This window comes from Streptomyces sp. NPDC001927 (assembly GCF_053594455.1).
The window spans coordinates 112,368-223,936 of the sequence record NZ_JBSFEN010000007.1; the positions used below are offsets into that span (position 1 = coordinate 112,368).

Annotated in this window: 109 protein-coding genes and 7 tRNA genes (2 of these 116 cut by a window edge); 33 read left to right on the top strand and 83 right to left on the bottom strand. The window is 71.5% G+C overall.

All coding sequences use genetic code 11. The annotated features are described in order from the left end of the window. From nusB to ACWCO8_RS20355, 15 genes are all read right to left on the bottom strand, one after another. Window positions 1–146, bottom strand: partial view of a transcription antitermination factor NusB gene (gene nusB, locus ACWCO8_RS20285; protein ID WP_362004844.1) — the start only. 292 nt of this gene lie to the left of the window's left edge; 146 of the gene's 438 nt are visible here — the first part of the coding sequence; it begins with the start codon at window positions 144–146; its stop codon lies beyond the left edge, outside the window. A 2-nt stretch (window positions 147–148) separates the two neighbouring features. Further along, entirely contained in the window at window positions 149–715 is a 567-nt protein-coding gene (gene efp, locus ACWCO8_RS20290) for an elongation factor P (RefSeq protein WP_362004842.1), read from the bottom strand. Window positions 716–764: 49 nt separating this feature from the next. Further along, window positions 765–1,871: an aminopeptidase P family protein gene (locus ACWCO8_RS20295; protein WP_451033404.1), complete on the bottom strand. Its 1,107-nt coding sequence runs from the start codon at window positions 1,869–1,871 to the stop codon at window positions 765–767. A 76-nt stretch (window positions 1,872–1,947) separates the two neighbouring features. Next, window positions 1,948–2,874, bottom strand: a complete 927-nt coding sequence (locus ACWCO8_RS20300) for an AAA family ATPase (RefSeq protein ID WP_451033405.1) — start codon at window positions 2,872–2,874, stop codon at window positions 1,948–1,950. A gap of 120 nt (window positions 2,875–2,994) precedes the next feature. Continuing rightward, entirely contained in the window at window positions 2,995–3,432 is a 438-nt protein-coding gene (gene aroQ / locus ACWCO8_RS20305; protein ID WP_384518528.1) for a type II 3-dehydroquinate dehydratase, read from the bottom strand. Between the two features lie 5 nt (window positions 3,433–3,437). After that, on the bottom strand, window positions 3,438–4,532 hold the full coding sequence (gene aroB / locus ACWCO8_RS20310) for a 3-dehydroquinate synthase (protein ID WP_451033406.1): 1,095 nt from the start codon (window positions 4,530–4,532) through the stop codon (window positions 3,438–3,440). Beyond that, window positions 4,529–5,014: a shikimate kinase gene (locus ACWCO8_RS20315; RefSeq protein WP_451033629.1), complete on the bottom strand. Its 486-nt coding sequence runs from the start codon at window positions 5,012–5,014 to the stop codon at window positions 4,529–4,531. Before ACWCO8_RS20315 ends, aroB begins: the two co-directional genes overlap by 4 nt. A 29-nt stretch (window positions 5,015–5,043) precedes the next feature. Continuing rightward, window positions 5,044–6,228, bottom strand: a complete 1,185-nt coding sequence (gene aroC / locus ACWCO8_RS20320) for a chorismate synthase (protein WP_362004829.1) — start codon at window positions 6,226–6,228, stop codon at window positions 5,044–5,046. 154 nt (window positions 6,229–6,382) lie between these two features. Next, window positions 6,383–6,559 (bottom strand): hypothetical protein, encoded by a 177-nt coding sequence (locus ACWCO8_RS20325; RefSeq protein ID WP_451033407.1) that lies wholly within the window; start codon window positions 6,557–6,559, stop codon window positions 6,383–6,385. Next, window positions 6,556–7,383, bottom strand: a complete 828-nt coding sequence (locus tag ACWCO8_RS20330) for a shikimate dehydrogenase (RefSeq protein ID WP_451033408.1) — start codon at window positions 7,381–7,383, stop codon at window positions 6,556–6,558. Before ACWCO8_RS20330 ends, ACWCO8_RS20325 begins: the two co-directional genes overlap by 4 nt. Continuing rightward, window positions 7,383–9,197, bottom strand: a complete 1,815-nt coding sequence (mltG, locus tag ACWCO8_RS20335; protein WP_451033409.1) for an endolytic transglycosylase MltG — start codon at window positions 9,195–9,197, stop codon at window positions 7,383–7,385. The genes ACWCO8_RS20330 and mltG overlap by 1 nt, the downstream gene beginning before the upstream one ends. Window positions 9,198–9,298: 101 nt before the next feature. After that, window positions 9,299–9,763, bottom strand: coding sequence for a Holliday junction resolvase RuvX (gene ruvX / locus ACWCO8_RS20340; RefSeq protein ID WP_451033630.1), 465 nt, complete (start codon window positions 9,761–9,763; stop codon window positions 9,299–9,301). Between the two features lie 2 nt (window positions 9,764–9,765). After that, window positions 9,766–12,435, bottom strand: a complete 2,670-nt coding sequence (gene alaS, locus ACWCO8_RS20345; protein WP_451033410.1) for an alanine--tRNA ligase — start codon at window positions 12,433–12,435, stop codon at window positions 9,766–9,768. Next, window positions 12,435–12,785, bottom strand: coding sequence for a DUF6167 family protein (locus tag ACWCO8_RS20350; protein WP_362004817.1), 351 nt, complete (start codon window positions 12,783–12,785; stop codon window positions 12,435–12,437). The genes alaS and ACWCO8_RS20350 overlap by 1 nt, the downstream gene beginning before the upstream one ends. Window positions 12,786–12,792: 7 nt before the next feature. After that, window positions 12,793–13,227 carry a DUF948 domain-containing protein gene (locus ACWCO8_RS20355; RefSeq protein WP_362004814.1) on the bottom strand — a complete coding sequence of 145 codons (435 nt, stop codon included), beginning with the start codon at window positions 13,225–13,227 and terminating at the stop codon, window positions 12,793–12,795. 170 nt (window positions 13,228–13,397) lie between these two features. On the opposite strand from ACWCO8_RS20355, the gene ACWCO8_RS20360 reads away from it, so the two are divergent. Continuing rightward, window positions 13,398–15,536: an ATP-binding protein gene (locus tag ACWCO8_RS20360; RefSeq protein WP_451033411.1), complete on the top strand. Its 2,139-nt coding sequence runs from the start codon at window positions 13,398–13,400 to the stop codon at window positions 15,534–15,536. Between the two features lie 53 nt (window positions 15,537–15,589). Here the strand turns inward: ACWCO8_RS20360 and rpsD are convergent, their stop codons facing one another. The 6 genes from rpsD to ACWCO8_RS20390 form a co-directional block, all read right to left on the bottom strand. Further along, window positions 15,590–16,204, bottom strand: coding sequence for a 30S ribosomal protein S4 (gene rpsD, locus ACWCO8_RS20365; protein ID WP_362004808.1), 615 nt, complete (start codon window positions 16,202–16,204; stop codon window positions 15,590–15,592). Window positions 16,205–16,565: 361 nt separating this feature from the next. Next, complete coding sequence (locus ACWCO8_RS20370) at window positions 16,566–17,261, bottom strand: HNH endonuclease family protein (RefSeq protein ID WP_451033412.1); 696 nt, start codon at window positions 17,259–17,261, stop codon at window positions 16,566–16,568. A 36-nt stretch (window positions 17,262–17,297) separates the two neighbouring features. After that, a complete protein-coding gene (locus ACWCO8_RS20375; RefSeq protein WP_451033631.1) occupies window positions 17,298–18,650 on the bottom strand; it encodes a replication-associated recombination protein A in 1,353 nt (450 codons plus the stop codon). Between the two features lie 46 nt (window positions 18,651–18,696). Further along, on the bottom strand, window positions 18,697–19,308 hold the full coding sequence (locus ACWCO8_RS20380; RefSeq protein WP_362004803.1) for a vitamin K epoxide reductase family protein: 612 nt from the start codon (window positions 19,306–19,308) through the stop codon (window positions 18,697–18,699). A gap of 129 nt (window positions 19,309–19,437) precedes the next feature. Next, window positions 19,438–20,700: a histidine--tRNA ligase gene (gene hisS, locus ACWCO8_RS20385; protein WP_362004801.1), complete on the bottom strand. Its 1,263-nt coding sequence runs from the start codon at window positions 20,698–20,700 to the stop codon at window positions 19,438–19,440. A 10-nt stretch (window positions 20,701–20,710) separates the two neighbouring features. Continuing rightward, entirely contained in the window at window positions 20,711–21,418 is a 708-nt protein-coding gene (locus ACWCO8_RS20390; RefSeq protein WP_362004800.1) for an MBL fold metallo-hydrolase, read from the bottom strand. Window positions 21,419–21,570: 152 nt separating this feature from the next. Here ACWCO8_RS20390 and ACWCO8_RS20395 point away from each other — a divergent pair, with 152 nt between their 5' ends. Both ACWCO8_RS20395 and ACWCO8_RS20400 read left to right on the top strand, forming a co-directional pair. After that, window positions 21,571–22,368 carry a peptidylprolyl isomerase gene (locus tag ACWCO8_RS20395; RefSeq protein WP_362004798.1) on the top strand — a complete coding sequence of 266 codons (798 nt, stop codon included), beginning with the start codon at window positions 21,571–21,573 and terminating at the stop codon, window positions 22,366–22,368. A 188-nt stretch (window positions 22,369–22,556) separates the two neighbouring features. Next, a complete protein-coding gene (locus tag ACWCO8_RS20400) occupies window positions 22,557–23,789 on the top strand; it encodes a DUF349 domain-containing protein (protein WP_451033413.1) in 1,233 nt (410 codons plus the stop codon). 75 nt (window positions 23,790–23,864) lie between these two features. Here the strand turns inward: ACWCO8_RS20400 and ACWCO8_RS20405 are convergent, their stop codons facing one another. From ACWCO8_RS20405 to pgsA, 18 genes are all read right to left on the bottom strand, one after another. Then, on the bottom strand, window positions 23,865–25,013 hold the full coding sequence (locus tag ACWCO8_RS20405; RefSeq protein WP_451033414.1) for a caspase, EACC1-associated type: 1,149 nt from the start codon (window positions 25,011–25,013) through the stop codon (window positions 23,865–23,867). After that, the gene (locus ACWCO8_RS20410) at window positions 24,994–25,359 is read right to left on the bottom strand and encodes an effector-associated constant component EACC1 (RefSeq protein ID WP_362004790.1); all 366 of its coding nucleotides are present in this window, start codon (window positions 25,357–25,359) and stop codon (window positions 24,994–24,996) included. The genes ACWCO8_RS20405 and ACWCO8_RS20410 overlap by 20 nt, the downstream gene beginning before the upstream one ends. Before the next feature lie 31 nt (window positions 25,360–25,390). Beyond that, window positions 25,391–26,662 carry a serine/threonine-protein kinase gene (locus ACWCO8_RS20415; protein ID WP_451033415.1) on the bottom strand — a complete coding sequence of 424 codons (1,272 nt, stop codon included), beginning with the start codon at window positions 26,660–26,662 and terminating at the stop codon, window positions 25,391–25,393. A 160-nt stretch (window positions 26,663–26,822) separates the two neighbouring features. Further along, window positions 26,823–29,315, bottom strand: coding sequence for a RelA/SpoT family protein (locus ACWCO8_RS20420; protein ID WP_451033416.1), 2,493 nt, complete (start codon window positions 29,313–29,315; stop codon window positions 26,823–26,825). Window positions 29,316–29,520: 205 nt separating this feature from the next. Beyond that, entirely contained in the window at window positions 29,521–30,072 is a 552-nt protein-coding gene (locus ACWCO8_RS20425) for an adenine phosphoribosyltransferase (RefSeq protein WP_451033417.1), read from the bottom strand. Beyond that, the gene (gene secF / locus ACWCO8_RS20430) at window positions 30,069–31,169 is read right to left on the bottom strand and encodes a protein translocase subunit SecF (protein WP_451033418.1); all 1,101 of its coding nucleotides are present in this window, start codon (window positions 31,167–31,169) and stop codon (window positions 30,069–30,071) included. Before secF ends, ACWCO8_RS20425 begins: the two co-directional genes overlap by 4 nt. Before the next feature lies 1 nt (window position 31,170). Beyond that, the gene (secD, locus tag ACWCO8_RS20435) at window positions 31,171–32,940 is read right to left on the bottom strand and encodes a protein translocase subunit SecD (protein ID WP_451033419.1); all 1,770 of its coding nucleotides are present in this window, start codon (window positions 32,938–32,940) and stop codon (window positions 31,171–31,173) included. A gap of 144 nt (window positions 32,941–33,084) precedes the next feature. After that, window positions 33,085–33,549, bottom strand: a complete 465-nt coding sequence (yajC, locus tag ACWCO8_RS20440) for a preprotein translocase subunit YajC (protein WP_362004773.1) — start codon at window positions 33,547–33,549, stop codon at window positions 33,085–33,087. Window positions 33,550–33,725: 176 nt separating this feature from the next. Beyond that, entirely contained in the window at window positions 33,726–34,805 is a 1,080-nt protein-coding gene (ruvB, locus tag ACWCO8_RS20445; protein ID WP_451033420.1) for a Holliday junction branch migration DNA helicase RuvB, read from the bottom strand. A 170-nt stretch (window positions 34,806–34,975) separates the two neighbouring features. After that, the gene (gene ruvA / locus ACWCO8_RS20450; protein WP_451033421.1) at window positions 34,976–35,608 is read right to left on the bottom strand and encodes a Holliday junction branch migration protein RuvA; all 633 of its coding nucleotides are present in this window, start codon (window positions 35,606–35,608) and stop codon (window positions 34,976–34,978) included. Beyond that, the gene (ruvC, locus tag ACWCO8_RS20455; protein WP_451033422.1) at window positions 35,605–36,138 is read right to left on the bottom strand and encodes a crossover junction endodeoxyribonuclease RuvC; all 534 of its coding nucleotides are present in this window, start codon (window positions 36,136–36,138) and stop codon (window positions 35,605–35,607) included. Before ruvC ends, ruvA begins: the two co-directional genes overlap by 4 nt. Before the next feature lie 171 nt (window positions 36,139–36,309). Next, window positions 36,310–37,062 carry a YebC/PmpR family DNA-binding transcriptional regulator gene (locus ACWCO8_RS20460; protein ID WP_451033423.1) on the bottom strand — a complete coding sequence of 251 codons (753 nt, stop codon included), beginning with the start codon at window positions 37,060–37,062 and terminating at the stop codon, window positions 36,310–36,312. Window positions 37,063–37,124: 62 nt separating this feature from the next. After that, entirely contained in the window at window positions 37,125–37,715 is a 591-nt protein-coding gene (gene pdxT / locus ACWCO8_RS20465) for a pyridoxal 5'-phosphate synthase glutaminase subunit PdxT (RefSeq protein WP_362004760.1), read from the bottom strand. Between the two features lie 6 nt (window positions 37,716–37,721). Then, the gene (pdxS, locus tag ACWCO8_RS20470) at window positions 37,722–38,693 is read right to left on the bottom strand and encodes a pyridoxal 5'-phosphate synthase lyase subunit PdxS (protein WP_362004757.1); all 972 of its coding nucleotides are present in this window, start codon (window positions 38,691–38,693) and stop codon (window positions 37,722–37,724) included. A gap of 74 nt (window positions 38,694–38,767) precedes the next feature. Then, entirely contained in the window at window positions 38,768–39,310 is a 543-nt protein-coding gene (locus ACWCO8_RS20475; RefSeq protein WP_451033424.1) for a hypothetical protein, read from the bottom strand. Window positions 39,311–39,439: 129 nt separating this feature from the next. Then, window positions 39,440–40,603 carry a glycosyltransferase family 4 protein gene (locus tag ACWCO8_RS20480; RefSeq protein WP_362004753.1) on the bottom strand — a complete coding sequence of 388 codons (1,164 nt, stop codon included), beginning with the start codon at window positions 40,601–40,603 and terminating at the stop codon, window positions 39,440–39,442. Further along, on the bottom strand, window positions 40,600–41,568 hold the full coding sequence (locus ACWCO8_RS20485; protein WP_451033425.1) for a phosphatidylinositol mannoside acyltransferase: 969 nt from the start codon (window positions 41,566–41,568) through the stop codon (window positions 40,600–40,602). The genes ACWCO8_RS20480 and ACWCO8_RS20485 overlap by 4 nt, the downstream gene beginning before the upstream one ends. Next, window positions 41,565–42,245, bottom strand: coding sequence for a phosphatidylinositol phosphate synthase (pgsA, locus tag ACWCO8_RS20490; RefSeq protein ID WP_362004747.1), 681 nt, complete (start codon window positions 42,243–42,245; stop codon window positions 41,565–41,567). The genes ACWCO8_RS20485 and pgsA overlap by 4 nt, the downstream gene beginning before the upstream one ends. Before the next feature lie 252 nt (window positions 42,246–42,497). Here pgsA and ACWCO8_RS20495 point away from each other — a divergent pair, with 252 nt between their 5' ends. Both ACWCO8_RS20495 and ACWCO8_RS20500 read left to right on the top strand, forming a co-directional pair. Beyond that, on the top strand, window positions 42,498–44,705 hold the full coding sequence (locus ACWCO8_RS20495) for an elongation factor G-like protein EF-G2 (RefSeq protein ID WP_362004744.1): 2,208 nt from the start codon (window positions 42,498–42,500) through the stop codon (window positions 44,703–44,705). 251 nt (window positions 44,706–44,956) lie between these two features. After that, window positions 44,957–46,615 (top strand): hypothetical protein, encoded by a 1,659-nt coding sequence (locus tag ACWCO8_RS20500; RefSeq protein ID WP_451033426.1) that lies wholly within the window; start codon window positions 44,957–44,959, stop codon window positions 46,613–46,615. Window positions 46,616–46,625: 10 nt separating this feature from the next. Here the strand turns inward: ACWCO8_RS20500 and ACWCO8_RS20505 are convergent, their stop codons facing one another. Beyond that, complete coding sequence (locus ACWCO8_RS20505; protein WP_451033427.1) at window positions 46,626–47,198, bottom strand: HIT family protein; 573 nt, start codon at window positions 47,196–47,198, stop codon at window positions 46,626–46,628. 66 nt (window positions 47,199–47,264) lie between these two features. Between ACWCO8_RS20505 and ACWCO8_RS20510 the strand changes: the two genes are divergently transcribed. Then, a complete protein-coding gene (locus ACWCO8_RS20510; RefSeq protein ID WP_451033428.1) occupies window positions 47,265–47,942 on the top strand; it encodes a potassium channel family protein in 678 nt (225 codons plus the stop codon). 19 nt (window positions 47,943–47,961) lie between these two features. Here the strand turns inward: ACWCO8_RS20510 and thrS are convergent, their stop codons facing one another. The 3 genes from thrS to ACWCO8_RS20525 all read right to left on the bottom strand — a co-directional run bounded on the left by thrS (window position 47,962) and on the right by ACWCO8_RS20525 (window position 51,985). Beyond that, a complete protein-coding gene (gene thrS, locus ACWCO8_RS20515; protein WP_451033429.1) occupies window positions 47,962–49,938 on the bottom strand; it encodes a threonine--tRNA ligase in 1,977 nt (658 codons plus the stop codon). Window positions 49,939–50,141: 203 nt separating this feature from the next. After that, window positions 50,142–51,419 (bottom strand): hypothetical protein, encoded by a 1,278-nt coding sequence (locus tag ACWCO8_RS20520; RefSeq protein WP_451033430.1) that lies wholly within the window; start codon window positions 51,417–51,419, stop codon window positions 50,142–50,144. After that, the gene (locus ACWCO8_RS20525; RefSeq protein ID WP_362004729.1) at window positions 51,419–51,985 is read right to left on the bottom strand and encodes a DUF4365 domain-containing protein; all 567 of its coding nucleotides are present in this window, start codon (window positions 51,983–51,985) and stop codon (window positions 51,419–51,421) included. Before ACWCO8_RS20525 ends, ACWCO8_RS20520 begins: the two co-directional genes overlap by 1 nt. Before the next feature lie 120 nt (window positions 51,986–52,105). Here ACWCO8_RS20525 and ACWCO8_RS20530 point away from each other — a divergent pair, with 120 nt between their 5' ends. Next, window positions 52,106–52,834 carry an exonuclease domain-containing protein gene (locus tag ACWCO8_RS20530; protein ID WP_451033431.1) on the top strand — a complete coding sequence of 243 codons (729 nt, stop codon included), beginning with the start codon at window positions 52,106–52,108 and terminating at the stop codon, window positions 52,832–52,834. Window positions 52,835–52,905: 71 nt separating this feature from the next. Here the strand turns inward: ACWCO8_RS20530 and ACWCO8_RS20535 are convergent. Further along, a tRNA-Val gene (locus tag ACWCO8_RS20535) sits at window positions 52,906–52,977 on the bottom strand. Between the two features lie 73 nt (window positions 52,978–53,050). Further along, entirely contained in the window at window positions 53,051–53,512 is a 462-nt protein-coding gene (locus ACWCO8_RS20540) for an SRPBCC family protein (RefSeq protein ID WP_451033432.1), read from the bottom strand. An 84-nt stretch (window positions 53,513–53,596) separates the two neighbouring features. On the opposite strand from ACWCO8_RS20540, the gene ACWCO8_RS20545 reads away from it, so the two are divergent. After that, window positions 53,597–56,014, top strand: a complete 2,418-nt coding sequence (locus ACWCO8_RS20545; protein ID WP_451033433.1) for an SCO7613 C-terminal domain-containing membrane protein — start codon at window positions 53,597–53,599, stop codon at window positions 56,012–56,014. 62 nt (window positions 56,015–56,076) lie between these two features. On the opposite strand, the gene ACWCO8_RS20550 is transcribed toward ACWCO8_RS20545, so the two are convergent. Beyond that, a tRNA-Val gene (locus ACWCO8_RS20550) sits at window positions 56,077–56,151 on the bottom strand. Window positions 56,152–56,205: 54 nt separating this feature from the next. Next, on the bottom strand, window positions 56,206–56,628 hold the full coding sequence (locus tag ACWCO8_RS20555) for a TIGR02611 family protein (protein WP_362004718.1): 423 nt from the start codon (window positions 56,626–56,628) through the stop codon (window positions 56,206–56,208). 189 nt (window positions 56,629–56,817) lie between these two features. On the opposite strand from ACWCO8_RS20555, the gene ACWCO8_RS20560 reads away from it, so the two are divergent. Together ACWCO8_RS20560 and ACWCO8_RS20565 are read left to right on the top strand one after the other, a co-directional pair. Beyond that, complete coding sequence (locus ACWCO8_RS20560) at window positions 56,818–57,231, top strand: SsgA family sporulation/cell division regulator (protein WP_015032345.1); 414 nt, start codon at window positions 56,818–56,820, stop codon at window positions 57,229–57,231. 222 nt (window positions 57,232–57,453) lie between these two features. Further along, window positions 57,454–58,011, top strand: a complete 558-nt coding sequence (locus ACWCO8_RS20565) for a CGNR zinc finger domain-containing protein (protein WP_362004715.1) — start codon at window positions 57,454–57,456, stop codon at window positions 58,009–58,011. Between the two features lie 10 nt (window positions 58,012–58,021). On the opposite strand, the gene ACWCO8_RS20570 is transcribed toward ACWCO8_RS20565, so the two are convergent. Both ACWCO8_RS20570 and ACWCO8_RS20575 read right to left on the bottom strand, forming a co-directional pair. Further along, window positions 58,022–58,189, bottom strand: coding sequence for a hypothetical protein (locus tag ACWCO8_RS20570; RefSeq protein WP_451033644.1), 168 nt, complete (start codon window positions 58,187–58,189; stop codon window positions 58,022–58,024). Window positions 58,190–58,305: 116 nt separating this feature from the next. Beyond that, a complete protein-coding gene (locus ACWCO8_RS20575; protein ID WP_451033434.1) occupies window positions 58,306–58,731 on the bottom strand; it encodes a hypothetical protein in 426 nt (141 codons plus the stop codon). A 166-nt stretch (window positions 58,732–58,897) separates the two neighbouring features. Between ACWCO8_RS20575 and ACWCO8_RS20580 the strand changes: the two genes are divergently transcribed. Further along, the gene (locus ACWCO8_RS20580) at window positions 58,898–59,413 is read left to right on the top strand and encodes a DsbA family protein (RefSeq protein ID WP_451033435.1); all 516 of its coding nucleotides are present in this window, start codon (window positions 58,898–58,900) and stop codon (window positions 59,411–59,413) included. Between the two features lie 30 nt (window positions 59,414–59,443). Here the strand turns inward: ACWCO8_RS20580 and ACWCO8_RS20585 are convergent, their stop codons facing one another. From ACWCO8_RS20585 to ACWCO8_RS20595, 3 genes are read right to left on the bottom strand one after another with little or no spacing between them, the layout of a single operon-like run. Then, a complete protein-coding gene (locus ACWCO8_RS20585) occupies window positions 59,444–60,277 on the bottom strand; it encodes a GNAT family N-acetyltransferase (RefSeq protein ID WP_451033436.1) in 834 nt (277 codons plus the stop codon). Window positions 60,278–60,319: 42 nt separating this feature from the next. After that, entirely contained in the window at window positions 60,320–61,150 is an 831-nt protein-coding gene (locus ACWCO8_RS20590) for an aminotransferase class IV (protein ID WP_451033437.1), read from the bottom strand. Then, window positions 61,147–62,211, bottom strand: a complete 1,065-nt coding sequence (locus tag ACWCO8_RS20595) for a chorismate-binding protein (RefSeq protein ID WP_362004698.1) — start codon at window positions 62,209–62,211, stop codon at window positions 61,147–61,149. The genes ACWCO8_RS20590 and ACWCO8_RS20595 overlap by 4 nt, the downstream gene beginning before the upstream one ends. Before the next feature lie 280 nt (window positions 62,212–62,491). Here ACWCO8_RS20595 and ACWCO8_RS20600 point away from each other — a divergent pair. The 5 genes from ACWCO8_RS20600 (at window position 62,492) to ACWCO8_RS20620 (ending at window position 62,981) form a co-directional block, all read left to right on the top strand. After that, window positions 62,492–62,564, top strand: a tRNA-Gly gene (locus ACWCO8_RS20600). Between the two features lie 38 nt (window positions 62,565–62,602). After that, window positions 62,603–62,676, top strand: a tRNA-Cys gene (locus tag ACWCO8_RS20605). 1 nt (window position 62,677) lies between these two features. Further along, window positions 62,678–62,749, top strand: a tRNA-Val gene (locus ACWCO8_RS20610). A 39-nt stretch (window positions 62,750–62,788) separates the two neighbouring features. Further along, window positions 62,789–62,860: transfer RNA gene (locus ACWCO8_RS20615), tRNA-Val, on the top strand. A gap of 46 nt (window positions 62,861–62,906) precedes the next feature. After that, window positions 62,907–62,981: transfer RNA gene (locus ACWCO8_RS20620), tRNA-Val, on the top strand. Window positions 62,982–63,063: 82 nt separating this feature from the next. Here ACWCO8_RS20620 and ACWCO8_RS20625 read toward each other — a convergent pair. From ACWCO8_RS20625 to ACWCO8_RS20640, 4 genes are all read right to left on the bottom strand, one after another. Continuing rightward, complete coding sequence (locus tag ACWCO8_RS20625; RefSeq protein ID WP_451033438.1) at window positions 63,064–63,378, bottom strand: TFIIB-type zinc ribbon-containing protein; 315 nt, start codon at window positions 63,376–63,378, stop codon at window positions 63,064–63,066. Window positions 63,379–63,418: 40 nt separating this feature from the next. Then, window positions 63,419–64,432 carry a phosphotransferase family protein gene (locus ACWCO8_RS20630; protein ID WP_451033439.1) on the bottom strand — a complete coding sequence of 338 codons (1,014 nt, stop codon included), beginning with the start codon at window positions 64,430–64,432 and terminating at the stop codon, window positions 63,419–63,421. A gap of 165 nt (window positions 64,433–64,597) precedes the next feature. Beyond that, the gene (locus tag ACWCO8_RS20635) at window positions 64,598–64,765 is read right to left on the bottom strand and encodes a hypothetical protein (RefSeq protein WP_362004690.1); all 168 of its coding nucleotides are present in this window, start codon (window positions 64,763–64,765) and stop codon (window positions 64,598–64,600) included. Between the two features lie 188 nt (window positions 64,766–64,953). Continuing rightward, window positions 64,954–65,187 (bottom strand): hypothetical protein, encoded by a 234-nt coding sequence (locus tag ACWCO8_RS20640; protein ID WP_260230356.1) that lies wholly within the window; start codon window positions 65,185–65,187, stop codon window positions 64,954–64,956. A gap of 195 nt (window positions 65,188–65,382) precedes the next feature. Between ACWCO8_RS20640 and ACWCO8_RS20645 the strand changes: the two genes are divergently transcribed. Then, on the top strand, window positions 65,383–66,531 hold the full coding sequence (locus ACWCO8_RS20645; RefSeq protein WP_451033440.1) for a serine/threonine-protein kinase: 1,149 nt from the start codon (window positions 65,383–65,385) through the stop codon (window positions 66,529–66,531). A 65-nt stretch (window positions 66,532–66,596) separates the two neighbouring features. Here the strand turns inward: ACWCO8_RS20645 and ACWCO8_RS20650 are convergent, their stop codons facing one another. The 9 genes from ACWCO8_RS20650 to ACWCO8_RS20690 all read right to left on the bottom strand — a co-directional run bounded on the left by ACWCO8_RS20650 (window position 66,597) and on the right by ACWCO8_RS20690 (window position 78,527). After that, window positions 66,597–67,415 (bottom strand): TrmH family RNA methyltransferase, encoded by an 819-nt coding sequence (locus tag ACWCO8_RS20650; protein WP_362004684.1) that lies wholly within the window; start codon window positions 67,413–67,415, stop codon window positions 66,597–66,599. A 64-nt stretch (window positions 67,416–67,479) separates the two neighbouring features. Further along, entirely contained in the window at window positions 67,480–68,736 is a 1,257-nt protein-coding gene (cobA, locus tag ACWCO8_RS20655) for a uroporphyrinogen-III C-methyltransferase (RefSeq protein ID WP_451033441.1), read from the bottom strand. 351 nt (window positions 68,737–69,087) lie between these two features. Further along, entirely contained in the window at window positions 69,088–72,447 is a 3,360-nt protein-coding gene (gene cobT / locus ACWCO8_RS20660) for a nicotinate-nucleotide--dimethylbenzimidazole phosphoribosyltransferase (protein WP_451033442.1), read from the bottom strand. 305 nt (window positions 72,448–72,752) lie between these two features. After that, a complete protein-coding gene (gene cbiE / locus ACWCO8_RS20665) occupies window positions 72,753–73,955 on the bottom strand; it encodes a precorrin-6y C5,15-methyltransferase (decarboxylating) subunit CbiE (RefSeq protein ID WP_451033443.1) in 1,203 nt (400 codons plus the stop codon). 71 nt (window positions 73,956–74,026) lie between these two features. Then, a complete protein-coding gene (locus ACWCO8_RS20670) occupies window positions 74,027–74,662 on the bottom strand; it encodes a GNAT family N-acetyltransferase (RefSeq protein WP_362004673.1) in 636 nt (211 codons plus the stop codon). 180 nt (window positions 74,663–74,842) lie between these two features. Continuing rightward, window positions 74,843–75,700 (bottom strand): MetQ/NlpA family ABC transporter substrate-binding protein, encoded by an 858-nt coding sequence (locus ACWCO8_RS20675; protein WP_451033444.1) that lies wholly within the window; start codon window positions 75,698–75,700, stop codon window positions 74,843–74,845. 79 nt (window positions 75,701–75,779) lie between these two features. Continuing rightward, window positions 75,780–76,448 (bottom strand): methionine ABC transporter permease, encoded by a 669-nt coding sequence (locus ACWCO8_RS20680; RefSeq protein WP_362004667.1) that lies wholly within the window; start codon window positions 76,446–76,448, stop codon window positions 75,780–75,782. After that, window positions 76,445–77,539, bottom strand: coding sequence for a methionine ABC transporter ATP-binding protein (locus ACWCO8_RS20685; protein WP_362004664.1), 1,095 nt, complete (start codon window positions 77,537–77,539; stop codon window positions 76,445–76,447). Before ACWCO8_RS20685 ends, ACWCO8_RS20680 begins: the two co-directional genes overlap by 4 nt. 340 nt (window positions 77,540–77,879) lie before the next feature. Then, window positions 77,880–78,527 (bottom strand): HAD-IA family hydrolase, encoded by a 648-nt coding sequence (locus ACWCO8_RS20690; RefSeq protein ID WP_362004661.1) that lies wholly within the window; start codon window positions 78,525–78,527, stop codon window positions 77,880–77,882. A 71-nt stretch (window positions 78,528–78,598) separates the two neighbouring features. Here ACWCO8_RS20690 and ACWCO8_RS20695 point away from each other — a divergent pair, with 71 nt between their 5' ends. Both ACWCO8_RS20695 and ACWCO8_RS20700 read left to right on the top strand, forming a co-directional pair. Further along, window positions 78,599–78,961, top strand: coding sequence for a hypothetical protein (locus ACWCO8_RS20695; RefSeq protein WP_362004660.1), 363 nt, complete (start codon window positions 78,599–78,601; stop codon window positions 78,959–78,961). Continuing rightward, window positions 78,961–79,392 (top strand): hypothetical protein, encoded by a 432-nt coding sequence (locus ACWCO8_RS20700; protein ID WP_451033445.1) that lies wholly within the window; start codon window positions 78,961–78,963, stop codon window positions 79,390–79,392. The genes ACWCO8_RS20695 and ACWCO8_RS20700 overlap by 1 nt, the downstream gene beginning before the upstream one ends. A gap of 4 nt (window positions 79,393–79,396) precedes the next feature. Here ACWCO8_RS20700 and ACWCO8_RS20705 read toward each other — a convergent pair whose 3' ends face one another. The 3 genes from ACWCO8_RS20705 to ACWCO8_RS20715 form a co-directional block, all read right to left on the bottom strand. Next, entirely contained in the window at window positions 79,397–79,879 is a 483-nt protein-coding gene (locus ACWCO8_RS20705; RefSeq protein ID WP_362004654.1) for a GNAT family N-acetyltransferase, read from the bottom strand. 17 nt (window positions 79,880–79,896) lie between these two features. Next, on the bottom strand, window positions 79,897–80,439 hold the full coding sequence (locus ACWCO8_RS20710; RefSeq protein WP_451033446.1) for a sigma-70 family RNA polymerase sigma factor: 543 nt from the start codon (window positions 80,437–80,439) through the stop codon (window positions 79,897–79,899). Window positions 80,440–80,541: 102 nt separating this feature from the next. Further along, complete coding sequence (locus ACWCO8_RS20715) at window positions 80,542–81,744, bottom strand: glycerophosphodiester phosphodiesterase (protein WP_362004649.1); 1,203 nt, start codon at window positions 81,742–81,744, stop codon at window positions 80,542–80,544. 228 nt (window positions 81,745–81,972) lie between these two features. Here ACWCO8_RS20715 and ACWCO8_RS20720 point away from each other — a divergent pair, with 228 nt between their 5' ends. Then, complete coding sequence (locus ACWCO8_RS20720) at window positions 81,973–82,644, top strand: lysophospholipid acyltransferase family protein (protein WP_362004647.1); 672 nt, start codon at window positions 81,973–81,975, stop codon at window positions 82,642–82,644. Window positions 82,645–82,718: 74 nt separating this feature from the next. On the opposite strand, the gene ACWCO8_RS20725 is transcribed toward ACWCO8_RS20720, so the two are convergent. Both ACWCO8_RS20725 and ACWCO8_RS20730 read right to left on the bottom strand, forming a co-directional pair. Further along, complete coding sequence (locus tag ACWCO8_RS20725) at window positions 82,719–84,263, bottom strand: MFS transporter (RefSeq protein ID WP_451033447.1); 1,545 nt, start codon at window positions 84,261–84,263, stop codon at window positions 82,719–82,721. Further along, entirely contained in the window at window positions 84,260–84,811 is a 552-nt protein-coding gene (locus tag ACWCO8_RS20730; protein WP_451033448.1) for a TetR/AcrR family transcriptional regulator, read from the bottom strand. Before ACWCO8_RS20730 ends, ACWCO8_RS20725 begins: the two co-directional genes overlap by 4 nt. Before the next feature lie 85 nt (window positions 84,812–84,896). Here ACWCO8_RS20730 and ACWCO8_RS20735 point away from each other — a divergent pair, with 85 nt between their 5' ends. Continuing rightward, a complete protein-coding gene (locus ACWCO8_RS20735; protein WP_451033449.1) occupies window positions 84,897–85,406 on the top strand; it encodes an HAD domain-containing protein in 510 nt (169 codons plus the stop codon). A gap of 66 nt (window positions 85,407–85,472) precedes the next feature. Here the strand turns inward: ACWCO8_RS20735 and argH are convergent, their stop codons facing one another. Together argH and ACWCO8_RS20745 are read right to left on the bottom strand one after the other, a co-directional pair. After that, the gene (gene argH, locus ACWCO8_RS20740; RefSeq protein ID WP_451033450.1) at window positions 85,473–86,900 is read right to left on the bottom strand and encodes an argininosuccinate lyase; all 1,428 of its coding nucleotides are present in this window, start codon (window positions 86,898–86,900) and stop codon (window positions 85,473–85,475) included. 82 nt (window positions 86,901–86,982) lie between these two features. Continuing rightward, entirely contained in the window at window positions 86,983–88,176 is a 1,194-nt protein-coding gene (locus tag ACWCO8_RS20745) for an argininosuccinate synthase (RefSeq protein WP_451033451.1), read from the bottom strand. Between the two features lie 150 nt (window positions 88,177–88,326). On the opposite strand from ACWCO8_RS20745, the gene ACWCO8_RS20750 reads away from it, so the two are divergent. After that, a complete protein-coding gene (locus tag ACWCO8_RS20750) occupies window positions 88,327–89,736 on the top strand; it encodes an MFS transporter (RefSeq protein ID WP_451033452.1) in 1,410 nt (469 codons plus the stop codon). Window positions 89,737–89,764: 28 nt separating this feature from the next. On the opposite strand, the gene ACWCO8_RS20755 is transcribed toward ACWCO8_RS20750, so the two are convergent. Genes ACWCO8_RS20755 through argC form a run of 5 tightly spaced genes read right to left on the bottom strand, consistent with a single transcriptional unit; the run spans window position 89,765 to window position 94,634 of the window. Further along, window positions 89,765–90,301 carry an arginine repressor gene (locus ACWCO8_RS20755; RefSeq protein WP_362004631.1) on the bottom strand — a complete coding sequence of 179 codons (537 nt, stop codon included), beginning with the start codon at window positions 90,299–90,301 and terminating at the stop codon, window positions 89,765–89,767. A 7-nt stretch (window positions 90,302–90,308) separates the two neighbouring features. Then, window positions 90,309–91,541, bottom strand: coding sequence for an acetylornithine transaminase (locus tag ACWCO8_RS20760; protein WP_451033453.1), 1,233 nt, complete (start codon window positions 91,539–91,541; stop codon window positions 90,309–90,311). Next, the gene (gene argB / locus ACWCO8_RS20765) at window positions 91,538–92,446 is read right to left on the bottom strand and encodes an acetylglutamate kinase (RefSeq protein ID WP_362004625.1); all 909 of its coding nucleotides are present in this window, start codon (window positions 92,444–92,446) and stop codon (window positions 91,538–91,540) included. The genes ACWCO8_RS20760 and argB overlap by 4 nt, the downstream gene beginning before the upstream one ends. Beyond that, window positions 92,443–93,609, bottom strand: a complete 1,167-nt coding sequence (gene argJ, locus ACWCO8_RS20770; RefSeq protein WP_451033454.1) for a bifunctional glutamate N-acetyltransferase/amino-acid acetyltransferase ArgJ — start codon at window positions 93,607–93,609, stop codon at window positions 92,443–92,445. Before argJ ends, argB begins: the two co-directional genes overlap by 4 nt. Further along, window positions 93,606–94,634, bottom strand: coding sequence for an N-acetyl-gamma-glutamyl-phosphate reductase (argC, locus tag ACWCO8_RS20775; RefSeq protein ID WP_451033455.1), 1,029 nt, complete (start codon window positions 94,632–94,634; stop codon window positions 93,606–93,608). Before argC ends, argJ begins: the two co-directional genes overlap by 4 nt. Before the next feature lie 210 nt (window positions 94,635–94,844). Between argC and ACWCO8_RS20780 the strand changes: the two genes are divergently transcribed. From ACWCO8_RS20780 to ACWCO8_RS20805, 6 genes are all read left to right on the top strand, one after another. Further along, the gene (locus tag ACWCO8_RS20780; protein ID WP_451033456.1) at window positions 94,845–95,666 is read left to right on the top strand and encodes a hypothetical protein; all 822 of its coding nucleotides are present in this window, start codon (window positions 94,845–94,847) and stop codon (window positions 95,664–95,666) included. After that, on the top strand, window positions 95,666–97,954 hold the full coding sequence (locus ACWCO8_RS20785; protein WP_451033457.1) for a transposase: 2,289 nt from the start codon (window positions 95,666–95,668) through the stop codon (window positions 97,952–97,954). Before ACWCO8_RS20780 ends, ACWCO8_RS20785 begins: the two co-directional genes overlap by 1 nt. Further along, window positions 97,951–99,234 (top strand): TniB family NTP-binding protein, encoded by a 1,284-nt coding sequence (locus ACWCO8_RS20790; protein WP_451033458.1) that lies wholly within the window; start codon window positions 97,951–97,953, stop codon window positions 99,232–99,234. Before ACWCO8_RS20785 ends, ACWCO8_RS20790 begins: the two co-directional genes overlap by 4 nt. 14 nt (window positions 99,235–99,248) lie before the next feature. Beyond that, complete coding sequence (locus ACWCO8_RS20795; protein WP_451033459.1) at window positions 99,249–101,102, top strand: TniQ family protein; 1,854 nt, start codon at window positions 99,249–99,251, stop codon at window positions 101,100–101,102. Between the two features lie 153 nt (window positions 101,103–101,255). Further along, window positions 101,256–101,924 carry a helix-turn-helix transcriptional regulator gene (locus tag ACWCO8_RS20800; protein ID WP_451033460.1) on the top strand — a complete coding sequence of 223 codons (669 nt, stop codon included), beginning with the start codon at window positions 101,256–101,258 and terminating at the stop codon, window positions 101,922–101,924. Window positions 101,925–101,956: 32 nt separating this feature from the next. Beyond that, a complete protein-coding gene (locus ACWCO8_RS20805; protein ID WP_451033461.1) occupies window positions 101,957–102,469 on the top strand; it encodes a DUF3291 domain-containing protein in 513 nt (170 codons plus the stop codon). Here ACWCO8_RS20805 and ACWCO8_RS20810 read toward each other — a convergent pair. Then, window positions 102,447–102,863, bottom strand: a complete 417-nt coding sequence (locus ACWCO8_RS20810) for a VOC family protein (RefSeq protein ID WP_451033462.1) — start codon at window positions 102,861–102,863, stop codon at window positions 102,447–102,449. The genes ACWCO8_RS20805 and ACWCO8_RS20810 overlap by 23 nt on opposite strands. Window positions 102,864–102,902: 39 nt before the next feature. Continuing rightward, window positions 102,903–103,316 (bottom strand): helix-turn-helix transcriptional regulator, encoded by a 414-nt coding sequence (locus ACWCO8_RS20815; protein ID WP_362004610.1) that lies wholly within the window; start codon window positions 103,314–103,316, stop codon window positions 102,903–102,905. Window positions 103,317–103,490: 174 nt separating this feature from the next. Between ACWCO8_RS20815 and ACWCO8_RS20820 the strand changes: the two genes are divergently transcribed. The 3 genes from ACWCO8_RS20820 (at window position 103,491) to ACWCO8_RS20830 (ending at window position 106,504) form a co-directional block, all read left to right on the top strand. Further along, entirely contained in the window at window positions 103,491–104,261 is a 771-nt protein-coding gene (locus ACWCO8_RS20820; RefSeq protein ID WP_451033463.1) for a YqjF family protein, read from the top strand. A gap of 68 nt (window positions 104,262–104,329) precedes the next feature. Next, on the top strand, window positions 104,330–104,809 hold the full coding sequence (locus tag ACWCO8_RS20825) for a hypothetical protein (RefSeq protein ID WP_451033464.1): 480 nt from the start codon (window positions 104,330–104,332) through the stop codon (window positions 104,807–104,809). Window positions 104,810–104,902: 93 nt separating this feature from the next. Then, window positions 104,903–106,504, top strand: a complete 1,602-nt coding sequence (locus ACWCO8_RS20830) for an ABC-F family ATP-binding cassette domain-containing protein (protein ID WP_451033465.1) — start codon at window positions 104,903–104,905, stop codon at window positions 106,502–106,504. A 2-nt stretch (window positions 106,505–106,506) separates the two neighbouring features. Here the strand turns inward: ACWCO8_RS20830 and ACWCO8_RS20835 are convergent, their stop codons facing one another. The 3 genes from ACWCO8_RS20835 to ACWCO8_RS20845 all read right to left on the bottom strand — a co-directional run bounded on the left by ACWCO8_RS20835 (window position 106,507) and on the right by ACWCO8_RS20845 (window position 109,947). Then, entirely contained in the window at window positions 106,507–107,676 is a 1,170-nt protein-coding gene (locus tag ACWCO8_RS20835; RefSeq protein ID WP_451033466.1) for a methyltransferase, read from the bottom strand. A gap of 53 nt (window positions 107,677–107,729) precedes the next feature. After that, window positions 107,730–108,305, bottom strand: coding sequence for a histidine phosphatase family protein (locus tag ACWCO8_RS20840; protein ID WP_362004597.1), 576 nt, complete (start codon window positions 108,303–108,305; stop codon window positions 107,730–107,732). A gap of 205 nt (window positions 108,306–108,510) precedes the next feature. After that, window positions 108,511–109,947, bottom strand: coding sequence for an aminotransferase-like domain-containing protein (locus tag ACWCO8_RS20845; protein ID WP_451033467.1), 1,437 nt, complete (start codon window positions 109,945–109,947; stop codon window positions 108,511–108,513). Between ACWCO8_RS20845 and ACWCO8_RS20850 the strand changes: the two genes are divergently transcribed. Together ACWCO8_RS20850 and ACWCO8_RS20855 are read left to right on the top strand one after the other, a co-directional pair. Further along, window positions 109,946–110,881: a DMT family transporter gene (locus ACWCO8_RS20850; protein WP_451033468.1), complete on the top strand. Its 936-nt coding sequence runs from the start codon at window positions 109,946–109,948 to the stop codon at window positions 110,879–110,881. The genes ACWCO8_RS20845 and ACWCO8_RS20850 overlap by 2 nt on opposite strands. 99 nt (window positions 110,882–110,980) lie before the next feature. Next, complete coding sequence (locus tag ACWCO8_RS20855) at window positions 110,981–111,175, top strand: DUF1918 domain-containing protein (RefSeq protein ID WP_362004589.1); 195 nt, start codon at window positions 110,981–110,983, stop codon at window positions 111,173–111,175. Window positions 111,176–111,211: 36 nt separating this feature from the next. Here the strand turns inward: ACWCO8_RS20855 and ACWCO8_RS20860 are convergent, their stop codons facing one another. Continuing rightward, window positions 111,212–111,569 carry the 3' end of a glycoside hydrolase family 10 protein gene (locus ACWCO8_RS20860; protein WP_451033469.1) on the bottom strand. It continues 911 nt past the right edge of the window, so 358 of the gene's 1,269 nt are visible here — the last part of the coding sequence; its start codon lies beyond the right edge, outside the window — the gene reads right to left on this strand; it ends in the stop codon at window positions 111,212–111,214.

Here is a 111,569-nt window from a genome sequence, read left to right on the forward strand (position 1 = left end):
GTGAACTCGTTGACGGCCGGCTGGCGGTCGTCGGACCGGGCGTGCCGGACCCAGTCCGCGAGGACCTGCTGCACGGACGCGCCGCGCTGGTCGGCCTCGAAGAGGATCTGGAAGGCGCGCTTACGGGCGTTGCTGCGGGCAGCCACGGTTAGCTGTTCACCCGGCCGAGGTAGTCGCTCGTGCGGGTGTCGACCTTGATCTTCTCACCGGTGGTGATGAAGAGCGGGACCTGGATCTCGTGACCGGTCTCCAGCGTGGCGGGCTTGGTGCCGCCGGTGGAGCGGTCGCCCTGGACGCCCGGGTCCGTGTGCTGGATGGTCAGCTCGACGGCGGCCGGGAGCTCGACGTAGAGCACCGCGCCCTCGTGCTGCGCGACCGAGGCGGTGAAGCCCTCGATCAGGAAGTTGGCGGCGTCGCCGACGGACTTGCGGTCGACCATGAGCTGGTCGTACGTGTCCATGTCCATGAAGACGAAGTACTCGCCGTCCATGTACGAGAACTGCATGTCGCGGCGGTCGATGGTGGCCGTCTCGACCTTCACACCGGCGTTGAAGGTCTTGTCGACCACCTTGCCGGAGAGCACGTTCTTGAGCTTGGTGCGCACGAAGGCCGGGCCCTTGCCGGGCTTGACGTGCTGGAACTCGACGACGGACCAGAGCTGGCCCCCGTCGAGCTTGAGCACCATGCCGTTCTTGAGGTCGTTCGTGGAAGCCACGGTTGCGGAATCTCCTGGACTGACGTGGGACCAGGGAGGCGTACGCGCCCTACAGCGCGAGCAGCTCCTTGGTCGTAATGGTGAGTAGCTCGGGTCCGCCGTCCGCCTCCTGGCGCACGACGAGCGTGTCATCGATCCGGACCCCGCCCCGGCCCGGGAGGTGGACCCCCGGCTCGACGGTGACCGGCACACAAGCGTCCAGTTTACCCATGGCCGCGGGTGCGAGCTGCGGGTCCTCGTCGATTTCGAGGCCGACGCCGTGCCCGGTGACCGGCGGGACGGCTTCCGCATGGCCCGCGGCGTCGATGATCTGGCGGGCCGCGCGGTCCACGTCGCGGTACTCGGCGCCGGGGACGAGCGACTCCCGGCCGGCCCGCTGAGCGGCGAAGACGAGGTCGTACAGGTCGATCTGCCAGTCCGCGGGCGTGGTCCCGATGACGAACGTACGCCCGATCTCGCAACGGTAGCCGCGGTAGGTGGCGCCCAGGCAGACGGAGAGGAAATCTCCCTCCTCGACCCGCCGGTCCGAGGGCTTGTGGCCACCGCGCCCGGAGTTCGGTCCGGTGCCGACGGAGGTCGGGAAGGCAGCGCCGTCCGCGCCGTGGTCGACCAGGCGCCGCTCCAGCTCAAGGGCGAGGTGGCGCTCGGTCCGGCCCACCAGGATGGATTCGAGGAGCTCCCCGAGGGCCTGGTCGGCGATCTCGGCGGCGATCCGCAGACAGGCGATCTCGTCCTCGTCCTTGACGATCCTGAGCTGCTCGACGGCTCCGCCGAGATCGGCGAGCTGGAGCTGCGGCGCGACGGAGCCCATCGCACGGTGCCGGGCCACGGTCAGATGGTGCTCCTCGACGGCGAGGCCCTCCGCGCCCGCCTTGCGGGCGAAGTCGACGGCCGCGACCGCCGGGTCGCCGCCCGCCACGGGCAGCACGGCCTGGCGGAGCAGCTCGTCGAGGCGCCCGTCGGCCGGATCGCCGCCGGGCGCGGTGGGGCAGAGCAGGACGTCCTCGTCCGGTCCGAGCAGCAGGACGGCGCCGGTGGGCGAACCGCCCGCGAGATAGCGGACGTTGGCGGGGCGGGAGACCAGGGCCGCCTGGCTGCCGGCCGCCGCGCACCGGTCGCGCAGCCGCACTCGGCGGTCAGCAAACACCTCTGACATGTTCCGAGCCTACGAGGGGCCGGGCGTCCCGGCCCGCTCAGAGCGGCCGACCGGGGCCCCTCGTTCGTCCGGCAGGTCACCAGGCGGGCGGGCTCGCCAGGGAGCGGGCGAGGACCTCGTCGAGGACGCGGGCGGTGGTCTCGACGTCGTACGTCGAGTTGTCGATGATCGGCAGGCCGGAGCCGTACCAGCCGGCCATCCGGCCGTGTATGGAGGCGACCTCCTCGTCCGAGAGCCGCCGGTTCCCGCTGCGTTCGGCGTTGCGCTCCAGGACGATCTCCAGGCCGGGCAGCAGGACGACCGGGAGCAGCCCCGGGCCCACATGGCGCTTCCAGCCGCCGAGGCCGACGACCGGGCGGTCGGGGAAGACGGCGTCGTCGAGGATGCAGGAGATGCCGTTGGCCAGGAAGTTGCGGGCGGCGAAGCCGCAGGTGCGGCGGGCGAGACGATACTGCGCCTCGGAGTGCTCGTTCCAGCCCGACTGGGGGTCGGCGAAACCGGAGCAGACCCATTCGCGGACGTCGTCAAGGCTGATGTGCGCGGTCGGCACGCGGCGGCGGGCGGCCCAGTGGCGGGCGACGGTGGTCTTGCCCGCGCCGGCGGGGCCGATGAGCAGCACGGCCAGCGTCGCGGCGCCGGTGCCGGGCCCGGCCTGCGGCGGTGCGGGGACGGCGACGGGCGGCAGCGGCACGTGGCCGGTGACGTCGTGCGGCGGGGGCACGGGCGAGCCGGGGTGCCCGGGTATGCCCGGAGCGCCCCAGCCGGGCGCGGGCGGCGAGGAGTACGGGGCGGCCGCGCCGGGTGCCTGCGGCGGGGCGTGGTGCGGCTGCTGGGGATGCGGGGCCTGCGGGTGCGGGGCCTGGGGGTGCGGGGCGTGCGGATGCGGGGCCTGATGCCCGCCCTGTGCCGTGGGAGGCACGGGGGGTACGGGAGGTCGACCGGCGGCGGGCGTGCGGCCCGAGGGGTCGGGCGGCGGCAACGGAGCCCCCATCGCGTGCTGCATCCGGTGCCACTCCGTCTCGTACGGCCGATACTTCCGGGTACGTTACCGCCCCCGGCCCCCGCAGGGGGAACGGCCGGGGGCGGTCCAGGGTGCCCGTTCGGGCAGCGTGTCCGGATGTCGTCAGTCGGCGAGTTCCTCGGCCAGCGCCCGCAGGGCCAGCAGGTAGGAGCCGATGCCGAAGCCCGCGACGGTCCCGGTCGCCACGGCGGCGATGACCGAGGTGTGCCGGAACTCCTCGCGGGTGTACGGGTTCGAGATGTGCACCTCGATCAGCGGCGCGGTCCGCTGGGCGGCCGCGTCGCGCATCCCGTACGAGTAGTGGGTGAACGCTCCGGGGTTCATGACGACCGGCACCGACCCGTCGGCGGCCTCGTGCAGCCAGCGGATCATCTCGCCCTCGTCATTGGTCTCCCGGACCTCCACGTCGAAGCCGAGCTGCTCGCCGAGGGTCTGGCAGGACTCCACCAGACCCTTGTACGACGTCGCCCCGTAGATGTCGGGCTCGCGGGAGCCGAGACGGCCGAGGTTCGGGCCGTTCAGGACGAGGACGTGGCGCAGATCGCTCACGCGGACACCTCGCCGTAGGCGGCGACGAGGACGGCGGGGTCGGGGCCTTCGAGGACGGTCGGTTTGCCGAGGCCGTCCAGGACGATGAAGCGGAGCAGGTCGCCCCGGGACTTCTTGTCGACCTTCATGGTCTCGAGCAGCTTCGGCCACTGGTCGCCCCGGTAGGTGAGGGGCAGGCCGACCGACTCCAGGACCGTGCGGTGCCGGTCGGCGGTGGCGTCGTCGAGCCGTCCGGCCAGCCGGCCCAGTTCGGCGGCGAAGACCATGCCGACGGAGACGGCGGCGCCGTGGCGCCACTTGTACCGCTCGTTCTTCTCGATGGCGTGGGCCAGGGTGTGACCGTAGTTCAGGATCTCCCGGCGGCCGGACTCCTTCAGATCGCCGGAGACGACCTCGGCCTTGACCCGGATCGAGCGCACGAGCAGCTCGGCGGTGTGCGGACCGGCCGGCGTACGGGCGGCCTGCGGGTCCTCCTCGATGAGGTCGAGGATCACCGGGTCGACGATGAAGCCGGCCTTGATGATCTCCGCGAGCCCGCTCACGTAGTCGTGGACGGGCAGCGAGTCGAGGGCCGCGAGGTCGCAGAGCACCCCGGCGGGCGGGTGGAAGGCGCCGACAAGGTTCTTGCCCTCGGCGGTGTTGATCCCGGTCTTCCCGCCGACGGCCGCGTCGACCATCGCGAGGACGGTGGTCGGCACGGCGATCCAGCGCACACCGCGCAGCCAGGTCGCGGCCACGAACCCGGCCAGGTCGGTGGTGGCGCCGCCGCCGACACCCACGATGACGTCGGTGCGGGTGAAGCCGGTCTGACCCAGCGCCTTCCAGCAGTACGCGGCGACCTCGGCGGTCTTGGCCTCCTCGGCGTTCGGCACCTGGATGGCGACGGCCTCGAAGCCCTGCTCGGCGAGGTCCGCGCGCAGCGCCTCGCCGGTCTCGGCGAGCGCCTCGGGGTGGATCACGGCGACGCGCTTGGCCTTGGTGCCGATCAGCTTCGGCAGCTCACCCAGCAGCTGCCGGCCGACCAGCACCTCGTACGGATCCGTGCCCGCCGAACCGCCTACCTGGATTCGGGTCACTTCCTGGTCCGTCATACGTCCTTCTTCAACTCCAGAGCGTCGAGGACCGCGTCCGCGACCTCTTCGGGTGTGCGGCCCTCGGTGGCCACGACCACCCGGGCGACTTCGGTGTAGAGATGGCGGCGCGCCTCCATCATCTCGCGCCACTGGCGGCGCGGGTTGACGGCGAGCAGCGGCCGCGCGGTGTTGAGACCGACGCGTCGGACGGCCTCGTCGACGTCCATCGAGAGATAGGCGACGGGCAGGGCACTCAGCAGTTCGCGGGTGCCCGCGTCGAGGATCGCGCCGCCGCCGAGCGCGAGGACGCCCTCGTGCTCGGCGACCGCGGTCCGTACGGATTCCCGTTCGAGGGCGCGGAAGTGCTCCTCGCCGTCCTCGATGAAGATGTCCGCGATCTCGCGGCCCTCGGCGGCGACGATGTCGGCGTCGGTGTCCCGGTAGGGCGCGCCGAGCAGCTCGGCCAGGAGCGCGCCCACCGTGGACTTGCCGGAGCCCATCGGCCCGACGAGGACGACCAGGGGTCCGGTCACCGGATCTGGAGGTTGTCGAGGTACGACTGGACGTTGCGGCGGGTCTCCGGGACGCTGTCGCCGCCGAACTTCTCGACGACGGCGTCCGCGAGGACGAGCGCGACCATGGCCTCGGCGACGATCCCGGCGGCCGGGACGGCGCAGACGTCGGAGCGCTGGTGGTGGGCCTGGGCGGCCTCGCCCGTGGCGACGTCGACCGTGGCGAGCGCGCGCGGGACGGTCGCGATCGGCTTCATCGCGGCGCGGACGCGCAGCAGCTCACCGGTGGTCAGGCCGCCTTCCGTACCGCCGGAGCGGCCGGAGGTGCGCTTGATGCCGTCCTCGGTGCGGACGATCTCGTCGTGGGCCTGCGAGCCGGGTACGCGGGCCAGCTCGAAGCCGTCGCCGACCTCGACGCCCTTGATCGCCTGGATGCCCATGAGCGCGGCGGCGAGCCGTGCGTCGAGCCGCCGGTCCCAGTGCACGTGCGAGCCGAGCCCGACGGGAACGCCGTAGGCGAGGACCTCGACGACGCCGCCGAGGGTGTCGCCGTCCTTGTGGGCCTGGTCGATCTCGGCGACCATCGCCTTCGACGCGTCCGCGTCGAGGCAGCGGACCGGGTCGGCGTCGAGCTTCTCGACGTCGGCGGGGGTCGGGTACACGCCGTACGGAGCCTTGGCCGCGGCCAGCTCCACCACGTGCGAGACGATGTCGATGCCCGCGGCCTCCTTGATGAAGGAGCGGGCGACGGCGCCGAGGGCGACACGGGCCGCGGTCTCACGGGCGCTGGCGCGCTCCAGGATCGGCCGGGCCTCGTCGAAGCCGTACTTCTGCATGCCGGCGAGGTCCGCGTGGCCCGGACGCGGCCGGGTCAGCGGCGCGTTGCGGCCGGTCTCCTTGAGCTCGGCGGGGTCGACGGGGTCGGCCGCCATGACCTTCTCCCACTTCGGCCACTCCGTGTTGCCGACCATGACGGCGATCGGGGAGCCGAGCGAGAGACCGTGCCGGACTCCGCCGAGGAACGTGATCTCGTCCTGCTCGAACTTCATCCGCGCACCACGCCCATAGCCGAGGCGCCGCCGCGCAAGATGGTCCGCCACCAGCTCAGTGGTGACCGGGACGCCGGCGGGAAGACCCTCCAGCGTCGCGACCAGCGCGGGTCCGTGGGACTCCCCAGCGGTCAGCCAACGCAACCTGCTCAACGATGCTCCTCATGCTCGCGCCTGGAACTGCTGCGGCGCGACCGGGTGCGCGGCCCTGGCCCGCCGCTACCGATCCTCCCACGTCCGGGGGCCGAACCTGGCCGTCGGTCCAGCTGTCGGACGCGGACAATGTCAGATCGGACGCGCCGAGGGCTCAGTCGGCAGGCCGAGAGGTCCGAACGGCACGCCACAGTCGGCGCCCGCCCTCGACCGCGAGCATCGTCACCATGAGGGTGACGACGGTGTCCTCCGCCCACTCGGGCAACAGGTTCACGACCAGCTTGAACAGGGCACCCGCCCAGTCCGCGGCCAGTGTCTCCGTACCGCTCACGTCGCGGCCAGGGCCCTCTCGCCCGCCTCGCGCATCGCGGCCAGCGGGGCCTCGGCGACGCCCGTCATCCGTTCGACCTGGAGCACGGCCTGGTGGACGAGGAGGTCGAGGCCGCCGAGCACCGCGCCGCCCCGCTGCGACCAGGCGGCGGCGAGGGGGGTCGGCCACGGGTGGTAGAGCACGTCGAAGAGGGTGCCGGGTCCTTCCGGGACCTCCGCCGCGAGCGCGTCGGTGGTACCGGCCGGGGTGGTGGAGACGACGAGCGGGGCGGCGAACGCCCGGTGCGCGTCGGCCCAGTCGGCGGTACGGACGTCCACGCCGAGCCGCTCGCCCCAGCCCCGCATCTCCTCGGCCCGCGCCTCGCTCCGTACGTAGGCGGTGACCGGCCCCGCGCAGATCCGCGCGAGCGCGGCGAGCGCGGAGGAGGCGGTGGCACCGGCGCCGAGGACCGCGGCCGACTCGACCTTCTCCACGCCCCGCTCGCGCAGGGCCGCGATCAGGCCGGGGATGTCGGTGTTGTCGCCGAGGCGGCGGCCGTCCTCGGTGAGGACGACCGTGTTGACGGCCTCGACCGAGGCGGCCGTGTCACTGATCTCGTCGAGCAGCGGGATGATCGCCCGCTTCAGCGGCATGGTCAGCGACAGACCGGCCCAGGACGCGTCGAGCCCGGCGACGAACGCGGGCAGCCCGGCCTCGTCGACCTCGAACCGGTCGTACGACCAGCTGTCGAGGCCGAGCGCGGCGTAGGCCGCCCGGTGCAGGACGGGCGAGAGCGAGTGGGCGATGGGCGAGCCGAGCACGGCCGCGCGGCGAGGCGCCTGCATCAGTTTTTCCTCGACTTGTTGAACTCCTCCACCAGCTTCTGGTGGTCGGCGTTCGTCTTCGTGAACTGGGACGTCTTGCCGTCCAGCGAGATGAAGTAGTACCAGCCGTCCTTGGTCGGGTCGACGACGCCCTTGAGCGCCTCGGCGCCCGGGTTGCCGATCGGACCCGGCGGCAGGCCCTTGTAGTAGTAGGTGTTGTAGACGTTGTCGAACTTTCGCAGCTCTTCCAGCGTCAGGTCGATCTTGCTCTGGTTCTTGATGTAGTTGTACGTCGAGTCGAACTCGAGCTTGCCGAAGGTCTGCGGGTTGTTGGTCTTCATGCGGTTGTAGACGACCTCGGCCATCTTGCGGAAGTCGTCGTGCGACGTGCCCTCCGCCTGGACGAGGCTGGCGATCGTGATCAGCTCCCACGGGCTGCTGACGCCGAGCTCCTTCGCCTTGGCCTCCAGCTCGTACTTGGCGTACTCCTGGTTCGACCGCGCGACCATCTTCCGCAGGACGTCCTCGGGCTTGTTGCCCTTCACCATCGGGTACTTCGCCGGGTAGAGGAAGCCCTCCAGCGGGTCCTTCACGTTCTTGTGGTTCTTCGCCCAGTCGGGAAGGCCGAGGTCGTTGGCCTTCGCCTTCGCGATGCCCTGCGTCGTGCCCTTTTCGACGCCGAGCTTCTTGTCGATCTCCTCGTAGACCCAGACGTTCCGCTTGCCTTCGGGGATGACGAGCCCGGCCTGGCTCTGCGGGTTCAGCATCATCTCGACGGCGCTCTGCGCCGACATCTGCAGCCTCAGCGTGTAGGCGCCCGCCTGGATGGCATTGCCCTTGGGGTCCTTCTCCGCCGCCGAGACGAAGGCGTCGACGCTCTTGATGACGCCGGCCTTCTTCAGGATGTTGCCGATCTCGTAGCCGCCGGCGCCCTTCGGGATCTCGACCTGGACCTCGCCGGATCCTTCGCCCGCGTAGTCGGGTGCCGCGCCGAACTGGCCCTGCCAGAACTGGTAGCCGAAGTAGCCGATGCCGCCCACGCCGCCGACCAGGACGAGCGCGACGACCAGGCAGGCGACGCCGTTCTTGCCCTTCTTGCCCTTGTCCTTGCCGCCCCGGCGCTCGCGACCTCCGCCGCGCGACGAGCGCCGTCCGGCCGGCTCGTCGTCGTCATCGTCGTAGTCGTCATCGTCGTCGGAGCGGACACCGACGGCGCTGTCCTCGCCGGTGAAGAAGGGGTGCCGCTCCTCTTCCTCGGGCTCCGCGTCCCAGTCGGTCACCGGCTGCGGCGGCACCTGCCGCCGGCCCGGGGGCTGCGGCGGCGGGTACGCCTCGGGGGTGCCGTAGAGGTCAGGGTTCTGGCCGCCGTACGGATCCGCGGGGGTCGCGCCGTACGGCATGGCCGCCTGGCCGGTCTCCCAGCTCGGGTCGTACTGCTGTGCGGGGTATCCGGGCGTGTCGTAGCCCTGCCCCTGCTGCCCCTGGTAGCCGCCGTACGCCGACGGATCGACGTACTGCTGCGGGTGCTGGGCGTGCTGCTGGTGCTGCTGGTGCCCGTGCTGCTGCGGGTGCTGCTGGTACTGCTGCGGCTGCTGCTGGTACTGGGGGTCGTAGCCCTGCGCCTGGCCCTGGGCGTACTGGCCCTGACCGTACTGGTCCTGGACGTACTGACCCTGGCCGTACTGGTCCTGGCCGCCGTACTGCTCCTGGTGGCCGTACTGCTGGTCCTGGTGCGGGTACTGCTGCTGACCCTGACCTCCCCATCCCTGGTCCCCGTACAACGGGTCCGTGGGATGCCACGGTTCGGAGCCGGAGCCCCGGCCATACTCAGTCATCGATCCCCAACCAGCCGCGAGGCTTCCGGACGATCCGCCTCTACGTTGTGCGGCAGCTGTTCGAACACCGCCACATCGCGCGGAACGTTACCGTATCGCGATCAGATGACCACTTCGACGCCCTCGCCAGGAGGATTACCTGATACCCGTTCGGCCTCAAGAGCGTTCTGAAGGATGATCACAGCGGCGGCCTGGTCGATGACCGACCGCCCCTTCTTGGACTTCACGCCCGAGGCCCGCAGCCCCTGGGTGGCCGTCACCGTCGTCATCCGCTCGTCGACGAGGCGGACCGGCACCGGGGCGATGCCCTTGGCCAGCTCCCCGGCGAAGCGCCGGACCTTGGCCGCGGCCGGGCCCTCGCCCCCGGAGAGGGAGCGAGGGAGGCCGACCACGACCTCGATCGGTTCGTACTCCTCGACGATGGCGCGCAGCCGCCGGTGGGCGGCCGGGACGTCACGCCCCGGCACGGTCTCCACCGGGGTGGCGAGGACCCCGTCGGGGTCGCACGAGGCGACCCCGATCCGGGCGTCCCCGACGTCGACAGCGAGACGACGGCCGCGGCGCATCGTCACGCCGTCTCCACGACGAGGCGCTCGACGGCGTCGATGGCCGCGCCGACGGCCTCGGGGTTCTGGCCGCCGCCCTGGGCGACGTCCGGCTTGCCGCCACCGCCGCCACCGAGGGTCTTGGCGGCCGTGCGGACCAGCTCGCCGGCCTTGAGACCACGCTCACGAGCGGCCTCGTTGGTGGCGATGACCGTCAGCGGGCGGCCGTTGGCCGTGGTGAACAGGGCCACGACGGCCGGGCGGTCGGAGGAGATCCGGCCGCGGACGTCGAGGACCAGCTTGCGCAGGTCGTCGGCGGAGGTGCCGTCCTGGACCTGGCCGGTGACCAGGGCCACGCCACGGATGTCCTGGGCGCCCTCGACCAGACCGGCGGCGGCCTGGAGCACCTTCTCGGCGCGGAACTTCTCGATCTCCTTCTCGGCGTCCTTCAGCTTGCCGAGCATGGAGGAGATCTTCTCCGGCAGCTCCTCAGGGCGGCCCTTGACCAGCTCCTGGAGCTGGGCGACGACCGTGTGCTCCCGGGCGAGGAAGTTGTACGCGTCGACACCGACGAGGGCCTCGACACGGCGCACGCCACTGCCGATCGACGACTCGCCGAGCAGCTTCACCAGGCCCAGGGCGGCGGTGTTCTTGACGTGCGTACCGCCGCACAGCTCCTTGGAGAAGTCGCCGATGGTGACCACGCGGACCGTCTCGCCGTACTTCTCGCCGAACTCGGCGATGGCGCCCTGACGCTTGGCCTCGTCGATCGGCATGACCTCGGCGTGCACGTCGAGTTCGCGGGAGAGGACCTCGTTGATCTTCTGCTCGACGTCCATGAGGACCGTGCCCGGCACCGCGTTGGGCGAGCCGAAGTCGAAGCGGAAGCGGCCGGGCGAGTTCTCCGAACCAGCCTGGGCGGCCGTCGGGCCGAGGGCGTCGCGCAGCGCCTGGTGCGTCAGGTGCGTGGCGGAGTGGGCGCGGGCGATGGCCCGGCGGCGGCGCACGTCGATGGCGGCGTAGGCGGTGGAGCCGACCGTCACCTCGCCGACCTGGACCGAACCCTTGTGCACGGAGACACCGGGGACCGGCTGCTGGACGTCACGGATCTCGATGACGGCGCCGCTGTGCAGCTTGATCCGGCCGTGGTCGGCGAGCTGGCCGCCGCCCTCGGCGTAGAACGGGGTGCGGTCGAGGACGACCTCGACCTCGTCGCCCTCGGAGGCGGCCGGCGAGGAGACGCCGTTGACCAGCAGGCCGACGACCGTGGACTCGCCCTCGGTGTTGGTGTAGCCGGTGAACTGGGTGGCACCGTTGCCGTCGGCGATCTCGCGGTAGGCGGCGACGTCGGCGTGACCGGTCTTCTTGGCCTTGGCGTCGGCCTTGGCCTTGTCCCGCTGCTCCTGCATGAGGCGGCGGAAGCCGGCCTCGTCCACGGAGAGCCCCTGCTCGGCGGCGATCTCCAGGGTCAGGTCGATCGGGAAGCCCCAGGTGTCGTGGAGCAGGAACGCCTTGTCGCCGGGCAGCACGGTGGAACCGGCGGCCTTGGTCTCGGTGACGGCACCGTCCAGGACGTTGGAGCCGGCGTTCAGCGTCTTGAGGAAGCGGGCCTCCTCGGCGAGGGCGACGGTCTCGATCCGCTTGCGGTCGGTGACCAGCTCCGGGTACTGCTCGCCCATGGTGTCGATGACCACGTCGACGAGGTCCTGGACGACCACGCCCGTGGCGCCGAGCAGGCGCATGTTGCGGATGGCGCGGCGCATGATGCGGCGCAGCACATAGCCGCGGCCCTCGTTGCCCGGGGTGACACCGTCGCCGATGAGCATCACGGACGTCCGCATGTGGTCGGCGACCACACGCAGCGAGACGTCGCTGTCGTGGGCCTTGCCGTAGTCCACGCCGGTCAGCTCGGTGGCCTTGTCGATGACGACCTTGAGGGTGTCGGTCTCGTACATGTTCTGTACGCCCTGCAGGATCATCGCCAGGCGCTCGAGGCCGAGGCCGGTGTCGATGTTCTTCGACGGCAGCTCGCCGAGGATCGGGAAGTCTTCCTTGCCGGAGCCCTCACCGCGCTCGTACTGCATGAAGACCAGGTTCCAGATCTCCACGTACCGCTCGTCGTTGACGGCCGGGCCGCCCTCGACGCCGAACTCGGGACCACGGTCGTAGTTGATCTCCGAGCACGGGCCGCAGGGGCCGGGGACGCCCATCGACCAGTAGTTGTCCTTCTTGCCGAGGCGCTGGATGCGCTCGGCGGGGACGCCGACGACGTCGCGCCAGATCCGCTCGGCCTCGTCGTCCTCGAGGTAGACGGTGATCCAGAGCTTCTCCGGGTCGAGCCCGTAGCCGCCGTGCTCCACCGAGGAGGTCAGCAGCTCCCAGGCGAGCTTGATGGCGCCTTCCTTGAAGTAGTCGCCGAAGGAGAAGTTGCCGCACATCTGGAAGAACGTGCCGTGGCGGGTGGTCTTGCCGACCTCTTCGATGTCGGGCGTACGCACGCACTTCTGCACGCTGGAGGCGCGCGGGAACGGCGGCTTCACCTCGCCGAGGAAGTACGGCTTGAAGGGAACCATGCCGGCGGGGACCAGAAGCAGAGTCGGGTCGTCCGCGATGAGCGACGCCGAAGGCACGACGGTGTGCCCGCGCTCCTCGAAGAAGCTCAGCCAGCGGCGGCGGATTTCAGCCGACTCCATCAGTGGTCCTCATTCCGGTTGTACGAAATCGTGCGGTACGAATGCGTGGTGGTCTGTGGGGTGGGATCGAGCACGGCCCTGCGGCGCGGCCCGGGGAGCTCGCGCTCGGCGGGGCCGTCCACGGGGGCCTCCAGGCCGAGCGCCTCGCCGAGTTCGGCCTCGCGCTGGACCATGCCGGCCCTGACGTCGAGGGCGAAGTCCTTGAGCCGGTGGCCGGTCTCGATCGCCTTGTTCGCCGCCTGCGCGGCGAGGCTCTCCGGAGTCAGCTGCTTGAGTTTCCGGTTGACCTTGGTGGTGGCCCACACCCCGGCTGCTGCGCCGGCGGTGAACCAGAACGTACGGCGGAACATCGGCGGCTCAGCCCTTCTGCTTCCGGCGCCGCGCGGACGGCACGGTGCGACCGACGACGGTACGGCGCGCGGCCGCGGGCGCCGGCGACGCCTCGTCCCGGCCGCGGCCGAGGGCCTTGCGCACTCCGTAACCGAAGGCGGCGACCTTGACGAGCGGGCCGCCGAAGGTGGAGGCGACGGTGGAGGAGAGCGCGGAGGCGTTGGAGGTGACCTCCTGGACGTCCGAGGCGATGGCGTCGACCCGGTCGAGCTGGGTCTGTGCCGCGCGCACGGTCGCGGAGGCGTCGCTGAGCAACGGGACGGCCTGTTCGGTCACGTCCGCCACCAGCTTGGTGGTCGCCTTGAGCGTCTGCGCCAGCCTCACCAGAACCACGGCGAGGAAGGAGACGAGAATCGCCCAGAACACGGCCACCAGAATCCCGGCAACCTCTCCACCGGTCACTCCGCACCGCTCTCTTCTGTCGTTGGGCCCTTGCGAAAAGTCGTCCTCCGACCCTATCGCGCCCGGGGTCTTTCCCCGTACCGCATTTGCCCTCGCGACGCCGCTCGGGGCAGGGGATTCGCCCGTACCGATTGTACGGAGCGCGCGCGGGTGGGTACGCTCCGTGTCCCATGCGAAGGAGCAATCTCCCGGCTGAGCTGAACCGGTTCATCGGACGGGCCGGCGAACAGCGTGAACTCGCCCGGCTCCTGATCGAATCCCGCCTGATCACGGTGGTCGGGATGGGGGGCGTGGGCAAGACCCGGCTGGCCCTGCGCGCCGCGTCCGCGGCGGAGAAACGCTACGCCGACGGCGCGTGGCTGGCCGACCTCTCGGTGCTGCGCGACCCCGATCTCGTGGCGCTCGCGCTCGTGGAGTCGCTGGGTCTGACGGACCACACGCTGCGCACCCCGGACGAGACGCTGGTCGACCATCTCTCGGAGCGCAGTGTCCTGCTGGTCGTGGACGGCTTCGAGCACCTCGTGGACGAGTGCGCCCCGCTGCTGCGGCTGCTCCTCGAACGCTGCCCCGGCCTCACCGTGCTCGCGGTGGGCCGCCGCCCGCTGCGGGTGGACGGGGAGACCGTGTTCGCGCTGGCCCCGATGGACGAGGAGGACGCGGAGCGGCTGTTCCTCGCGCGGGCGGCGGCGACCGGCGACCTCGCGGGGCCCGCCTCCGACCCCGCCGCCGTACGCGAGCTGTGCCTGCGCCTCGACGGGATCCCGCTGGCCCTGGAGCTGGCGGCGGCCCGGATGCCGCTGCTGACCGTGGAGCAGGTGCTGCACCGGCTCGACGACCGGTTCCGGCTGCTCACGGACGGGGCGCGGGGCGCGCTGCCGCGGCACCAGACGCTGCGGACGGCGATCGGCTGGAGCCACGAGCTGTGCACGCCGGACGAGCGCCTGCTCTGGGCGCGGCTCTCGGTCTTCGCCGGTCCTTTCGACCTGGAGGCGGCGGAGTACGTCTGCGCCGGCCGGGAGCTGCCGACGGAGCGGGTCCTGGACGTGCTCGGCGGTCTGCTCGCGCAGTCGCTGGTGGTACGGGAGTTCACGCCCGCCGGTCCCCGGTACCGGATGGTGGACACGGTCTCGGCGTACGGGGCGGAGTGGCTGGCCGCGCTCGGGGACACCGAGCGGATGCGCCGCCGCCATCGCGACTGGTACATGGGGCTCGCCACCTGGTGCGAGCTGGAGTGGTTCAGCCCGCGCCAGGCCGAGGTCGCGGCCTGTCTGGACGCGGCGCTGCCCAATCTGCGGGCGGCGCTCGAACTCTGTCTGGAGGGGCCGGACGAGGCGCATCTGGCGCAGCAGCTCGCGGGGACGCTCTGGTTCGCGTGGGTGGGCTGCGGCCGGCTGTCCGAGGGGCGGCACTGGCTCGACCGGGCGCTCGGCGGCGATCCGGAGCACGACGAGCACACCTCGGCCCGGCTGAAGGCGTTGTGGGTGCTCGGCTATGTGGCGATCCTGCAGGGCGATGCCACGGCGGGGGTGGCGGCGCTGCACGCCTGTGGGGAGCGGGCCCGCGCGACCGGCAACGCGCTGGCGGAGGCGTACGCGACGCATCGGATGGGCTGTCTGGCGCTGCTCTCGGACGACATGCGGCGCGCGGAGGAGCTGATCGGCCGGGCCCTGGTGGCCTATCGCGAGCTGGGCGAGCTGAACAGCAACGTGCTGATGGCCCAGGTCGAGCTGGCGATGGCCCGGGTCTTCCTGGGCGATCTGGAGGGCGCGGTCGCGCTCTGCGTGGACGTGCGCGAGATCTGCGAGGAGCGCGGTGAGCGCTGGACCAAGGCGTACGCGCTCTATGTGCTGGCGTACGCGGCGTGGACCAGGGGCGAGCACGGCGAGGCGCGGGCGCTGCTGACCGAGTGCGTGACGATCAACCACACCTTCCACGACCTGGTGGGCCTGGTCCTGGCGATCGAGCTGCTCGCGCTGGTGACGGCGAGCGAGGGCGATCCCTCGGAGGCGGCCGTGCTGCAGGGTGCGGCGCTGCCGGTCTGGGACACGGTGGGTCTGCAGCTGTTCGGCTCGGGGACCTTCAACGGGCCGCGGGCGCTCTGCGCGCGGGAGGCGGGCGAGCTGCTCGGTGCGGAGCGTTACGGGGCGTCGGTGCGGGAGGGCCAGGGGCTCTCGCTGGACGCGGCGGTGGACCGGGCGCTCAGCGAGCGTCGAGATCCGGCCGTGCGGGTGCCGGGGGCCCGGGCACCGCGCCCGTTCCGTACGAAGGTCCCGGAGAACGCGGAAGCCCGCCGGCTCCCCCACCCGTGAGGGAGGGGAAGCGGCGGGCCGAACACCGCGGGGGTGGTACTACGACGCCTTGATCAGCGGGCGTAGTACTCGACGACCAGCTGCTCGTCGCAGATGACCGGGATTTCCTTGCGGTTCGGGTCGCGGTCGAGGCGGAAGGCCAGGGCCTTCAGGTTGACCTGCAGGTAGCGCGGGGTCTCACCGTCGGCGGCGAAGCCACCCTCGCGGGCGACCTGGAACAGGGCCTTGTCGCGGGAGCGCTCGCGGATCATCACGACGTCGTCGGGACGGACGCGGAAGGACGGCTTGTCGACCTTGCCACCGTTGACCTGGACGTGACCGTGCACGACCATCTGGCGGGCCTGGTAGATGGTGCGGGCGATGCCCGAACGCAGGACCAGGGCGTCGAGGCGACGCTCGAGCTCGACGACCAGCGCCTCGCCCGTCTTGCCTTCGGCCTTCTTGGCGCGGTCGTAGGCGCGCGCCATCTGGCGCTCGCTGATGTCGTACTGGGCGCGCAGACGCTGCTTCTCGAGCAGACGGACCTTGTAGTCCGAGTTCTGCTTGCGGCCACGGCCGTGCTCGCCCGGCGGGTAGGGGCGGGCCTCGAAGTACTTGACGGCCTTCGGGGTCAGCGCGATGCCGAGGGCACGCGACTTCTTGACCTTGGGACGGGACTGGTTCGGCATGAACCAACCTCTCTATCTGTACGAATACGGCTTCACCAGGGTTAAAGGAGGTCGCATCCGCAGCCGGGGAAACCCGTTCGGTCCGTGAAGGACCTGTAGGGCAGCCGCTCCCTGGTCTGGGCACGTACGTGCAGCACGCGAACGGCCCATCGCCTGGTCCCGGATACCGGGGAGGTGATGGGTTGCCCGCGACACCTTCGAAGGTGCGCGACACTCCTGGAGATCCCGCCCTGGGGCGGGGCTCCCGCTGCTTGTCCCGTTCTGGTGGCGCCGGCCGAAGCCGGACACAGGACGCAGCACTCCGCACGAGTGTACCGGGTCGGTCGGGGGCCCGTGCACACGCCCGGGGTCGCGAGCGTGCTCAGGGGCAGGTGGCGAGGAGTTCCTGGAGAGCGAGCTTCTCGGGCGGGGAGACGGTCAGGCCGTACTTGGCCTTGATGCCGGTCCAGCGCCGACCGTACTCGCACCAGTACGCCTTCCGCGGCGGCTTCCACTTGTCGGGGGTCTTGCTGCTCTTCTCGTAGTTGGCCTGCTTGTCGGTGGCGAGCAGCACGTCCAGGTCGTTGGCGTAGGCGAGGCGCCGCTCGGGGCTCCAGGCCCACGCGCCCGCGCGCCAGGCCGCGCCGAGCGCGACGACGTGGTCGGTCTGGATCTGCGACGCCTTGCGGTACGAGTAGGGCAACTTCTTGCCGGTGTACGGGTCGTGGAGCACACCCGAGAGGACGACGCACGGGTTGCGGTCGCCCTGGCGCAGCTCGCTGAGGTCGCGGCGCAGGACGTCGTCCCGCGTGTCACAGCCGTTGCGTCCGCCGAGGGCGTCGGTCTCGTCCGACCACGTGGTGCCGAACTCGGCCCTCTTGTACGTCTCCCAGTTCTTGCCCCAGGCGACGGTGAGCTTGGCGAGCCGGCTCCGCGCCTCGGCCGCGGTGGGCGGGAAGCCCGGGCTGACGAGCGGCACGGCGGAGGGGGAAGGGGCGGCCCGTTCCTCGGTGGCCGGTGCGCAGCCGGTGACCAGGAGGGCCAGGGCCGTGGCCGGCACCCATGCCGTACGGATCATGGACCGAGCGTAGGGGCGGCCCGACCGTGGCGCGCGTCAGCCGTCGCCGCGCAGCCGCTCCCGTACCTTCTCCACCACGTCGGCGTACCGCGCCTCCGCGCCGTAGCGGGTCGGTTCGTAGTAGCGCCTGCCGTGGACCTCGTCCGGGGCGTACTGCTGGGCCGCGATGCCGCCCGGGACGTCGTGCGGGTAGACGTACCCCTGGGCGTGGCCGAGCTTGGCGGCGCCCTTGTAGTGGCCGTCGCGCAGGTGCGCCGGGACCGGGCCCGCCAGACCGTTCCGTACGTCCGCCTGGGCGGCGAAGATCGCGGTGGTCGCGGCGTTCGACTTGGGGGCGAGGGCCAGGGCGATGGTGGCGTGGCTCAGGGTCAGCGCCGCCTCGGGGAAGCCGATCATGGCGACGGCCTGGGCGGCCGCGACGGCCGTCGGCAGCGCGGTCGGATCGGCCAGGCCGATGTCCTCGCTGGCGGAGATCATCAGCCGGCGGGCGATGAACCGGGGGTCCTCCCCCGCCTCGATCATCCGGGCCAGGTAGTGCAGCGCCGCGTCCACGTCCGAGCCGCGGATGGACTTGATGAGGGCGCTGGCCACGTCGTAGTGCTGGTCGCCGTCCCGGTCGTACTTCACGGCCGCGCGGTCGACGGTCTCCTCGACCGTGGCGAGGGTGATCTCCGGCTCGCCCTTGGCGATGGCCGCGCCCGCCGCGGCCTCCAGGGCGGTGAGCGCCCGCCGTGCGTCGCCGCCGGCGATCCGCAGCAGATGGGCCTCGGCGTCCTCGGGCAGCGTGACCGCGCCGCCGAGCCCCCGGTCCTCGGTGAGCGCCCGCTTGAGCAGATCGCGCAGGTCGTCGTCGGTGAGCGGTTCGAGCGTGAGCAGGAGGGAGCGGGAGAGCAGCGGCGAGATGATCGAGAAGTACGGGTTCTCGGTGGTCGCCGCGATCAGCGTCACCCAGCGGTTCTCCACGGCGGGGAGCAGCGAGTCCTGCTGGGCCTTGGAGAAGCGGTGGATCTCGTCGAGGAAGAGGACGGTCTCCTTGCCGAAGCCGCCGGCCGCGCGCCGGGCGCCCTCGATGACGGCCCGGACCTCCTTGACGCCCGCGGTGATCGCGGAGAGCTCCACGAAGCGCTTGTTGGTCGCCTTGGAGACGACGTACGCGAGGGTGGTCTTCCCGATGCCGGGCGGGCCCCAGAGGATCACGGACGAGGAGCCCGCCGGGCCTCCGCTGCCCTCGCCGACGAGCCGGCGCAGCGGCGAGCCCGGCTTGAGCAGGTGCTGCTGGCCGAGGACCTCGTCCAGGGTGCGCGGACGCATCCGGACGGCCAGGGGGCTGCTGGACGGGTCCTTCTCCTGGCGTTCTTCGGCGGCTGCGGTAAAGAGGTCGGGCTCCACAGTCATGAAGCCTAAGTCAGAGGACTGACAGCGCGGACCGCGCCCGTCAGCTGGTCCAGAAGTCCCACCAGCGCGTCAGGATCAGCATGCCGATAATCCCGATGTGCAGCACCGGCAGCACCCAGGTGAACTCGTCGAAGAAGGTCTTCAGGCCGCGCGGGGCGGGGATGACGCCCGTGCGGACGTTGTGTGAGGTCACGTACCAGAACATGATGATCGTGGCGACCCAGGCCAGGCAGCACCACAGGCAGAGCGCGTTGATCTCGTACAGCGACTGCTGCATGAGCCAGGTGCAGAAGCCGACACCGAACAGCGTGCCCGCGTTCAGGCCGAGCCAGTACCAGCGGCGGTAGCGGGCGCCCGCGAGGAGGGCCACACCGATCGCGATGATCATCGCGTAGGTCACGAGGCCGAGCATGGGGTTCGGGAAGCCGAAGACCGAGGCCTGCTCGCTCTTCATGATGTTGCCGCAGGAGACGACCGGGTTGAGGCTGCACCCGGGGGTGAAGTTCGGGTCCTCGAGGAGCTTGAACTTGTCGATCGTGATCACCCAGGCGGCGAGCAGCCCCGCGGCGCCGGTGATCACGAGCAGCCAGGCGAAGGCGCGGCTCGCGCCGATCGTGTCGCGCGTCGACTCGTCCACGCTTGCGTTCGTCATATGTCCGTTCCATCGCTCGCCGGCCTTCTGGGCACGGTCATTGTGCCGCACACGGACCGGTGTCCACCGTTCGGTGGACATAAGGACGGGCCCCGGCGCGCACAGCGCCGGGGCCCGTCCTTGTGCACATCAGGCCAGCTTGGCCTGGACCGTGGCGACCAGCTCGTCCAGGGCCACCGGCTCCTGCTCACCGGCCTCCATGTCCTTGAGCTGGACGACGCCCTCGGCGAGGTCGCGCTCGCCGGCGACGATCGCGAAGCGGGCGCCGGAACGGTTGGCGTCCTTCATCGAGCCCTTCAGGCCCTTGCCGCCGAAGGAGAAGTCCGCCGCGACACCGGCCTTGCGCAGCTCGGTGACCTTGCCGAAGAGGATCCGCCGGGCCTCCTCGCCGAGCGCGACCGCGAAGACGCTGGTGGTCGCCGGGATGTCCAGCTCGACGCCCTCCGCCTCCAGGGCGAGGACCGTACGGTCCACACCGAGCGCCCAGCCGACGGACGGCAGCGCCGGGCCGCCGATCATCTCGGAGAGGCCGTCGTAGCGGCCGCCGCCGCCCACCGCGGACTGCGAGCCGAGACCGTCGTGGACGAACTCGAAGGTCGTCCGCGTGTAGTAGTCGAGGCCGCGCACCAGCTTGGCGTCGTCCTCGAAGGCCACGCCCGCCGCGGTGATCAGCGCGCGCACCTCCTCGTGGTACGCCTTGCACGCGTCGCACAGGTAGTCCCGCAGCAGCGGCGCGTCGCCCAGCTGCTTCTGCACGGCCTCGCGCTTGTCGTCGAGGACGCGCAGCGGGTTGATCTCGGCGCGGCGGAGCGTCTCCTCGTCCAGGTCGAGCCCGCGCAGGAAGGTCTGCAGCGCCTCGCGGTAGACGGGACGGCACTCCTTGTCGCCCAGCGAGTTCAGCAGGATGCGGAAGTTGCGCAGGCCGAGCGAGCGGTACGCCTGGTCGGCCAGGATGATCAGCTCGGCGTCGAGCGCCGGGTCCTCGGCGCCGATCGCCTCGGCACCGACCTGCGAGAAGTGGCGGTAACGGCCCTTCTGCGGGCGCTCGTAGCGGTAGTACGAGCCGGAGTACCAGAGCTTGACGGGCAGGTTGCCCTGCTTGTGCAGGCTGGCCTCCAGAGCCGCGCGCAGCACGGAGGCGGTGCCCTCGGGACGCAGGGCGAGCTTGTCGCCGCCCTTGGTCTCGAAGGCGTACATCTCCTTGGTCACGATGTCGGTGGACTCGCCGACGCCGCGCGCGAAGAGGTTGACGTCCTCGAAGCCGGGGGTCTCGATATAGCCGTAGCCGGACGTCCGCAGCGGTCCGGAGATGGCGTCACGGACCGCCAGGTACTTCGCCGAGTACGGCGGAATCAGGTCGTACGTGCCCTTGGGGGCCTTGAAGGTGCTCACTGCGTTCTCGTCACATTCCTCGTCGGGGAGCCTTCGCGCTCCCGAGGCCGGCGGCCACGTCCCGCAGATACGGGTTCGTGGCGCGCTCCTGGCCGATGGTCGTCTGGGGACCGTGCCCCGACAGCACCACGGTCGAGTTGTCGAGCGGCAGGCACACGCGGGCCAGCGATTCGAGCATCTCGTCCATGTCACCGCCGGGCAGGTCGGTGCGTCCGATGGAGCCGGCGAAGAGCAGGTCGCCCGAGAAGAAGACGGAGGGGATCTCCGTGTTCTCGGGCATCCGGAAGGTCACCGACCCCTTGGTATGACCGGGCGCGTGGGCGACGGAGAACTCGAGACCGGCGAGCTCCAGCTTGGCGCCGTCGGTGAGCTCGTGCACGTCGTCGGGCTCGCCCACGGTCAGCTCGCCCATGAGGGGCATCCCGATGGAGCGGCCGAGGGCCTTCTCCGGGTCGCTCATCATGTACCGGTCGGCGGGGTGGATCCACGCGGGTACGTCATGGGCGCCGCAGACCGGGACGACGGAGGCGACGTGGTCGATGTGGCCATGGGTGAGGACCACGGCGACGGGCTTGAGCCGATGCTTCTTGAGCGTCTCCTCGACTCCCTGGGCGGCCTGGTGGCCCGGGTCGATGATCACGCACTCCTCGCCTGCGGCGGGGGCGACCAGATAGCAGTTGGTCCCCCAGGCCCCGGCGGGGAACCCGGCAATCAGCACGATCGTCCTTAATTGTCGTCCGGCACGAGGTGCGGCGGAGCGGAAGTGGCAGATCAGAGCCTACCGGCGCTGCGTATTCCACAGCCAACCCGTATACGGTACGGGCACACCCGGCCAGGACAGGAACAGACGAGCGACAAGGAGCAGACCCGGTGGTCAGCAGCGATCAGCGGCGGCGGCAGCTCGCCAGGGAGAAGTACGTACGCCAGCAGGAGCGGCGGCAGCAGGCGCGGCAGAAGGCCAGGCGCCGCAACACCGTGATCGCCGCCTCGCTCGCCGTGGTCCTGGCCGCGGGCGGCGCGGTGTACGCCTCCGTGGCGCTGACCGACGACGGCGCCAAGGGAGCCGGCGACTCGGCGGCGAGCGGTACGCCGTCGAACCCGACGCCCTCGGCGAGCGAGCCGAAGACGCCTGAGCCGGCGATGGCCATCGACAAGAAGGCCACGTACGCGATGTCCCTGGAGACGAACAGGGGCACTGTCGCGATCACCATGGACGCGGCGAAGACCCCGCACACGGTGAACTCCTTCAAGCACCTGGCGGACAAGAAGTACTTCGACGGCACCAAGTGCCACCGGCTGACCACCGAGGGCATCTTCGTGCTCCAGTGCGGTGACCCCAAGGGCGACGGCACGGGTGGCCCCGGCTACACGATCCCGGACGAGAACCTGGACGCGCTCGGCAAGGCCGGTGCGGACGGCACGGTGACGTTCCCGGCGGGCACGGTCGCGATGGCCAACACCGGTCAGCCGGGCAGCGGTGGAAGCCAGTTCTTCCTCGTCTACAAGGACACGAAGCTGCCGCCGACCTACACCCCCTTCGGGAAGATCGACGCGGCCGGGCTGAAGGCCGTGGAGGAGGTCGCGAAGGGCGGCGTCGAGGGCGGCGGCAAGGACGGCGCGCCGAAGACGGCCGTCACGATCGCGAAGGGCACGGTCACCAAGAAGTGACACACCGCGTGACCGTGGAATTTCGGTCGCGCGGAGAGCGGACAGCCGGGCGGCCGGTCGCCTAGATTGGCGTTGTGCAGCGCGGTCCTGTATCCGCGTTGTTGAGGGCGGGCGAGGCCCGCCGGGAAACTGTGGACGATGCCCAGGGGGCGAGAGCCCCCTCGTCGGCATCATGTGGAGGAGGCGCTGTGAGCAGCGACCCGTGGGGCCGCGTCGACGAGACGGGCACCGTGTACGTGCGTACTGCCGAGGGCGAGAAGGTCGTCGGATCGTGGCAGGCCGGCACTCCCGAGGAGGCACTGGCCTACTTCGAGCGCAAGTACGAGGGCTTGGTTGTCGAGATCGGCCTCCTCGAGAAGAGGGTGAAGACCACCGACCTCTCGGCGAAGGACGCCACTGTCGCGATCGACCACATCCGGCAGCAGGTGGACGAGCATCACGCCGTGGGTGACCTCGCCGCGCTGGCGACGCGTCTCGACAAGCTGGTCGAGACCGTCGAGTCGCGCCGCGAGGAGCGCAAGGTCCAGAAGGCCAAGCAGGCGGACGAGGCGCGCGGCGCCAAGGAAGCCCTGGTCAAGGAGGCGGAGGAGCTCGCGCAGAGCGAGCAGTGGCGGGCCGCCGGTGAGCGGCTGCGGGCTCTCGTGGACACCTGGAAGGGCCTGCCGCGGCTCGACCGGAAGTCCGACGACGAGCTGTGGCACCGCTTCTCGCACGCCCGCTCGGCGTTCTCCAAGCGCCGCAAGGCGCACTTCGCCTCGCTGGACGCGCAGCGCGAGGACGCCCGCAAGGCCAAGGAGAAGCTGGTCGCCGAGGCGGAGTCGCTGTCGAACTCCACGGACTGGGGCGGCACGGCCGCTCGGTACCGCGAGCTGATGACCGAGTGGAAGGCCGTGGGCCGCGCCCAGCGCGAGCACGAGGACGACCTGTGGAACCGCTTCCGCGGCGCCCAGGACGTGTTCTTCGCCGCGCGCGGTGAGGTCTTCGCCGAGCGCGACGCGGAGCAGACCGAGAACCTCAAGCTGAAGGAGGAGCTCGCGGTCGAGGCCGAGAAGCTGGTGCCCGTCGCGGATCTGAAGGCGGCCCGTGCGGCCTTCCGCTCCATCAACGAGCGCTGGGAGGCCATCGGCCACGTTCCGCGCGACGCCCGGCCGAAGGTCGAGGGCCGGATGCACGCGGTGGAGCGGGCGATCCAGGAGGCCGAGGAGTCGGAGTGGCGCCGGACGAACCCCGAGGCACGCGCGCGTGCGGCGGGTCTGACGGGCCAGCTGCAGGACGCGGTCGACAAGCTCCAGAAGCAGATCGACGCGGCCCGCGCGGCGGGCAACGACACCAAGGCCGACAAGCTGGCGCGTGAGCTGGAGGGCCGTCAGGCACTCCTCGACCAGGCCCTGAAGGGCCTGGAGGAGTTCGGCGGCCGGTAACACCGTCGTCCTTGACGGAAGAGGGCCCCCTCACGGTGATCACCGTGCACGGGGGCTCTCTGCGTTGCGCGGGTGTCAGGGCTGCCGAGGCGGCTGCGCCGCTCTCTCCACGCTGTCCAGGGCGTGCCGGAGCACCTCGCATGCCTGGCTGTGGTTCCCGGCGGTCTGCAGAAGTTCCGCGAGGCGGCGGCAGACCGTGACCGCTTCGGGCCCGAACCGCTTGTGGGTGTGGTGGAACGCGCTCTCCAGCACCTCGATCGCCTGCTGGTCCTGGCCCGTCTCGGTGAGCAACTCGGCGAGCTCCAGGTGCACACCGACGGAGTCGCCGTCCGCGTCCGGAACGCTGCTCTGGAGGATCATGCGCAGGACCGGCAGCGCGTCGCGGCCACGTCCGGCGGTCCGGAGGAGACGGGCCAGCTGCAGGCCCGACGAGATCATCGCGGCCTCGACCTCGGCGTCGATGACGGGTCCGGCAGACCCTCCCGGTGCCGCTTGGGCACGGTTGCGGACGAGCGGGAGACGGCCGATGTCATTCTCTTGGCTGCGCTGGGGCAGCGGCCGGTTCTTGGAGCGCAGCCGGGCATCCACTGCGCGGTAGAGCGTCTCCAGGTCGAGAGTCTCCGGCTCGTCGGGGAGGCCTCGGGTCAGCACGTGGAGCAGCTCGCCGGTGAATGCCGTGTGGCGTTCACCCTCGGGGGCGAGGGCCACGTGGTCGCGGGGCGAGGCAGTCAGTACGTAGGCGCCTTGGACACCGGCCTGGGCTGCGAGGGCGTGGGGCGAGCTGAGAGTTCGCGCGGCCCGGCCGCTGAAGCAGCAGTCCAGAATGACGATCTTACGGCGGGCCGGGGAGGCGAGAATCGCGGCGCGGAGGTGTCGGTATTCGACCGCCGTATAACCCAGTCCTTCCCGGGAGCCGGTGAGGCCGACGTACAGGTCCGCCGAGTCCGAGTCCCTCAGCCCGTGCCCGCAGTAGTACACGAGCAGGGTGTCCGAGGCCCGTTCTCCTGCGGCATACACCGGATCAAGCAGGGCGGCGGGTGTCTCGGGCTCGACCACCGTGAGAGTGTGCGCCCCTGGCAGACCCCACACCGTCGGATCCTGGAGGACGGCCGCGAGGTCCGAGACGTTCGTCTCGACCGCCGGCAGTTGCGGCAGGTGCAGGTAGCTGGAGGTGCCGATCAGTACGGCTGCCGAGGCGGAGGGATCAGGCAGTCCCCCCGTCATCGGGCCGCCCCTCCGGGCCGGGCTCAACCATCAGTTCGGCGATGGCACGAACGGTCCCCGCGTCCGCGCCGGTCACGGTGACCTCGGTGTCCCCCCGGCGCAGGGTCACGTCGGGCGTCCGGCGGCGGGAGGCGCGCCACTGGCCGATGGCGACGGCCAGCTGGGTGGCGGACAGCCCGCTCGCCACGGTCAGGGAGATGAGGTCGAGCAGGGTCCCCATGTGCTCGGGGCGGGGTGGGGCGGAGCCGGCCAGGACTCCGTGCGCGAAGGGTCCGACTTCGTCGTCGGCCTTGAGCCAGCGCAGGAGTGAGCGCAGCTCGTCCTCGATGTCTGCTGTGCCGGTCACACGCACTTGGATCGTCGTCGACACGTGTTCGTCATCCTCTTCCGTGCGGGGTGAGTGCCTGCTGTACACCGGTGGAGACGACACCGAACTTGGCCAGTGCCTCCGGCCCGGCTCCGAGTCGCGCCAGGCAAACGGCCTGCCAGTAGGCACAGGTGAGAGTCGAAGGGTGGTCCGGCCCGTAGGCCGAGCGCCAGACTTCGGCGACCCCGCTGAGCAGGTCCACTGCCTCCTCGAGCGAGCCGCGCAGCACCATGTTGACGGCCTCGCGCTGCTTCACCTCCGCGGCCTCCGGCGACATGGCGCGCAAGATGTGGGCACGGGTCAGACTGCTGAGGGTCACGTCCGCCCCATGCCCTGCCGCGGCCCCGTCGCCAGGCCGGACCTCGGGGGCACTCGACGGCGGTGCGGAGCTGGGGACGTCCGTCGGGACGACCACGGTTTCCGGGCGGGGGTGGGCGGGGCCTTGAGCGAACTGTCCCAGGGCACGGTCCCGAAGCGCCCCGGTGACAGCCCGGGCGACCAACTGGTCCCCGTGTGCCGGCCGGCCCAGGTCCCCCATCACCTCCGACGGGGCGGGCCGGTCGGCCGGCTCCTTGCTCAGCAATCGGTCGACGAGCCCGGCCAGATCGGCGGGAATCCCCATGTCGCCGGGGAGTGGATCCGGCTGCTCGTGCACGACCTGGTACATGCGCGCGAACGCGTCCCCTCGCCCGAAGGCCGGCCGACCGCTGAGCATCTCGTACAGACAGGTGCCCAGGGCGTACATGTCGGCTGCGGGACCCATGCGCTGCCCTGTGAGCACCTCGGGCGGCATGTAGCCGGGCGTACCGATGATGGCGCCCGTCGCGGTGAGCCCCTTGGTGTCCAGCAGATGGGCGATCCCGAAGTCCTGGAGAACCACCCGGCCCGTCCTGGTGAGGTGGACGTTTCCGGGCTTGACGTCCCGGTGCAGCACTCCGACTCCGTGTGCCGCGGCGAGCCCGGCGCACATTCCGGCGACCACTTCCCGGACCGTGTCCGATGGCAGCGGGCCGCACTCGGCCAGCAGGCGCCTCAGGTCCACGCCCTCGAGCAGCTCCATGACGAGGTAGGGCTGTTCGCGGTCCACGCCCACGTCGTACACGGCGACGATGTTGGGGTGTGCGATCCGGGCAAGCGCCTGGGCCTCACGCCGTAGGCGCGTCCGCATGTCGCCCGAAGGGAAGTCGGACCGGATCAGCTTGACGGCGACCCTGCGGTCGAGCGTGGTGTCGAGGGCTTCCCAGACCTCGCCCATTCCGCCGGCCCCGAGCTGTGACAGCATACGGAACCGCCCGCTGATCATGTTCGACCGCTCAGCCACTCCCGCCCCCGTAGTGCACACGTCTCAGCCCCAACTCGCCTGCGCCTCAAGCATATTGGGTTACCAAAGAGAAGGGGGCCCCGTAGCGAATGCACGGAACCCCTTCTCCAGGCGTGGACTGTTACGGCCGGCGGGCCGAGGTGACGCGGTAGACGTCGTAGACGCCCTCCACGCCGCGGACGGCCTTCAGGACGTGGCCGAGGTGCTTCGGGTCGCCCATTTCGAAGGTGAAGCGGGAGGTGGCCACCCGGTCGCGGGAGGTCTGGACGGCCGCCGACAGGATGTTGACGTGCTGGTCGGACAGGACCCGCGTGACGTCCGAGAGCAGTCGGGACCGGTCCAGGGCCTCGACCTGGATGGCGACCAGGAAGACCGAGGACTGGGTGGGCGCCCACTCGACCTCGAGGATCCGCTCCGGCTCGCGCGAGAGCGAGTCGACGTTGACGCAGTCGCTGCGGTGCACCGAGACGCCGCTGCCGCGGGTGACGAAGCCGATGATCGGGTCGCCGGGTACGGGCGTGCAGCAGCGGGCCAGCTTGACCCAGACGTCCTCGACGCCCTTGACGACGACACCGGGGTCGGCGCTGGAGCGGCGCTTGGAGCGGCCGCGCGTGGGCGGTGCGGTCTCGGCGATGTCCTCGGTGGCGGCCTCCTCGCCGCCGAGCGCCTGGACCAGCTTCTGGACGATGGACTGGGCGGTGACATGGCCCTCGCCGATCGCCGCGTACAGCGAGGAGATGTCGCTGTAGCGCATCTCGTGGGCGAGGGTGACGAGCGAGTCGCCGGTCAGGATTCGCTGGATCGGCAGGTTCTGCTTGCGCATGGCCCGCGCGATGGCGTCCTTGCCCTGCTCGATCGCCTCGTCGCGGCGCTCCTTGGAGAACCAGGCGCGGATCTTGTTGCGGGCGCGCGGTGACTTGACGAAGCCCAGCCAGTCGCGGGACGGCCCGGCGCCGGCGGCCTTGGAGGTGAAGACCTCGACCAGGTCGCCGTTGTCGAGGGTCGACTCCAGCGGGACGAGCCGGCCGTTGACCCGGGCCCCTATGGTGCGGTGGCCGACCTCGGTGTGGACGGCGTAGGAGAAGTCCACGGGGGTGGCCCCGGCGGGCAGCGCTATGACGTCGCCCTTGGGGGTGAAGACGAAGACCTCGTTGCGCGACAGGTCGAAGCGCAGGGACTCCAGGAACTCGCCCGGGTCCTCGGTCTCCTTCTGCCAGTCGAGCAGCTGGCGCAGCCACGCCATGTCGTTGAGGTGGTCGTCCTTGCCGGCGCTCTTCGGCACGTCGGTGCGCACCTTGGAGGCCCCGGCGGAGGGGTCCTGCTTGTACTTCCAGTGCGCGGCGATGCCGTACTCGGCGCGGCGGTGCATGTCGAACGTACGGATCTGCAGCTCGACGGGCTTGCCGTTGGGTCCGATGACCGTCGTGTGCAGCGACTGGTACATGTTGAACTTCGGCATCGCGATGTAGTCCTTGAACCGGCCGGGGACCGGGTTCCATCGCGCGTGGACGGTGCCGAGGGCCGCGTAGCAGTCGCGGACGGTGTCCACGAGGACGCGGATGCCGACCAGGTCGTAGATCTCCGCGAAGTCACGGCCGCGGACGATCATCTTCTGGTAGACGCTGTAGTAGTGCTTCGGGCGGCCGGTGACGGTCGCTTTGATGCGGGCGGCGCGCAGGTCGGTCTGGACCTCGTCGGTCACTATGGCGAGGTACTCGTCGCGCTTGGGGGCGCGCTCGGCGACGAGGCGGACGATCTCGTCGTACATCTTGGGGTAGAGGATCGCGAAGGCGAGGTCCTCCAGCTCCCACTTGATGGTGTTCATGCCCAGGCGGTGGGCCAGCGGCGCGTAGATCTCGAGGGTCTCGCGGGCCTTCTTCTCCTGCTTCTCCCGCTTGAGGTAGCGCATGGTGCGCATGTTGTGCAGGCGGTCGGCGAGCTTGATGACCAGGACGCGCGGGTCCTTGGCCATGGCGACGACCATCTTGCGGACGGTCTCGGCCTGCGCGGCCTCGCCGAACTTGACCTTGTCGAGCTTGGTGACGCCGTCGACGAGGAGGGCGACCTGGTCGCCGAAGTCGCGGCGGAGGGTGTCGAGGCCGTACTCGGTGTCCTCGACGGTGTCGTGCAGCAGACCGGCCATCAGCGTCGCCGGGTCCATGCCAAGCTCGGCGAGGATCGTGGTGACGGCGAGCGGGTGCGTGATGTACGGGTCGCCGCTCTTGCGCTTCTGGCCGCGGTGCCAGCGCTCGGCGACCTGGTAGGCGCGCTCGACCTGGCGGAGGGTCGCCGTCTCGATCTTCGGGTCGTTGGAGCGGACGATCCGGAGCAGCGGTTCGAGGACCGGGTTGTACGGGGAGGAGCGCTGCACGCCGAGCCGGGCGAGGCGGGCGCGCACGCGGTTCGAGGAGCCGCCGGAGCGGGTGGCGGGGGTGGGCGCGGGCTTCGGCGTGGGGGCGGCCGGTGCGGGGGCCGGTGCCGGGGCGGGGGCCACGGGCGTGGGCCTGCTCTCCGCGGGCTTGTCCTGGGGCGTCGCGGTTCCGCCTGACGCAACGGCCTTCTCGGCCTTCGGGTCGGGCTGCGCGGCGGAGAGTGGCTGGGCCTCGTCTGGCAAGAGCGCTCCTCGTGCGGTACCGGGTCCCCCGGTCAGGCCCGGAAAGGCCATGGTATCGACCCGGGGGCCGCCATGCTCACGCGTGCGAGTGGTGAGACGGGCGCCACGCGCTCGTGGGCCCCGTTCCGGGACATACCGGGAGAACGGCGAGGGCGCCCCGGGGATTCCCCGGGGCGCCCTCTCACCACTGGCGGGTGCCGTGGTGTCAGACCGTGATCAGCGCCTCCAGCGGAGCGCCGCGCAGCGCGGGCTCCAGGCGGGCGCGGCCGGGCAGGAAGCCCAGCTCCATGAGGACGGCGACGCCCGCGACCTCGGCCCCGGCGCGCCGGATGAGCTCGATGGACGCCTCGGCGGTGCCGCCGGTGGCGAGGACGTCGTCGATGACCATCACGCGGTCACCCGCGGCCAGGTCCTCGGCGTGCACCTCGATCTCGGCGGTGCCGTACTCCAGCTCGTACGCCTGCCGCAGGGTCGCTCCGGGGAGCTTTCCGGCCTTGCGGACCGGGACGAAGCCCAGGCCCGCGCGGACGGCGACCGGCGCGGCCAGGATGAAGCCACGCGCCTCGAGGCCGACGATCTTCGTCGCACCGTGCGTGGCGCACAGCGCGGCGAGGCTGTCGGTCAGCGCGGTGAACGCCACCGGGTCCGCGAGCAGCGGCGTGATGTCCTTGAACAGCACGCCCGGCTTCGGGTAGTCGGGGACGTCCCGGATCCTGCTGAGGAGCAGGGCGGTGGTGTCCTGGGCCTCCGCGGTCATCCGCGCTGCTCCGACGCCCGGCCACGACGGCCGCGCTGGCCGACGACCGCGCTGCGGTCGTCGTCCTCGTCGAAGGCGTCACGGTGCTCGTCCGCGTCGGCGTCCTCCAGGCTCTCGCCCTTGGCTGCCGCCGACGCCCGCTTGGCGAGCACGCGCTTCTTGAGGGCCTTGATCGCCGGCTCGCGCTCCTTGAGGTCGGCGACGAGCGGGGTGGCGATGAAGATCGAGGAGTACGCACCGGCGGCGAGACCGACGAAGAGCGACAGCGAGATGTCGTTCAGCATGCCGGCGCCGAGGACGCCACCACCGATGAAGAGCAGACCGGCGACCGGCAGCAGGGCGACGACGGTGGTGTTGATCGAGCGGACCAGGGTGCCGTTGATCGAGCGGTTGGCCAGCTCGCTGTACGTGTACCGGGTCTGCTTGGTGATGTCCTTCGTCTGTTCCTTGAGGGAGTCGAAGACGACGACGGTGTCGTACAGCGAATAGCCGAGGATCGTCAGCAGACCGATGACCGTACCGACCGTGACCTCGAAGCCGACGAGCGAATAGATGCCGACGGTGATGGTCAGGTCGTGGATCAGGGCGATGAGCGCCGCGACCGCCATTCTCCATTCGAAGGCGATGGCCAGATAGATGACCACCAGGATCATGAAGACCGCGAGACCGGTCCATGCCTTGGTGGCGATCTGCTCACCCCAGCTGGGGCCGACCAGCTCCGCCGCGATCTTGGTCTCGTCGACGCCGAGGTCCTTGGCGAGCTCGGAGCGCACCTGGTCGGACTTCGTGGTGTCGAGGCCGCCGACCTGGATGCGCAGCGCGCCGCTGCCGAGCTTCTGGACCACCGCGTCGTGGCCGGAGGCCTCTTCCGCGTACTCCTGGGCCTGGGAGACCGAGACCTCGGACTTCGGGGTGGTGAAGACGGCACCGCCCTGGAACTCGATGCCCATGTTCAGGCCTCGGACGGCCAGCGCCACGATCGCCGTGATGGTGATCAGGATGGAGAGGCCGTACCAGAGCTTGCGGTTGCCGATGAAGTCGTAGGCGACCTCACCGCGGTTGAGCCGGGCGCCGAGACTGTCGCGCTTCTTCGCCATCTCACGCCTCCTTCGGGTGGTCGACGGGGGCGTTGGCACGGCGGGTGCGGCGCAGCGGCGGCTTGGCGCCGAGGCGCTTCGGGTCGAGGCCGGACCAGGCGTGACCGCCGCCGTAGAACTTGGTCCGGGCGAGCAGCGTCATCAGCGGCTTGGTGAAGAGGAACACCACGACGACGTCGAGCAGGGTGGTCAGACCGAGCGTGAAGGCGAAGCCCTGGACCTTGCCGACGGTGACGACGAAGAGCACCGCGGCGGCGAGGAACGACACGAAGTCGGAGACCAGGATCGTACGCCGGGCACGCGGCCAGGCGCGCTCGACGGCCGGGCGCAGGTTGCGGCCCTCGCGGACCTCGTCGCGGATGCGTTCGAAGTAGACGATGAACGAGTCCGCGGTGATACCGATGGCGACGATGGCACCACAGACGGCCGGCAGGTTCAGCGCGAAGCCGATGGCCGGGCCGAGCAGGGCCATGAGCACGTACGTCAGGAGGGCCGAGACGCCGAGGCTGAGCAGGGCGATCAGGGACAGGCCGCGGTAGTAGACGACCAGGTACAGGACGACGAGAGCGAGGCCGATGGCGCCGGCGATCAGGCCGGCCTCCAGCTGCTCACCGCCGAGGGCGGCGGTGACGGTGTCGACGCTCTGGGTCTCGAAGGCGAGCGGCAGGGCGCCGTAGGACAGGATGTTGCCGAGGTCCTGGGCGGACTGCTGGTTGAAGCTGCCGGAGATCTCCGCGTTGGCGCTCAGCGTCGTCCGCACGGACGGGGCCGAGACGACCTCGCCGTCCAGGACGATCGCGAACTGGTTCTGCGGCTCCTGCTGCTGCGACAGCTTGCTGGTGATCTTCGAGAACTTCTTGGCGCCCTCGTCCGTGAACTCCATGTTCACGATCCACATGCCGCGCTGCTGGTCGAAGGTGCCCTGGGCGTCGTCGACGTCCTTGCCGTCCACCTCGGCCGGGCCGAGGATGTACTTCTCCCACTGGCCGATCGAGTTCTTGCCACAGGCGACGATGGAATCGCTCGGCTTGGTGCCCTGGGCGGCGGCGGCCCGCTGCTTCGGGTCGAGGCAGTTCAGGGTGGCGAACTTCTGCTCGAGGGCGGAGGTCGCGGGGTCGGCGCTCGGGGTGCCGGTGGGCTTCGGGGTCTCCGAACCCTTGGCGGAGCCGCTCGCGGTGGGCGTCGGGCTCGGGGCCTTCAGGGCCTCGGAGACCGCGCGGCCCTGGGTGGAGGCGCTCGCCGACGGCGTGGCCGACTTCCCGTCCTTGCCCTTGTCCGCGGTCGCGCCGGAAGCCGAGGGCTTCGGCGACGTGGAGGAGCTGGCGCTGGGCGCCGGCTGCTCGGCGGGCGCGGACGGCGCGTAGGTCACGACGGGCCGGAAAAAGAGCTGGGCGGTGGTGCCGACCTGCTCACGGGCCTGCTTCTCGTTCACACCCCGGGGGATGTTGACGATGATGTTCTCGCGGCCCTGCGTCTGGACCTCGGCCTCGGAGACACCCAGACCGTTGACACGGCGCTCGATGATGCCGACCGCGGTGTTCATGTTGGTCTCGTTGACGGCGTCTTCCTGGCCGGGGTCGGCCTTCGCCTTCAGCGTGATCGACGTACCACCGGCGAGGTCGATGCCCAGCCTCGGCGTGGTGTGGCCGGACCAGAACATACCGCCCGTGAGCGCGACCATGGCGATGATGATCAGAGCCAGGGCACGCCCCGGCCTGCTCTGGCCCCCCGGGCCCCCCGCCGGCCTTCGGCCCTTCTTCGGTGCTGCCACCTTGTCGTTTCTCCCTGTCCAACCGTCCCGCGCCGGGTGTGCGCAGTACGGCCACGATGTGTGTGTGGGGACCTGCCCCCGCAGACCTGCAACCGTGCCGGGGACCGCGGACGCCTGTGGGCGATCCGCGGTCCCCGGTCGCGACTACTTCGCCTCGGTCTCGCCGTCCGTCTTGCCGTCCTTCTTGACCTCGGCGTCGGCCTCGACGGCCTCGACCTTCTTGGTCAGGTCCGGCTTGGTGTCCTCGACGACCTCGGCCGGCTCCCCCGCCTCGGACTCGGTCAGCGAGGACGCGTCGTCCGGGACGACCGTCTCGGCGTCCGGCTCGTCGCCGTGGACGATGCGGTTGTACTCGTCGTCGGGGAGAACGGCGCCGATCGCGTTCTTGGCGTAGACGGCGTGGACGCCGGGCGCGACCTCGAGGAGGACGGTCTCGTCGGCGATCTCCTTGACGGTGGCGTACATCCCCCCGATCGTCCGCACACCGGTGCCGGGCTGCATCTCGTCGCGCATCTGCGCGGCCGCCTGCTGCTTCTTCTTCGCAGAGCGGGTCATCAGGAACATGGCCCCGATGAGGACGATGAAGGGGAGGAGGGTCACGATACTCACGGGACGGGTTTCCTTCGCACGGACGCGGAGAACCCGCGGCCTGATCTTCGGGGGTGGGCGCGCCGACCAGAAAGGTCGGCATCGGCGGAGTCTAGGCGAGTCCGCATCATTGGAACAACGTCCAGCATCGCACCGTGGTTCCTCGTCCGACCAGTCTCCGCGCCGTCACCGCGTCGTCACGCCCCGAAGAGCCCCTGTTGTCCGCTTCCTGGCGCGCCCGGGGCCGCTGCCTGCGGCGGAACCAGTCCGAGATGTGTCCATGCGGCGGGAGTGGCGACCCGACCACGGGGCGTACGGGCCAGGAGACCTTCGCGTACGAGGAAGGGCTCGGCGACCTCCTCGACGGTCTCCCGCTCCTCCCCCACGGCGACCGCGAGGGTCGACAGGCCGACGGGACCGCCGCCGAAGAGCTTGAGGAGGGCCTCCAGGACGCCGCGGTCGAGCCGGTCGAGGCCGCGGCTGTCCACCTCGTAGACGCCGAGCGCGGCGGCGGCGATGTCCTGGGTGATCACGCCGTCGGCCCTGACCTGGGCGTAGTCGCGGACGCGGCGCAGGAGGCGGTTGGCGATCCGGGGGGTGCCGCGGGAGCGGCCGGCGATCTCGGCGGCTCCGGCGGTGTCGATCTCGACGTCGAGGAGGCCGGCCGAGCGGTGGATGACGCGCTCCAGCTCGGAGGGGTCGTAGAACTCCATGTGGCCGGTGAATCCGAAGCGGTCCCGGAGCGGGGGCGGCAGGAGCCCGGCCCGGGTGGTGGCGCCGACCAGGGTGAAGGGCGGCAGCTCCAGGGGGATGGCGGTGGCGCCGGGGCCCTTGCCGACGATGACGTCGACGCGGAAGTCCTCCATCGCCATGTAGAGCATCTCCTCGGCGGGCCGGGACATCCGGTGGATCTCGTCGAGGAAGAGGATCTCTCCCTCCTGGAGGGAGGAGAGGATCGCGGCGAGGTCGCCGGCGTGCTGGATGGCGGGGCCGGAGGTGATCCGGATCGGGGCGTTCATCTCGGCCGCGATGATCATCGAGAGGGTGGTCTTGCCGAGGCCGGGGGCGCCGGAGAGCAGGACGTGGTCGGCGGTGGCGCCGCGCTGGCGGGCGGCCTTGAGGACGAGGTCGAGCTGCTGGCGGACCTTTTCCTGGCCGACGAACTCGTTGAGGTCCTTGGGGCGCAGCGCCGCCTCGACGGCCTGGTCGTCACCCTCGGCGGCCGCGGCGACGATGCGCTCGTCGGTGGGCGGTGCGGTGTCGTCGTCCCAGTTCACGTGGTCTGCCTTCGTGGTGGTGGTGCGGTGGTGGTGTGCGGGTGGGGGGCGCCTGCGGCGGGCCCTTTCCCCACCCCGCCCCTTCCCGAACCGGGGCTCCGCCCCAGACCCCGCGCCTCAAACGCCGGCGAGGCTGATTCCGGCGGGGTGGGGAAAGGTGCCCCGCAGGGTTATCTGGCGCGGTTCAGGGTCTGGAGGGCCGCTCGGAGGAGTTGGGGGACCGGGGGCGTGCCGCCCGCGGCGATGGCCGCTTCCGCCTGCGGGGTCACCGCCGCCACCGCGTCCTCCGCCTCGCGCGACGCGTAGCCGAGGCCGATCAGCGCCGCGGAGAGCTGCTCCGTCCACGGCGCCGGGCCGGAGGCCACCGCACGCTGGGCGCCGACGAGGCCGCTGGTGCCCAGCGGGGCGCCGAGCTTGTCCTTCAGTTCCAGGAGAAGCTTCTGCGCGCCCTTCTTCCCGATGCCCGGGACAGCGGTCAGCGCCTTCTCGTCACCCGTCGCGACGGCGAGCCGCAGCGCGTCCGGGCTGTGCACGCCGAGCATGGCCTGGGCGAGACGCGGACCGACACCGCTCGCGGTCTGGAGCAGTTCGAAGACCTGGCGTTCGTCGTCGTCGGCGAAGCCGTAGAGCGTCAGGGAGTCCTCCCTGACCACCAACGACGTGGCGAGCCTGGCCTCCTGACCGATCCTCAGCCCTGCGATGGTGTTCGGCGTGCACTGGACGGCCATGCCGACGCCACCGACCTCGACGACCGCGGTGGTGGGGGCGAGCGCGGCGACCGGGCCGCTGACGAAGGCGATCATGCGGAACGGCCTTTCGATGCGTGGTGTGCGGCGACCGCCTGCTGCAGGCGGTTCTGGGCCGGGGCCCGCCAGATGTGACAGATGGCGAGGGCGAGGGCGTCCGCCGCGTCGGCCGGTTTCGGCGGGGCGGAGAGCCTCAGCAGCCGGGTCACCATGGCGCCGACCTGGGCCTTGTCGGCCCGTCCGCTGCCGGTGACGGCGGCCTTGACCTCGCTGGGGGTGTGCAGGGCGACGGGGATGCCGCGGCGGGAGGCGCAGAGCATGGCGACCGCGCTGGCCTGGGCGGTGCCCATGACCGTACGGACGTTGTGCTGGCTGAACACCCGCTCCACGGCGACCAGTTCGGGCGAGAACCGGTCGAGCCACTCCTCGATGCCCCGCTCGATGGCGACGAGCCGCAGGCCGGTCTCCGCGTCCGCCGGGGTCCGTACGACACCGACGCCGAGCATGGTCAGCGGACGGCCGGCCACCCCCTCGACGACACCGACACCGCACCGGGTCAGCCCCGGGTCCACCCCGAGCACGCGCACCTGAGCCCCTCCCTGGACCGTACGTCGACCTGGCTGCGTCGACCTGGCCTCGTCGATCTGTATTCGTCAATCTGTTTGTGCAGGCTATCCGCTGGCACTGACAACGCCGCACAAACGGCGGCGGGCCGACGGGGGTGTGTCCCCGTCGGCCCGCCGTCCGAGCGATCGACCTCAGGCGTCGACCTTCTCCATGACCTCGTCGCTGACGTCGAAGTTGGCGAAGACGTTCTGCACGTCGTCGCTGTCCTCCAGTGCGTCGATCAGCTTGAAGATCTTGCGCGCGCCCTCCTCGTCCAGCTCGACCTGCATGGTCGGCAGGAAGTTGGAGTCCGCCGAGTCGTAGTCGATACCGGCCTCCTGGAGGGCGGTACGGACGGCGACCATGTCGGTGGCCTCGCTGATCACCTCGAAGCTCTCACCGAGGTCGTTGACCTCTTCGGCACCCGCGTCGAGGACGGCGCCGAGGACGTCGTCCTCGGTGAGCTCGCCCTTGGGCAGCACGATGACGCCCTTGCGGTTGAACAGGTACGAGACCGAGCCCGGGTCGGCCATGGAGCCGCCGTTGCGGGTCATGGCGACGCGGACGTCGGACGCGGCACGGTTGCGGTTGTCGGTGAGGCACTCGATGAGCACCGCGACACCGTTCGGGCCGTAGCCCTCGTACATGATCGTCTCGTAGTCGACGCCGCCGGCCTCGAGGCCGCCGCCGCGCTTGATCGCCGAGTCGATGTTCTTGTTCGGGACCGAGCTCTTCTTCGCCTTCTGCACGGCGTCGAAGAGGGTCGGGTTGCCTTCCAGGTCGGCGCCGCCGGTCCGGGCGGCGACCTCGATGTTCTTGATCAGCTTCGCGAAGAGCTTGCCGCGCTTGGCGTCGATCACGGCCTTCTTGTGCTTCGTCGTAGCCCATTTAGAGTGGCCGGACATCTGCCTGTCTCCTTCGCGTAACCAATTTCTGAACGAACCCCAGAGATCCTACCGGGACCTCGTCACACCGCGGCGCGCACCATGTCGACGAACAGGGCGTGGATGCGGTGGTCACCGGTGAGCTCCGGGTGGAACGAGGTCGCCAGGGCCCGGCCCTGTCGTACGGCGACGATGTGGCCCTCGTGCTCGGCGAGCACCTCGACCTCGGCACCGACGGACTCGACCCACGGGGCACGGATGAAGACGCCCTCGACGGGACCGTCCTCGATCCCCCGCACGGCGACGCCCGCCTCGAAGGACTCGTTCTGCCGCCCGAAGGCGTTGCGGCGGACGATCATGTCGATGCCGCCGAAGGTCTCCTGGCCCGAACGCGGGTCGAGGATCTTGTTCGCGAGCATGATCAGGCCGGCGCAGGTGCCGTAGACCGGCAGGCCGGCGGCGATGCGCTCGCGCAGCGGCTCCATCAGGCCGAAGAGATCGGCCAGCTTGGAGATGGTGGTGGACTCGCCGCCGGGTATGACGAGGCCGTCGACCTCGGCGAGCTCCTCGGGGCGCCGGACCGGCCTGGCCACGGCGTCAGCCGCGGCCAGGGCGATCAGGTGCTCCCGTACGTCGCCCTGGAGGGCCAGGACACCGATCACGGGATTGGTCATGAGTGATTACCAGCCGCGGTTGGCGTAGCGCTCGGACTCGGGGAGGGTGTCGCAGTTGATGCCGACCATGGCCTCGCCCAGGTTGCGGGAGGCGTCCGCGATGATCTTCGGGTCGTCGTAGAAGGTGGTGGCCTTCACGATGGCGGCGGCGCGCTTGGCCGGGTCGCCGGACTTGAAGATGCCGGAGCCGACGAAGACGCCCTCGGCGCCGAGCTGGCGCATCAGCGCGGCGTCGGCGGGGGTGGCGACACCACCGGCGGAGAAGAGGACCACCGGCAGCTTGCCCAGCTCGGAGACCTCCTTGACGAGCTCGTACGGGGCGCGCAGCTCCTTGGCGGCGGCGTACAGCTCGTTGTTGTCGAAGCCGCGCAGCTTGGCGATCTCGTTCTTGATCTGGCGCAGGTGGCGGACGGCCTCGACGACGTTGCCGGTGCCGGCCTCGCCCTTGGAGCGGATCATGGCCGCGCCCTCGGCGATGCGGCGCAGGGCCTCGCCCAGGTTGGTGGCGCCACAGACGAAGGGGGTCGTGAAGGCCCACTTGTCGGAGTGGTTGATCTCGTCGGCCGGGGTGAGGACCTCGGACTCGTCGATGTAGTCGACACCGAGGGACTGCAGGACCTGGGCCTCGACGAAGTGGCCGATGCGGGACTTGGCCATGACGGGGATGGAGACCGCGCCGATGATCTCCTCGATCATGTTCGGGTCGGACATCCGGGCCACGCCGCCGTCCTTGCGGATGTCGGCGGGGACCCGCTCCAGGGCCATGACGGCCACGGCGCCGGCGTCCTCGGCGATCTTCGCCTGCTCGGCGTTGACCACGTCCATGATCACGCCGCCCTTGAGCTGCTCGGCCATGCCGCGCTTGACGCGCGAGGTGCCGATCGCCGAGGAATCTGCAGACTGGGTGCTGTTGGGAAGCGTGGTGGACACGGGGACCTCACTCGTGAAAGCGGTGCTGAGACAAGAGTGAGGAAACATTCCTCCACCAGTCCACATCAAGGGCCAATGTGGAGCCGGTGGATCGTTTTCGTTGTTTTCGCAGGTGACGGGGGTCAGGTCGGGCGATCGGCAAGGGCGACGGGCGGTTCGTCGTCCATTTCGAAGGCCAGCGGGAAAGGGGCGTGGCCCGCGAGCCGGAACCAGCGCACCTTGCGGTGGCGGCGCAGCGCCCGCGCGGCGCGCACGGCGTCGTTGTGGAAGCGGCGGGCCATCGGTACGCGGCGTACGGCCGCCGCGAGTTCGCCCGCCGCCTCCTCGCCGCCCGGGGCCTCCCGTACCGCCTCGACCTGCTCGGGCTCGCCGAACACGGCGCGCAGCGCCTGGCTCAGCTCGCTCTCCGCGACCTCACGGTGATCCTCCTCGGCCTGCCGGGCGGCGTGGGCGGCCTCGTAGAGCACGATCGAGGCGGCCGGGTCGAGCACGCCGGACGTGGCCAGCTCCTGGGCGACCGAGGCGCGGCGCAGCAGCTGGGCGTCGAGGGCGGCGCGCGCCGCGTCGATCCGCGCGTGCAGCCGGTCGAGGCGGCCGGCGGTCCAGCTGAGGTACATGCCGATCGCGATCAGCGCGACGACGGTCCAGATCAGGGTTTGGGTCACGGGCGCACAGGCTACCGGGGCGGCGGTGACGACCGGGATTGGCACCGGTTGTGGGCATCTGTTCCGGCGGGTGGAGCAGGCCAGTGGGTGTCTGCTGGAACAGACACCCACAGGCCGCGCCAAGGGCACCTAGTCCCGCGACGCCAGTCCCAACCGCGCCCGCAGGCCCACGCGTTCGTCCGTCGCGACCGAGGCCGCGCCGTCCGTCACCGTCTCGTAGACCGCGAGGATGTCCGCGCCCACCGTCGACCAGTCGAAGCGCCGTACGTGCGCGCTGCCGCGCTTGCGCAGTTCCTTGCGCCGGGCCTCGTCCCCGAGCAGCCGGATCGCCGCGTCCGCCAGGGCGTCCGCGTCCTCGTTGGCGAAGAGTTCGCCCGCCGCGCCCTGGTCGAGGACCTGCGCGAAGGCGTCCAGGTCCGAGGCGAGGACCGGCGCTCCCGCCGACAGCGCCTCGACCAGGATGATCCCGAAGCTCTCGCCGCCGGTGTTCGGCGCCACGTACACGTCGACGCTGCGCAGCAGCCGCGCCTTGTCCTCGTCGCTGACCATCCCGAGGAACTGGACCCGCTCCCGCATCTCGCGCGGCAGCGAGGCCACCGCCTCCACCTCGTCCCCGCGCCCGGCGACCAGGAGCCGTGCCCCGGGCCGTTCCGCGAAGATCTTCGGGAGCGCCTTGACCAGGACCGGGAGGCCCTTCCTCGGCTCGTCGATCCGGCCGATGAAGCCCAGGGTCTCGCCCTGCCACTCCTCCTTCGGCTCGGCCCGCGCGAAGAAGTCGACGTCGACGCCGTTGGGGATGACGACCGCGTCGCCGCCGAGGTGCTCGACCAGGGTCCGCCGCGCGTACTCGCTCACCGCGATCCGCGCGCTGATCTTCTCGAGCGCGGGCTGAAGGATCGGGTACGCGGCGATCATCGCCCGCGAGCGCGGGTTCGACGTGTGGAAGGTGGCGACGATCGGCCCCTGCGCCGCCCAGCAGCTCAGCAGGCCGAGCGAGGGCGAGGCCGGCTCGTGGATGTGGATGACGTCGAAGGTGCCGTCGTGCAGCCAGCGCCGTACCCGCGCCGCCGACAGGAAGCCGAAGTTCAGCCGCGCCACCGAGCCGTTGTACGGCACCGGTACGGCGCGCCCCGCCGAGACGACGTACGGCGGCAGCGGTGTCTCGTCGTCGGCGGGGGCGAGCACCGAGACCTCGTGGCCGAGCCTGATCAGGTGCTCGGCGAGGTCCCGGATGTGGAACTGGACGCCACCCGGCACGTCCCACGAGTACGGACAGACGATGCCGATCTTCATGGCCGTCGCTCCTCGTCGAGCGGCGGGCGCTCCTCGCCGCCCGTTGGGCGCTCCGCGTCGAGCGGCGGGCGCTCCTCCAGGTCCTTCAGCCACAGCCGCTGCAGCATGTGCCAGTCCTCCGGGTGGTCCGCGATGCCGGTGGCGAAGGCGTCGGCCAGCGCCTGTGTCATCACAGACGTCTTCTCGGCCCGCGTACCTGACTCGGGTACGTCGACGGGCGGATGGATCCGCCCCTTCATGACCGGCGTCTCGTCGTACCAGAGCGTCACCGGCAGCAGCAGCGCGCCCGTCTGCTGGGCGAGCAGCGCCGGGCCCGCCGGCATCCGTGCCGTCTCCCCGAAGAAGGTGACCTCGGTGCCCGAGGCCGACAGGTCGCGGTCGGCGACCAGGCAGATCAGGCCGCCGTCCCGCAGCCGCCGCGCCAGCGTCCCGAAGGCGGAGCCCCCGGAGTGCGGCAGGACCTCCATGCCCAGCGACTCGCGGTAGGCGACGAACCGGTCGTACAGCGTCTCCGGCTTGAGCCGCTCCGCGACCGTCGTGAACGGCACGCCGAGCGAGCGGGTCACCCACACGCCGGCGAGGTCCCAGTTGGCCAGGTGGGGCAGGGCGAGTATGACGCCACGCCCCGCGGCGAGGCCGTCCTCGAGGTAGTGGACGCCCTTGATGTCGATGCCGCTGTCGACCCGTTCCTTGCTCCACGTCGGCAGCCGGAAGGACTCCATCCAGTACCGCATGTACGAGCGCATGCCGGCCTGCGACAGCTCCGCGAGGCGCGCGGGCGTGGCGTCGGGCACCACGCGCGCGAGGTTCGACTCGAGCCGCAGCACGCTCTTGCCGCGCCGCCTCCAGGCGGTGTCGGCGATCCGCCGACCCAGCCCGGCGGCCACCGGCTCCGGCAGCTTCTTCACGGTCGCCCAGCCGAGCCCGTACAGGGAATCGGTCAACCGGTCCTTCATCCCGCTCATGACGTCGCCTCGTTCCCCCGCGCACCGGGCGCGTCCGTGACGGCGGCCGCGTCGGCCTCCGCCGACTCCCGCCGTACGGTGACCACCCGCTGGCCGAGGGTCACCGCGCTGCCCACGGCCACGATCCACAGCGCGATCGGCAGCAGGACGTCCACGCCGGGCACGCCGAAGGCGTGGAGTCCGGCGAGGCCCGCGGCGACCAGCGAGATCACGAGCCGCTCGGCCCGTTCCACCAGGCCGTTCACGGCGACCGGCAGGCCGATCGATTCTCCGCGCGCCTTGGTGTACGAGACGACCTGACCGCTGGCCAGGCAGAAGATGGAGACCGCGCACAGCACGTTGTCGTTGCCGGTACCCGCGTACCAGAGCGCGAAGCCCCCGAAGATGGCGCCGTCGGCGACCCGGTCGAGGGTCGAGTCGAGGAACGCGCCCCAGCGGCTGGAGATCCCCGCCTGCCGGGCCATGTTGCCGTCGACCAGGTCGGAGAAGACGAAGACGGTGATGACGATCGTGCCCCAGAAGAACTCTCCCCTGGGGAAGAAGACCAGGGCTCCCGCCATCACTCCGGCCGTGCCGATGAGCGTGACCGCGTCGGGGCTCACGCCCCGGCGGAGCAGAAACGCGGCGAACGGTGTGAGGACACGCGTAAAAAAGGCACGCGCGTACTTGTTCAGCATGGCCTTCCCGAGGTTCGGTGGGCCGCGCGGCCCCTACGACCACCGGCCCGCCCATCGTAGCCAGCGCGGCTCCCGCCGGACCGCCGGGCACCCGCCGGTCGCGTCGCGTACGACGTATGGACGCACCATGACGTCGGTGCAAAGCTCGAAGGACAACCGCGGGCACCTCCGGAGCTGCCCAGCGTCTCCCCCTGCGCCCGCGCCCCGCCTCACCGTGCGAGCGAGCGGTGCAAGCGATCGGGAGGACCCATCATGGGCGACAAGGCGAACGCACACTCCGGGGCCGCCGGCAGGGCTCCGACGGCCGACCGGCCCTCGGCCGTACGGAACGTGGTGCTGGTCGGCCACAGCGGATCGGGTAAGACGACCCTCGTCGAGGCGCTCGCGCTGACCGCGGGGGCGGTCAACCGGGCGGGGCGGGTCGAGGACGGCGGAACGATCTCGGACCACGACGAGATCGAGCACCGCCAGCAACGTTCCGTACAGCTCTCGCTCGTCCCTCTCGAATGGGGCGGGTGCAAGATCAATCTCCTCGACACACCGGGATACGCCGACTTCGTCGGGGAGCTGAGGGCCGGTCTGCGCGCGGCGGACGCGGCCCTCTTCGTCGTCTCGGCCGCCCAGGAGGCCGAGGCGATCGCCGGGTCGACCCGCATGGTGTGGGAGGAGTGCGCGGCCGTCGGCATGCCCCGCGCGATCGTCGTCACGCATCTGGAGACCGCGCGCACCGGCTTCGACGAGCTGACCGCCGTCTGCTCCGAGGTCCTCGGCGGGGACGACCCCGACGCCGTACTCCCCCTGTACCTGCCGCTGTACGGAGCCGAGGCGCCGGACGGGCACGCGCCGACCACCGGTCTGGTCGGGCTGCTCTCGGAGCGGATCTTCGACTACTCCTCGGGCGAGCGGCAGGAGAGTCCGCCGGACGACACCCAGCGGCCGCTGATCGCCGAGGCCCGCAACCGGCTCATCGAGGGGATCATCGCCGAGAGCGAGGACGAGACCCTCATGGACCGCTATCTCGGCGGCGAGGAGATCGACATCAAGTCGCTGATCGACGACCTGGAGAAGGCCGTCGCACGGGGCACCTTCCATCCGGTGCTCGCCGCTGCGCCCGCCTCGGACGGGGCGAAGCAGGGGCTCGGCACCGTCGAGCTGCTGGAGCTGATCACCGGCGGCTTCCCGACCCCGCTGGAGCGCGAGGCCCCGGCCGTGACCACACCGGACGGCATCCCGAGGCCCGCGGTCACCTGCGACCCCGACGGGCCGCTGGTCGCCGAGGTCGTCAAGACCGCCTCCGACCCGTACGTCGGCCGGATCTCGCTGGTACGGGTCTTCTCCGGCACCCTGCGTCCGGACGAGACGGTCCATGTGTCGGGGCACGGCCTCGCCGACCGGGGCCACGAGGACCACGACGTCGACGAGCGGGTCGGTGCGCTGACCTCCCCCTTCGGCAAGCAGCAGCGCCAGCTGGGGCAGTGCATCGCGGGCGACCTCGCGTGCGTGGCCAAGCTGGGGCGCGCGGAGACCGGTGACACGCTCTCCGGCAAGGACGATCCGCTCCTGATGGAACCCTGGACGATGCCCGATCCGCTGCTGCCGCTCGCGATCGAGGCGCACAGCAAGGCCGACGAGGACCGGCTCTCGCAGGGGCTCGCCCGGCTCGTCGCCGAGGACCCGACCATGCGCCTCGAACAGAACCAGGACACCCACCAGGTGGTCCTGTGGTGCCTGGGCGAGGCGCACATGGACGTGGCTCTGGAGCGGCTGCGCAGCCGGTACGGGGTCCGGGTCGACGCCGTTCCGCACAAGGTCGCCCTCCGGGAGACCTTCGGCGGGCCGTCGGCGGGGCGGGGCAGGCACGTCAAACAGTCCGGTGGCCACGGTCAGTACGCGATCTGCGAGATCGACGTCGAGCCGCTGCCCGCGGGCAGCGGGATCGAGTTCGTCGACAAGGTGGTCGGAGGGGCGGTTCCGCGCCAGTTCATCCCGTCGGTCGAGAAGGGCGTCCGGGCGCAGGCCGCGCGCGGGGTCGCGGCCGGTCATCCGCTGGTCGACGTACGGATCACGCTGCGGGACGGCAAGGCGCATTCGGTCGACTCCTCCGACGCCGCCTTCCAGACCGCCGGCGCCCTGGCGCTGCGCGAGGCGGCGGCCGAGGCGAGCATCCGGCTCCTGGAGCCGGTCACCGAGGTGCGGGTGCTCGTCCCCGACGAGTACGTGGGGCCGGTGATGAGCGACCTGTCCGGCCGGCGCGGCCGCGTCGTCGGCACCGAACAGGCGGGCCCCGGGCGGACGTTGGTGCGCGCGGAGGTGCCCGAGATCGAGATCGGCCGGTACGCGGTCGACCTCCGCCAGATCTCGCACGGCACCGGCCGCTTCGACCGCTCGTACGCCCGTCACGAACCGATGCCGCCCCAACTCGCGGAGAAGATCCGCGAACAGGCGGAGAAGGGCTCCTGAGGGCTCGTAAGAACTCCTGAGGGTTCATGCTCCTGAGAGCGCGTAAGCACTCCTGAGGACTCCTGGGAGCCTCCGCCGACGACCGAATGCCGCCCGTCCAACTCCCCTCCGGCGGGCGGCATTCGGCCGACCCGTGACGCATCCGTCGGTACCCGGCTACGCTGTGGTGCCCAGCTCAGCAGGTGTGCGGGGCGCGGTAGTCGGGAACAGGCCGCAGAGGAAGACGCGGTGAACCACGCGGGCACGCGGCGATGGGGGCATCAGTGACGATCGGCAGTTTCGGACCCGGGGCGCAGATTCCCCTGCAGGGCTCGGACGGACAGACGGCGGCGACCCATGCCCTGGCCTCCGCCGCGTACCGCGACAGCCCGGTGGAAGCGATCCTGGACGCCAACAACGACTGGCACAAGTCCAAGGTCACCGACGGTAAATGGGCCAAGCTCTTCCGGCCGGACCTCGGCGAGGCCTTCTCGCGCGCGGTCCAGGTGCGGATGCTCGGCGGTGCCCGCAAGGCGCTCATCCAGTCCTTCGGCACCGACCCGCAGCCCGTGGTCGAGCACTGTCTGGCCGCCACCGGCATCCGCAAGCGGCGGGACGTCAAACTGACCCTGGTCACCTTCGTCTTCGGTGTCCTGTTCCTGCCCGGACTGCTGCTCTGGCTCGGCGTGATCCAGCTGCGCCGGCTGGTCGCCGGCTCGGAGAACAAGCGCACGAGCGCGGTGGGCACGGTGATCCTGGTCGTCGCGGGCCTGCTCGCGGTCCTCGTCCTGATCAAGCTGCCGATCACCGGCGTCCTGTCGATCTACCTCCGCGCGATGGTCGTCGCCCCGGTCGTCGGCTGGTTCCTCGCCAAGCGGATCTGCGAGTCCACCGCCGTCGACCTGCGGGAGCGCTGGACGGCTCTGCTGAGCGGCGGCGGCATCGGCGCCAAGATCCCCGAGGCGGTCCCCGGGGACCCGGGCGAGAAGTCCGCCGAGGAGCTGCGGCAGAACCTGGAGAAGCTCTCCGCCGAGCAGCAGTCCAACATCGTCTTCTACGCGGGCCCCAAGGGAATACTGGGCATGGGCACCCGCTGGGGCAGCTGGACGCTCGCCGAGGAGCTGATCCCCAAGGACGGCCGCGAGATCCACGACTTCCGCGCCTGGGACGTCGTACGGAAGATCCACGACAAGCTCACGATGCTGGAGCGGGGCTCCCTGAAGACCGGCTTCCCCAAGCCGACCGTCAAGCACTGGATCGTCTCCCCGGTCGGCGAGGGCGCCGAGGAGGTCGCCCGGCCCGACGGCGACAACATCGTGCACTTCCAGGTCAAGCCGCACGAGATACAGCGCATCTGCAACGACCAGCAGTTCGGCGCGGGCAACCGGCACTACCTCGGGGTGCAGTTCACGCTCTGGGACGGGCAGCTCGTACTGACGATGATGATCACGGTGACGTCGCTGCACCACACGCTGCGCGTGGAGGTCACAGGGCACGCGCTCGGCCCGGTCCACTCGCTCTTCACCTCCAAGCCGGCGGCGAAGACCAAGGACGTGTCCAAGACGGTCAAGTTCTGGGAGACGCGGACGGTCCAGCTGCCGCTCCTGGAGACGGACGAGATCGTCCGCAAGGCCGTCCGGGCCCCGCTGACCTGGTTCCCGCCGATCCTGGACTTCCTCGGCGGCAAGCTGGTCCTGCCCGAGCCCTTCGGGCTGCGGCACGCCTGGGCCGCGGCGCCCTGGCGGCACCGCTTCATGGCCGACGACGCGATCCGCGCCGCGACGCCGGTGATGCGCGCGGTCCACGCGGCGACCATCGCGGTACTGGACGACCACGGCGTGGACACGGAGCGCTTCACCAACCGCTCGTTGATACTGAGCGGCGCCGTTCAGGACCCGGGCACGAAGAAGGCAGACGTCTACGACGCCTGACGGCCGGTCACTACGCCAGTTCGGACGTGGCCGGCCAGGCGGCGGCGAGCATCGCGCGGGTGTCGGCGAGGAGCTGCGGCAGCACCTTGGTGTGGCCGACGACCGGCATGAAGTTGGTGTCGCCGCCCCAGCGCGGAACGATGTGCTGGTGCAGGTGGGCGGCGATGCCGGCGCCCGCCACCGCGCCCTGGTTCATGCCGATGTTGAAGCCGTGCGCGCCGGACGCGGTCCGCAGCGCGATCATCGCCCGCTTGGTGAACTCGCCCAGCTCGGCGGTCTCCGGCGCGTCCAGGTCCGTGTAGTCGGCGACGTGCCGGTACGGGACCACCATCAGGTGGCCGCCGTTGTACGGGTAGAGGTTGAGCACCGCGTAGACGCTGTCGCCGCGCGCGATCACGAGCCCGTCCTCGTCCGACTTCGACGGGATCACGCAGAACGGACAGCCGTCCTCGGCCCCCGGCCCGGTCGGCTTGTTCTCGCCCTGGATGTACGCCATCCGGTGAGGTGTCCACAGGCGCTGGAACGCGTCCGGCTGCCCCACTCCGATCTGCTGCTCCGGCTCAGTCGTCATGCTGTGCAGCATATGGCTTCGCCCATTCGGAACGTGTCGCCGGGGCTTCGATCACTCCGTCCCGGAGATGCTGATCGGATGAACGAGAGCCAGGACAGGCAGACCCGCTGGGACCGCCGGATGGAGACACCGCTCGCGGTGGCATCCCTGGTCTACCTCGCCGGTTACGCGGTGCAGGTGCTGGCCCCCGGCCTCGACCCGGTCTGGCGGGACCTCTGCCTCGCGGTGACCCTGGGCGCCTGGGGGGTGTTCATCGTCGACTACCTGGTCCGGCTCAGGCTCAGCGGCCTCGGCACGCTGCGTTTCGTCCGCACCCACCTCCTGGGCACGGTGATCCTGCTGCTGCCGCTGCTGCGGCCGCTGCAGATGGTGCGGATCTACGAGCAGATCCAGCGCCGCCAGGACAAGCCGCGGCTGACCCTCTACGCCCGGGTCATGGCCTACTCCAGCCTCACGGTCGCCCTGCTCGGCTTCGCGGGCGCGCTGGCCGTCCTCCAGCACGAGCGCGGCGCGCCGGGCGCGACGATCCACACCTTCGGCGACTCGGTCTGGTGGGCCGCGGAGACGCTGACGACGGTGGGGTACGGGGACGTGACCCCGGTGACCCCGACGGGTCGGGTCATCGCGGTGGGCATGATGGCGTGCGGGGTCGCGCTGCTGGGGGCCGTGACGGGCTCGTTCTCGTCCTGGCTGATCCAGACGTTCACGCGGGAGGACGAGAAGGGGCCTCCGGGGGATTCCCCGAAGGCCCCTTGAGGGCTCGGCGCTCGGTCGGTCAGACCTGGACGCGCTCCTCGACGACCTTGGCGATCTTGGCGATGGCCTCGTCGACGGGGATGCCGTTCTCCTGCGAACCGTCGCGGTAGCGGAAGGAGACGGCGCCGTTGGCCATGTCCTCGTCACCCGCGATGATCATGAACGGGACCTTCTGCTTCTGCGCGTTGCGGATCTTCTTCTGCATCCGGTCCGAGGACGCGTCGACGTCCACCCGCAGCCCCTGCTTCTTCGCCTTGGCGGCGAAGTCCTGCAGGTACGGGATGTGGGCGTCGCCGATCGGGATGCCGGTCGCCTGGACGGGGGCCAGCCACGGCGGCATGGCGCCCGCGTAGTGCTCCAGGAGGACGGCGAAGAAGCGCTCGATGGAGCCGAACAGCGCGCGGTGGATCATGACCGGCCGCTGCTTGGTGCCGTCGGGGCCGGTGTACTCCAGGTCGAAGCGCTCCGGCAGGTTGAAGTCCAGCTGCACGGTCGACATCTGCCAGGTACGGCCGATGGCGTCGCGCGCCTGCACGGAGATCTTCGGGCCGTAGAACGCGGCGCCGCCCGGGTCGGGGGTGAGCGGGAGGCCCTGCTTCTCGGCGACCTCCTGGAGGACGGCGGTCGCCTCCTCCCAGACCTCGTCCGAGCCGACGAACTTCTCCGGGTCCTTGGTGGACAGCTCCAGGTAGAAGTCGGTCAGACCGTAGTCGCGCAGCAGGTTGAGGACGAAGGTGAGGGTCTTGTCCAGCTCCTCCGCCATCTGCTCGCGGGTGCAGTAGATGTGCGCGTCGTCCTGGGTGAAGCCCCGGGCGCGGGTCAGGCCGTGCACGACGCCGGACTTCTCGTACCGGTACACGGTGCCGAACTCGAACAGGCGCAGCGGCAGTTCACGGTACGAACGCCCGCGCGCGTCGAAGATCAGGTTGTGCATCGGGCAGTTCATGGGCTTGAGGTAGTAGTCCACGCCCTCGTCGAGCTGCATGGGGGGGTACATGCCCTCGGCGTACCAGTCGAGGTGACCCGACTTCTCGAACAGCTTGCCCTTGGTGGCGTGCGGCGAGTAGACGAACTCGTAGCCCTCCTCCTCGTGCCGCTTGCGCGAGTAGTCCTCCATGACCCGGCGGATGATGCCGCCCTTGGGGTGGAAGACCGCGAGGCCGGAGCCGATCTCGTCCGGGACGGAGAAGAGGTCGAGCTCGTTGCCGAGCTTGCGGTGGTCGCGCTTCTCCGCCTCGGCGAGGAAGTCGAGGTGCGCCTTCAGCTCGTCCTTCGACGGCCAGGCGGTGCCGTAGATGCGCTGGAGCATCGGGTTCTTCTCGCTGCCGCGCCAGTAGGCGGCCGCGTTGCGCATCAGCTTGAACGCCGGGATGTTCCGGGTGGTGGGCAGGTGGGGGCCTCGGCAGAGGTCCTTCCAGCACAGGTCGCCGGTCTTGGCGTCGAGGTTGTCGTAGATGGTCAGCTCGCCGCCGCCCACCTCGACGTTGGCGCCGTCGTCGGTCGACGCGGAGCCCTTGATGCCGATGAGCTCCAGCTTGTACGGCTCGTCAGCGAGCTCCTCGCGGGCGGCCTCGTCGGTGACCACGCGGCGGGAGAAGCGCTGACCCCGCTTCTGGATCTCCTGCATCTTCTTCTCGATGGCCTTGAGGTCCTCGGGGGTGAACGGCTTCTCGACGTCGAAGTCGTAGTAGAAGCCGTCACGGACCGGCGGGCCGATGCCGAGCTTGGCCTCGGGGAAGAGCTCCTGCACGGCCTGGGCCATGACGTGCGCGGTGGAGTGGCGCAGGATGTCGAGACCGTCCGGGGAGGAGATCTCGACGGGCTCGACCACATCGCCCTCGGCGACGACGTAGGTGAGGTCCTTCAGCTCACCGCCGACGCGGGCGGCGATCACGGACCGGTCGTCGGCGAACAGCGCGCCGGCGGTGGTGCCCGCGCTCACCGCCCGATCCTCGGCTCCTGAGGCGGACTGGACGGTCACACGGACATCAGACACGGATGCTCTTTCCCTTGGGGCGCAGGCAGACACGATGTGCCGGCGCCGACGACGCGCGGCAGAGACGAGGTGCCGCGTCGCTGTAAATCCTAAGGGCTCGGGCCGACCCCGAGCGCTGGGAGCCGGACCCGCCCGCCGCTGTTCGCCGCACGGCCCCCCGCCGGCCCCCGCGGAGCCCGGGCGCGGTCACCCCGAAGCGGCCCTCACTCCTCCCCCGGGCCGCAGGCCTCCTCGAAGAAGTCCAGGTTCTCGTGGAGCGACTTCATCAGCCGGTCCCGCTCGGCCTCGTCGACCTGGACCGGTACGACCCCGGTGGCATCGGTCAGCCGCCGGAAGCCGCCCCGGCTCTCCAGTCGGCCGACCACCCGGATCGGCAGCCCGACCAGGTGCGCGTGCCCGGCCGTACGGTACGACTCCTCGTCCAGCGTCACCCGGACGTGCGGCACCTCCGCCCCGCCGAGCACCCGCAGCCGTACGGTCCCCTCGCCGCGCGGCCCCGAGCGGCGCATCCGGACCACGGCGCCGGTGATCCGGACCGGTACGGACGGCTCGTCGGTCAGATAGCGGGCACCGGCCTCGCGCAGGGCCGGCAGGTCGCCCGCCGAGAACTCGACCGGCTCGGGCCGGGCCGCGCACCCGGCGGGCGTCCCGGCTGCGGGGGCCCACTCCAGCGCGATCCTGGCCCCCTCGGTGCCCCGTACGAGCGCGACCAGGGCCTCGGTCAGCTCACGGCTCACCCCCGCCTCGACGGCCGCGTCGAAGGCCTCCATCCCGCCGGTCGCCCGCTGGTAGTCGGCGGCCTCCCGCGCCGCGTACAGCGCGTGGTAGAGCCGTACGGCGATGGCCCGGCCCGAGTCGACGGGCACGAACGCGGTCAGGCCCCGCCCGCCCGGCGCCGCCCCGACGACCACCGCCTCCAGGGACGCCTGGGCCTGGCGGCGGTGCCGGGCGCCGTAGTACCCGGCGCGGCCGCGCACGGCGAGCGCCCCGGCGAGCAGCAGCTGCCGGGCGGCCGACCTGAGCTGTTCCTGGACGGTCCACGGGACTGTGCCCGCGGGGCCCGGCGGCACATCGCGCCACCAGCGGATCTCGTCGCTGGGCACGGTGAGCCCGACCAGGACCTCGCGGGCCGAGGGCGCCGCGCTGTGGGCGAGGGCGGTGAGCGCCTCGCCGAGCAGGTCCTCGCAGTCCGGGAACGCGCGGCTCTCGGGCACGAGCAGGCTGGTGCCGCCCGAGGGGCCGCCCGTCCCGGGCGGGGTCCAGCGGCTGTAGCGGCCCGCGGCCCCGCCACGCCGCCGCCAGCCGTGCCGGGCGAGCAGCGCGCCGAGGACCAGCGGGTCGACGCGTCCGGGGTCGGGCGAGCCCCCGGCGTCGGCCCAGGGGCCGCCGGGGAGCTCGCCGGGGGTGGGATGGGGGCGGAACGATGGCAGAACGGGGCCGTAGCCGGCCCCGCCCTCCTGTTCGCCGATCGGCCGGTGCATCAGGGTCTCCCTCCCACGCCGACCCGGGTCATGATCTCGCACAGTGCCCGGTCGTCGAAGATCCGTGCCGTCGGTATGCGCACGGTCGTCCGCCGCCGACCCGTCACCGGGTGGCCGGCCAGGTTGATCCAGTAGCAGCAGTGCCGCAGGTCCAGTCGGTCGTGCCCGGCCCGCAGCCAGTCCTCCCGGTCGCGCGGCACGATCATGACGACCAGGATCTTGTGCACCGAGACCGGGGTCCGCGCCAGCTTCACCAGATGGTCGTTGTCCAGGGTGAAGGAGAACGCGGGCCCGGGCGGCCGCGGCGGTAGCTGGTAGGTGCACTTGAGCTGCACCTTGATGGTCACTTCGTCGTCGACCGTGTGGCCGGGAGCGCTGTGGCTCACGTGCCAGTCGATGCCGTTGTCCGGAAACGGCTGCGACAGCGAGCAGCCCGCCGCCGCGGCGACCGCATGCAGATACCCCACCTGGAGCGTCTCCATGCAGGCGGTCGTGGCGAGTGAGCCCCGCAGTGGTGCTGCCCGCTGAGGCGGCAGCCCTCCCGATTCGGGCTGGGCGAGCGCCATGTCAATTCCCTTCCCCGTCATCTGTGTTGTCACCGGTCCGCGTACGGGGCAAACAGCCCGGGTATCACCGATTCGGGCAGGGGGATCGCCATCTGCCGCACATGTGCGAGGAGTTCGGGGATGACGCACAACTGGTATGACGGGCCCCTGGCCGCATTCGACACGGAAACCACGGGAGTTGACGTCGAGCAGGACCGGATCGTCTCGGCCGCGCTCGTCGTCCAGGACACGGCCGGCGGACGTCCGCGGGTCACACGCTGGCTGGTCAACCCCGGGATTCCGGTGCCCCCTGCGGCCACGGAGGTCCACGGACTGACGGACGATCATCTACGACGGAACGGGCGCTGGCCGGCGCCCGTGATGGAGGAGTTGGGGCGGGCGCTGGCGGAGCAGTGCGCCGCGGGCCGGCCCCTGGTGGTGATGAACGCGCCCTTCGATCTGACGATCCTGGACCGCGAACTGCGCCGCCACCGTGCCTCCTCACTCGGCCGCTATCTGGAGAACGCGTCGCTGTGCGTGCTCGATCCGCGCGTGCTCGACAAGCATCTGGACCGCTACCGCAAGGGCCGCCGGACGCTGACGGACCTGTGTGCGCACTACGGCGTGGAGCTGGACGGCGCGCACGACGCGGCGGCGGACGCGACGGCCTCGATGGATGTCGTACGGGCGGTGGCGCGGCGGTTCGCGTCCCGGCTGGAACGACTCTCACCCGCGGAGCTGCACACGCTGCAGGCGGTGTGGCACGCGGCGCAGGCACGGGGGCTGCAGGCGTGGTTCACGCGCAACGGGACGCCGGAGACGGTGGATCCGGCGTGGCCGCTCCGTCCGGAGCTGCGGCAGGCGGCGTGACGCGTCGGCGCGTGCTTCGGCCCGGGAATGCGGAAGGCCGGTCCGTCTTTCGACGGACCGGCCTCTCCCGGTGGGCGATACTGGGATCGAACCAGTGACCCCTTCGGTGTGAACGAAGTGCTCTCCCGCTGAGCTAATCGCCCGGGAACGGGTTGAACCATACAGGTTTCCGCGCCCCTCCTTCAAACCGCCCACCCGTCGCCCGACCACCACCCCTCACCGACGGGCTTCGCCCGGCCCCCTCAATCTGGCCGCCAGACCGCGCCTGCCGGCCCTCATCATCAGCGCGTGGTTGGCGCGGAAGACGGGCCGCCCCGGGACCGCGAGCCGGCGCATCAGAGGGCTGGTCACCTCGACCTCCTGCTCGTACAGCGCGCGCGTGCCCGGGCCGTGGGCCGTCACGGTCCAGCGCGCCCAGCCTTCAAGGTCGCCGCCGAGCGCGACCTCCAGGACGCGGGCGTCGGGGTCGCGGCGCCGAGCTTCGGCGGTGACGACGAGGTCGTACGGGAGGAAGGAGCGGAACCGCGCGGTGCCGGTGGCCTCGTCGACGGGGACGACCTCGCGGACCTGGGGCCACCAGCTCGGGTACTCCTCGGCGCGTTCCAGTACGGCGAAGACCGCGTCGGGCGGGGCGGCCAACTGCCAGACGCTGCGGAAGCGGTAGCGGCACCAGTCCATGACCCCAGTGTGTACGTACTCAGCCGCGGATATGAGTACCCGCGCGCATGGTTCCGGGGTGTGGTCCGGCGCACACTCCGGGACATGAACTCTCCTCTCCCACCCGCCGAGGAACTGGTGCGGGTCGATCGCGAACTGGCGCGACTCGACGCCCACCGGTCCCAGTTGCTGGCCCGCAGGGCCTGGCTGCTGCGGGTCCTGCAGGCTCCGGCGCCCTCCCCGGCGACCGGGCCCACGACCGGCCGGCCGGTGGCCGACTCGACCCCGCGCAGCGCGCAGAACGTGCTGCTAACGCTGGGCGGGGTGCTGCTGACGATCGCGGCGCTCGCGTTCACGCTGGTCAGCTGGGGGACGATGGGCATCGGCGGCCGCGCGACGGTCCTCGCCGTCGTGACGTCCGCGGCGCTCGCCGTGCCGGTGGTGCTGCTGCGCCGGGGGCTCGGCTCGACGGCCGAGGCGGTCGCCGCCCTGGGCCTGGTCCTGATGGTCCTGGACGCGTACGCGCTGCACCGGGTGGCCCTCGCGGACACCGACGGGCTCGCGTACACGGCGGTCGCCTCGGCGGTGCTCGCGGGCGCCTGGACGGCGTACGGGACGGCGCTGGGCAAGCTGCGGATCCCGCTGCCGGTGGCCGTGGTGACGGCTCAACTCCCCCTGCCGCTGGGCGTCCTGGCCGCCGACGGCGGCGCGCTCGCCCTCGGCTGGGCGGCGCTCGCGACCGCGGTCGCGGATCTGGCGGTGGCGCTCTGGGTGAAGCCCGCGACGGTACGGGGCACGGCGGCCGTCGCCGCCGGGGTCCTGGGCGGCGGGGCCCTGCTCACGGGTCTGCGGATGTCGTTCACGTCCCCGCTTCCGGCGGGCGCGCTGCTGCTCGCCTGCGCGGCGGTGGCGCTGTGCGTGGCATGGCGGGTGGCCCAGGCCTCGGTGGCCACGTCGGTGGTGGCGGGTCTCGCGGTCGTCGCGGCGGCGGGTGGTGCGCTGCGCCCGGTCCTGCCGGGCGACTGGGAGGTGCCGGGGTACGTGCTGTGCGCGGTGGCCCTGGCGGGCGTCCTGCGGTCGTCGGCGCCGCGCGCGGTGCGGATCGGTCTGGCCGGTGCGGGCGCGGGGGTGCTCGCGCTGGGTGTGGTGTGGGCGCTCCCGCCGGTGGCGGCCGCGCTGCTCGAGCCGCTGGCACGGACGACCCCCGTCTGGTCGGGCGCCCACGCGGACCTCGGGCTCGCCCCGTACCCGTCGACCGCCCCGCTGGTCCTGCTCGTCGCCGCGGCGGCCTGCGCGGCGCTCCCCCGCCTGTGGTCCCGCTGCGCGGCCCTGTTCCTGAGCTGGGGCACCCTGACCGCTCTCCCGCTCGCCCTTGACCTCCCGTACGCCCCGACGCTCTCCCTCCAGCTCCTGACGACCACGGCGGCCCTCCTCCTGGCCGCGCGCCCGGGGACGCTGACGCGGGGCCTGCCGGCTCCGGCCCCGGTGGCGGGCGGCTCGGACTCCGACTCGGATGCCGCCTCCGCCCCCGCGGTCGCCTCACCGCCTGTGCAGCCCCTGGAGGTCCTCGGGGCGAGCGCGTTCGGCTGTGGATTCGCCTCGGCGCTGAGCGCCGTCGCCGCGGCCCTGGACACGCGCGCGGCCACGTTCACCACGCTCGGGGTGCTGCTCGGGCTCTTCGTGGCGGTGGCCTTCCTCGCCGCCGGCGTCCAGCGGATCGTGTCCGCCTGTGCGGCGGTCGTCGTCGCGGCCGGTCTGGTCTCCGCCGGGGCTGTCGCCGCCGGGTTCCGTGACCACCACACCGCCCTTGCCCTGCTCCTCGTCCCGGCGGCCACCGCCCTGATCGGCGGGCGGCTCCGGCGCCACTCGGTCGCGCTCCCCGTCGAGCTCACCGGCGCCGCCGTCGCGCTGCTCGCGATCGTGATGGCCGTGCCCACGCCGGCGGTCCTCGCGCTCGTCCTCGCCCTGACCGGTGTGCTCGCCGCCGCCACGGCCCTCCGGCCCGAGCGCCGCGCGGTCGCCTCCTGGACGGGCGGTGCGCTGTTCCTCCTGGCGACCTGGGTGCGGCTGGCCGTCTGGGACGTGACGACCCCGGAGGCGTACACGCTGCCCGTCACCGTGCCCGCCCTGGTCGTCGGCGCGCTGCGGCGGCGCCGCGACCCGGAGTCCTCGTCCTGGGTGGCGTACGGCCCCGGGCTCGCCGCCACGCTGGTGCCGAGCCTGCTCGCGACCTGGGTGGACCCCGACTGGCGGCGCCCGCTGCTGCTCGGCGTCGCCGCCCTCGCGGTGACCCTGCTCGGGGCCCGTTTCCGGCTCCAGGCGCTGCTGGTGCTCGGCGGGACGGTCCTGGCCCTCGACGCCCTGCACGAGCTGGCCCCGTACGTCGTCCAGGCCGTCGGAGCCCTCCCCCGCTGGCTGCCGCCGGCCCTGGCCGGTCTGCTGCTGCTCGCCGTGGGGGCGACGTACGAGCAGCGACTGCGCGACGCCCGTCGCCTGCGGGAGCGGCTCGGCCGGATGCGGTGACCCGATCCGGAGAACGCCGAAGGCCCGGAGACTGGGTTCAGTCTCCGGGCCTTCGGTCCGGGTGGTGGGCGATACTGGGTTCGAACCAGTGACCCCTTCGGTGTGAACGAAGTGCTCTCCCACTGAGCTAATCGCCCGGGCGCACCGCAAACATTACCGCATGTCAGCCGGTGCCCCGACCGTCCCCCGGGTCAGTCGTTGATCTTCCACGGCATGACGAAGCCGTACTTCCAGAGGTAGAAACCGAGCAGCGCGGCGATGATCACCAGGCCGACCGAGGTCAGGATGATGTTGCGTCGACGCACCTTCGGATCGAGCGCGCGCTGTGCCGCCTCGGTGACCTTCCGCTTCGTCCACCGGAGCACCAGCTGGGCCCAGACGAACTCGGTGGCCCAGATCGCCATACCGCCGAAGATCACCACCCAGCCGGGTCCCGGCAGCACCAGCATCGCGACACCGGCGCCGACCACGGCCAGCCCCACGATGAAGACGCCGACCTGCCAGCTCAGGTGCAGGGTCTTGCGTGCCTTGATGAAATCGGGGGCCCGGGATCCCAGCTCGGACTCCCCGTCGGCCGCGGACTCCCCGGTGCGCTCGTCACTCTCCGCATTCATGGTCCCAACTTACCGGACCGGGCGCCCTCACTCGTTCAGCCGTATTACCAAAAGTTACACACCCCCATACGAGCTACCTGAACGATCACAAAACAGACAGAGGGGTTTACAACGGCACCGTAGGTGGCATGTCGATTTCGCCGACGTGCGAATCCCCGAGCGCACACTGAGCGAAAGGCCCTGGCGCTTATGAACACCACGGTCAGCTGCGAGCTGCACCTGCGCCTCGTTGTGTCGAGCGAGTCCTCACTGCCTGTACCCGCGGGCCTGCGGTATGACACGGCCGATCCGTATGCCGTGCACGCCACCTTCCACACCGGAGCCGAGGAGACGGTCGAGTGGGTCTTCGCCCGCGACCTTCTCGCCGAGGGGCTGCACCGGCCCACCGGCACCGGCGACGTCAGAGTCTGGCCGTCACGCAGTCACGGTCAGGGCGTCGTCTGCATCGCGTTGAGTTCCCCCGAGGGCGAAGCCCTGCTCGAGGCCCCGGCGAGGGCTCTGGAGTCGTTCCTCAAGCGGACCGACGCCGCCGTGCCACCGGGCACCGAGCACCGGCACTTCGATCTCGACACGGAGCTCTCCCACATCCTGGCCGACAGCTGAGCCAGGCCGAGAGCCGCACGGCGCCGTCCGACTCGGGGAGACGGCGCCGCGCGGACGACGCGGACCCTCACATACCGCAGACATCGGCGTCCTCACCGCGCAGCCGGCGCGGAGGAGGGCGCCGATGCGCGTTACCCGACCCCGCCCGGCGTCGCGCGACGAAACCGCTAGAGTCAGCGCAATTCCGCGGGCACCCGCCCGCAGCCGGCCAGGGAGCGAATCGTGCTGATCCCTCACGACACCCGGATCGCCCTCGACAGCGTCGTCGATCTGATGAACACCGCGCCACAGGGCGACCGCGACGACGAACTCGCGGACGTCCCATCGCTGCGCACCTTCGTGCGGGCCCACAACATCAGCGACGTCGGCGAGCTCACCGACAAGGACCTCAAGGCCGTCCAGGAGGTACGGGCCAGGTTCACGGCGGTCTTCGCGGCGCCCGACGCCCGGATCGCGGCCACGCTGATCAACCAGCTGGTCGCCGCCGCGGGCACGACGCCGCAGCTCACCGACCACGACGGCTACGACTGGCACGTGCACTACTTCGCGCCGGGCGCCTCGGTCGCCGACCATCTCGCCGCCGACTGCGGCATGGCCCTGGCGTTCATCCTCGTCGCGGGCGAGCAGGAGCGGCTGCGGCGCTGCGAGGCCCCCGACTGCGGCCGGGCCTTCGTCGACCTCTCCCGCAACCGCTCACGCCGCTACTGCGACAGCCGCACCTGCGGCAACCGCCTCCACGTCGCCGCGTACCGGGCACGCCGCAAGGAAGCCGCCGGCTGAGCCGACCCCCTCACAGCATGAAGAGGTCGTGCACGGCGGCCATCAGGAGCAGACAGCCGATCACCGCCAGGAAGATCATCAGCGGCGGTTGGGAGAGCGCGAACAGACAACCGCGCGGCTCTTCGGTGGGGGCGGGGGCATGATCCCGCGAGGTATCCAGCATCTCGGGGGCGATCATGGCGCAGCGGCTCGCGCGAGGGCCCGCAACACGCCCCTCGATCGGGGCAGTTCATCACATCCCGTGGATGCTCCGACGGTCGGATCCGGTCAAAGGCCGTCAGATGCTCCGCCTCCTCAGATGCCGTGCTTCTTCAGAATCGCCTCGATGTCGCTGAAGTCGTCCCCGGCCGTCTTGGCCTGCGGCTTCGGGGTCGCGCCCCGCTGCCCGGCGCCGAGTGAGGGCGCGGACGCGGCCGGGGCGACCGCCCCGGGCACCTCGCCCCGCTCGGCCTGCTTCCGGCCCGCTCTGCGCCGCTCGATCGCCCGGCTCGTCATGAAGAGCGCCCAGGCCGCGCCGAGCACGCCGAAGCCGGCCCACGCCGTCGGGCTGAAGGCCGTGTCGAAGGCCCACTCCACCGCCCCGGTCATGACCAGACCGATGGGCACCAGCGCGTAGGCGGCGATCCGCGTCGCGGCGAGGAAACGCTTGCGGTACGCCGTGATCGCGGCGATGCCCAGTCCCGCCACGGACACCGCGGAAAAGATGGTCTCGGCGAGCATGCGATCCTCCTGGGCCGGGCGGTATGTCTCTTCCATCCTGCACCGGCGAGGGGGCCCGGGGCCATGTTCCGAGGCCGACCTCAGGGAGATCTCCGGGTCTCCCTTGCGGGATCTCCTCCCCAGGTCCCGGTTGGGACCGGTCGGATCGTGCTGGGAGACTGCTCCCATGAGCGACTCCACCACCCCGTCCGCCTCCCCCGTCACCGTGGAGGCCTGGTTCGACCTCCAGTGCCCCGACTGCTTCCGCGCCCTCGACGACGTGCGCGCGCTGCGCGAGAAGTACGGCGACCGGATCGACGTACAGCTGCGGCACTTCCCGCTGGAGAAGCACAAGCAGGCGTACGCCGCCGCACAGGCCGCCGAGGAGGCGGCCGACCAGGGCAAGGGCTGGCCGTACGTGGAGGCGCTGCTCGCCAGGACCGACGAGCTGGGCGAGCGCGGCGAGCCGGTACTCCTGGACGTCGCCCGCGAACTCGGCCTGGACGCCGAGGAGTTCGACACCGCCCTGATCGACGGCCGGCATCTGCTGATGGTCGACGCCGACCAGGCGGAGGGCAAGGCGATCAAGGTCACCGGCACCCCGACCTATGTCGTCGGCGGCGAGCGCCTCGACGGCGGCCAGAGCCAGGACGGCCTGCGGGCGCGCATCGAGGAGATCGTCGACCGTCTGCTCGCCGGCTAGGCCCTGATCCGCCGGACAGGCCCTAGGGGATCAGAGCAGCTGCTTGTAGCTGTTGACGTGCGTCGTCCGGTAGCCGAGCGAGGTGTAGAGCCGGATCGCCGGGGTGTTGCCCGCGAAGACATGGAGTCCGAGCAGGCGGTCCCCGGCGTCGAGCGCGACCCGCTCGGCGACCAGCATCAGGGCCCGGCCGTAGCCGTGGCCCCGGTGGCCCTCGGCGACCGCGATGTCGTAGACGTAGCTCCCGTGGACGCCCGGCTCGAGTTCGCGGCCCGCCGTCCAGACATGGCCGACGGTCTCCCCGCCCCGTACCGCCACATGGACCGCCGTGCCCGGGGAGTCCAGGCCGTCCGGCAACAGCAGCCGGTGGGCGGCCTCGGACCTGGCGCGGGCCCGGTCCTCGGGGACGCCGCGCTCGATCCAGCTGCGCGCGTAGCTCTCCCGGGCGTTCACCTCCCAGGGCCCGAACTCGTCCTCGGTCATCGCGCGGACCTCGACGCCGGACGGCAGCGCGGGCGGCTCGGCCGGGAGTTCCTTGACCATGTTCCTGCCGCGCTCGGTGTAGCCGAGCATCTCCCCCATCCGCAGCGCCGCCTCCGCACCCACAGGTACGGAGATCTGGGCCTCACCGCAGCCCCAGCCGCGCAGCACCTCCTCGGCGGCCAGCGCGGCGACCGTGCCCCGGCCCCGGCGGCGGTCCTTCTCGTCGATGCTCAGGGCCGAGATCACCCCGGATCCGGTGCCGGGGGTGGTGGCCAGGCGCACGGAACCGACGCGACGGCTGTTCACGCACACGTCGTAGGCGCGTGAACGTCCGCCGTCCGGGGTCTGCTGAAGCGGCACGGTCGGCCGCAGGGTGGTGGTCATCACGGGTGTTCTACCCACGCCACGGCTCTCCGTCATCCGGATTTACGCGAGGCGCGGATCCCGGTCCGCCGCCGCGCGCTCGTCGAAGATCCGCATGGCCTTGGCGGTGACCGGCCCCGGCGCGGGAATCGTCTCGCGGTCGTCGACCCGGTGCACGGCCTGGATGTCACGGAGCGTCGAGGTCAGGAAGATCTCCTCGGCGCTCTCCAGGACGTCCAGCGGCAGATCGGTCTCCACCGCCCCCGTCCACTCGACCGCGAGGGCGCGGGTGATCCCGGCCAGGCAGCCGGAGGAGACGGGCGGGGTGTGGATCCGGCCGTCGAGCACGACGAAGACATTGGAGCCGGTGCCCTCGCAGAGCTGCCCGACCGTGTTGGCGAACAGCGCCTCGGACGCGCCCTGTTCGCGCGCCCTGGCGAGGGCGACGACGTTCTCGGCGTACGAGGTCGTCTTCAGGCCCGTGAGTGCCCCGCGCTCGTTGCGGGTCCAGGGGACCGTGATCACGGCGGTGGAGTCGGGGCGGCGGCCCGACTCGCCGAGCCCCACGACGAGGCTGGTCCCGGCGTCGCCGCGCTCGGAGCCGAGCGGCGAGAGTCCACCGGTGTACGTGATGCGGAGCCGGCCGAGCTCCATCGGGTTGGCCTCCAGGACCGCCGCGCAGGCCCGGCGGACCTCGTCCAGGTCGGGTTCGGGCAGGCCCAGACCGCGCGCGGAGCGGCTGAGGCGCTCCAGGTGGAGGGTGAGGGCGAAGGTGCCGCCGCGCACGGCCTTGACCGTCTCGAAGACGCCGTCGCCGACGGTCAGCCCGTGGTCCAGGACGGACACCCGGGCTTCCTCCGCGTCGCGCAGTCCGCCGTTGACCCAGAGTTTCATCGCGATATGGCCTTTCCGCTCGCCTCGTACGCGCCCGACGCTACCGCCAGGAGCCGGGACGCCTTCAACTCGGTCTCCGCCCATTCGCGCTCGGGGTCCGAGCCCCAGGTGATCCCGGCGCCGGTGCCGAAGCGCAGCACGCCCTCGGGGCGGTCGATCCAGAAGGTCCTTATGCCGACGGCCAGCTCGGCGGTGCGCCGGTCGGCGTCCACCCAGCCGATGCCTCCGCAGTAGGGGCCGCGTGGGGCGGTCTCCAGGGCCTCGATGATCCGCAGGGCGCTCGACTTCGGGGCGCCCGTGACGGAGCCCGGCGGGAAGGTGGCGGCGAGCAGCTCGGGCCAGCCGGCCTGCGCGGCGAGTTCCCCGCGGACGGTGGAGACGAGGTGGACAAGGCCCGGGTGGGGCTCGACGGCGCAGAGCTCGGGGACGGTGACCGTGCCGGTCGCACAGACCCGGCCCAGGTCGTTCCGTACGAGATCCACGATCATCACGTTCTCGGCGTGGTCCTTCTCAAGCAGGTCCTCGGCCGTGCGGCCGGTTCCCTTGATGGGGCCGGACTCGACGGTGGCGCCGTCGCGGCGCAGATAGAGCTCGGGGGACGCGGTGGCGATCTCCACCCCGTGCGCGGGCAGCCGAATCGTTCCGGCGTACGGAGCGGGGTTGCCGCGGGCCAGCAGCGCGGTGAGGGCGTCCACGTCGGCCGCGTCGAGGTCGGGCAGCGGCGCGGACATCACGCGGCAGAGATTGGCCTGATAGACCTCCCCGCGCGCGATGTGCTCCCGGATCCGGCGGACGCCCGCCGTGTACGCCGCGCGGTCGAGGGACGACGTCCAGTCATCGGTGGACGGACCGCGCCAGGCGCCCGCGGCGGGGGCGGGGACCGGGGCCGGGACGGGTTCCCTGCGTACGTCGCCGAAGCGGGCGCAGGTCAGACGGCCCTCGAAGTCCGCGGAGACGGCCCAGAAGCCGGCGGAGTCCAGGGCCGCGGGATCACTGGTGACATCCCGGAGGTCGGTCGCGACGAGGCCGCCGAAGCGGGCCAGAGGAGCAAGGTCGTGCACGGATCGAGTCTAGGGCGGGCGGGGAGGGCGGCGCGGGGCGCGGCGCGGAGGGCGAGTGGCAGGCGGGGCGGAGGGCCGGTGGCGGGCGGGGCCGAACACCGAGCGGGGACGGCTGCGTGCGACCTCGGGGGCACGGGGAGTGAACGCCACGGGAACCTCTCCCGTGGGCCCGCCTCCGTGTGCGGGTCAGCACGCTGCGGAAACGCGTTTTTGTGCTGGCCCAGGAATCCGCTAGAGTTCAACACGTCGCCGGGACGCGCAAGCGGAACGGAAACGACAAGCGGACGTGGCTCAGTTGGTAGAGCATCACCTTGCCAAGGTGAGGGTCGCGAGTTCGAATCTCGTCGTCCGCTCGATGTGGGGGATCTTCCCGAACCCCCGTCTCACTCCTGGTGGAGTGGCCGAGAGGCGAGGCAACGGCCTGCAAAGCCGTCTACACGGGTTCAAATCCCGTCTCCACCTCCAAGCGCGATTAGCTCAGCGGGAGAGCGCTTCCCTGACACGGAAGAGGTCACTGGTTCAATCCCAGTATCGCGCACGCAGAACAACCGAAGATCCGGTCCGCATGGACCGTCCCGCGCGATTAGCTCAGCGGGAGAGCGCTTCCCTGACACGGAAGAGGTCACTGGTTCAATCCCAGTATCGCGCACGCAGTACGCAGTAACCCTTGGTCCTGTATGGTTCGGGACCGACCCGCGCGATTAGCTCAGCGGGAGAGCGCTTCCCTGACACGGAAGAGGTCACTGGTTCAATCCCAGTATCGCGCACCATACGTACGAAGCCCCCGGCCGCATCTCGCGGCCGGGGGCTTCGTCGTACCCGCTCCTCGTCAGGAGGGGCACAGCGGGCTCGTCAGGAGGAGAAGAGCATCCGGCCGAAGCCGCGCTGGTGGTGACCGCCGTGGTGACCGCCGTGGTGGCCACCGTGGTGGCCACCGTGGTGCTGCTGCGGGGCGCCCCACGCGGGCGCGGCGGGGGCGCCGTGCGCGGGGTAGGCCGGCGGGGCGGGCGCGGGCGGCGCCTGCTGCACCCATTGGGACTCGAGCCGGGTCAGGGACTCCAGCTCGCCGTAGTCCAGGAATATCCCGCGGCAGCCGCTGCACTGCTCGATCTGGACGCCGTTGCGGTTGTACGTGTGCATCGCTGCGTGGCACTTGGGACACTGCATGGTCGGCTCAACTCCCTGCCGTTCGAATGGTGCTCTCAGCTTATGGGGACGCCGGCCGGGCCAACTCGGTTCGGAGTGAGCCGATTCGGGCGCAGGTGTCGATCATCACTTCCTCGACCTCGTCGAGCGGGCGCCCCTCCGCGGTGGACTTGGCGAGAGCGAGCGCCGCGGTCTGCACGGTCAGGGCGCGGGCTGGGACGTCGAGTTGGGCCCAGGGATCGGGCGCCGTGACGGCCGGGCCGTCCTCGTGCCGGTACGCGTCGAGGAAGCGGGACCAGACGTCCGGGGGCAGGATGCCCGCCGCGAACCAGGCGGCCGGGCGGGCCAGGTCCCAGGCGGGGTCGCCCAGGCCTAGGTCGTCCACGTCTATGAGGAGCCAGGGGGTAGCGGGGTGGGTGGTGGGGTGGGTGTCCGGGCGGGTGGTGGGGCTGCTGGGAGCGCGGACCAGTTGGCCCAGGTGGAAGTCGCCGTGGCAGAGGAGGGGGCGATGCGCCGGCTCCCCTGGGAGGGTGCGCCAGGCACGGAGCACTGTCTCTACGGCGGCGCCGGGAGCGCCTGAGCGGCGCATCCGCTCGACCGCGAGAGCGGCCTTCACGGGCGCGCGCATGGGCGGGAGGGAGAGGTGGTCCGGGGGTGGGGTGCGGTGGAGCCTGGCGAGCAGGCGCGCCGCGTCTTCCCAGGGCGCGGCGTCCGGGTCGGTCGGGTCGACCGGGGTGCCGTAGGGCCAGGCGGAGAGGGGGCGGGTGGGGTGTGTGGGGTGGGTGGTGGGGGTGGGGTGGGTCGGTTGGGTGGAGTGCGCCCCTGCCGCGTGGGGTTTGAGGAGGATGTCCGTCAGTTCCGGGAGGGCCGCCACCGCGAGTCGGGTGCCGTGAGCCGAGAGATCGGTGCCGGGGGCGTGGGCCTTGACCACGACCGCGCCGTGTCGGACCACCGTGCCGTCGTCGCGGTCGGCGAGCACCGTGCTGGCGTGCGGGGCGCACGGGCAGGCCGGGTCGGCCCTGTGCGCCGTCTCGCGCGCGAGGGCGCTGAGGTGTTCGAGTTCGGCATGCTCCACCCGGGGAGCGTACGCGCTGCACCCCCTACGGCCCCGGAAAGCGCGAGGGCCGGTCAGCTCCCCAGCTGACCGGCCACACGCTGCCGTCCGCCGCACCCCCGTCCCCACGGGGTTGTTGGCCGGATGTCCCCGACCCGGGCCGCTCTCCCGGGTCCGGGGCGCCGCTCAGCGCCCCAGCATCACGCCCACGGACGACGCCTGTGTGACCACTGCGTCCCAGCCGCCGAAGACGACGACCAGCAGGGTCGCGAGAGGGAGGACCATGGCGGTCGCCACCAAGGGGTGGCGGCGGCCCGAAGGACGGGTGGTGATCCGCGATACCGGGTACGCCATGGTTCCTCTCCTGTCGTGTTTGGCAGCGGCGGGTGGGTGACCTCGGGGGACGAGTGCTGCACCCGCCGCTTGACTTCAACACTAGGGACCCGGCGCCGCCCGGACGTCATGCCCGCGTACCGATTACCGGGCCTACGGGAGGATGACGCGTACCCCCATGGCGTACTCCCCAGGGTGGAGAGAGCGACCTAGGTCTGAGGGTCTTCCCTGAGGGGGACCGGCTGCTCCACGAGGGCGAGGACCCGGCTCGCCATGAAGCGTGCCGTGCGCACGACGACCCCGGTGCGCGTGACTTCGCTCACTTCCACCACCCCTCTCCGTACCGCCGTCTCCACCCTCCGACCTGCCCTGCTGGCCACCACCTCGTACGTTCTTGTCGTGTCCCCCGCATCCACGACTATCTCCACGCGGTCACCCTTCATCGGTCGAATCCCCCTTCTGCGATGGGATGTTGGAAAATCGCTCGGTTTGGAAGGACCGCCCCGCGGCCCTCCTGACCGTCCCTCAAGTGTCCTCCCCAGCACTGACAATCGATGCGCGCGCGAGGGCGCGGCCTATGAGCACACCGGGGCGTCAATACGTAAGCTGTGCCACGTCGAACGGACGAGGGGACGGACATGGCGATGATGCGGCTCCGGCGCGAGGATCCGCGGATCGTCGGGTCGTTCCGGCTCCACCGCCGGCTCGGGGCCGGTGGGATGGGGGTCGTGTACCTGGGATCCGACCGGCGCGGGCAGCGCGTGGCGCTGAAGGTGATCCGGCCGGACCTGGCCGAGGACCAGGAGTTCCGCTCCCGGTTCGCCCGCGAGGTCTCCGCCGCCCGGCGGATCCGCGGCGGCTGCACGGCCCGGCTCGTCGCCGCCGACCTGGAGGCCGACCGGCCCTGGTTCGCCACCCAGTACGTCCCCGGCCCCTCCCTCCACGACCGCGTCGCCGAGGAAGGGCCACTGCGCGCCGCCGACGTCGCCGCCATCGGGGCCGCGCTCTCGGAAGGCCTCGTCGCCGTCCACGAGGCCGGCGTCGTCCACCGCGACCTCAAGCCGTCGAACATCCTGCTGTCCCCCAAGGGGCCCCGGATCATCGACTTCGGCATCGCCTGGGCCACCGGCGCCAGCACCCTCACCCACGTCGGCACCGCCGTCGGCTCCCCCGGCTTCCTCGCCCCCGAGCAGGTACGAGGCGCCGCCGTCACCCCCGCTACGGACGTCTTCTCGCTCGGCGCCACCCTCGCGTACGCGGCGATGGCGGACTCGCCCTTCGGGCACGGCAGTTCTGAAGTCATGCTCTACCGCGTCGTGCACGAGGAGCCGCAGCTCGGCGGCGTGCCGGACGCCCTTGCGCCGCTCGTCCGGGCCTGTCTGGCCAAGGACCCCGAGGACCGGCCCAGCACCCTTCAGCTCTCCATGCGGCTCAAGGAGATCGCCGCCCGCGAGGCCCAGGGGCTGCCCGTCGCGCGGCCTCCGGTGCAGCGGGAGCGTACCGAGCAGTCGACCGGCAGCCGGCCGACCGAGCGTTACACCGAGCGCACCACCGACTCGCGGCCGTCCGCGCCGTCCCGTACCGGCGGGCGTTCCTCCTCCGCCTCCGCCTCCCAGTCCCGGCCCAACGGGCGCCCCTCCGCCTCCCGGCCCGGTGGTTCGCGCACCACCTCGACCGGGCGGCGGCCCGCCAACCCTCGGCTGCTGCGGCAGCGGTTGTTCGTGTTCGTGGTGGTGACGCTTGTCGTCGCGTTGGGGATCGCTGCGGCGCAGGCGTTGCAGGGGTAGCTGGGCTGGGGGGTGGTGCGCTGGGGGTAGCTGCGGGGGTGGTGCGCTGTGGGGCGCTGTCCCCCTCAGTCCTGTGGGCGGCCGCTCGCCACCGCGTAGAAGGCCACCGCCGCCGCCGCGCCCACGTTCAGCGAGTCGACTCCGTGCGCCATCGGGATGCGGACCCACTCGTCCGCCGCCCTCAGCGCCTGCGTCGACAGGCCGTCGCCCTCCGCGCCCAGCATCAGCGCCGCCCGCTCCAGCTTGTGCGGGGCCGCCACGTCGATCGGAGAGGCCTTCTCGTCCGGGGTCAGGGCGAGCAGCTTGAAGCCCGCCTCCCGTACGGCCTCCAGACCACGCGGCCAGGTCTCCAGACGGGCGTACGGGACCGAGAAGACCGCGCCCATGGAAACCTTCACCGACCGGCGGTACAGCGGGTCCGCGCAGTCCGGGGAGAGGATCACCGCGTCCATGCCGAGCGCGGCCGCGCTGCGGAAGATGGCGCCGATGTTGGTGTGATCGTTGACCGACTCCATCACCGCGACCCGGCGGGCCGGGCGGAGCAGGTCCTCCGCGCTCGGCAGCGGCTTGCGCTGCATGGAGGCGAGGGCGCCACGGTGCACGTGGTAGCCCGTGACCCGCTCGGCGAGCTCCGGCTGGACCGCGTACACCGGCGCCGGGACCTCGTCGATGACATCGCGCATGACATCGACCCACTTGGCGGAGAGCAGCATCGACCGCATCTCGTACCCGGCCTGCCGGGCCCGGCGGATGACCTTCTCGCCCTCGGCGATGAACAGGCCCTCGGCGGGCTCGCGCCTGCGGCGCAGCTCCACGTCGGTCAGGCCGGTGTAGTCGCTCAGGCGCGGGTCGTCGGGGTCGTCGATCGTGATGAGTTCGGCCACGTGGTGATACTGCCTTGTCCGGGGTGCGGTGCCAATGTGTGTGCGGTGGGGGTGGGTGCCGCCGCTAGGGCTTGGGGGGCTGCTGGTTGAGCTTCTCCGGGCCCTCTGCCACCACGTCGCCGATCACGATCACCGCCGGCGGGCGGACCTCCTCGGTCCTGACCGTCTCCGCGACCGTCGCCAGCGTGGCGTCCACGCGGCGCTGGGTGGCCGTGGTGCCCTCCTGGACCAGGGCAAGCGGGGTCTCCGGGGACTTGCCGTGCTCGATGAGCGCCTCGGCGATCTTCCCGATCTTGTCGACGCCCATCAGGATCACCAGCGTGCCGGTCAGCTTGGCCAGCGACGCCCAGTCGACGAGGGAGCGCGGGTCGTCCGGCGCCACGTGGCCGCTGACGACGGTGAACTCGTGGGCCACCCCGCGGTGCGTCACCGGGATGCCGGCCGCGCCCGGGACCGAGATCGAGCTGGAGATGCCGGGGACGACCGTGCAGGCGATACCCTCCGCCGCCAGCGCCTGGGCCTCTTCCATGCCCCGGCCGAAGACGAAGGGGTCGCCGCCCTTGAGGCGTACGACCGACTTGCCGGCCTTGGCGTGCTCGATCAGCGCGTTGTTGATGGCCTCCTGCGCCATGAAGCGGCCGTACGGGATCTTCGCCGCATCGATCACCTCGACGTGCGGGGGCAGCTCGGCGAGCAGGTCGCGAGGGCCCAGGCGGTCGGCGATGACCACGTCGGCCTCGGCGAGGAGTCGGCGGCCGCGGACCGTGATCAGGTCGGGGTCGCCGGGGCCGCCGCCGACCAGGGCCACGAAGGGGCTGCGCGTACGGTGCGCGGGGGCGGCGATCGAGCCGTCCCGGAGGCCCTCGACGATCGCGTCGCGCACGGCGGCGGAGCGGCGGGGGTCGTGGCCCGTGAGCACGGCTACCGTGACGCCCTCGCTGCGGCCCGTGGCCGGGGTCCAGGCGGTGGCTGCCTCGGCGTCGTCGGAGCGCACGCACCAGGTCTTCGTCCGCTCGGCCTCCGCGGAGGCGGCCGCGTTGGCGGTGGGGTCGCTGGTGGCGACGAGCGCGTACCAGGCGTCGGCGATGTCCCCGTCCTCGTACCGGCGCTTGATCCAGGTGATCTCGCCGGTCTCCGCCATCGCTTCGACCGAGGGGGTCGCGGAGGGTGAGATGAGGGTGATCGCCGCGCCGGCGTTGATCAGTGCCGGGAGTCGGCGCTGGGCCACCTGGCCGCCGCCGAGGACGACGACGCGCCGGCCGGAGAGGCGGAGGCCTACCGGGTAGGCGGGGTGCGCGGCGGAGGCTACGGGGTCGGCCATCTTGAGCGGCTCCTCGGAGAGCGGGGTCTGCGTCTGCGGGCCGCTGCTGCGGTGGAGCGGCTGGTGGGGGGGGGGTGGGTGCTGGGGGGGGTGGGTGCTGGGGGGCCTACCCCCGGTGACCACGATATCGGTCACCTGGGGTGGGCGACCTGTGACGGATGTCCCTCGCTCGCGCCGTGGAGCGGTGCCGTGGGGGCCGCTCCGGGTCCGCGTTCGGGACTGCATGATTTACGGCGCGCGGGGGACCATGAACGCGGCGCTCTCGCGCGCCACAAATCACGCTTTACGTCCCGAACGCGGACCCTGCGCGGCCCCCACTCCCGTCGGAGTGGGGGCGGCGGCACGCGTCTTCTACTTCTCCGTCACGCCTGCCGAGTCGAACGTCGCCACCTCGTGCATGGCCCTTGCCGCGCTCTGGACGACCGGGAGGGCGAGGAGGGCGCCCGTGCCCTCGCCGAGGCGCAGGTCGAGGTCGACCAGCGGGCGCAGGCCCAGCTTGTTGAGGGCCGCCACGTGGCCCGGCTCGGCGCTGCGGTGACCCGCGATGCAGGCCGCGAGGGACTCGGGCGCGATCGCCCGGGCCACCAGTGCCGCCGCGCCCGTCGAGACGCCGTCGAGGACGACCGGGACGCGCAGCGAGGCCGCGCCCAGGATGAGGCCGACGAGCGCCGCGTGCTCCAGGCCGCCGATGGCCGAGAGGACGCCGATGGGGTCCGCCGGGTCCGGCTTGTGGAGGTCGAGAGCGCGACGGACGACGTCCACCTTGCGGGCGTGCATCTCGTCGTTGATGCCCGTGCCCCGACCGGTCACCTCGACCGGGTCGACGCCCGTGTACACGGAGATCAGCGCGGCCGACGCGGTGGTGTTCGCGATGCCCATCTCGCCGGTCAGGAGGGCCTTGTTGCCCGCCGCCACGAGATCGCGGGCCGTCTCGATGCCCACCTCGATCGCCGACAGGACCTCTTCACGGGTCATGGCGAGGCCCGTGGTGAAGTCGCCCGTACCGGCGCGGACCTTGCGGGGCAGGAGGCCCGGGGTCGCGGGGAGGTCCGACGCCACGCCTACGTCGATCACGCAGACCTCGGCGCCGACCTGGTTGGCGAACGCGTTGCAGACCGCTCCCCCGCCGAGGAAGTTCGCGACCATCTGGCCGGTCACCTCCTGCGGCCAGGCGGTGACCCCCTGGGCGTGCACGCCGTGGTCACCCGCGAAGATCGCGACCGCGGCCGGCTCGGGGATCGGCGGCGGGCACATCCGGGAGAGGCCGGCGAGCTGCGCGGAGATGATCTCCAGCATGCCCAGGGCCCCTGCGGGCTTGGTCATGCGCTTCTGCCGCTCCCAGGCCTCGCCGAGCGCCTTGGCGTCCAGCGGGCGGATGTTGGCGACGGTCTCCTGGAGCAGGTCGTGCGGCTCCTCACCGGGCAGCGCCCGGCGGCCGTACGTCTCCTCGTGCACGACCCAGGACAGCGGGCGGCGCTTGGACCAGCCCGCCTGCATCAGCTCGGGCTCCTCGGGGAACTCGTCGACGTAACCGACACAGAGGTACGCCACCACTTCGAGGTGCTCGGGCAGGCCGAGGGCGCGCACCATCTCGCGCTCGTCGAAGAAGCTGACCCAGCCGACGCCGAGGCCCTCGGCGCGGGCCGCGAGCCAGAGGTTCTCGACGGCGAGCGCCGAGGAGTACGGGGCCATCTGCGGCTGTGTGTAGCGGCCCAGAGTGTGCCGGCCGCCCCGCGTGGGGTCGGCGGTCACGACGATGTTGACCGGGGTGTCGAGGATCGCCTCGATCTTCAGTTCCTTGAACTGCTTCGCCCGCGCCTTGGGCAGCGACTTGGCGTACGCCTCGCGCTGACGCTGGGCCAGTTCGTGCATCGCCCGGCGGGTCTCCGCCGAGCGGATCACGACGAAGTCCCAAGGCTGCGAGTGGCCGACGCTGGGGGCCGTGTGCGCGGCCTCCAGGACGCGGAGCAGCACCTCGTGCGGGATCGGGTCCGAACGGAAGCCGTTGCGGATGTCCCGGCGCTCCCGCATGACCCGGAGCACCGCCTCACGCTCCGCGTCGTCGTAGCCCGGAGCGGCCGGCGTCGGCGCGGACTCGGACTCCGGTGCCGCGGGCTGGGACTCCGGTGCCGACGTCGGCGCGGACTCGGACTCCGGTGCCGTGGACTCGGACTCCGGTGCCGACGTCGGCGCGGACTCGGACTCCGGTGCCGTGGACTCGGACTCCGGTGCCGACGTCGGCTCCGGTGCCGACTCCGACTGCTCTGCCGGTACCGGCTCCTGCTCCGGTGCCGGCACCGACGCGGCGACGGGCTGCTCTGCGGCTTCTACGAGTTCCTCGGCTGCCGGTTCCTCGACCACTGGTACGAGGTCCTCGGCCGGGGGTTCCTCGGCTACGAGATCCTCTGCGGCCGGTTCCTCGGCGGTGGGGTCCTCTGCCGGGGGTTCCTCCGCTGCCGGGGGCGTCGCCAGGGCGTCCGTGACCGTGAGTTCCGGCGTCGGGGGCTCCGGGGTGGCCGTGGTCTCGGGCTCGGGCTCCTCGGTCGGGAGGGCCTCGGCCTGGGGCTCGGGGTCCGTCGGGGGCTCTTCGGCCGGGGGCGGCTCGGGTGCCGGGGGCGGGGTGAGGTCGGCCGCCTGGGGCTCCTCCGCGGGGGGCTCGGGCTGCGGGACCGGTACGGCTGCGGCCGGGCCGCCGTCGCGCGGGGCCGGGACCGCGGCAGGGGCCTCCACCGCGGGGGGCTCGGGGGCCTCCACCGCGGGGTCTTCCGGTGCCGGGGTGGGCGCGAGGTGCGGGGTCGTCGGGAGGGTGCCCTCGACCGGGACGAACTGGCCGACCGTTTCTGCGGGCACGGGTGCCTGGGGCTGCGGGTCCCACGGAACGGCGCCCTGCGGCGGGACGTCGCCGAGCTGGGGCGCGGCGGGCGCGGCCTGCTCCTGGGGGACGTCGAGGTATTCGAGGCCGGAGGTCGGCGGTCCCGCGACCCGGGTCGGCATCGGCGCCGGGGCCGTCGCGGCGACCGGCATGGGCGTCGGCGCGGGCGCGGCCACCGGGGCCGCGGCGGGGCCGCGGTCGGCGAGGGAGCGGACGACGCCGCCGGTCTCCGGGACCGGCGGGCCCATGTGCAGCGGGCGGCGGGCGGGCGGCGGGGTCGTGGCGGCAGGCGCGGGTACGCGTACGGCCCCGAGGTCCACGGAACCCGAGTCGCGGCCGGCGGCCTCGTGGGCGCCGGTGTCCAGGATCCCGGGCTCGTACCCGTGATCGGTCACGGCCTCGACCGGCACGCCGTGCGCGGGGGTCGAGAGGCCAAGGGGCACGCCGTGGGCCGGGGTGGCGATCGGCTCGTGGGCGACCGGAGCCGGGGTCGAGAGGCCCAGAGGCACGCCGTGGGGCGGGGTGGCGACCGGGGTCATCGGGGTCTGGGCGGCGAGGGCGTCGGCGATCGGGCCGGCCAGCGGGTCGGTGAGCGGGTCACCGACCGGCGGCATCATGCCCGGGGCCGGGACCGCGACGGGCGGGGCGGACACGGCGCCCGGCGTGTGCTCGCTCCAGGCGCCCTGGGCGCCCGGCATCAGAAGCAGGTCGTCGTCCTCGGCTGCGTGCTCGGAGGGGTCCAGGAAGGTGTACGCGCCCGGAGCGGGGATGCCCGGCTGCTCGACCATGCCTGCGTTCTCCGGCAGCCCCTCGCCCGGGACCTGGCCGGTGTCCGTCATGCGTACCCCTCGCCCATCGGTTGTGCTCCTTCAGACCTTCGCCCGTCAACAAGAACGAGCGTGCGCGCCGTGCGGCACGAATGACGCGCGGGCACCCCAGCATTGTCGCGGCCATCGGCCGTCGTGACAGGCGGATCCGCCACGGTTTGCTGTGGACTGCGCCACGTCGCGCGTCCCCCCGTTGCCCCGTACCACATCAGGGGCCCTCTCGGGCCCCTCTGTCCGGATATTGGCGAACAAAACACCGAAGGCCCGGGCGCGGTACAACGATCGGCCAGCCTACCTGGCCCGGTGACGGGGCATGGTCAGGGGGCGCGCTCGATCCGGCGTCCGGAGAGCAGGAAGACGACCGTGCGGGCGCGCTCCGACCAGTCGTCGGGGTCGAGGCCGACGCTCTGCAGGAGGGCGCATTCGACGTCGTAGCCGCCGTCGGCGAGGGCCGCGCCGACGGCCTCGGCCTCGTCGCGGGTGGAGGCGTGGGCGACGATCCGTTCGGGCCTGCGGGCGGTGCAGGCGGTGACGACGGGGACGCCGCCGCCCCCGATCCGTACGACATCGGGTTCGGGCAGCCGTTCCAGGACGTGCGGGGCGCGGCCGCGGACGGCCTGGAGCTGGACGCCGTGGCGTCGGGCGGCCGCCTCCGTGCGGGCGCAGGCCTCCGGGTCGGCGTCCACGGCGATGACGGCGGCGCCGAAGCGGGCGGCCTCGACGGCGAGGGCTCCGCCGCCGCAGCCGATGTCCCAGACGAGGTCGCCGACGCGCGGGCCGAGGCGGGCGAGCTGGGCGGCGCGCAGGGTGCGGTCCTCGCCGGTGCCGCCGCGTGCGGGGACTTCCGGGGGCAGCGCCCAGCCGCGTACGGCCGGGGTCTCCTGGCCCATGAGCCAGCCGCCGGCCGGGGCGCCGGCGGTGCCGCCGATGACGATGACGACGTTGGGGTCGCGCCAGACGTGGTCGGCGGCCTTGTCGGAGGTGAGGACGGTGACCTGTTCGCGGTCGGTGCCGAGCTCCTCGCAGATGACGAAGGTGCGGTGGACGCCTTCGAGGAGGAGGGCGAGTTCGGCGGGGCCCGCGCCGGGCGAGGTGAGGACGGCGACCTTGGGGTGGGCGCGGCAGACGTTGACGGCGCGGCGCAGGGTGCGCTGGTGGGCGACGACGATCCGGGCGTCGTCCCAGGGCATGCTGGCCCGGGCGAAGGCGGCGGCGACGGAGGAGACGGCGGGGACGACCTCGACCTCCAGGCCGTGCTCGGGGGCGCGCAGGGTGCGGACGACGCCGAAGAAGCCGGGGTCGCCGTCGGCGAGGACGACGGCGGTGCCGCGGTGTCCGGCTATGCGGCGGGCGGCGAGGTCGACGCTGCCGAGGCGGATCCTTTCGGCACCGGGCGGGACCTCGGGCAGGGCGAGGTGGTGCGCGGCGCCCGCCACGAGCGTGGCGGCGGAGAGCGCGGACCGGGCCGCTGCGGTGAGGGGCGAGCCGTCCCAGCCGATCACCGTGACCCGGTCGGCCATCGTCGTCTGTCTCCTGAGGTATTTGTCGCAGGTCGGGGGCGTGTGAAGGGTACCCGGGATCGGTTGCGGGCTCAGCTCCAGTCGGTGAAGGAGGAGTATCCGGCCTCCGCCATCTGGTCCGCGACGCCTTCGAGGTCCTCGGGGAGCAGTCCCCAGACGATGAAATCGGTGCGCAGGTCGGCCCAGGTGCCGTCCTCGGTGCGGGTGCGGGCTATGCACGCGTTTCTGAGGACGCCCTCGCTGATGCAGCCGATCTTCTGGGCGACCTGCTGGGAGGCGGTGTTGTCGGCGGCGGTGCGCAGCTCGATGCGTTCGAAGTGCTGGTCGCCGAAGAGCCATTGGGCGGTGGCGAGGGCGGCTTCGGTGGCGTAGCCCTCGCCGCGGGCCCAGGGGGCGACGATGTAGGAGATCTCGGTGGAGCGGACGCGCCAGTTGGTGTGGCTGAGCTGGATGATGCCGACCAGGCGCTGGGTGAGGAATTCGGTGACGGCGAGGTCGAGGCCCCGTCCGGTGGTGCGTTCGGTGGGCGCGTACTCGGTGATCCAGCGGAGCGCGGCGTCCTCGGTGTAGGGCTGGGGGACGGCCGTCCAGGCCGCGACCATCTCGTCGTTCATCATCTCGGCGAGGGCGGGCGCGTCCGCCTCTTCGAGCGCGCGCAGCACCAACCGGTCCGTGTTGATGGAGATGTCCGGAAAGGTGGTAGTCATGCGCAGCTCCATGCCGTGGACCGTCCGAATCGACCGTGAACGCACAGCATGCAGCATGCTGCTGTCGGTGTGCATGGCCGGGTCCGATGTGGCGTCAGATGTCGGTGCGTACAACGGCGAAGGCCCCGCGCACCGGGACGGGGTGCGGGGGCCTTCGGCACAGGAACCGTACGGCGGGCCTTACTTGGCGGGGGCGCCGAAGGCCGGGATGACCGAGCCGTCGTAGGTGTCCTCGATGTACTTCTTCACCTCGGGCGAGTTGAGGAGCTTGGCGAGCTTCTGCACGCGGGCGTCGTTCTCGTTGCCCTTCTTGACGGCGAGGAAGTTGGCGTACGGGTTGCCCTCGGCCTTCTCGATGGCGATGGCGTCCTTGGCCGGGGAGAGCTTGGCCTCGATGGCGTAGTTGCCGTTGATGACGGCGGCGTCCACGTCGTTCAGGGCGCGGGGCACGGTGGCGGCCTCCAGCTCCTTGAACTCCAGGCCCTTCTTGTCCGTGATGTCGGAGAGCTTGGCGTTGGTGCCGACGCCGTCCTTGAGGGTGATGAGACCGTTCTCGGCGAGCAGCTGGAGGGCGCGGCCGCCGTTGGTGGTGTCGTTGGGGACGGCGATGGTCTGGCCGGGCTTGATGTCCGAGAGGGCCTTGACCTTCTTGGAGTAGAGGCCGAGGGGCTCCAGGTGGACGTTGACCACCGGGACGATGGTGGTGTTGTTCTTCTGGTTGAAGTCGTCGAGGTACGGCTTGTGCTGGAAGAAGTTGGCGTCGACCTGGCCGGACTGAGTGGCGGTGTTCGGCAGGACGTAGTCCGTGAACTCCTTCACCTCCAGCTTCAGGCCCTCCTTCGCGGCGAGGTTGTCCTTGACGTAGTTGAGGATGTCGGCGTGCGGCGTCGGGGACGCGGCGACGACGAGCGGCTTGTCGGCGGAGCCGGCCGCGTCCTTGGCGGAGGACGGGTCCGAGGCGGTGCCGCAGGCGGTGAGGCCGAGGGCGAGCGCGGCGGTGGCGGCGATGCCGGCGGTGAGCTTGATGTTCTTACGCACGAAGAGTGCCTCTTTCTGGTGGTGCGGTGGACGCCTGGACAACAAGTCCGGGCTCTTCTTCGAAGGACGAAGTCTGGGGTTACGCGGTCCGGCCGCGGCGGGCGAGGAGCCGGACGGCGAGGTCGCCGATGAGCTGGACGACGGTGACGATCGCGATCAGGACGACGACGGTGACCAGCATGAACTGGGTGTCGAAGCGCTGGTATCCGTAGGTGATCGCCTTGGAGCCGAGGCCTTCGCCGCCGACCGCGCCGGCCATCGCGGAGTAGCCGATGAGCACGATGACGGTGGTGGTGGTCCCGGAGACCAGCGAGGGCAGCGCCTGCGGCAGCAGCACCTTGCGGATGATCGTCGGCACGGAGCCGCCCATGGACTGGACGGCCTCCACGAGGCCGTGGTCGACCTCGCGGATCGAGGTCTCGACGAGGCGCGCGAAGAACGGGATGGCGCCGATGGCGAGCGGGACGATCATCGCGGTGGGGCCGATGAAGGTGCCGACGACGAAGGTCGTGAAGGGGATCAGGGCGATCAGCAGGATGATGAACGGCAGCGAGCGGCCGATGTTCACGATCACGCCGACGACCTTGTTGACCACGGTGTTCTGCAGCAGTCCGCCCTTGTCCGTGAGGACGAGGAGGATGCCGAGCGGCAGTCCGCCGAGGACGGTGACGAACGTGGCCCACAGGACCATGTAGAGGGTGTCGACGGTGCCCTGCTCCAGCAGCGGCTGCATCTCCGACCAGGTCACTTGGCACCTTCCTTGACGAGTACGGCGCCGGCGGCGGCGTCCTCTTCGACGACGTCGACCTGGAGGCCCTGCTCGCGCAGGAAGCCGACGGGTACGACGTTCTCCTCGTAACGGCCGGGCAGTTCGATCCGCATCCGGCCGATCTGCTTGCCGCCGACGGTGTCCATGGCGGCGCCGAGGATCGAGATGTCGATGTTGTACGTACGGGAGAGCTGGGAGATCACCGGCTGGGTGGCGGCCTCGCCGTGGAAGGTGACGTCGACGACCGTGCGGTCGGGGCCGGTGGCGGCGCCGCTGACCGGGAAGAGTTCGGCGGCCAGTTCGGAGCCGGGGGTGGCGAGCAGTTCGCTCACGGTGCCGGACTCGACGATCCTGCCCCGCTGCATCAGCGCGGCCGAGTCGCAGATCGTCTTGACGACGTCCATCTCGTGCGTGATGAGCAGGACGGTGAGGCCGAGCTGCTGGTTGAGGTCGCGCAGCAGCTGGAGGATGGAGCGGGTGGTCTCCGGGTCGAGGGCGCTGGTGGCCTCGTCGGAGAGCAGGACCTTGGGGTTGCCGGCCAGGGCGCGGGCTATGCCGACGCGCTGCTTCTGGCCGCCGGAGAGCTGGCCGGGGTAGGCCTTGGCCTTGTCGGCGAGGCCGACGAGGTCGAGGAGTTCCAGGGCGCGGCGGGTGCGCTCGGCGCCGGAGACGCCGAGGATCTCCAGGGGGAGCTCGATGTTGTCCTTGACCGTGCGCGAGGACAGCAGGTTGAAGTGCTGGAAGACCATGCCGATGCTGCTGCGCGCGCGGCGCAGGTCCTTGCCGGCGCGGCGGCCGGTGGCGGCGAGCGCGGTGAGGTCGACGCCGTCCACGGTCACGGTGCCGGAGGTGGGGCGCTCCAGGAGGTTGACGCAGCGGATGAGCGAGGACTTGCCGGCGCCGCTCTGGCCGATCACGCCGAACACCTCGCCCTCGCGGACGTGGAGGTCGACGCCGTCCAGAGCGGTGACCTGGCGGCCTCGCGACTCGTAGACCTTGGTCAGGCCCGAAGTGGTGATCACAGGGGTTTCCGTCACTGTCGAGTGCACGGCGCGGGGTCCGCCGGGCACGGGGCATTCGTCGTTCGGACAGTCAGGCGCGGATCGGCCGCTTCGGTGGGTGAACCGGAGGCAGCACGCGCGCGGGGCAGGCACGGTCCGTCGCTCGGGGCGTGCGGATCGGCTCGGCCGTCGTGTCTCGCTTCGGGGCGCGAGGCGCAGGCGGGGGCCCTCAGAAGGCGCACATTCGACACATACAACGAGCACCGGGCGTCGTGATCGCCTCGGTCGCAAGGGTGCGGCTGCTCGTCGTGGTCATGTCTGCAAGTAAAGCACGCAGGGGTACGACGACTTCGGGGGTGTCCGAATAGCGGACGTCGTTGAGACAGTATGCGGACACCCCCGGCGGGCGTCAGACGCCCAGGACGATCTCCACTCCCCCGTCCGTGGCCTGCGCGGACACGGCGGAGAGGTCGGTGACGACGAAGTCCGCGTCGAGCTCGGCACGGTCGTGGGTTGTGGCCAAGGCCACGGTCCGCATGCCCGCGGCGCGGCCGGCGGCGAGACCTGCGGGGGCGTCCTCGAAGACCACGCAGGCGGCCGGGTCGACGCCGAGTTTCGCGGCGGCGAGCAGGAAGGGCTCCGGGTCGGGCTTGCCGCGCGTGATGTCGTCGGCGGCGACGAGGGTGGCGAAGTCGATGCCGGCCTCGCGCAGCCGCGCCTCGCCGAGCGGGCGGGTCGCGGAGGTGACGACGGCCCAGCGGTCGGCCGGGAGGGAGGAGAGCAGTTCCTTGGTGCCGGGCAGCAGCTCGACGCCGCCGGGTACGTCCTCGACCTCGAGCTGCTCGATGCGGCGCAGGGCGTCCGGCACCCGGGCGGCGGGCAGCAGGTCGGCGATGATCTCGGCGGCGGGGCGGCCGTGCAGCTCGACGCGGGCGAAGTCCTCGGCCGTGATCCCGTACTCCTGCGCCCAGCGGGTCCAGCAGCGGTACACGGACGCCATGGAGGAGACGAGGGTTCCGTCGTTGTCGAACAGGAGGGCTTCCGCGCGTATCTTCATGGCCCCCGACCCTACGGGGCGGGTGGGGGGTGAGCGCATCGGGCCTTTCGGCCCGTAATACCCTCGGGCGCATGCTTGACGCCCTGACGGTCGCGGTCTCGGTGGCCGCGCTCGCCCTCGCCGCCTGGTGCGGCTTCGCCTTCACCCGCGACCAGCCGACCAAGGACTGGCACTTCATCGGCATGGCCGTGGTGACCTTCCTCGCCCTGGTGCAGCTGGTCGTCGGCATCGTGCGGCTCGCCGGCGGCGACCAGGCCGAGGAGGGGACGACGATCTTCGTCGCGTACCTGCTGGGCGCGCTGTGCGCGGTGCCCGCGGCCGGCTTCATGTCGTTGACGGAGCGCAGCCGCTGGGGCTCGGCGACGGTGGCGGCGAGCGGGGTCGTGCTCGCGGTCCTGGAAGTACGTCTCTTCGACATCTGGACGGTGGGCTGATGACCGCGACGGAGGAGACCGGCACGGGCACGCGCCTGGTCACGGGCCCCGGCATGCTGCTGGTCTGGCTGTACGGGGTGATGTCGGTCGGCGCGGTCTCGCGCTCGATCTACCAGATCGCGACCGAGTTCGACCGGGCGCCGCTCGCGTACGCGCTGTCGGCGGTGGCGGCCGTGGTGTACGCCTTCATCACGTACACGCTGGTCCGCGGTGGGGAGACGGCCCGCAGGGCGGCGCTGGTGTGCTGCGCCGCCGAGCTGGTGGGCGTACTGACCGTGGGGACCTGGACGCTGGCCGACCCGTCCGCGTTCCCCGACGCCACGGTCTGGTCGGACTACGGCTACGGCTACATCTTCATCCCGATCCTGCTGCCGGTGACCGGGATCTGGTGGCTGCGGCGGTCGCGGACGACCGCCGTCGAGGCCGCTTAGGCGTTCAGGCCGCCTTCTCCAGGGTCACGAGCGTGAGCCGGGGGCCGATCTCGCGGGCGGCCACCTGCTCGTACCCCTTGCTGCGGTAGAGCCGGAGGTTGCCCTCGCTGCGGTGGCCCGTGAAGAGCTGGAAGCGCTTGGCGGTGGGCGCCGGGTCGCCGGCGAAGTGGCCCTCGATGGCGTCGAGGAGCCGGCCGCCGAGGCCGTGGCGCTGCATGCGCGGGTGGACGATGAGCTTGGAGATCCGTACGGTGCCGGCCTCGTCGACCCGGCCGCGGACGGAGGCGACGATCTCGTCGCCGAGACGGGCCACGAGCCCGTACCCCTCGGAGAGTTCGGCGCGCAGGGCGTCGAGGGTCTGGGTGAGCGGCTCGATGGCGTAGTCGCCGTAGAGCTCGGCCTCGCTCTGGTAACAGAGGTACTGCAACTTCAGTATGTGCTCCGCGTCCTGCGCGTCAGCCGCTGAGATGGTCACGCTCATGCCCATGTGTGCATGCCTCCCGCTCACCTGGTCCACCGGTCGGTCTCCCGCACCCTTCCCCTCGGGGTCGCCGCAGGAACCTCTGCAGCCAGCATTCTGCGCAGGCATCCCAGGCAACGGGAACGCATGGGCCCCAGACTGCCCTGTGAGATACCCAACTCTCCTGCGATTTCTCGGTAGGTGGGGTCGGCGGGGTCGAGCATCGCGGTGAGCAGCCGCGGGCAGTGACCGGGGGTGCGGCGGACGGCGGCGCGGACGGCGCGGCGGCGTTCGGTCGTCAGGGCGGTGGACTCGGGGGTGGCGTCGTGCGGATCGCCGGCCTCCTCGCCCGGGTACGGGCGCTCCCGCAGGGCGGAGCGCCGGGCGCGGCGGGCCTCGGCGCGGACGGCGCGGCGGAGCCAGTCGGCGGGGTGGGTGGGCGCGTCGTCGTCCTGGAGGCGTTCGAGGAGCTTGACCCAGACGGCCTGTTCGAGGTCCCCGGCGTCCACGCCGGCGGCCGGGGCCTCGGCCTTGGACTCGGCGGCGAGGAGGGGGGCGAGGGTGCGGAGGAGGTGGGGGTCGGTCATGACCGGCACGACGGCCCGCTGTCGCGGGCGGTTGCGGTCCGGTGCGTAAACCACCCGGCCGGGCGTTTCCGGCCGGGTGGCGTGGGCCGTGGCGAGGGAGGCTCAGCCGCTCGTGGCGTCCGCGGCGGCCAGCAGGGCCGTGTCCGGGTTGTCGGAGAAGATGCCGTCGATGCCCGTCGCCAGGTAGGTCTTCAGGGCGCCGAAGACGTCGCCGTACGCGTTCGGGTCCGTGCCGCGACGGAAGTCGGCGGGCAGGAAGCTGTTCTCGTTGCGCTGGGTGTACGGGTGGAGGATCAGGCCCTGCGCGTGGGCGTCGCGCACCAGGGTCGTCGGGGTGCCGAGCTTGCCGGTCGCGTCGCGCGGGATGACCAGGTCCAGGGTGGGGCCGATGCCCTGCGCGTACGAGGCGATCCAGCGCAGGCCCTGCGGCGTGACCAGGTCGGCGACGGTGCGCGGGTCACCCGCCTGGACGAAGTCCCAGGGGCGGCTGCTCGCGGCGGAGAGCAGCACGACGCGCGGGGAGTTCACGAGCTTCGCCAGGCGCTGGATGCTGCTGGGCTCGAAGGACTGGAGGAAGACCGGGGAGTCGGCGCGGTGGCGGCCGTACCGGCGCAGCAGCTTGGCGAGGGGCTCCTCCAGGCCGAGGCCGAGGGAGCGGAAGTAGCTGGGGTGCTTGGTCTCGACGTGCAGCCAGACCGGGCGGCCCCGGCGGCGGCCCTCGCGCTCGGCCCAGCGGAGGACCTCCTCGAAGGTCGGGATCTGCCAGCGGCCGTCGTAGAGGGTGTTCTCCTGGCGGGTGGCCGGGATGCGCTCCTTGGCGCGGAGCGTCTTGAGCTCGGCGAGCGTGAAGTCCTCGGTGAACCAGCCGGTGTACGAGACGCCGTCCACGGACTTGGTGGTCCTGCGGGAGGCGAACTCGGGGTGGTCGGCGACGTCGGTCGTGCCGGTGATGTCGTTCTCGTGGCGGCAGACCAGGTGGCCGTCCTTGGTGGGCACGAGGTCCTGCTCGATCACGTGGGCGCCGAGGTCGAGGGCGAGCTGGTAGGAGCCGAGCGTGTGCTCGGGGCGGTAGCCGCTCGCGCCGCGGTGGGCGATCACGGTGGGGACGGGGAGGGAGCGGTACCCGTGCCCGTGGCCGTGTCTGCGGTCCTGGCTCGCGCCCTGGGCCTCGGCTGCCTGTGCCGGGCCGGCGGCGAGGACCGCGGAGGCGCCGAGGACGGCGGCTCCGGCCACCCCGGTCACGGCCGCGCCGGCCGCGCCGAGGACCGTGCGTCGAGCGGGGCTCGCGTGCTCACCCTGGGTCATGAAGGCTCCTTCGATGTGATGTCCCGCACCTGTCAAACGCGGCTCCGACAGTAGGCAGTCGGCCCCTCCGTGCGACAGACCTGGGCCGAACACAGCGGAAACACACGTCAACACTGCGTATCCACTCGATGAACCCGATGTGCGGACGGGGCCGACCCGCGAGTATCGTCCTCACCTGCACAGCCCCCTCGTACGACGCCGTCCCCGCCCCCGACACCGGAGGAACCGTTGTCCCGTCTCGCACTCATCAAGGCAGTGCTCGGACCGCTCCTGCGCCTGATGTTCCGCCCCCGTGTCGACGGCGCGGAGAACATCCCCGGGACGGGTCCGGTGATCCTGGCGGGCAACCACCTCACCTTCATCGACTCGATGATCATGCCGATCTGCATCGACCGGCCGGTCTTCTTCATCGGCAAGGACGAGTACGTCACGGGCAAGGGCCTGAAGGGCCGACTGATGGCCTGGTTCTTCACCAGCGTCGGCATGATCCCGGTGGACCGCGACGGCGGCCGGGGCGGCGTCGCGGCGCTGATGACGGGCCGCCGGGTTCTGGAGGAGGGCAGGATGTTCTCCATCTACCCGGAGGGCACGCGCTCCCCCGACGGCCGGCTGTACCGGGGCCGTACCGGCATCGCGCGACTGACGCTGATGACCGGCGCGCCGGTGGTGCCGTTCGCGATGATCGGCACGGACAAGATCCAGCCGGGCGGGGCGGGGCTGCCCCGGCCGGGCCGGGTGACGGTCCGCTTCGGCGAGCCGATGGAGTTCTCCCGGTACGAGGGGATGGACCGCGACCGCTATGTCCTGCGGGCGGTGACGGACTCCGTGATGGCCGAGGTGATGCGCCTGTCGGGCCAGGAGTACGTGGACATGTACGCCACGAAGGCGAAGGCCGCGTAGCCGGCACGACGTGACGAACGAGTGGGCCCCGCACGGCTGTTGTCGCCGTGCGGGGCCCACTCTCTTGTCATCCGTCAGTGCTCGATGCCGTCTTCCAGCTTCTGGCCCTTCAGGAGGAACCAGGCAGCCACGGCCGTGGCGAGCAGGACCGCCGCGCCGACGCCGGCCGCCAGGTTGAGGCCGTCGACGAAGGCGTCCTGGGCCGTGGACACCAGGGCGTTCGCCGAGTCGGGGGCGAGGCCCGCGGAGGCCTCGACCGCGCCGCCGAGCGACTCGTGCGCCGCCGCCGCGGTGTCCGCGGGGACGCCCGCCGGGGTCACGAAGCCCTGGTAGACGCCGGTGACGATCGAGCCGAGGAGCGCGATGCCGAGGGCCGCGCCCAGTTCGTACGCGGTCTCGGAGACGGCGGAGGCCGAACCCGCCTGCTCCTTGGGCACGCTGGACAGGATCACGTCCGCCGTGACGGTGAACGAGAAGCCGGCGCCGAGGCCGACGACGAGCAGGGCCGCGCCGAGCAGCGGGTAGCCGGTGTCCTTGTGGATCACGGTGACGACGGCGAGGGCGAGCCCGATCGCCGCGAGACCGCCGGCCACGATGCCCCGCACGGAGAACCGCCGGGCGTACCGGCCCGCGACCAGACCCGTGACCACCGCGCCGATGGCGGCGGGCAGTTCGGCGAGACCGGCCTCGAGCGGCTCACGGCCCTGGACGAGCTGGAGGAACTGGGAGAGGAAGAAGACCAGGCCGGACAGGCCGAAGACGGTGAGCAGGTCGGCGAGGACCGCGCCCGAGAAGCCGCGGTGCTTGAACAGCCGCATGTCGAGCAGGGGTGCGGTCAGCCGGTGCTGACGGCGTACGAAGGCCCACAGGGCGGTGGCGCCGATGAGGGCGGCGGCCCCGATCTCCCAGGACAGGCCGTGCGAGGCCGCCTCCTTGATGGCGTATACGACACCGATGACACCGACGAGCGAGAGCCCGACGCTGATCAGGTCCCAGGGGCCCGCGACCGGGTTCTTGGACTCGGGCAGCAGCTTGATGCCGACGAGGACCAGGGCGGCCATGACGGGCAGGTTGATGAGGAAGACCGAGCCCCACCAGAAGTGCTGGAGCAGCGCTCCGCCGACGACGGGGCCGACGGCCGCGCCGGCCGAGGCGGTGGCGCCCCAGATGCCGATGGCGAGGCTGCGCTCCTTGGGGTCGTGGAAGATGTTCCGGATCAGCGCCAGGGTCGACGGCATCAGGGTGGCACCGGCGACACCGAGGAGCGCGCGGGCGACGATCATCATCTCGGGGCTGGTGGCGTATGCGTTGAGCACCGAGACGGCGCCGAAGGCGGTCGCGCCGATCAGGAGCAGCTTCTTGCGGCCGATCCGGTCACCGAGGGAACCCATGGAGACCAGGAGTCCGGCGATGACGAAGGAGTAGATGTCGCCGATCCAGAGCAGCTGGGTGCCGGTCGGCTTCAGGTCCTCGCTGAGGGCGGGTGTGGCGAGCCCGAGGACGGTGGCGTCCACCGCGACCAGGAGGACCGCGAGGACGAGAACAGAGAGGGCGAGCCAGCGGCCGGGGCTCTTCACCCCGTGCCCTGTCGTCGGGTTCAGTTGGCGGGTGCCGCTCATTTCTCCACGCTCCGTCGTGCGCCACCGAGCATGAGCTCGGTGATCATGAATTGGAAGTCCTTGGCCGCGACCCGGCCGTCAATGACGGCCCAGGCGCAGGAGGAGGCGAGGCCGTACAGGGCCTCGGTGAGCCACGCGGGGCTCAGGTCGATCCGGAAGGTGCCCTCTTCCTGACCGCGTCTGAAGAGGTCGCTGACCCGGGCGTCGAGCCGGGCCCAGCCCTCGTTGATCTGGTCGCCCTCGAAGAGCTGGTTCTCGGTGACGAGGAAGGCCATCAGCTGGGCGTTGGGCTCGATCTCCGCGACGAGTCGCCGCACGGCCTCGTCGGCGGGGCCCTCGTCGAGGCGCGCCGCGTCGAGCGCGGCCTCGAACTCCTCGATCCCCATCGCTTCGAGCGCCCTGACCAGGGCGTCCCGCCCGGCGAAGTGCCGGTGCAGGGTCGCCCGGCCGATCCCCGCGGCCCGGGCGACCTCGTCCATGGTGGCGGTCGATTTCCGGGAGAGCAGGGCGGCGGCGGCGAGGAGCACCTGGGCGCGGTCGACTGTCATGAGACGACCATACACCGAATGAGACGTTCGTGTCTCATTCGATAAATCCACGCCTCACCACGAGGCGGGAAGGAATGCTGTGAACATGACCAAGCCGCTGCTGCTCATCGACGTGGACGGGCCGCTGAATCCGTACGCGGCCCAGGCCGAGCGCCGCCCGGAGGGGTATACGACGCACCGGATGCGACCGGACGGCTGGTACGACACGAAGCCGCTGCGGGTGTGGCTGAACCCCGCGCACGGCGCGGAGCTGCTGGCGCTCGCCGAGGCGTACGAGCTGGTGTGGGCGACGACCTGGAAGGGCGAGGCGAACGCCTGGATAGGGCCGCATCTCGGGCTGCCCGAGCTGCCGTTCATCGACTGGCCCCAGATGCACGGAAAGGCCCCTCGCGGGACCTTCTGGAAGACGCATGACATCCTGGAGTACGCGGAGGGCCGGCCGTTCGCCTGGGTGGACGACGACATCACGTCGTACGACCGGGAGTACGTGGACCGGAACCACCTCGCCGCCACCCTGCTCCTGCACGTCGATCCCCGGCTCGGACTGCTCCGGCCGGACTTCGACGCGCTCGCGGAGTGGGCGGCGGCGATGTGACGGTGCTGAGGGTTACTGCTCGGCTGGGGGTTACTGCCCGGCTGAGGGTTACCGCTTGCCTGGGGGTTACTGCTTCGCGGTGGCCCAGGCGTGCTGGATCACCAGGTCCGCCTTGACCTCGACCAGCTGGGCGGCGACCGCCGACGGGGCCGTACCACCGCGGCCGTCGCGGGAGGCGAGCGCGCCCGGGACGTTGAGGACCGTGCGAACCTCGGGGGTGAGGTGCTCGGAGATCTTGGCGAACTGGTCGTCCGTGAGCTCGTCCAGCTCCTTGCCCTCCGCCTCGGCGACCTTCACGCACTCGCCGGCCACCTCGTGCGCCACCCGGAACGGCACGCCCTGCTTGACCAGCCACTCGGCGATGTCGGTCGCGAGTGAGAAGCCGGCCGGGGCGAGCTCCTCCATCCGCTCCCGGTTCACGGTGAGCGTGGCCATCATGCCGGTGAAGGCGGGCAGCAGGACCTCCAGCTGGTCGCAGGAGTCGAAGACCGGCTCCTTGTCCTCCTGGAGGTCGCGGTTGTACGCGAGCGGCAGCGCCTTGAGCGTGGCCATCAGACCGCTCAGGTTGCCGATCAGGCGGCCCGACTTGCCCCGCGCCAGCTCGGCGATGTCCGGGTTCTTCTTCTGCGGCATGATCGACGAGCCGGTGGAGAAGGCGTCGTGCAGGGTCACGAAGGAGAACTCCTTCGTGTTCCAGATGATGATCTCCTCCGCGATACGGGAGAGGTTGACCCCGATCATCGCGGTGATGAAGGCGAACTCGGCGACGAAGTCGCGCGAGGCCGTGCCGTCGATGGAGTTGCCCGCCGAACCCCGCTCGAAGCCGAGGTCCTTGGCGACCGCCTCCGGGTCGAGCCCGAGGGAGGAGCCGGCCAGGGCGCCGGAGCCGTACGGCGAGACCGCGGTACGGGTGTCCCACTGCCGCAGCCGCTCCGCGTCCCGGGAGAGGGACTGGACGTGGGCGAGGACGTGATGGGCGAAGAGCACCGGCTGGGCGTGCTGGAGGTGGGTCCGGCCCGGCATGGCGACGTCCGGGTGGGCCTCGGCGAGGCCCACGAGCGCGTCCTGGAGGTCGGCGATCAGGCCGCCGATGATCCGGGCGTGGTCGCGCAGGTACATCCGGAAGAGCGTCGCGACCTGGTCGTTGCGGGACCGGCCGGCGCGCAGCTTGCCGCCGAGGTCCGGGCCGAGGCGCTCCAGGAGGCCCCGCTCCAGGGCGGTGTGGACGTCCTCGTCGGCGATGGTGCCGACGAAGGAGCCGTCGGCGACGTCGGCTTCGAGCTGGTCGAGGCCGCCGAGCATGCGCGTCAGCTCGTCCTCGGTGAGCAGCCCGGCCTTGTGGAGCACGCGCGCGTGGGCGCGGGAACCGGCGATGTCGTACGGCGCGAGGCGCCAGTCGAAGTGGACCGACGCGGACAGCTTCGCCAGGGCCTCGGCCGGACCGTCGGCGAAACGGCCGCCCCAGAGCCGTACGTCACCGTTGTTGCTGCTCACAGCTGCTGCTCCTCGGGAGGGTGGGTGCAAGGCCGCCTCCCCGGTCCCTGCGGTGGGGAGGCGGCTGTGGAACGAGTCGTGGTTACGCGAGGTCACGCCGGGCGGCGATCTTCGCGGAGAGCGCGAAGATGTCGATGAAGCCCTGCGCCTTGGACTGGTCGAAGGTGTCGCCCGAGTCGTAGGTCGCGAGGTTGAAGTCGTACAGCGACTCCTCGGACTTCCGGCCGGTGACGACGGCGCGGCCGCCGTGCAGGGTCATCCGGACGTCGCCGGTGACGTGCTGGTTGGCCTCCTTGATGAAGCCGTCGAGCGCGCGCTTGAGCGGGGAGAACCAGAGGCCGTCGTAGACGAGTTCGCCCCAGCGCTGCTCGACCTGCCGCTTGTAGCGGGCGAGTTCGCGCTCGACGGTGACGTTCTCCAGCTCCTGGTGGGCGGTGATCAGGGCGATCGCGCCGGGAGCCTCGTACACCTCGCGGGACTTGATGCCGACGAGCCGGTCCTCGACCATGTCGATCCGGCCGATGCCCTGGGCTCCGGCGCGCTCGTTGAGTTGCTGGATCGCCTGGAGGACGGTGACGGGCGTGCCGTCGATCGCGACGGGGACGCCCTCCTTGAAGGAGACGACGACCTCGTCGGCCTCGCGCGGGGTGGCCGGGTTCGCGGTGTACTCGTAGATGTCCTCGATCGGCGCGTTCCAGATGTCCTCCAGGAACCCGGTCTCGACGGCGCGCCCGAAGACGTTCTGGTCGATGGAGTACGGGGACTTCTTGGTGGTCGCGATCGGCAGGTCGGCCTTCTCGGCGAAGGCGATGGCCTTGTCGCGGGTCATGGCGTAGTCCCGGACCGGGGCGATGCACGTCAGGTCGGGGCCGAGGGCCTGGATGCCGGCCTCGAAGCGGACCTGGTCGTTGCCCTTGCCGGTGCAGCCGTGGGCGACGATCCCGGCGCCGTGCTTCTTGGCGGCGGCGACGAGGTGCTTGACGATGGCGGGCCGGGAGAGGGCGGAGACGAGGGGGTAGCGGTCCATGTAGAGGGCGTTGGCCTGGATCGCCGGGAGGCAGTACTCCTCGGCGAACTCGTCCTTGGCGTCCGCGACCTCGGCCTCGACGGCCCCACAGGCGAGGGCGCGCTTACGGATGACGTCCAGGTCCTCGCCGCCCTGACCGACGTCGACGGCGACCGCGATGACCTCGGCGCCCGTCTCCTCGGCGATCCAGCCGATGGCGACGGAGGTGTCCAGGCCACCGGAGTAGGCGAGTACGACACGCTCGGTCACGGGTTTCTCCTTACCTTGCAAGCGCTGATATGCATGAGTATGCATTGCTCTGCATGATTCGTCAATCGAGGTCCGGAGGGGACGCCCGCGTGTCGACGGCAGGGTGGGGCGATGCCAGCATGAGAGGGAGAGCGGGAATCGAGGTGCTCGATGAAGGCTCCGTCCGAGAACCGCGCCGCGCGGGGGACGGGGCTGTTCAGCGGGCGGGACCGGGCCGTGATCGCGGCGGCCGCGCTGTCCATGCTGATCGTGCAGATGGACTGGTTCGCGCTCAACCTCACGCTTCCCGTGATCGCCCGGGACTTCCACGAACCGACCACCGATCTGCAGTGGCTGGTGAGCGGGTACATGCTCACCCTGGGCGCCTTCATGATCACCGGAGGGCGGGTCGCCGATGTCCACGGCCGGCGGCGGACGCTCGTCTGCGGACTTGTCGGCTTCGGGGCCGTCTCCGTCTTCTGCGGCCTGGCACCGTCCACCGGGTGGCTCGTCGCGGGGCGGGTCGTGCAGGGGGTGACCGCCGCCTTCGTCTTTCCCGTCGCCGTCGCGGTCGTCACCGGCTACTTCCGGGACGACCGGCAGGGCCGGGCCGTCGGAACGGTCCTCGCCTTCAGCGCCGTGGGCACCGCCCTGGGCCCGTTCGTCGGCGGGACGCTCGCCGAACACGTCAGCTGGCGTGCCGTGTTCTACCTCAACGTGCCGATCTGCGCCGCCGCCGTGTTCCTGATGCTCCGCCACGTCCCGGAGACCCGCGACACCCAGGCCTCGGGCCGGCTCGACCTGGCCGGCGCGGCCGCCATCGCGGGCGGGCTGACGCTGGTCATGCTCGGCGTGGACCAGGGCGCCTCGTGGGGCTGGGCCGCCCCGGCCACCTGGGGCTGCCTCCTCGCCGGAGCCGCGCTGCTCGCCCTCTTCGCCCGTATCGAACGGCGCAGTGAGGAACCGCTGCTCGACCTCGGACTGCTGCGGAACGGCCCGTTCGTCACCATCACCCTGGCCGGGTCCCTGTCCAACGTCGTCTACTGCCTCGTCGCCGTCTTCTCGGCGCTCTACCTCCAGCAGGCGCGGGGCCTGTCGCCCTTCACCTCGGGGCTGATCTTCCTCGCGCTCTCCGTCGGCGCGGGTACGGCCAGCTACTACTCGGGGCACCTGGCGCACCGATGGCGGCCCGAAGTACTCATGGCCGGCGCCATGTTCCTCAGCGGCACCTCGCTGCTCGCCCTGACCTGGTCGACGCCGATCGGCCTGTACCTGGTGGTGTTCGCCGTGGTCGGCGCGGGCCTCGGCCTCGGCTGGGCCCTGACGAACGTCGCCACCCAGTCGTACGTACCGGAGACCCGCCTCGCCGCCGCGTCCGGCTTCGTCCTGACGTCCCTGGTCCTGCTCGGCGCGCTGGCCGTCGCCGTCGCCTCGACGGTCCTCGAGGCGCTCAACGGATCGGCGTCCCGCGCGGCCTCCGACGGCCCGGCCATCGAGCTGGTGCTCCGCGCCGCGGCCGTACTCGCGCTGCTCGGCGGAGTGCTTCTGCTCCGCCTGGTCCGCCGGCCGGAACGGCCGTAGGGGGCGGAGTCGGCCGCGTCCCGCAGCCCTAGCGGTCGTTCTGCGCGAGCCTGAGCAGGTGGTCGGCGAGGGCCTGGCCGCCCGACGGATCGCGGGAGATCAGCATCACGGTGTCGTCGCCCGCGATCGTGCCGAGGATCGGATGGAGTTCGGCCTGGTCGATGGCCGACGCGAGGAACTGGGCCGCGCCCGGCGGGGTCCGCAGGACCACCAGGTTCGCGGAGGCCTCGGCGGAGATCAGCAGCTCACCGGAGAGGCGCCGCATGCGCTCCTCCTTGGCGGACTCGCCGAGCGGCGCCTGCGGGGTGCGGAAACCGCCCTCGCTGGGGACCGCGTAGATCAGCTCGCCGCCCGTGTTGCGGATCTTCACCGCGCCGAGCTCGTCGAGGTCCCGGGAGAGCGTCGCCTGGGTGACGCTCAGCCCGTCGTCCGCGAGGAGCTTGGCGAGCTGGCTCTGCGAGCGCACCGGCTGCCGGTTGAGGATGTCGACGATCCTGCGGTGGCGTGCGGTACGGGTCTGCGGAACGGACGGCCCGCCGTGCTCGGTTTCCTGCGCGTCGGTCATCGTCGTCTCATTCTCCGGTTCGTCCTTGCCCGTTCACCGCTCCGTCGAGGACACCGGGCAGCGCTGCCAGGAACGTGTCCACCTCCGCGTCGGTGATGATCAGTGCCGGCATGAGCCGTACGACATCGGGGGCGGGCGCGTTGACCAGGAGACCGGCGTCCTGAGCCGCCTGCTGCACCTGGGGCGCGAGGGACTCGGTGAGCACGATACCCAGCAGGAGGCCCGCACCACGGACATGGGAGACCAGCGGGTGGTCCAGGCCCTCGATTCCGCTCCGCAGCCGCTCGCCGAGCCGCTTGACCTCGTCGAGGGTTCCGCCGGCCGCGAGGGTGTCGATCACCGCGAGCCCGGCGGCGCAGGCGACCGGGTTCCCGCCGAACGTCGTGCCGTGGTGACCGGGCTCGAAGAGCTCGGCCGCCGCGCCGAAGGCGACGGTCGCGCCGAGCGGCAGCCCACCGCCGAGGCCCTTGGCCAGGGTGACGATGTCGGGGTCGACCCCGTCGTGCCCCTGGTACTCGAACCAGTGGCCTCCGGTCCGGCCGACGCCCGTCTGGACCTCGTCGAGAACCAGGAGGGTGCCGGTGGCCCGGGTGATCTCGCGGGCGGCCTGGAGGTAGCCCGCGGGCGGCACGACCACGCCGTTCTCGCCCTGGATCGGCTCGATGATCACGAGTGCCGTCTCCTCGGTGACCGCGGCGCGCAGCGCCTCGACGTCTCCGTACGGCACGTGCGTGACGTCACCGGGCAGCGGCAGGAACGGGGTCTGCTTGCCGGGCTGGCCGGTGAGGGCGAGCGAGCCCATGGTCCGGCCGTGGAAGCCGCCCTGGGTCGCGACCATGTGGGTACGGCCGGTCAGCCGGCCGATCTTGAAGGCGCCTTCGTTGGCCTCGGCGCCGGAGTTGCAGAAGAAGACCCTGCCCGGCCGGCCGAAGAGCTGGAGCAGCCGCTCGGCGAGCGCGACGGGCGGCTCGGCGACGAAGAGGTTGGAGACATGGCCGAGCGTGGCGATCTGCCGCGACACGGCCTCGACGATCGCCGGGTGCGCGTGGCCGAGCGCGTTGACCGCGATGCCGCCGACGAAGTCGAGGTACTCGGTGCCGTCGGCGTCCCAGACCTTGGCGCCCTCGCCGCGTACGAGGGACAGCTTCGGCGTGCCGTAGTTGTCCATGAGCGCGCCCTGCCAGCGGAAGGCCAGGCCCGCGTTGCCCGCTTCCGCGTTGCCCAGGTCCGCGTTGCTCATTTCCCGTCCCCCGTCGTGTCGTCGGGCACGACCATCGTGCCGATGCCCGAGTCGGTGAAGATCTCCAGCAGGATCGAGTGCTGGACGCGGCCGTCGATCACCCGAGCCGTGGTGACCCCGTTCCGTACGGCGTGCAGACAGCCCTCCATCTTGGGGACCATCCCGCTGGAGAGCTCGGGCAGGAGCTTCTCCAGCTGGCTCGCGGTGAGCCGGCTGATGACCTCGTCGCTGTTGGGCCAGTCCTCGTAGAGGCCCTCGACGTCGGTCAGGACCATCAGGGTCTCGGCGCCCAGCGCCGCAGCGAGAGCCGCAGCCGCCGTATCAGCATTGACGTTGTAGACATGTCCGTCGTCCTCGGAGCGGGCGATGGAGGAGACGACCGGGATCCGGCCGTCCTCCAGGAGCGCCTCGATGGCGCCGGTGTCGATGGCGGTGATCTCGCCGACCCGGCCGATGTCGACCTGCTCGCCCTCGATGACCGGCTGGTGCCTGGTGGCGCTGATGGTGTGGGCGTCCTCGCCGGTCAGACCGACGGCGAACGGTCCGTGCTGGTTGAGCAGGCCGACGAGTTCGCGCTGCACCTGGCCGGCGAGCACCATCCGTACGACGTCCATGGCGTCCTCGGTGGTGACCCGCAGTCCGGCCTTGAACTCGCTGACGATGCCGTGCCGGTCGAGCGCGGCGCTGATCTGCGGTCCGCCGCCGTGCACGACGACCGGCTTGAGGCCGGCGTGGCGCAGGAAGACGACGTCCTGGGCGAAGGCCGCCTTGAGCTCGTCGTCGATCATCGCGTTGCCGCCGAACTTGATGACGACCGTCCTGCCGTGGTGACGGGTCAGCCAGGGCAGCGCCTCGATGAGGATCTCGGCCTTGGGCAGGGCGGTGTGCTTCCTGGTCTCGGTCATGACGAGTACGCGCTGTTCTCGTGGACGTAGTCGGCGGTGAGGTCGTTGGCCCAGATGACGGCCGTCTCGGAGCCGGCGGCGAGGTCGGCGGTGATGGTGACCTCGCGGTAGCGCATGTCGACGAGGTCGCGGTCCTCGCCGACCGATCCGTTCTTGCAGACCCAGACGCCGTTGATGGCGACGTTCAGCCGGTCGGGCTCGAAGGCGGCGGCGGTCGTGCCGATGGCGGAGAGCACCCGGCCCCAGTTGGGGTCCTCGCCGTGGATGGCGCACTTGAGGAGGTTGTTCCGGGCGATGGAGCGGCCCACCTCGACGGCGTCGTCCTCGGTCGCGGCGTTGATCACCTCGATACGGATGTCCTTGCTGGCGCCCTCGGCGTCGCCGATGAGCTGGCGGGCGAGGTCCTGGCAGACGTCCGTCACGGCCTCGGCGAACGCGGCCTGCTCCGGGGTGATGCCGGAGGCGCCGGAGGCGAGGAGGAGGACGGTGTCGTTGGTGGACATGCAGCCGTCGGAGTCGACCCGGTCGAAGGTGACCTTGGTGGACTGCCGCAGCGCGGCGTCGAGGTCCTTGCTGTCGACGTCGGCGTCGGTGGTGAGGACGACGAGCATGGTGGCGAGGCCGGGGGCGAGCATGCCCGCGCCCTTGGCCATGCCGCCGACGGTCCAGCCGTCCTTCGTGACGACGGAGGTCTTGTGGACGGTGTCGGTGGTCTTGATGGCGATGGCGGCCTTCTCGCCGCCGTGCTCGGAGAGCTCGCCGGCGATCTTCTCGACGCCGGCCAGGACCTTGTCCATGGGCAGGAGGAGACCGATGAGACCGGTGGAGGCGACGGCCACCTCGCCCGCGCCGATGCTGGTGCCCCGCGCGGTGAGCACCTCGGCGACCTTCTCGGCCGTCGCGTGGGTGTCCTGGAAGCCCTGGGGGCCGGTGCAGGCGTTGGCGCCGCCGGAGTTGAGGACGACGGCGGCCAGCTCGCCGGTGCTGAGGACCTGCTGGGACCAGAGGACGGGCGCGGCCTTGACGCGGTTGGAGGTGAAGACTCCCGCGGCGGCGCGGCGCGGCCCGGTGTTGACCACGAGGGCCAGGTCCGGGTTGCCGTTCTCCTTGATCCCGGCGGCGATGCCCGCCGCCGTGAATCCCTTCGCCGCTGTGACGCTCATGGAGCGACTCCAATCGTGGAAAGTCCGGTGTCCTCGGGGAGCCCGAGGGCGATGTTCATGCTCTGCACCGCACCGCCGGCGGTGCCCTTGGTCAGGTTGTCGATGGCGCTGATCGCGATGATCCGGCCCGCCGCGACGTCGTGGGCGACCTGGATCTGAACGGCGTTGGAACCGTATACGGACGCCGTGGCCGGCCACTGCCCCTCGGGGAGCAGATGGACGAACGGCTCGTCCGCGAAGGCCTTCTCGTACGCGGCGCGCACGCCCTGCGCGGTGACCCCGGGCTTCGCCTTGGCGGAGCAGGTGGCGAGGATGCCGCGGGCCATGGGCGCGAGGGTGGGCGTGAAGGAGACCCCGACGCGCTCGCCGGCGGCGGCGCTGAGGTTCTGGATCATCTCGGGGGTGTGCCGGTGGCCGCCGCCGACGCCGTACGGGGACATGGAGCCCATGACCTCGCTGCCGAGCAGGTGCGGCTTGAGGGACTTGCCGGCGCCGGAGGTGCCGGTGGCGGCGACGATCACCGCTTCGGGCTCGGCGAGGCCGTGTCCGTACGCGGGGAAGAGCGCGAGGGAGACGGCGGTGGGGTAGCAACCGGGTACCGCGATGCGCTTGGACCCCTCCAGCGCGGCGCGGGCACCCGGCAGTTCCGGGAGGCCGTAGGGCCAGGTGCCGGCGTGCGGGGAGCCGTAGAAGGTCTCCCAGTCGGCGGAGTCCTGGAGCCGGAAGTCGGCGCCCATGTCGACGACGAGGGTGTCCGGGCCGAGCTGCTCGGCGACGGCGGCGGACTGCCCGTGGGGCAGCGCGAGGAAGACGACGTCATGGCCCGCGAGCGCCTCGGCGGTGGTCGGCGCGAGGACGCGGTCGGCGAGCGGCAGCAGGTGCGGCTGAAGGCCGCCGAGCCGCTGACCGGCGTTGGAGTGGCCGGTCAGGGTGCCGATCTCGACGTGGGGGTGGGCGAGGAGAAGACGCAGGAGCTCTCCGCCCGCGTATCCGCTCGCGCCCGCCACTGCTGCTCGTACCGTCATCAGAACCCTCCTCATGGATGGCATGACTATACGCAGAGCCGCAGGTTTATGCAAAGCCGTAGGGGCGACTCCCGCTCTCTATCTGCGACCGAGATTCTTAGTTGGCACATGGAGAGCGCTAGTTGGCACATCTTGGTCCCGTCACGCTGTGTTGCGATCAGTACCGAAGAAGCCCCAATATCGCCGGTCGAGTGGTGCTGCCCTGTGTGAGTGGGCGAGGCAACGATCGCGAAGATCCCGTCGGATTCGAGTCAGCTGGACCAGCTTGTCGTGGCGTACGACGGGGACCCTGGGCTGCGCAATCGACTGAGGCTCGGCGATGACTGGGTACATCGATGGAGCTCGACATGGCTGGTGGGCGACGGCAAGGTCTGCTGGCCGATCCGGGATATGGCTCACGTACCGGTGCTGTCGTCCCGCCCTATGCGGGGTTTCACATGGCGGGCGAAGCAGCGGCATCGGCCCGGACTGGAGGTTATGGCATCGACGGGCTGGAAGCATGGCTTCGAGTCGTTGGAGGAGATGCGCCTGCTGGTCTCGCTGGACTTCCTGAAGGCATCTGAAGTGCTGTCGCAACCGTTCCGGCTGGACTTCGAGTACGTGGGCGGGCAGGCATGGCACATCCCGGACTTCCTGGCCGTGATCGGCGGCGGGATGTGGCTGATGGACGTGCGTCCGATGGGGCTCATCAAGGGGGAGGACGCGCTGAAGTTTGCGGCCGCCCGGGAGGTGGCGGCTGCCTGCGGGTGGCGGTACTCGGTGGTCGCGGGCTGGCGCCCGCATGTCTGGAGCGTCCTTGATCACTTGTCCTCGCGCCGGCGGCCGTCGAGGGACCTGCTCGGCATGCGTGACCAGCTGCTCGCCGCTATCGGCGGACAGCAGGGGCGGGTGATGACGTTCTCCGAGCTGGCGGGCGCTACCAGCGTGCCGGCCGTTGGCCGGGCGAACATCGTCCGGCTGCTCTGGCAGCGCGAGCTCGGCGTTGACCTGGGCAGTCCTCTGCGTGACAGCTCGCTGATCTGGGCGGTGTGATGGCGGCGAGGGGGTTCTTGCAGATCGCGCCAGGCAGACGGGTCGCGCTCAATGGCGTCGAGTGGACGGTCGAAGACGTCCAGGGCCAGCGAGGCCGGCTCACCCTGGTGCATGGCGACGGCCGCGCGGAGACCCGCTCGTTCCGCTGGCTCATCAACCATGCCGACCTGCGGCTCCTGCCGAAGGTCGAAGCGTCGAGGCACCCGTCGCCGGCCGTCCGGCAGCCGAGGACACCGGCCGATCTGACCGAGGGCCAGTTGGGGCGGGCCCGGCTGCGGGCTGCGCACGTGCTGGAAGCCGAGACGGGCTTCCGGGAGGGCCACCCGGCTCGCGCCCTGCCGGGTGAGCCCCGACCGGCCTACGACCCGGACCGCACGACGCTGACTCAGCGCCGCCGCTCGAAGGCAGCGGAAATGGAGGCGATGCCCCGTCCGGAGGCGGTTCGGCTCGGTCTGCAGCACCTCAGCTACCGGACGCTGATGCGCCTGTCGGGTCTGTCGGGTGACAGTCTCCTGCTGGCCTGCGCGGATGGGCGCTGGACACGGCGACGCAGCGGGCACCGCAGTATCACCGAGGAGGTCCGGGAGGCGATCTTCGCCGTCAAGGCCGAGTGCGGCGAACGCGCCCGCGTGAGTCTGGCCGCCAGGCACCGATTGATGCACCAGTACATGCGCGAGCGGTTTCCGACGTTCCCGGCCGAGAAGATCCCTTCCCGTTGGACGTTCGCGGCTGTCTGGAAGGAGTGGTTCGGCCCCGGCGGAGCCCGGCCTCGCTACGGACGGACGGCCGAGGCCGCCGCGGAGGCCGGAGTCTCCGGCCGGATGGTGGTCCACCGGCCGGGCCAGGTTCTGGTGCTGGACTCGACCCCGATGCCGGTGAAGCTGCGCGAGACCGTGTTCGGTGACGCGGTCACCGCGACGCTGACCCTCGCGCTCGATCTCTACACGCACGGGCTGCCGGCCTTCCGGCTCACGCTGCAGTCCGACACGTCGGTCGACGTCGCGATGCTGCTGCGGGACGTGATGCTGCCGCTTCCAATGCGGGACGGCTGGGGCGAGGAGATGGAATGGCCCTACGCCGGGGTCCCGGCCGACGTGATCGCCGAGTTCACTGGACACCGGGTCGCCGCTCTGCCGTTCTTCGCCCCGGAGACGGTCACCACCGACCACGGCGGCCCCTACAAGAACCACGACCTGGTGGAGGCCGAGCGGGAGATCGGCTGCCGGATCCTGCCCGCCCGCGTCCTGCGGCAGACCGACAAGTTCGCGGTCGAGCGCCAGTTCCTCACCATCCAGACCATGCTCTTCGAGCACCTGCTGGGCTTTACCGGCGGCGACGTCGCGGACCGCGGGGCCGACCCGGAACGCGATGCGAGCCTCACGCTCGCGCAGGCCGAGCACCTCATCGCGACCTGGATCGTCCAGATCTGGCAGAACCGCAAACTGGGCGAATATGCACCGAGTTGGGCGCCGGGTGAGGATCACAGTCCCAGCACCCTGTTCGCTGCGGCAATGGAACAGGGTGGCTTCGACCTGGACTTCCCCGAACCGAGCTTCTACTACAAGGTCCTGCGCAAGCACCACGTGAAGATCCATCCGCGTCGCGGGGTGAAGATCCTCGGGCTTTGGTATCACCACCCGGTCCTCGACGAGCCGCGCTTCGGTCAGCCCTCCGCCCGGGGCGGCAAGCACGCGGGCCAGTGGGTGGTCCGCAGTGACCGAAGGGACCGCCGGCAGGTGTTCTTCCAGGACCCTGCCGACCACGAGACCTGGCACATCCTGCGCTGGCGAGGGCTGCCGCCCGAAGGTGAGATCCCCGCTTTCTCGGACAAGACTGCCGACGCCCTCCTGACGCACGTGAGGGCGAACAACATCAGGATCCACTCCGAGAGCGAGCTCCTGGAGCATCTGCTCGGGATCCTCGGCTCGGTCACCCCCGTTGACCAGTGGCCCAGCCAGGCCAAGAAGAAGGCCGGGAAGAAGCAGCGCGTCGCCCAGGCCCGCGAGATCACCCGAGCACAGGCCGCAGCGGCCGACCGCCCCGCCGCCCCGGCCGCCGAAGTCGAGCAGGTTCCGGCCGAGATGCCCGCAGTCTGGGCCGAGCACGCTCGCACGATCGACCACGCGGTCGACGCCGACCGGCGCCAGCGACGCGAGGAAGCACTCGCCGACACCAGGCCCGTCGCTCCAGCAACACTGCACGCGGCCCTGAACCGAAGCCGCATGTTCCGGCTTCCGCCTCCCGACGGCTCGGAAGCCGACACAACTGTCAGGGAGGACGAAACGTGACCCAGGCTCTCTCTCACGACGATTCGGTGGAGGGCCTGCCTTCACGGGCCAGGATCGCCGAGTTGATCCTGAGCAGCCGCCCGTCCCTCGACACCTACGCCGGCTGGCAGCACTACCGCACCCACTGCGATCGCCTCGTCCCTGCCTCCGTGATCTCGCCGAAGCAGTGGTCGATGCTTCCCGCGAGCCGCCAGTACGACTACGACCTCTACCGAGAGCTGACGAATGCGAACCTCCCGCTGCAGGACACCCCCATGCACGACAAGGTCGGCCGGCTGATCCGGCGCCGGTTGAGCGGCAACACGAGGAAGAAGAACGACCCGACCCGCGCCGGCGTCATGATCAGCGGCTGGGGCAATTACGGCAAGACCGCGTCTGTCTGCTCGGCCGGGGCCGTCTTCGAAGCCCAGTGGCTGGAGCTGCACAGCGCTCTCAACCCCGCGGCTGTTCCGGGCACTCGGGACCTCCATGCACCGGTCGTCTATGTCTCGACCCCGGTGACAGCGACACCGAAGAGTCTTTGCGCATCGATCCTGGGCTTTTTCCGGGCCCCGACCCGCAAGTCGGCAACGCTGCCGGAACTGGTACGGCAGGTCTCCGACTCCCTGCACGACCACGGCGTCAAGGCGCTGATCCTCGACGACATCAGCCGGCTGCGGATGCACAGGGCCGACGACCAGGACGTCCTCGACCTGATGCGGGCCTTCATGAGCCTGGACGTCACCTTGATCCTGACCGGCGTCAACATCCCCGGCACCGGGCTGCTTCGCGAGGCCAGATGGAACAGGAAGACCCGGCAGTGGGAAATGCCTCCGCTGGAGTCGACCCGCATCCACGGTCTGGAGGTCACCCAGACCGAGCACCGCTTCGAGCTCATCGAGATCGACCGCTTCCGCTACACCACGGCGAAGCAGATCCAGGCTTTCGTCGATCATCTGGAGGGAATTGAGCAGCACCTGCGGCTCCTCAACGCGAAGGCGGGCATGCTCACCGGCGGCACCATGCCGGAGTACTTGATGCGTCGCACCGGTGGGGTCGTTGGTCTGCTGGGGCGCCTGCTTGAGGACGGCGCCCAGGAGGCCATGGAGTCCGGGAAGGAACTGATCGACGAGAGTGTGCTGGACGAGATCGTGCTCAGGCGGGACGCGCCCGAGCAGGCGCCGGACGAGCCCGTGATCCCAGCCGCCCCGCCGACGGCTGACAAGAAGACCACGCGGGCGAAGCGCCCCCGGAACACCGTTTTCGATGACTCTGGCCCGGCTGCCCGGGCGGGCGCCTGACGGGTGATGCCACGATGCATCCACTGCCCCGGAGCCTCGAGGCTCTGTCTGGAGAGTCCCTGGTCAGCTATCTGCTGCGGCTCGGGCATCGACTCGACCTCTCGCCTCTCCACCTGATTCGCGCGGCGGACTGGATCAAGCGAAACAACCCCAATCACTTCCCCGGCAGTCTGCTGCTGGACCTTTCCAAGCCCCGAGCCGAAGCATTCGCCCGGCTCACGGGACAGACGGCTAGGGAGGTCTCCGCTCTGACGCTGGCGCAGTGGCGGGACCGCTACCCGCCGATCGCCCGGTCCCTGCCCGGCCCGGGGCGCTTGATGAGGCCAGACGCATGGCTCTACGTCGGCTCCCCCCGCTTCTGCCCGTCCTGCCTGGCAGGCGACGGCAGCACGGTCCAGCAACTGCACGGCGGGCCCTGGCTCAAGCTCTGGCACCTGCCCATCGTCTTCGCCTGCACCGAGCATCGGACCTACTTGCAGGCCGCATGCCCGCACTGCGGTCAGCCGCACGAGGCAGAAGGAGCTCTGATCCAACGAGCCAACAACCACACGCTGCATCCAGCGCAATGCCGGTGGACGGTCGACGCGCAGACGCCGAGAAGGAAGTCCTTCGCCTGCGCCGGCAGACTCGATCTCACCGTCTCGGGACGTGACCGGCCCCAACCGACTGCGGACATCCTCCGCTTCCAGAAGTCCCTCCGGGGCCGCCTGAAATCGCCCACTCGAACCACGGACGCATCCGAGTACTTCACCGATCTCCGGCTGGCGACCGCACTGATCATCGCGACATGGCCTCACAGCCGGAGCCTCCTCGACGCCAGCACCGCTGAGCGAATCGACTCCCACTTGCAGGACCCGCGTGTCGTTCCTGGCGGGAGGCGCAACCTGCAAATCCACGACACGCCACCGCGCGACCCCATTGCCTGCGGGGCTCTGCTCATGGCCGCAGATCGCCTGCTTTTGAGAGACGACCTGCCTGACCTCATCTCGGATCTCACGCGCGCGGCCTTCGGCAGCCCGTCGAGTCGAACGCCATGGGCCGTTCTCTACGACAAGCACAAGAACGACTGCTCTGAGCGACTCCGCCAGGTCGCTGAACCCGTGACTCGGACGTTTCCCCGGGTCAACGGCCGCAGAGGCACACGAGGACCACTCCGAAGCGGCTACTACCAACCCGAGCACATCCCGGCGTTTCTGGAGCCCGACTGGTATCAGCGCTTCCTGGCCACCTGCGCGGGCTCAGAAGTCAAGTCCGTGCGCAGGGCCGCCGCCGTCCGGCTGGTCCAGTGGACCATGGGCGGAACCTATGACGACGCCGCGCGATTCCTCGGGATCACCCCCGTCCAGACCCACCTACTCTCGGCACGCGAGACCCGGCGCTCAGGGCGAACAGGCTGCAACCCTCTTGAATTCGACAGGGCTCTACGCGCTCTTGCCTCCGAACTGCAATCAGCACGTCAACCACTCGTTGACTACCGGCGCAGGCGCGAAGCGCTCCAGGAGTGGGTACTCGGCATCGACGCATGGAATGCGCTGGTCAGCGAACTTCCGCCCACGCTCGTCCAGTTCCGCACCCGGACTGATGACCGCAAGCGCCAGAATGCCTCGGTATTCGTCTGGACGCTGGTCACGCGAGGCGAGCACCTCTTCGCTCCCCGTCCACTCGAAGCCGCACAACCCACCGAGATCCAGCAACAGTGGGCCGCGCGGCGGAACACCGTATGGTTCCAGTTCTCCCGCCCCGATTCACTGCCTCATTACGCGGACCTCCGCCGAGTCCTCGCCACCTACGCGCAGCGACTTGCCCGGGACATCGACTCGGGTGCTGGACAGATCGGCATCAGCACCGTCGGCAATCACGCAAAGTGACCATCGGCGCCCTTGAGGTGCCAACTATCCCGCTCGGGATGTGCCAACAAGAATTCTCCGAGCGAGCCTGACCTGCACGGCTCAGGCCGAGATGTGCCAACTAAAGATCTCGGTCACACTATCTGCAACCTCCATTGTTCCTAGACTGGCGAGATGGAGGACATCGACGCGATCGCGATGCTGCAGGACCCGGTACGGCGGCGCCTGTACGAGTACGTGGCGGCCCAGGGGCGCGAGGTCGGCAGGAACGAGGCCGCCGAGGCGGCCGGGGTGGCGCGCACGCTCGCCGCGCACCATCTGGACCGGCTGACCGAGGCCGGGCTCCTGGAGAGCGGGAGCCGGCGGCTGACCGGGCGTTCGGGGCCGGGGGCGGGGCGGCCCGCCAAGGTCTACACGCGGGCGCGGGCCGAGTGGTCGGTGGCGCTGCCCGCCCGCGACTACCGCACCGCCGCCGAGCTGCTCGCCGAGGCCGCCGAGCAGGCCGGGCTCGACGCCGGGCTCTGCGCGGCCGCCCGCCGCCGGGGCGAGGCCCTGCGCGGCTCCGCCGCCCCCTGCGGCGACCTCGACGAGGCCGCGCGAACGCTGGCGGCCCGCGGGTACGAGCCGCACATGGAGGACGCCGACGGCGCCGCGCGGGTCGTCCGGATGCGCAACTGCCCCTTCCACGCCGTCGCCGAGCGTTTCCCGCCCCTCGTGTGCGGCATGAACCTCGCCCTCCTGGAGGGGCTGCTCGGCACGGACGGCCCCCTCCGGGCCCGGATGGACGCGCGGCCGGGAGAGTGCTGCGTCGTGGTCGAAGACTCTAAAAACAATGGTGATTGACATAGAAAAGCGGGCCGTGCTGGGATGACGCCATGACCTCACCCGTGCGCGCCCTCCACCTCGCCCAGCTCAACGTCGCCACGCTCCTCCACCCCATCGACGACCCGCGCATCGCGCCGTTCGTCGAGATGCTCGACCCGGTCAACACGGCGGCCGACGGCGCGCCCGGCTTCGTCTGGCGGCTCGTGGAGGAGGGGGCGCCCGACGCCACGGGCCTGCGCCCGGCGGGCGAGGACGTCATCGTGAACCTGTCGGTGTGGGAGAGCCAGGACGCCCTGTGGGACTTCGCGTACCGCAGCGGGCACCTGGAGGTCATGCGGCGGCGCCGCGACTGGTTCGCCCGGCACGTCGAGGCGCACCTGGTGCTCTGGTGGGTCCCCGCCGGGCACGTCCCGACCGTCGGCGAGGCCCTGGAACGGCTGGCGGAGCTGCGGGCGCACGGGCCGTCGCCGCGCGCGTTCACCTTCGCCGCCTCGTACACCGCCGACGAGGCCGCCCCGCACCTCCAGAAGGTCCGCCAGGTCAGGACTTTCGGGGCTGGTTGAAGCGGAGCAGGTTCCCTGAGGGGTCGCGGAAGGCGCAGTCACGGACTCCGTACGGCTGGTCGACCGGCTCCTGGAGGACCTCTCCCCCGGCGGCCCTGATGCGCTCGAAGGTGGCGTCGACATCGTCCGTCTGGAAGATCACCCCGCGGAGCAGGCCCTTCGCGAGCATCTCCGCCATCGCCCGGCGGTCCGCGGGTGAGGCGTTGGGGTCGGCGAGCGGCGGTTCGAGGACGATCTCCACGTCGGGCTGCTCGGGCGAGCCGACGGTGACCCAGCGCATCCCCTCGAAGCCGACGTCGTTACGGACTTCCATGCCGAGGACGTCCCGATAGAAGGTGAGCGCCTTGTCGTGGTCGTCGACCGCGATGAAGCACTGTGCGAGCTTGATGGTCATGGCTCCGACGATAGGAGCCGGGGACGGATTCCGCTGCCGCTACGGAACGTGAACCGCCGCGCCGTTCCTGACCGGACGCGTGTGGATCTTCGCGAGACAGGCCGGGATCGGGGCGCCCGCCTCGTGGCAACGGGCCCGGTAGGCGCTCGGGCTCTCGCCGACGAGCTCGGTGAAGCGCGTGCTGAACGAGCCCAGGGACGTACAGCCCACGGCGAAGCAGACCTCCGTGACGCTCAGGTCGCCGCGGCGCAGGAGCGCCTTCGCCCGCTCGACGCGACGGGTCATCAGATAGCTGTACGGCGTCTCCCCGAAGGCGGCACGGAAGCTGCGGGAGAAGTGCCCGGCCGACATGAGGGCGATGCGCGCGAGGGCCGGAACGTCCAGCGGCTGGGCGTAGTCGCGGTCCATCGCGTCGCGTGCGCGGCGCAGGCGCACCAGGTCTTCGAGCGTCACATCAACCAGCATCGCAGACGGGTATGACAGCGGCGGCCGGGGGAAGAAGGCCTAGCCCGGGGCCGGGGACGCTGACGGGCGGCGGGGCGCGGACGACAACAGCGGGGCGGCGGGGGCGCGGCGGAGCCCGGGGGTGACCGCCTCGGCCGGGAAGCGCTCTGCGATTCTTACGCCGTGCCGCAGCCCGAGTCCGTCGTGCCCGACGCCCCCGCCCTCATACGCGACCCGCTCCTCACCCAGGAGTGGCTCGACCTCGCCTTCGTCCACTGGGCCGTCGCCCCGGACGTCGTGGCCCCGCTCCTGCCGAGCGGAACCGTGCCGGACACCCACGACGGGGTCACGTACGTGGGGCTCGTCGCCTTCCGCATGCACAAGGTCGGGTGGCTGCGGCTTCCGGGGATCCCGTACCTGGGCTCCTTCCCGGAGACCAACGTGCGCCTGTACTCGGTCGACGAGCACGGGCGGCGTGGTGTCGTCTTCCGGTCGATGGACGCGTCACGGCTGATTCCGGTGGTGATGGGGCGCCTCGGCTTCCAGCTGCCGTACCTGTGGTCCCGGATGAGCGTCCGCACCGAGGGCGACACGGTCGACTACGTGAGCTCCCGCCGTTGGCCGGGCCCGCGCGGGGCGTACAGCCGGCTCCGGGTGGAGCGGGGCGAGCGCATCGAGGAGCCCACCGAGCTCGAGCACTTCCTGACCGCCCGCTGGGGCCTGCACAACGCGTTCTTCGGCGCGTCGGCGTATCTGCCCAACCACCATCCGCGCTGGCCGCTCTACCGGGCCGAGCTGCTCTCCTGCGAGGAGAACCTGCTCGCCGCGGCCGGGCTCCCGACCCCCAGCGAGGCGCCGGTCAGCGTCCTGTACTCGCCCGGGGTCCCGGTCCGCCTCGGCCGGCCGTCCCGGTCCGCCCCGACCGTGCCCCACCCCCGCAGGCCACCGCGCTAGGCGCTGTCACATCGCCCTCCAGGGACGCGTCATCGCTTCGAAGGACGATGCGGAGGAGTGAGGGCCCCATGAACGGCGACACGTTTCTGGCCGGGCAGTTCGACCTGCACCACGAGCGGCTGTCGGCGCTCGCCCGGCGACTGCTGGGCTCGCGGCGCGAGGCCGAGGAGGCGCTGGGCGCGGCCAGGGCCGCGGCCGGGCGCTGCGGGATCGACTCCTGGCTGACGGCGGTGGTCGCGCGGGTGGGCGTGGAGCGGCTGCGGACCCGGGCGGCGGGCCTCCCGTACGAGCCGTCGATGCCCGAGCCGGAGACGGTGGCCCTCGCGGACGGGACGGGGCTCGCGCTCTTCGTGGCCCTGGACTCCCTCGCCCCCGACGAGCGGCTCGCCCTCGTCCTGTACGACCTGTTCGCCCTGCCGCTGCCCGAGGTCGCCCGCCTCACCGGCCGTACGACGACAGAGGCGGCGCGCCTCGTCCGGGGCGCCCGGCGGCGCGTCCGGGGTGGCCCCGCGGAAAACGGCATGCGCCCTGTCAGGGGCCTCCGTTAGCCTCGTACGCATGTCTACGCCCCGAGTTTCCTAGCTCAAGGACCCGCTTCCACGCCACCCGTGTGTCCTTCTGCTTTCTCGGAGCGTTACCCCATGATCACCGTTCGTGCCGCCGACGTGCGCGCCGGCGCCCGGCTCCTGCTGTCCGACCTCTCCTTCCACGTCGCCCCCGGCGACCGGATCGGCCTCGTCGGTCGCAACGGAGCGGGAAAGACCACCCTGCTCGACACCCTGGCCGGGCTGCGCCCGCCGGCCGCCGGGACCGTCACCCGTACCGGCGAGGTCAGCCATCTCGCGCAGGATTCCCGCGCCGCCGACCCCACCGTCTCCGTCACCGACCGCATCCTCTCCGCGCGCGGCCTCGACCGGGCCATGCGCGCCCTGCACACGGCCGCCGGCGCCCTCGGCGAGGCCCCCGACGAGCGGCGCATGGCCGCGTACGCCCGCGCCGAGGCGGAGTTCGAGGCCCGGGGCGGGTACGCCGCCGAGGCCGAGGCCGCCCGGGTCGCGGCCGGCCTCGGGCTGCCCGCCGACGTCATGGACCGGGCGGTCGGCACGCTCTCCGGCGGCCAGAAGCGCCGGGTCGAGCTGGCCAGGATCCTGTTCGCCGGGCACGGCCGCGAGGGCACGCTGCTGCTCGACGAGCCCACCAACCACCTCGACGCCGACTCGATCGGCTGGCTGCGCGGCTTCCTCGCCGCCCACCAGGGCGGACTCGTGCTGATCAGCCACGACGTGACGCTCCTCGCCGACACGGTCAACCGGGTCTTCCACCTCGATCCGGCGCGCGCCACGATCGACGTGCACAACACCGGCTGGGCGCGGTACCTCGCCCAGCGGGACGCCGACCAGCGCCGCCGGACCCGGGAGCGCGCCAACGCCGAACGCAAGGCGGCCTCGCTGCACGCCCAGGCGGACAAGATGAAGGCCCGCTCCGCGACGGCGACGACGGCCCGGAGCATGGCGCGCCGCGCCGACCGGCTGCTCGACGGGCTCGACCCCGTACGGCAGGCCGAGCGCGTCGCGCGGATCCGGCTGCCCGAGCCCGCTCCCTGCGGCCGGACGCCACTGGGCGCGGTGTCGCTCACCAAGTCCTACGGGGGCGGTCGACCGGTCATCGACGGCGTCGACCTCGCCGTGGACCGGGGCAGCCGGCTCGTCGTGCTCGGGCTCAACGGCGCGGGCAAGACGACCCTGCTGCGGCTGCTCGCGGGGGTCGAGGTGCCCGACTCGGGGCGGGTGGTGCGCGGGCACGGGCTGCGGATCGGGTACTTCGCGCAGGAGCACGAGACGCTCGACCGCGGTCGCACGGTCCGCGCCAACCTGGCGGCCGCGGCGCCCCATCTGACGGACGGTGAGGTACGGCGGGTCCTCGGGGCGTTCCTCTTCCGCGGCGACGACGCCGACAAGCCGGCCGGGGTGCTGTCAGGCGGCGAGAAGACGCGGCTCGCGCTGGCCGGTCTGGTCCACTCGGGCGCCAACGTCCTGCTGCTCGACGAGCCCACGAACAACCTGGACCCCGCCTCCCGCGACGAGGTCCTGGCCGCCGTCGGCACGTACCCGGGCGCGATCGTGATGGTCACGCACGACGAGGGGGCGATCGACGCGCTGCGTCCCGACCGGGTGCTGCTGCTCCCGGACGGCGACGAGGACCTGTGGAGCGAGGAGTACGCGGAGCTGGTCGCGCTGGCCTGAGGTCAGCTGGCCCGACCCGTCCGCTTCACCGCCCGCAGGACCACGAACTTCGGGTCGCTCGCGACCAGTTCGCAGGAGCCGAAGATCCGGCGCAGCGTGACGTGGTAGCCGAGGTGACGGTTGCCGACCACCCACAGCTCGCCGCCCGGCCGCAGGACGCGCCGCGCGTCGGTGAACATCCGGCGGGCGGTGCGGTCGGTGGTGGCCTGGTGGCTGTGGAAGGGCGGGTTGTTCAGGACGAGGTCGACCGACTCGGCGCCGAGCTCGGCCGTCCCGTCGCCGACCACGAACTCGGCGGTGCGGCCGGGGGCCGCGTGGGTGCGGAAGTTCTCCTCGGCCGAGGCGACGGCCTGGTACGACTCGTCGGCGAAGACCAGCTCCGCCTCGGGCTCGGCGAGCGCGACGGCCAGGCCGACGACCCCGTTCCCGCAGCCCAGGTCCACGACCCGGGCGCGGCCGAGGTCGTTCGGCAGGTGCTTCAGGAAGAAGCGGGTGCCGATGTCGAGGCGGTCCGCGCAGAAGACGCCGGCCTGGTTGACGACGGTCCGCCCGGCGACGGTACCGGCGTCGCCGGGGAGGTCGTAGCGGTACGGCCAGGGGTTCGCGGCCCGGTCCCGCGCAGGGTCGAGGGTGCAGAGGATCAGCCGGGCCTTCTTGACGGCGAGCGAGGTGCGCGTGGGGCCCAGGATCGATTCGAAGAGCTGGAGCGTGGAGGTGTGGATCTCCTTGACCATGCCGGTCCCGACGACCACCGTGCCCTCGTGCAGGGCGGGTGCGAGGCGGTGCAGCTGGTCCTCCAGGAGCGCGAGGCTCTTGGGGACGCGGACGAGCAGCACGTCGATCCGTTCGGGCGGCGCGTCCTGGGTGGTGAGGAGCCGTACCGCGTCCAGGGCGGCGCCCGAGCGGGCCAGGTTCTCGGTGGTCGCCCGGCGGCCGAGGTAGGAGTCGGAGATCTGCGCGAGCGCGCCGGGGCGGCGAGCCGCGAGCGCCGTCGTGAGGGCGCCCCAGCGGTCGCCGACGACGGCGACCGTGCCGGACAGATCGGTGTCCGACTCGGCGAGGTGGCTCAGCAGGTACTCGTCGGACGCGTCCCAGGCACGGAGCTGGTCGCGCGGGTCCTCGGGGAAGCGGGTGAGCGGGAACTCGCCCCATGACGTGGTCAAACGGTTCATCGTGCTCTCAGGCTAGCCGCTCGCCGCGCCCCACCCGGCCGGGCTGCCCGCCTTCAGCCCACCGCCGCCTGGAGGTGGAGGTGCCAGAGCCCCGGCCGTCCGGTGAGGGTGACCGTGGACAGCGGGCGGACGTCCACGTTCCAGAAGGTGGCGGGCGGCGCCTTCAGCGCGTACACGAGGGCGGCCCGGACGACGGAGGGTTCGGCGACGGCGACGATGGAGCCGTCGTCGGCGGGGCGGGTGTCGAGCCAGCTCCCTATCCGCGCGATGAAGGCGAGCAGGGTCTCGCCGCCGTGCGGGGCGATGCGCGGGTCGGTGAGCCAGGCGTCGACGGCGGCGGGTTCGAGCGCCGCGACCTCCGCGAGGGTCAGTCCGCGCCAGCGGCCCATGTCGCACTCGCGCAGGGCGGGCTGGGCGAGCGGGGCGTAGCCGAGCGCGGTGCCGGTGGCCCTGGAGCGGGGCGTCGGGGAGCAGTAGCGCAGCTCGGCCGCGCCGAGCGGGACCAAGGAGTGCGCGGCGAGCTGTACCTCGTACCAGCCGGCCTCGTCGAGCGGCCGGTCGTCGTCGAACCGCTCGGCGAGCAGGGAGGAGCTGCGCGCCGCTGCGACGAGCGTGACCCGTAGACCCATGGGCGCGATCGTGAGGCCGGACGCCTTGCAGGTCAAGAGGGCATATGCGCGGGCTCAGGTCACGACCGAGGGCGGATCGGGGGCGGTTGCTGTCCGGCAAGCGTCCCCTTGTCCGGAATCGTCAAGGGATCGAATCCGGCCTTCCCACACACACCACGCGCATCGTCCGTGGCCGGAAGAGCCCCAGGAAACCCGGTCGGCGGTGTCAGTCGGTGAGCTCGTCGACGGCCGTCCGCAGCCGGCGCACCCCCTCGGCGATCTCGGCGGGCCCGGCCACGCCCGCGAAGCTGAGGCGGACGTGCCCGGCGGGCGGTTCGGCGCTGAAGTACGGGCGGCCGGCGGCGACGGCGACCCCGGCCCGCAGCGCGCCCGCGACGAGCGCGGCCTCGGGCAGGGTGTCGGGCAGCCGGAGCCAGAGCTGGTAGCCGCCGACCGGGATGTGCGGCAGGGCCAGTTCGGGCAGGTGCCGCGCGAGGGCGCCGGCCATGGCGGCCCTGAGCTCCCTCAACTCCCGGGATACGGACCGCAGATGGCGGCCCCAGGCGGGCGAGCCGACGAGTTCCAGGGCGGTCTCCTGGAGGGGGCGCGGGACGAAGAAGCTGTCGACGACCTGGATGGCGCGGAGCCGTTCCAGGACGGGGCCGCGCGCGGCGAGGGCGCCGACGCGCAGGCTGGGCGAGGTCGGCTTGGTCAGCGAGCGGATGTGGACGACGACGCCGTCGGGGTCCTCGGCGGCCAGGGGTACGGGGAGCGGTCCGGCGTCCTCGTGGACGAGCAGGCGGGCGAAGTCGTCCTCGACGACGAAGGCCCCGGCGGCCCGCGCGATCCGGACGACGGCGCGCCGCCGCTCGGCGTCGAGGACGGCGCCGGTCGGGTTCTGGAAGAGCGGCTGGCAGACGAAGACCCGGGCGCCGGTGGCCCGGAAGGCGGCTTCGAGCAGCTCGGGGCGGACCCCGTCGGCGTCGGCCGGTACGGGTACGGGGCGCAGGCCGGCCGCGCGGGCGACGGCGAGCATGCCCGGGTAGGTGGGCGACTCGACGAGGACGGGGGTGCCGGGCGGGGCGAGGGCCCGCAGGGCGGTGGCGATCGCGGGCTGTCCGCCGGCGGTGACGATCACGTCGGCGGCTGTGACCGTGCCGCCGATCTCGCGGGCGAACCACGCGCGGAGTTCGGGCAGGCCGTCGGTGGGCGGCCGCCCCCAGGCGCCGGGGCGGCGGCCCGCACGGGCGAGGGCGGCGGCCATGGCCCTCTCCGGCTGGAGCGAGGGGTGCAGATAGCCGCCGTTGAACTCGACGACCCCGGCCGGCGGCGCCGACAGGGTCGCGAGGACTCCGGACGCGTCGACGCTGCGCGGGACCAGCTCGGTCGCGGCGTCGGCGCTCAGCGTGACCTCCTGCCAGGAGGTGTCGCCGGCGACGGCCGTCCGCTCGCGCGGCTCCGCGCGGTACGCCCCGGCTCCCGGCCGGGTGACGACGAGGCCCTCGGCGGCGAGCTGGGCGAGGGCGCGGGTGACCGTCACCGGGGAGACGCGGTACCGCTCGACGAGGGCGCGACTGGACGGCAGCTTCCCGCCGGGTGAGTAGCGGTTCAGCTCCGCTCTCAGGGATGTGGCCAGGTCACCGACGCTGCTACGCTCGTGCATGACAGCACAGGATAGCGCTACTACGACTTCGACGATAGCGGTCGGCTCCACCGGGACCGCCCCGACGGCGCCCTCCCCGCGGTCCCGCGGCACGCTCCTCGCCGGCCTGGGCGTGGTCTCGTTCTCGCTCACCTTCCCGTCCACCGCCTGGGGCCTGGAGAGCTTCGGCCCCTGGTCCCTGGTCGCCGTGCGCTCGACGCTCGCCGCGCTCATCGCGGGCGCCTTCCTGCTGGCGATGAGGGTCCCGCTGCCCGAGCGCCGGCACTGGGCGGGCCTCGCCGTCGTCGCGGGCGGAGTCGTGACGGGCTTCCCGCTCCTGACGACCCTCGCCCTGCGGACCTCGACCACCTCGCACGCCGCCGTCGTGGTGGGCCTGCTGCCGCTGACCACGGCGGCCTTCGCCGCGATCCGCACCGGCCGCCGCCCCTCCCGCCGGTTCTGGTTCGCGGCCGTCGCCGGCGCCGTGGTCATCCTCGCCTTCACGCTCCAGCAGAGCGGCGGAGCCCTCTCGACCGGCGACCTGTACCTGTTCGGCGCGCTGCTCGTCTGCGCGGCCGGCTACACCGAGGGCGGGCGGCTGGCGGGGCTCATGCCGGGCTGGCAGGTCGTCGGCTGGGCCCTGGTCCTCTGCCTGCCGTTCATGGTCGTCGGCGCGGCCGTCGCCCTCTCGTTCGAACCCGTCCACCTGAACACCCACGGTGTCGTCGGCCTGGTGTGGGTCGCGGCCGGCTCCACCTTCTTCGGCCTGTACGTCTGGTACCGGGGCATGGCGGCCATCGGCATCCCCAGGGCCAGCCAGCTCCAGCTCGCCCAGCCGCTGCTGACCCTGGTCTGGTCGGTGACCCTGCTCGGGGAGTCGCTCTCGCCCGCCGCACCCCTCGCGGCCTGCGCCGTCCTCGTCTGCATCGCGGTGACCCAGCGCGCGAAAAGCTGACGGGCCGCGGACTGGACGCGCGCCCGGGGGTGACGCGGGTCACAATGGCGGACATAGACTCGGATCGAGGACAAGCACGGCCGCGAGGAGGTCACCCCGATGGAAGCGAGCGTGGGCGACAAACTGCTGGTGCACGGCCGGACCGTCGGTCAGCACGACCGTACGGCCGAGGTCCTTCAGGTGCTCGGCGAGAACGGCAATCCCCCGTACCGCGTCAAGTTCGACGACGACGGCCACGAGGCCCTGATGGCTCCGGGCCCCGACACCGTCGTACGCCACCACGAGAAGTCGTGACCAGAAGCCGTATCCGGAAGTCGTAACGAGCAGTCTTCAGTCGGACCGGACCGAGGTCGGGTAGTGATCGGCCACCACGGCCGCCATCGCCCCGATCCGGTCCTTGCCGACCTCCGTCGCCGCGAAGAAGCAGTGCCCGCCGACCCCCGGGTACCGCGCGGCGAGGGTCAGATGGCGGGAGAGTTCCCTCTTGTCCTGCCAGGCGGCGGGCTGGGCGGGGTCGCCGGCCTTGTAGAGCGCCTCGCCGATGAAGAGCCGGACGCCGGTGTCCCGTACCACCGCCTCCCACCAGGGCACGAGCTGGGCGTAGTCGGCGTTGGCGTTGCCGATGTGCCAGTACAGCTGCGGGACGACGTAGTCGATCCAGCCCTCCTTGATCCACTTCCTGGTGTCC

Coding starts and splice junctions, on each gene's coding strand:
- ACWCO8_RS20425 (WP_451033417.1), bottom strand. CDS start 30,072: ATGACCGCGGAGGCCCAGGACACCACCGCCCTGCTCCTCAGCAGGATC.
- ACWCO8_RS20295 (WP_451033404.1), bottom strand. CDS start 1,871: ATGTCAGAGGTGTTTGCTGACCGCCGAGTGCGGCTGCGCGACCGGTGC.
- argJ (WP_451033454.1), bottom strand. CDS start 93,609: ATGAGCGTCACAGCGGCGAAGGGATTCACGGCGGCGGGCATCGCCGCC.
- ACWCO8_RS20495 (WP_362004744.1), top strand. CDS start 42,498: ATGGGCGACAAGGCGAACGCACACTCCGGGGCCGCCGGCAGGGCTCCG.
- pdxS (WP_362004757.1), bottom strand. CDS start 38,693: ATGTTTCCTCACTCTTGTCTCAGCACCGCTTTCACGAGTGAGGTCCCC.
- ACWCO8_RS20380 (WP_362004803.1), bottom strand. CDS start 19,308: ATGACGAACGCAAGCGTGGACGAGTCGACGCGCGACACGATCGGCGCG.
- ACWCO8_RS20570 (WP_451033644.1), bottom strand. CDS start 58,189: ATGATCGCCCCCGAGATGCTGGATACCTCGCGGGATCATGCCCCCGCC.
- ACWCO8_RS20500 (WP_451033426.1), top strand. CDS start 44,957: ATGGGGGCATCAGTGACGATCGGCAGTTTCGGACCCGGGGCGCAGATT.
- ACWCO8_RS20735 (WP_451033449.1), top strand. CDS start 84,897: ATGACCAAGCCGCTGCTGCTCATCGACGTGGACGGGCCGCTGAATCCG.
- cobA (WP_451033441.1), bottom strand. CDS start 68,736: ATGGCCGACCCCGTAGCCTCCGCCGCGCACCCCGCCTACCCGGTAGGC.
- ACWCO8_RS20855 (WP_362004589.1), top strand. CDS start 110,981: ATGGAAGCGAGCGTGGGCGACAAACTGCTGGTGCACGGCCGGACCGTC.
- ACWCO8_RS20520 (WP_451033430.1), bottom strand. CDS start 51,419: ATGCACCGGCCGATCGGCGAACAGGAGGGCGGGGCCGGCTACGGCCCC.
- ACWCO8_RS20510 (WP_451033428.1), top strand. CDS start 47,265: ATGAACGAGAGCCAGGACAGGCAGACCCGCTGGGACCGCCGGATGGAG.
- aroB (WP_451033406.1), bottom strand. CDS start 4,532: ATGACGGACCAGGAAGTGACCCGAATCCAGGTAGGCGGTTCGGCGGGC.
- ACWCO8_RS20690 (WP_362004661.1), bottom strand. CDS start 78,527: ATGAAGATACGCGCGGAAGCCCTCCTGTTCGACAACGACGGAACCCTC.
- ACWCO8_RS20555 (WP_362004718.1), bottom strand. CDS start 56,628: ATGAATGCGGAGAGTGACGAGCGCACCGGGGAGTCCGCGGCCGACGGG.
- ACWCO8_RS20415 (WP_451033415.1), bottom strand. CDS start 26,662: ATGCTGTCACAGCTCGGGGCCGGCGGAATGGGCGAGGTCTGGGAAGCC.
- ACWCO8_RS20530 (WP_451033431.1), top strand. CDS start 52,106: ATGACGCACAACTGGTATGACGGGCCCCTGGCCGCATTCGACACGGAA.
- ACWCO8_RS20575 (WP_451033434.1), bottom strand. CDS start 58,731: ATGCTCGCCGAGACCATCTTTTCCGCGGTGTCCGTGGCGGGACTGGGC.
- ACWCO8_RS20480 (WP_362004753.1), bottom strand. CDS start 40,603: ATGAAGATCGGCATCGTCTGTCCGTACTCGTGGGACGTGCCGGGTGGC.
- ACWCO8_RS20505 (WP_451033427.1), bottom strand. CDS start 47,198: ATGCTGCACAGCATGACGACTGAGCCGGAGCAGCAGATCGGAGTGGGG.
- ACWCO8_RS20710 (WP_451033446.1), bottom strand. CDS start 80,439: ATGACCGACCCCCACCTCCTCCGCACCCTCGCCCCCCTCCTCGCCGCC.
- ACWCO8_RS20645 (WP_451033440.1), top strand. CDS start 65,383: ATGGCGATGATGCGGCTCCGGCGCGAGGATCCGCGGATCGTCGGGTCG.
- ACWCO8_RS20705 (WP_362004654.1), bottom strand. CDS start 79,879: ATGGGCATGAGCGTGACCATCTCAGCGGCTGACGCGCAGGACGCGGAG.
- ACWCO8_RS20825 (WP_451033464.1), top strand. CDS start 104,330: ATGAACGGCGACACGTTTCTGGCCGGGCAGTTCGACCTGCACCACGAG.
- ACWCO8_RS20730 (WP_451033448.1), bottom strand. CDS start 84,811: ATGACAGTCGACCGCGCCCAGGTGCTCCTCGCCGCCGCCGCCCTGCTC.
- cbiE (WP_451033443.1), bottom strand. CDS start 73,955: ATGGCCGACCGGGTCACGGTGATCGGCTGGGACGGCTCGCCCCTCACC.
- ACWCO8_RS20540 (WP_451033432.1), bottom strand. CDS start 53,512: ATGGACTGGTGCCGCTACCGCTTCCGCAGCGTCTGGCAGTTGGCCGCC.
- ACWCO8_RS20590 (WP_451033437.1), bottom strand. CDS start 61,150: ATGAAACTCTGGGTCAACGGCGGACTGCGCGACGCGGAGGAAGCCCGG.
- ACWCO8_RS20760 (WP_451033453.1), bottom strand. CDS start 91,541: ATGAGCAACGCGGACCTGGGCAACGCGGAAGCGGGCAACGCGGGCCTG.
- ACWCO8_RS20370 (WP_451033412.1), bottom strand. CDS start 17,261: ATGATCCGTACGGCATGGGTGCCGGCCACGGCCCTGGCCCTCCTGGTC.
- alaS (WP_451033410.1), bottom strand. CDS start 12,435: ATGGAGTCGGCTGAAATCCGCCGCCGCTGGCTGAGCTTCTTCGAGGAG.
- ACWCO8_RS20800 (WP_451033460.1), top strand. CDS start 101,256: ATGGAGGACATCGACGCGATCGCGATGCTGCAGGACCCGGTACGGCGG.
- ACWCO8_RS20695 (WP_362004660.1), top strand. CDS start 78,599: ATGCTTGACGCCCTGACGGTCGCGGTCTCGGTGGCCGCGCTCGCCCTC.
- ACWCO8_RS20725 (WP_451033447.1), bottom strand. CDS start 84,263: ATGAGCGGCACCCGCCAACTGAACCCGACGACAGGGCACGGGGTGAAG.
- ruvA (WP_451033421.1), bottom strand. CDS start 35,608: ATGATCGCCTTCGTCAGCGGCCCGGTCGCCGCGCTCGCCCCCACCACC.
- ACWCO8_RS20700 (WP_451033445.1), top strand. CDS start 78,961: ATGACCGCGACGGAGGAGACCGGCACGGGCACGCGCCTGGTCACGGGC.
- secF (WP_451033418.1), bottom strand. CDS start 31,169: ATGGCGAAGAAGCGCGACAGTCTCGGCGCCCGGCTCAACCGCGGTGAG.
- rpsD (WP_362004808.1), bottom strand. CDS start 16,204: ATGCCGAACCAGTCCCGTCCCAAGGTCAAGAAGTCGCGTGCCCTCGGC.
- ACWCO8_RS20640 (WP_260230356.1), bottom strand. CDS start 65,187: ATGAAGGGTGACCGCGTGGAGATAGTCGTGGATGCGGGGGACACGACA.
- argC (WP_451033455.1), bottom strand. CDS start 94,634: ATGACGGTACGAGCAGCAGTGGCGGGCGCGAGCGGATACGCGGGCGGA.
- ACWCO8_RS20795 (WP_451033459.1), top strand. CDS start 99,249: ATGCATCCACTGCCCCGGAGCCTCGAGGCTCTGTCTGGAGAGTCCCTG.
- ACWCO8_RS20560 (WP_015032345.1), top strand. CDS start 56,818: ATGAACACCACGGTCAGCTGCGAGCTGCACCTGCGCCTCGTTGTGTCG.
- pgsA (WP_362004747.1), bottom strand. CDS start 42,245: ATGCTGAACAAGTACGCGCGTGCCTTTTTTACGCGTGTCCTCACACCG.
- ACWCO8_RS20580 (WP_451033435.1), top strand. CDS start 58,898: ATGAGCGACTCCACCACCCCGTCCGCCTCCCCCGTCACCGTGGAGGCC.
- cobT (WP_451033442.1), bottom strand. CDS start 72,447: ATGACGGACACCGGCCAGGTCCCGGGCGAGGGGCTGCCGGAGAACGCA.
- ACWCO8_RS20525 (WP_362004729.1), bottom strand. CDS start 51,985: ATGGCGCTCGCCCAGCCCGAATCGGGAGGGCTGCCGCCTCAGCGGGCA.
- ACWCO8_RS20750 (WP_451033452.1), top strand. CDS start 88,327: ATGAAGGCTCCGTCCGAGAACCGCGCCGCGCGGGGGACGGGGCTGTTC.
- ACWCO8_RS20585 (WP_451033436.1), bottom strand. CDS start 60,277: ATGACCACCACCCTGCGGCCGACCGTGCCGCTTCAGCAGACCCCGGAC.
- ACWCO8_RS20485 (WP_451033425.1), bottom strand. CDS start 41,568: ATGAGCGGGATGAAGGACCGGTTGACCGATTCCCTGTACGGGCTCGGC.
- ACWCO8_RS20635 (WP_362004690.1), bottom strand. CDS start 64,765: ATGGCGTACCCGGTATCGCGGATCACCACCCGTCCTTCGGGCCGCCGC.
- ACWCO8_RS20785 (WP_451033457.1), top strand. CDS start 95,666: ATGGCGGCGAGGGGGTTCTTGCAGATCGCGCCAGGCAGACGGGTCGCG.
- ACWCO8_RS20405 (WP_451033414.1), bottom strand. CDS start 25,013: ATGACGGGGGGACTGCCTGATCCCTCCGCCTCGGCAGCCGTACTGATC.
- ACWCO8_RS20840 (WP_362004597.1), bottom strand. CDS start 108,305: ATGGGTCTACGGGTCACGCTCGTCGCAGCGGCGCGCAGCTCCTCCCTG.
- ACWCO8_RS20360 (WP_451033411.1), top strand. CDS start 13,398: ATGCGAAGGAGCAATCTCCCGGCTGAGCTGAACCGGTTCATCGGACGG.
- ACWCO8_RS20330 (WP_451033408.1), bottom strand. CDS start 7,383: ATGCAGGCGCCTCGCCGCGCGGCCGTGCTCGGCTCGCCCATCGCCCAC.
- ACWCO8_RS20810 (WP_451033462.1), bottom strand. CDS start 102,863: ATGACCATCAAGCTCGCACAGTGCTTCATCGCGGTCGACGACCACGAC.
- argB (WP_362004625.1), bottom strand. CDS start 92,446: ATGACCGAGACCAGGAAGCACACCGCCCTGCCCAAGGCCGAGATCCTC.
- ruvX (WP_451033630.1), bottom strand. CDS start 9,763: ATGCGCCGCGGCCGTCGTCTCGCTGTCGACGTCGGGGACGCCCGGATC.
- ACWCO8_RS20670 (WP_362004673.1), bottom strand. CDS start 74,662: ATGACTACCACCTTTCCGGACATCTCCATCAACACGGACCGGTTGGTG.
- ACWCO8_RS20715 (WP_362004649.1), bottom strand. CDS start 81,744: ATGACCCAGGGTGAGCACGCGAGCCCCGCTCGACGCACGGTCCTCGGC.
- ACWCO8_RS20300 (WP_451033405.1), bottom strand. CDS start 2,874: ATGCAGCACGCGATGGGGGCTCCGTTGCCGCCGCCCGACCCCTCGGGC.
- ACWCO8_RS20805 (WP_451033461.1), top strand. CDS start 101,957: ATGACCTCACCCGTGCGCGCCCTCCACCTCGCCCAGCTCAACGTCGCC.
- ACWCO8_RS20845 (WP_451033467.1), bottom strand. CDS start 109,947: ATGCACGAGCGTAGCAGCGTCGGTGACCTGGCCACATCCCTGAGAGCG.
- pdxT (WP_362004760.1), bottom strand. CDS start 37,715: ATGACCAATCCCGTGATCGGTGTCCTGGCCCTCCAGGGCGACGTACGG.
- ACWCO8_RS20315 (WP_451033629.1), bottom strand. CDS start 5,014: ATGGGCTCCGGCAAGTCCACGGTGGGCGCGCTCCTGGCCGAGCTGCTC.
- ACWCO8_RS20545 (WP_451033433.1), top strand. CDS start 53,597: ATGAACTCTCCTCTCCCACCCGCCGAGGAACTGGTGCGGGTCGATCGC.
- mltG (WP_451033409.1), bottom strand. CDS start 9,197: ATGACTGAGTATGGCCGGGGCTCCGGCTCCGAACCGTGGCATCCCACG.
- ACWCO8_RS20625 (WP_451033438.1), bottom strand. CDS start 63,378: ATGCAGTGTCCCAAGTGCCACGCAGCGATGCACACGTACAACCGCAAC.
- ACWCO8_RS20830 (WP_451033465.1), top strand. CDS start 104,903: ATGATCACCGTTCGTGCCGCCGACGTGCGCGCCGGCGCCCGGCTCCTG.
- ACWCO8_RS20350 (WP_362004817.1), bottom strand. CDS start 12,785: ATGTTCCGCCGTACGTTCTGGTTCACCGCCGGCGCAGCAGCCGGGGTG.
- ACWCO8_RS20460 (WP_451033423.1), bottom strand. CDS start 37,062: ATGTCCGGCCACTCTAAATGGGCTACGACGAAGCACAAGAAGGCCGTG.
- ACWCO8_RS20850 (WP_451033468.1), top strand. CDS start 109,946: ATGACAGCACAGGATAGCGCTACTACGACTTCGACGATAGCGGTCGGC.
- ACWCO8_RS20835 (WP_451033466.1), bottom strand. CDS start 107,676: ATGAACCGTTTGACCACGTCATGGGGCGAGTTCCCGCTCACCCGCTTC.
- ACWCO8_RS20755 (WP_362004631.1), bottom strand. CDS start 90,301: ATGACCGACGCGCAGGAAACCGAGCACGGCGGGCCGTCCGTTCCGCAG.